97 protein-coding genes and 1 pseudogene (2 of these 98 only partly in view) are annotated in these 113,969 nt (G+C 68.3%); 34 read left to right on the forward strand and 64 right to left on the reverse strand.

Annotated elements, in window-relative coordinates; genetic code table 11:
* The 3 genes from AB8810_RS21705 to AB8810_RS21715 form a co-directional block, all read right to left on the reverse strand.
* Positions 1–191, reverse strand: the start of a protein-coding gene (locus tag AB8810_RS21705; RefSeq protein WP_369914851.1) for a calcium/sodium antiporter. It extends 760 nt beyond the left edge of the window; only the first 191 of its 951 coding nucleotides appear in the window; the start codon lies at positions 189–191; the stop codon falls past the left edge of the window.
* A 260-nt stretch (positions 192–451) separates the two neighbouring features.
* On the reverse strand, positions 452–1,021 hold the full coding sequence (locus tag AB8810_RS21710; protein ID WP_369914853.1) for an imm11 family protein: 570 nt from the start codon (positions 1,019–1,021) through the stop codon (positions 452–454).
* A 98-nt stretch (positions 1,022–1,119) separates the two neighbouring features.
* A complete protein-coding gene (locus AB8810_RS21715; protein WP_369914854.1) occupies positions 1,120–1,773 on the reverse strand; it encodes a lectin in 654 nt (217 codons plus the stop codon).
* Between the two features lie 249 nt (positions 1,774–2,022).
* Here AB8810_RS21715 and AB8810_RS21720 point away from each other — a divergent pair, with 249 nt between their 5' ends.
* Complete coding sequence (locus AB8810_RS21720) at positions 2,023–2,538, forward strand: hypothetical protein (RefSeq protein WP_369914855.1); 516 nt, start codon at positions 2,023–2,025, stop codon at positions 2,536–2,538.
* Between the two features lie 61 nt (positions 2,539–2,599).
* On the opposite strand, the gene hmgA is transcribed toward AB8810_RS21720, so the two are convergent.
* From hmgA to hppD, 3 genes are all read right to left on the reverse strand, one after another.
* Positions 2,600–3,898: a homogentisate 1,2-dioxygenase gene (hmgA, locus tag AB8810_RS21725; protein ID WP_206259051.1), complete on the reverse strand. Its 1,299-nt coding sequence runs from the start codon at positions 3,896–3,898 to the stop codon at positions 2,600–2,602.
* A 20-nt stretch (positions 3,899–3,918) separates the two neighbouring features.
* Positions 3,919–4,272: an endonuclease domain-containing protein gene (locus AB8810_RS21730; RefSeq protein WP_206230405.1), complete on the reverse strand. Its 354-nt coding sequence runs from the start codon at positions 4,270–4,272 to the stop codon at positions 3,919–3,921.
* 144 nt (positions 4,273–4,416) lie between these two features.
* A complete protein-coding gene (gene hppD, locus AB8810_RS21735; protein WP_369914856.1) occupies positions 4,417–5,529 on the reverse strand; it encodes a 4-hydroxyphenylpyruvate dioxygenase in 1,113 nt (370 codons plus the stop codon).
* Between the two features lie 134 nt (positions 5,530–5,663).
* Between hppD and AB8810_RS21740 the strand changes: the two genes are divergently transcribed.
* Complete coding sequence (locus tag AB8810_RS21740; RefSeq protein ID WP_191826224.1) at positions 5,664–6,152, forward strand: MarR family winged helix-turn-helix transcriptional regulator; 489 nt, start codon at positions 5,664–5,666, stop codon at positions 6,150–6,152.
* A 159-nt stretch (positions 6,153–6,311) separates the two neighbouring features.
* Here AB8810_RS21740 and AB8810_RS21745 read toward each other — a convergent pair whose 3' ends face one another.
* The 3 genes from AB8810_RS21745 to AB8810_RS21755 form a co-directional block, all read right to left on the reverse strand.
* Positions 6,312–6,929, reverse strand: a complete 618-nt coding sequence (locus tag AB8810_RS21745) for a thioredoxin family protein (protein WP_369914858.1) — start codon at positions 6,927–6,929, stop codon at positions 6,312–6,314.
* A 16-nt stretch (positions 6,930–6,945) separates the two neighbouring features.
* Positions 6,946–8,469, reverse strand: coding sequence for a peptide MFS transporter (locus tag AB8810_RS21750; RefSeq protein WP_206259053.1), 1,524 nt, complete (start codon positions 8,467–8,469; stop codon positions 6,946–6,948).
* A 198-nt stretch (positions 8,470–8,667) separates the two neighbouring features.
* Complete coding sequence (locus AB8810_RS21755; RefSeq protein ID WP_191826221.1) at positions 8,668–9,582, reverse strand: tryptophan 2,3-dioxygenase; 915 nt, start codon at positions 9,580–9,582, stop codon at positions 8,668–8,670.
* Positions 9,583–9,749: 167 nt separating this feature from the next.
* Between AB8810_RS21755 and AB8810_RS21760 the strand changes: the two genes are divergently transcribed.
* The 5 genes from AB8810_RS21760 to AB8810_RS21780 all read left to right on the forward strand — a co-directional run bounded on the left by AB8810_RS21760 (position 9,750) and on the right by AB8810_RS21780 (position 18,138).
* Positions 9,750–13,313: a lamin tail domain-containing protein gene (locus tag AB8810_RS21760; RefSeq protein WP_369914859.1), complete on the forward strand. Its 3,564-nt coding sequence runs from the start codon at positions 9,750–9,752 to the stop codon at positions 13,311–13,313.
* Positions 13,314–14,198: 885 nt separating this feature from the next.
* Complete coding sequence (gene pdhA, locus AB8810_RS21765) at positions 14,199–15,287, forward strand: pyruvate dehydrogenase (acetyl-transferring) E1 component subunit alpha (protein ID WP_369914860.1); 1,089 nt, start codon at positions 14,199–14,201, stop codon at positions 15,285–15,287.
* The gene (locus AB8810_RS21770) at positions 15,280–16,359 is read left to right on the forward strand and encodes an alpha-ketoacid dehydrogenase subunit beta (RefSeq protein ID WP_369914861.1); all 1,080 of its coding nucleotides are present in this window, start codon (positions 15,280–15,282) and stop codon (positions 16,357–16,359) included. The genes pdhA and AB8810_RS21770 overlap by 8 nt, the downstream gene beginning before the upstream one ends.
* A gap of 1 nt (position 16,360) precedes the next feature.
* Entirely contained in the window at positions 16,361–16,711 is a 351-nt protein-coding gene (locus AB8810_RS21775; RefSeq protein ID WP_179569239.1) for an SH3 domain-containing protein, read from the forward strand.
* Positions 16,708–18,138 (forward strand): dihydrolipoamide acetyltransferase family protein, encoded by a 1,431-nt coding sequence (locus AB8810_RS21780; RefSeq protein WP_369914863.1) that lies wholly within the window; start codon positions 16,708–16,710, stop codon positions 18,136–18,138. The genes AB8810_RS21775 and AB8810_RS21780 overlap by 4 nt, the downstream gene beginning before the upstream one ends.
* Before the next feature lie 46 nt (positions 18,139–18,184).
* Here the strand turns inward: AB8810_RS21780 and AB8810_RS21785 are convergent, their stop codons facing one another.
* Positions 18,185–18,877, reverse strand: a complete 693-nt coding sequence (locus tag AB8810_RS21785) for a hypothetical protein (protein WP_369914864.1) — start codon at positions 18,875–18,877, stop codon at positions 18,185–18,187.
* A 708-nt stretch (positions 18,878–19,585) separates the two neighbouring features.
* Here AB8810_RS21785 and AB8810_RS21790 point away from each other — a divergent pair.
* The 3 genes from AB8810_RS21790 (at position 19,586) to AB8810_RS21800 (ending at position 22,850) form a co-directional block, all read left to right on the forward strand.
* Positions 19,586–21,160 (forward strand): M4 family metallopeptidase, encoded by a 1,575-nt coding sequence (locus AB8810_RS21790; RefSeq protein WP_369914865.1) that lies wholly within the window; start codon positions 19,586–19,588, stop codon positions 21,158–21,160.
* A gap of 113 nt (positions 21,161–21,273) precedes the next feature.
* A complete protein-coding gene (locus AB8810_RS21795) occupies positions 21,274–21,432 on the forward strand; it encodes a hypothetical protein (RefSeq protein ID WP_179569247.1) in 159 nt (52 codons plus the stop codon).
* A 149-nt stretch (positions 21,433–21,581) separates the two neighbouring features.
* Positions 21,582–22,850 (forward strand): DEAD/DEAH box helicase, encoded by a 1,269-nt coding sequence (locus AB8810_RS21800; protein WP_369914866.1) that lies wholly within the window; start codon positions 21,582–21,584, stop codon positions 22,848–22,850.
* A gap of 260 nt (positions 22,851–23,110) precedes the next feature.
* On the opposite strand, the gene AB8810_RS21805 is transcribed toward AB8810_RS21800, so the two are convergent.
* A complete protein-coding gene (locus AB8810_RS21805) occupies positions 23,111–23,434 on the reverse strand; it encodes a DUF6172 family protein (RefSeq protein WP_009584587.1) in 324 nt (107 codons plus the stop codon).
* A gap of 198 nt (positions 23,435–23,632) precedes the next feature.
* On the opposite strand from AB8810_RS21805, the gene AB8810_RS21810 reads away from it, so the two are divergent.
* Positions 23,633–24,394 carry an SDR family NAD(P)-dependent oxidoreductase gene (locus tag AB8810_RS21810; RefSeq protein ID WP_206230414.1) on the forward strand — a complete coding sequence of 254 codons (762 nt, stop codon included), beginning with the start codon at positions 23,633–23,635 and terminating at the stop codon, positions 24,392–24,394.
* 515 nt (positions 24,395–24,909) lie between these two features.
* Here the strand turns inward: AB8810_RS21810 and AB8810_RS21815 are convergent.
* Positions 24,910–25,545, reverse strand: a complete 636-nt coding sequence (locus AB8810_RS21815; protein WP_369914867.1) for an NAD-dependent dehydratase — start codon at positions 25,543–25,545, stop codon at positions 24,910–24,912.
* Between the two features lie 389 nt (positions 25,546–25,934).
* Here AB8810_RS21815 and AB8810_RS21820 point away from each other — a divergent pair, with 389 nt between their 5' ends.
* The gene (locus AB8810_RS21820; RefSeq protein WP_369914868.1) at positions 25,935–26,861 is read left to right on the forward strand and encodes a carbohydrate kinase; all 927 of its coding nucleotides are present in this window, start codon (positions 25,935–25,937) and stop codon (positions 26,859–26,861) included.
* Between the two features lie 415 nt (positions 26,862–27,276).
* A complete protein-coding gene (locus AB8810_RS21825; RefSeq protein WP_206230417.1) occupies positions 27,277–28,887 on the forward strand; it encodes a GGDEF domain-containing protein in 1,611 nt (536 codons plus the stop codon).
* Positions 28,888–28,962: 75 nt separating this feature from the next.
* On the opposite strand, the gene AB8810_RS21830 is transcribed toward AB8810_RS21825, so the two are convergent.
* Positions 28,963–29,892: a DUF808 domain-containing protein gene (locus AB8810_RS21830; protein WP_179569265.1), complete on the reverse strand. Its 930-nt coding sequence runs from the start codon at positions 29,890–29,892 to the stop codon at positions 28,963–28,965.
* Positions 29,893–30,025: 133 nt separating this feature from the next.
* Complete coding sequence (locus AB8810_RS21835) at positions 30,026–30,781, reverse strand: DUF808 family protein (protein ID WP_369914869.1); 756 nt, start codon at positions 30,779–30,781, stop codon at positions 30,026–30,028.
* A 149-nt stretch (positions 30,782–30,930) separates the two neighbouring features.
* Between AB8810_RS21835 and AB8810_RS21840 the strand changes: the two genes are divergently transcribed.
* Positions 30,931–32,559 (forward strand): dihydroxyacetone kinase subunit DhaK, encoded by a 1,629-nt coding sequence (locus AB8810_RS21840; protein WP_369914870.1) that lies wholly within the window; start codon positions 30,931–30,933, stop codon positions 32,557–32,559.
* A 574-nt stretch (positions 32,560–33,133) separates the two neighbouring features.
* On the opposite strand, the gene AB8810_RS21845 is transcribed toward AB8810_RS21840, so the two are convergent.
* Positions 33,134–34,294 carry a hypothetical protein gene (locus AB8810_RS21845; protein ID WP_369914872.1) on the reverse strand — a complete coding sequence of 387 codons (1,161 nt, stop codon included), beginning with the start codon at positions 34,292–34,294 and terminating at the stop codon, positions 33,134–33,136.
* Between the two features lie 183 nt (positions 34,295–34,477).
* Between AB8810_RS21845 and AB8810_RS21850 the strand changes: the two genes are divergently transcribed.
* Both AB8810_RS21850 and AB8810_RS21855 read left to right on the forward strand, forming a co-directional pair.
* Positions 34,478–36,169 carry an AarF/ABC1/UbiB kinase family protein gene (locus tag AB8810_RS21850; protein ID WP_179569271.1) on the forward strand — a complete coding sequence of 564 codons (1,692 nt, stop codon included), beginning with the start codon at positions 34,478–34,480 and terminating at the stop codon, positions 36,167–36,169.
* Positions 36,170–36,668: 499 nt separating this feature from the next.
* Positions 36,669–37,331 (forward strand): TIGR02466 family protein, encoded by a 663-nt coding sequence (locus AB8810_RS21855; protein WP_369914873.1) that lies wholly within the window; start codon positions 36,669–36,671, stop codon positions 37,329–37,331.
* Between the two features lie 69 nt (positions 37,332–37,400).
* Here AB8810_RS21855 and AB8810_RS21860 read toward each other — a convergent pair whose 3' ends face one another.
* The 6 genes from AB8810_RS21860 to AB8810_RS21885 form a co-directional block, all read right to left on the reverse strand.
* Positions 37,401–39,788: a DUF3772 domain-containing protein gene (locus AB8810_RS21860; protein WP_369916701.1), complete on the reverse strand. Its 2,388-nt coding sequence runs from the start codon at positions 39,786–39,788 to the stop codon at positions 37,401–37,403.
* Between the two features lie 186 nt (positions 39,789–39,974).
* The gene (locus AB8810_RS21865; protein WP_369914874.1) at positions 39,975–41,006 is read right to left on the reverse strand and encodes an NAD(P)H-quinone oxidoreductase; all 1,032 of its coding nucleotides are present in this window, start codon (positions 41,004–41,006) and stop codon (positions 39,975–39,977) included.
* Positions 41,007–41,267: 261 nt separating this feature from the next.
* On the reverse strand, positions 41,268–42,635 hold the full coding sequence (locus AB8810_RS21870; RefSeq protein WP_369914875.1) for a histidine-type phosphatase: 1,368 nt from the start codon (positions 42,633–42,635) through the stop codon (positions 41,268–41,270).
* A gap of 10 nt (positions 42,636–42,645) precedes the next feature.
* The gene (locus AB8810_RS21875) at positions 42,646–45,150 is read right to left on the reverse strand and encodes a TonB-dependent receptor domain-containing protein (protein ID WP_369914876.1); all 2,505 of its coding nucleotides are present in this window, start codon (positions 45,148–45,150) and stop codon (positions 42,646–42,648) included.
* A 117-nt stretch (positions 45,151–45,267) separates the two neighbouring features.
* Complete coding sequence (locus AB8810_RS21880) at positions 45,268–46,356, reverse strand: FecR family protein (protein WP_369914877.1); 1,089 nt, start codon at positions 46,354–46,356, stop codon at positions 45,268–45,270.
* Positions 46,349–46,864, reverse strand: coding sequence for an RNA polymerase sigma factor (locus AB8810_RS21885; protein ID WP_179569285.1), 516 nt, complete (start codon positions 46,862–46,864; stop codon positions 46,349–46,351). The genes AB8810_RS21880 and AB8810_RS21885 overlap by 8 nt, the downstream gene beginning before the upstream one ends.
* A gap of 327 nt (positions 46,865–47,191) precedes the next feature.
* Here AB8810_RS21885 and AB8810_RS21890 point away from each other — a divergent pair, with 327 nt between their 5' ends.
* A complete protein-coding gene (locus tag AB8810_RS21890; protein WP_369914879.1) occupies positions 47,192–48,259 on the forward strand; it encodes a pirin family protein in 1,068 nt (355 codons plus the stop codon).
* Positions 48,260–48,466: 207 nt separating this feature from the next.
* On the opposite strand, the gene AB8810_RS21895 is transcribed toward AB8810_RS21890, so the two are convergent.
* Positions 48,467–49,069: a DUF4142 domain-containing protein gene (locus AB8810_RS21895; RefSeq protein ID WP_369914880.1), complete on the reverse strand. Its 603-nt coding sequence runs from the start codon at positions 49,067–49,069 to the stop codon at positions 48,467–48,469.
* 144 nt (positions 49,070–49,213) lie between these two features.
* Here AB8810_RS21895 and AB8810_RS21900 point away from each other — a divergent pair, with 144 nt between their 5' ends.
* Positions 49,214–49,354 (forward strand): hypothetical protein, encoded by a 141-nt coding sequence (locus tag AB8810_RS21900; RefSeq protein ID WP_191826200.1) that lies wholly within the window; start codon positions 49,214–49,216, stop codon positions 49,352–49,354.
* Positions 49,355–49,451: 97 nt separating this feature from the next.
* Positions 49,452–50,192, forward strand: coding sequence for a GntR family transcriptional regulator (locus tag AB8810_RS21905; protein ID WP_206259501.1), 741 nt, complete (start codon positions 49,452–49,454; stop codon positions 50,190–50,192).
* 149 nt (positions 50,193–50,341) lie between these two features.
* Here the strand turns inward: AB8810_RS21905 and AB8810_RS21910 are convergent, their stop codons facing one another.
* From AB8810_RS21910 to AB8810_RS21955, 10 genes are all read right to left on the reverse strand, one after another.
* Positions 50,342–51,697, reverse strand: a complete 1,356-nt coding sequence (locus tag AB8810_RS21910) for an SLC13 family permease (protein ID WP_369914881.1) — start codon at positions 51,695–51,697, stop codon at positions 50,342–50,344.
* Positions 51,698–51,832: 135 nt separating this feature from the next.
* On the reverse strand, positions 51,833–52,753 hold the full coding sequence (locus tag AB8810_RS21915; protein WP_369914882.1) for an acyltransferase domain-containing protein: 921 nt from the start codon (positions 52,751–52,753) through the stop codon (positions 51,833–51,835).
* Entirely contained in the window at positions 52,750–53,562 is an 813-nt protein-coding gene (gene mdcB, locus AB8810_RS21920) for a triphosphoribosyl-dephospho-CoA synthase MdcB (protein ID WP_369914883.1), read from the reverse strand. Before mdcB ends, AB8810_RS21915 begins: the two co-directional genes overlap by 4 nt.
* Positions 53,563–54,305: 743 nt before the next feature.
* Positions 54,306–54,959 carry a malonate decarboxylase holo-[acyl-carrier-protein] synthase gene (gene mdcG / locus AB8810_RS21925; protein WP_369914884.1) on the reverse strand — a complete coding sequence of 218 codons (654 nt, stop codon included), beginning with the start codon at positions 54,957–54,959 and terminating at the stop codon, positions 54,306–54,308.
* Positions 54,952–55,656, reverse strand: coding sequence for a biotin-independent malonate decarboxylase subunit gamma (gene mdcE, locus AB8810_RS21930; RefSeq protein WP_206231147.1), 705 nt, complete (start codon positions 55,654–55,656; stop codon positions 54,952–54,954). The genes mdcG and mdcE overlap by 8 nt, the downstream gene beginning before the upstream one ends.
* Positions 55,656–56,567, reverse strand: coding sequence for a biotin-independent malonate decarboxylase subunit beta (locus AB8810_RS21935; protein WP_369914885.1), 912 nt, complete (start codon positions 56,565–56,567; stop codon positions 55,656–55,658). Before AB8810_RS21935 ends, mdcE begins: the two co-directional genes overlap by 1 nt.
* 391 nt (positions 56,568–56,958) lie before the next feature.
* Positions 56,959–57,273, reverse strand: a complete 315-nt coding sequence (gene mdcC / locus AB8810_RS21940; RefSeq protein ID WP_369914886.1) for a malonate decarboxylase acyl carrier protein — start codon at positions 57,271–57,273, stop codon at positions 56,959–56,961.
* A 9-nt stretch (positions 57,274–57,282) separates the two neighbouring features.
* On the reverse strand, positions 57,283–58,926 hold the full coding sequence (gene mdcA, locus AB8810_RS21945; RefSeq protein WP_369914887.1) for a malonate decarboxylase subunit alpha: 1,644 nt from the start codon (positions 58,924–58,926) through the stop codon (positions 57,283–57,285).
* A gap of 197 nt (positions 58,927–59,123) precedes the next feature.
* A complete protein-coding gene (locus AB8810_RS21950) occupies positions 59,124–59,573 on the reverse strand; it encodes a hypothetical protein (RefSeq protein WP_206231116.1) in 450 nt (149 codons plus the stop codon).
* 98 nt (positions 59,574–59,671) lie between these two features.
* Positions 59,672–60,427 (reverse strand): IclR family transcriptional regulator, encoded by a 756-nt coding sequence (locus tag AB8810_RS21955; RefSeq protein ID WP_053834697.1) that lies wholly within the window; start codon positions 60,425–60,427, stop codon positions 59,672–59,674.
* A 303-nt stretch (positions 60,428–60,730) separates the two neighbouring features.
* Here AB8810_RS21955 and fucP point away from each other — a divergent pair, with 303 nt between their 5' ends.
* Positions 60,731–62,044 (forward strand): L-fucose:H+ symporter permease, encoded by a 1,314-nt coding sequence (gene fucP, locus AB8810_RS21960; RefSeq protein ID WP_206231132.1) that lies wholly within the window; start codon positions 60,731–60,733, stop codon positions 62,042–62,044.
* Between the two features lies 1 nt (position 62,045).
* Entirely contained in the window at positions 62,046–62,423 is a 378-nt protein-coding gene (locus AB8810_RS21965; protein WP_206260016.1) for an L-rhamnose mutarotase, read from the forward strand.
* Positions 62,424–63,111: 688 nt separating this feature from the next.
* On the opposite strand, the gene AB8810_RS21970 is transcribed toward AB8810_RS21965, so the two are convergent.
* From AB8810_RS21970 to AB8810_RS22005, 8 genes are all read right to left on the reverse strand, one after another.
* Entirely contained in the window at positions 63,112–64,431 is a 1,320-nt protein-coding gene (locus AB8810_RS21970) for an L-fuconate dehydratase (RefSeq protein ID WP_369914888.1), read from the reverse strand.
* Between the two features lie 267 nt (positions 64,432–64,698).
* Positions 64,699–65,556: a fumarylacetoacetate hydrolase family protein gene (locus AB8810_RS21975; RefSeq protein ID WP_206259867.1), complete on the reverse strand. Its 858-nt coding sequence runs from the start codon at positions 65,554–65,556 to the stop codon at positions 64,699–64,701.
* Positions 65,557–65,590: 34 nt separating this feature from the next.
* Entirely contained in the window at positions 65,591–66,337 is a 747-nt protein-coding gene (locus AB8810_RS21980) for an SDR family oxidoreductase (RefSeq protein ID WP_179569319.1), read from the reverse strand.
* Positions 66,338–66,387: 50 nt separating this feature from the next.
* Positions 66,388–67,242 carry an amidohydrolase gene (locus AB8810_RS21985; RefSeq protein ID WP_369914889.1) on the reverse strand — a complete coding sequence of 285 codons (855 nt, stop codon included), beginning with the start codon at positions 67,240–67,242 and terminating at the stop codon, positions 66,388–66,390.
* Positions 67,239–68,240 (reverse strand): aldo/keto reductase, encoded by a 1,002-nt coding sequence (locus AB8810_RS21990; RefSeq protein WP_369916702.1) that lies wholly within the window; start codon positions 68,238–68,240, stop codon positions 67,239–67,241. Before AB8810_RS21990 ends, AB8810_RS21985 begins: the two co-directional genes overlap by 4 nt.
* A 388-nt stretch (positions 68,241–68,628) precedes the next feature.
* Entirely contained in the window at positions 68,629–69,273 is a 645-nt protein-coding gene (locus tag AB8810_RS21995) for an HAD-IA family hydrolase (protein WP_369914890.1), read from the reverse strand.
* A 104-nt stretch (positions 69,274–69,377) separates the two neighbouring features.
* Positions 69,378–69,593, reverse strand: coding sequence for a hypothetical protein (locus AB8810_RS22000; RefSeq protein ID WP_185821341.1), 216 nt, complete (start codon positions 69,591–69,593; stop codon positions 69,378–69,380).
* Between the two features lie 4 nt (positions 69,594–69,597).
* On the reverse strand, positions 69,598–70,161 hold the full coding sequence (locus AB8810_RS22005; RefSeq protein WP_369916703.1) for a peroxiredoxin family protein: 564 nt from the start codon (positions 70,159–70,161) through the stop codon (positions 69,598–69,600).
* A 344-nt stretch (positions 70,162–70,505) separates the two neighbouring features.
* Between AB8810_RS22005 and AB8810_RS22010 the strand changes: the two genes are divergently transcribed.
* Positions 70,506–70,724, forward strand: a complete 219-nt coding sequence (locus AB8810_RS22010) for a hypothetical protein (protein ID WP_179569327.1) — start codon at positions 70,506–70,508, stop codon at positions 70,722–70,724.
* Positions 70,725–70,840: 116 nt separating this feature from the next.
* Here the strand turns inward: AB8810_RS22010 and glpK are convergent, their stop codons facing one another.
* The 5 genes from glpK to AB8810_RS22035 all read right to left on the reverse strand — a co-directional run bounded on the left by glpK (position 70,841) and on the right by AB8810_RS22035 (position 76,846).
* A complete protein-coding gene (gene glpK, locus AB8810_RS22015; protein ID WP_179569329.1) occupies positions 70,841–72,340 on the reverse strand; it encodes a glycerol kinase GlpK in 1,500 nt (499 codons plus the stop codon).
* Between the two features lie 94 nt (positions 72,341–72,434).
* Positions 72,435–73,253: an MIP/aquaporin family protein gene (locus AB8810_RS22020; protein WP_179569331.1), complete on the reverse strand. Its 819-nt coding sequence runs from the start codon at positions 73,251–73,253 to the stop codon at positions 72,435–72,437.
* 181 nt (positions 73,254–73,434) lie between these two features.
* Positions 73,435–74,949 (reverse strand): glycerol-3-phosphate dehydrogenase, encoded by a 1,515-nt coding sequence (gene glpD / locus AB8810_RS22025; protein WP_369914891.1) that lies wholly within the window; start codon positions 74,947–74,949, stop codon positions 73,435–73,437.
* Between the two features lie 321 nt (positions 74,950–75,270).
* Positions 75,271–76,125 carry a DeoR/GlpR family DNA-binding transcription regulator gene (locus tag AB8810_RS22030; protein WP_369914893.1) on the reverse strand — a complete coding sequence of 285 codons (855 nt, stop codon included), beginning with the start codon at positions 76,123–76,125 and terminating at the stop codon, positions 75,271–75,273.
* A 58-nt stretch (positions 76,126–76,183) separates the two neighbouring features.
* The gene (locus tag AB8810_RS22035; RefSeq protein WP_179569337.1) at positions 76,184–76,846 is read right to left on the reverse strand and encodes a hypothetical protein; all 663 of its coding nucleotides are present in this window, start codon (positions 76,844–76,846) and stop codon (positions 76,184–76,186) included.
* A 247-nt stretch (positions 76,847–77,093) separates the two neighbouring features.
* Here AB8810_RS22035 and AB8810_RS22040 point away from each other — a divergent pair, with 247 nt between their 5' ends.
* Entirely contained in the window at positions 77,094–77,567 is a 474-nt protein-coding gene (locus AB8810_RS22040) for a DUF1456 family protein (RefSeq protein WP_179569339.1), read from the forward strand.
* A gap of 44 nt (positions 77,568–77,611) precedes the next feature.
* Positions 77,612–78,043, forward strand: a complete 432-nt coding sequence (locus tag AB8810_RS22045; RefSeq protein ID WP_369914894.1) for a hypothetical protein — start codon at positions 77,612–77,614, stop codon at positions 78,041–78,043.
* 70 nt (positions 78,044–78,113) lie between these two features.
* On the opposite strand, the gene AB8810_RS22050 is transcribed toward AB8810_RS22045, so the two are convergent.
* Positions 78,114–78,608 carry a hypothetical protein gene (locus tag AB8810_RS22050; protein ID WP_369914895.1) on the reverse strand — a complete coding sequence of 165 codons (495 nt, stop codon included), beginning with the start codon at positions 78,606–78,608 and terminating at the stop codon, positions 78,114–78,116.
* Between the two features lie 625 nt (positions 78,609–79,233).
* Between AB8810_RS22050 and AB8810_RS22055 the strand changes: the two genes are divergently transcribed.
* Positions 79,234–80,052, forward strand: a complete 819-nt coding sequence (locus AB8810_RS22055) for an HDOD domain-containing protein (RefSeq protein ID WP_179569345.1) — start codon at positions 79,234–79,236, stop codon at positions 80,050–80,052.
* A 136-nt stretch (positions 80,053–80,188) separates the two neighbouring features.
* Here the strand turns inward: AB8810_RS22055 and AB8810_RS22060 are convergent, their stop codons facing one another.
* The 3 genes from AB8810_RS22060 to AB8810_RS22070 all read right to left on the reverse strand — a co-directional run bounded on the left by AB8810_RS22060 (position 80,189) and on the right by AB8810_RS22070 (position 83,338).
* Entirely contained in the window at positions 80,189–81,577 is a 1,389-nt protein-coding gene (locus AB8810_RS22060) for an FAD-containing oxidoreductase (RefSeq protein WP_369914896.1), read from the reverse strand.
* Complete coding sequence (locus tag AB8810_RS22065) at positions 81,574–82,038, reverse strand: DUF4126 domain-containing protein (RefSeq protein ID WP_191826179.1); 465 nt, start codon at positions 82,036–82,038, stop codon at positions 81,574–81,576. The genes AB8810_RS22060 and AB8810_RS22065 overlap by 4 nt, the downstream gene beginning before the upstream one ends.
* A gap of 151 nt (positions 82,039–82,189) precedes the next feature.
* Positions 82,190–83,338, reverse strand: coding sequence for an exodeoxyribonuclease III (locus AB8810_RS22070; RefSeq protein WP_369914897.1), 1,149 nt, complete (start codon positions 83,336–83,338; stop codon positions 82,190–82,192).
* Between the two features lie 76 nt (positions 83,339–83,414).
* Here AB8810_RS22070 and AB8810_RS22075 point away from each other — a divergent pair, with 76 nt between their 5' ends.
* From AB8810_RS22075 to AB8810_RS22085, 3 genes are all read left to right on the forward strand, one after another.
* Complete coding sequence (locus AB8810_RS22075; RefSeq protein WP_179569351.1) at positions 83,415–83,612, forward strand: hypothetical protein; 198 nt, start codon at positions 83,415–83,417, stop codon at positions 83,610–83,612.
* Between the two features lie 146 nt (positions 83,613–83,758).
* Positions 83,759–84,244, forward strand: coding sequence for a hypothetical protein (locus AB8810_RS22080; protein ID WP_369914898.1), 486 nt, complete (start codon positions 83,759–83,761; stop codon positions 84,242–84,244).
* Between the two features lie 789 nt (positions 84,245–85,033).
* Entirely contained in the window at positions 85,034–85,390 is a 357-nt protein-coding gene (locus AB8810_RS22085) for a DUF1428 domain-containing protein (RefSeq protein WP_179569355.1), read from the forward strand.
* Positions 85,391–85,495: 105 nt separating this feature from the next.
* Here AB8810_RS22085 and AB8810_RS22090 read toward each other — a convergent pair whose 3' ends face one another.
* Both AB8810_RS22090 and AB8810_RS22095 read right to left on the reverse strand, forming a co-directional pair.
* Positions 85,496–87,646 carry a TonB-dependent siderophore receptor gene (locus AB8810_RS22090; RefSeq protein WP_369914899.1) on the reverse strand — a complete coding sequence of 717 codons (2,151 nt, stop codon included), beginning with the start codon at positions 87,644–87,646 and terminating at the stop codon, positions 85,496–85,498.
* A 289-nt stretch (positions 87,647–87,935) separates the two neighbouring features.
* Positions 87,936–88,325 (reverse strand): ribonuclease domain-containing protein, encoded by a 390-nt coding sequence (locus tag AB8810_RS22095; RefSeq protein ID WP_369914900.1) that lies wholly within the window; start codon positions 88,323–88,325, stop codon positions 87,936–87,938.
* A gap of 263 nt (positions 88,326–88,588) precedes the next feature.
* Between AB8810_RS22095 and AB8810_RS22100 the strand changes: the two genes are divergently transcribed.
* Positions 88,589–89,419, forward strand: a complete 831-nt coding sequence (locus AB8810_RS22100) for a lysophospholipid acyltransferase family protein (RefSeq protein ID WP_369914901.1) — start codon at positions 88,589–88,591, stop codon at positions 89,417–89,419.
* A gap of 66 nt (positions 89,420–89,485) precedes the next feature.
* On the opposite strand, the gene AB8810_RS22105 is transcribed toward AB8810_RS22100, so the two are convergent.
* Positions 89,486–89,908, reverse strand: coding sequence for a hypothetical protein (locus AB8810_RS22105; RefSeq protein ID WP_372530401.1), 423 nt, complete (start codon positions 89,906–89,908; stop codon positions 89,486–89,488).
* Positions 89,909–90,124: 216 nt separating this feature from the next.
* Between AB8810_RS22105 and AB8810_RS22110 the strand changes: the two genes are divergently transcribed.
* A complete protein-coding gene (locus AB8810_RS22110; protein ID WP_369914904.1) occupies positions 90,125–90,535 on the forward strand; it encodes a hypothetical protein in 411 nt (136 codons plus the stop codon).
* Positions 90,536–91,000: 465 nt separating this feature from the next.
* Here AB8810_RS22110 and AB8810_RS22115 read toward each other — a convergent pair whose 3' ends face one another.
* A complete protein-coding gene (locus tag AB8810_RS22115; RefSeq protein WP_369914905.1) occupies positions 91,001–91,735 on the reverse strand; it encodes a hypothetical protein in 735 nt (244 codons plus the stop codon).
* A gap of 212 nt (positions 91,736–91,947) precedes the next feature.
* Here AB8810_RS22115 and AB8810_RS22120 point away from each other — a divergent pair, with 212 nt between their 5' ends.
* Positions 91,948–92,667, forward strand: a complete 720-nt coding sequence (locus tag AB8810_RS22120; protein WP_369914906.1) for a ThuA domain-containing protein — start codon at positions 91,948–91,950, stop codon at positions 92,665–92,667.
* Between the two features lie 595 nt (positions 92,668–93,262).
* On the forward strand, positions 93,263–94,591 hold the full coding sequence (locus AB8810_RS22125; RefSeq protein ID WP_369914907.1) for an alpha/beta hydrolase family protein: 1,329 nt from the start codon (positions 93,263–93,265) through the stop codon (positions 94,589–94,591).
* Between the two features lie 127 nt (positions 94,592–94,718).
* Here AB8810_RS22125 and AB8810_RS22130 read toward each other — a convergent pair whose 3' ends face one another.
* From AB8810_RS22130 to AB8810_RS22165, 8 genes and pseudogenes are all read right to left on the reverse strand, one after another.
* Positions 94,719–95,381 (reverse strand): CPBP family intramembrane glutamic endopeptidase, encoded by a 663-nt coding sequence (locus AB8810_RS22130; RefSeq protein WP_369914909.1) that lies wholly within the window; start codon positions 95,379–95,381, stop codon positions 94,719–94,721.
* Positions 95,382–95,437: 56 nt separating this feature from the next.
* The gene (locus tag AB8810_RS22135) at positions 95,438–96,052 is read right to left on the reverse strand and encodes a pyridoxamine 5'-phosphate oxidase family protein (RefSeq protein ID WP_369914910.1); all 615 of its coding nucleotides are present in this window, start codon (positions 96,050–96,052) and stop codon (positions 95,438–95,440) included.
* A 264-nt stretch (positions 96,053–96,316) separates the two neighbouring features.
* On the reverse strand, positions 96,317–96,544 hold the full coding sequence (locus AB8810_RS22140) for a hypothetical protein (RefSeq protein WP_369914911.1): 228 nt from the start codon (positions 96,542–96,544) through the stop codon (positions 96,317–96,319).
* Between the two features lie 354 nt (positions 96,545–96,898).
* Complete coding sequence (locus tag AB8810_RS22145; protein WP_369914912.1) at positions 96,899–97,207, reverse strand: hypothetical protein; 309 nt, start codon at positions 97,205–97,207, stop codon at positions 96,899–96,901.
* Positions 97,208–97,664: 457 nt separating this feature from the next.
* Entirely contained in the window at positions 97,665–97,991 is a 327-nt protein-coding gene (locus AB8810_RS22150; RefSeq protein WP_369914914.1) for a hypothetical protein, read from the reverse strand.
* A pseudogene (locus tag AB8810_RS22155) lies at positions 97,991–99,481 on the reverse strand (RHS repeat domain-containing protein); the annotation flags it as partial. The pseudogene AB8810_RS22155 and the gene AB8810_RS22150, both read right to left, overlap by 1 nt.
* A gap of 636 nt (positions 99,482–100,117) precedes the next feature.
* Positions 100,118–104,644, reverse strand: coding sequence for an RHS repeat-associated core domain-containing protein (locus tag AB8810_RS22160; protein WP_369914916.1), 4,527 nt, complete (start codon positions 104,642–104,644; stop codon positions 100,118–100,120).
* Between the two features lie 458 nt (positions 104,645–105,102).
* Positions 105,103–105,501, reverse strand: a complete 399-nt coding sequence (locus AB8810_RS22165; RefSeq protein ID WP_369914917.1) for a SymE family type I addiction module toxin — start codon at positions 105,499–105,501, stop codon at positions 105,103–105,105.
* 521 nt (positions 105,502–106,022) lie between these two features.
* On the opposite strand from AB8810_RS22165, the gene AB8810_RS22170 reads away from it, so the two are divergent.
* Positions 106,023–108,323, forward strand: a complete 2,301-nt coding sequence (locus AB8810_RS22170; RefSeq protein ID WP_369914918.1) for an NACHT domain-containing NTPase — start codon at positions 106,023–106,025, stop codon at positions 108,321–108,323.
* Positions 108,324–108,352: 29 nt separating this feature from the next.
* Here the strand turns inward: AB8810_RS22170 and AB8810_RS22175 are convergent, their stop codons facing one another.
* The 3 genes from AB8810_RS22175 to AB8810_RS22185 all read right to left on the reverse strand — a co-directional run bounded on the left by AB8810_RS22175 (position 108,353) and on the right by AB8810_RS22185 (position 112,336).
* The gene (locus tag AB8810_RS22175; protein ID WP_369914919.1) at positions 108,353–109,192 is read right to left on the reverse strand and encodes an NrdJb; all 840 of its coding nucleotides are present in this window, start codon (positions 109,190–109,192) and stop codon (positions 108,353–108,355) included.
* A gap of 91 nt (positions 109,193–109,283) precedes the next feature.
* Positions 109,284–109,988 (reverse strand): hypothetical protein, encoded by a 705-nt coding sequence (locus AB8810_RS22180; RefSeq protein WP_206231042.1) that lies wholly within the window; start codon positions 109,986–109,988, stop codon positions 109,284–109,286.
* A gap of 194 nt (positions 109,989–110,182) precedes the next feature.
* Positions 110,183–112,336 carry an adenosylcobalamin-dependent ribonucleoside-diphosphate reductase gene (locus tag AB8810_RS22185; protein WP_369914921.1) on the reverse strand — a complete coding sequence of 718 codons (2,154 nt, stop codon included), beginning with the start codon at positions 112,334–112,336 and terminating at the stop codon, positions 110,183–110,185.
* Positions 112,337–112,809: 473 nt separating this feature from the next.
* Here AB8810_RS22185 and AB8810_RS22190 point away from each other — a divergent pair, with 473 nt between their 5' ends.
* Positions 112,810–113,969, forward strand: partial view of a Do family serine endopeptidase gene (locus AB8810_RS22190; RefSeq protein ID WP_179569515.1) — the 5' portion only. The gene runs 286 nt beyond the window's last position; only the first 1,160 of its 1,446 coding nucleotides appear in the window; it begins with the start codon at positions 112,810–112,812; the stop codon falls past the right edge of the window.

The following is a 113,969-nucleotide window of genomic DNA, read 5'->3' on the forward strand; positions in this document are numbered from 1 at the left end:
CCGACCATGTAGGCGCGCGCGTTGACCGCCAGTTCCGGCAACGAGGTTCCGAACGCCACCAGCAGCAGGCCGGCGACGAACGGCGAGGCGCCGCAGCGCTGCGCCAGGCCCGAAGCCGCCTTGACGATCGAATCGCCGCCCAAGGCCAGCAGCAGCAGTCCCACCAGCACCAAGCCGATCGCGCTCGCCATCGCCCATCCCCTCGCCATTACGATGCGCGATTCTATGCGCAGCGCGGATGATGCGGCCGTCATCGTGGGCACCGGGCGGGGGGCGGCTGGCTGGCCAGACGGATTTCTTCGGGGGAAAAGGGTGCCGGCGGCGTGGATCGCAACCGTCGCCGCTGCACCCGTAAAGCCCGCGGACCGGCGAGCCGGTCAAGCTCGCGGTCGAATTCCTGAAGGAAACAAAAAAGAGCGACAAGGCCCTTCCATCACCCCCCCCGTTTATCTCACACTCGAATACCGTTGGAGCAGTCCACAAACCGCAAGCCTTCAAGCCCGGAAGCCTCGCATTGCTGTTTCAGCTGCTGGGAAACGAAAATGCGCTGCGAGCTTTCCTGGGCCCGAACGAGGTGGTGCCCCCCCAACGCCGCAGGCGGCAGGCTCTGAAGCGTTGTGAATCGCAGAGGTCCATCAGGCATAAAGCCGAACATGGGGGCATGCCGGGAGTGTTCGAGGTCGATGCAAGGCACCGTCTGGATCACATTGAAGACGTAGAAGCCCTGCAACCGTTCCTCTTTGAGGTAGACGTCGGCGGGAAACAATTGAACGTCGTCCGGATATTGGCGCAACACCTCCGCCATTGCCTGGCTGACGAATTCGAGCGTGTCGCTTTGAAGGAGATCGAACGCCAGCAGGCGCGACTTGCTTACTTTCTTGTTGTTTCTGAAGGTCGGGGTGGCAGCAACCGACGATTGCGTTTCGCCACTGATGAACAGCAGATGGTCGGGCGAGAGCTTCTGGTCGTATTTGAACCAGAAAATTTCCGAGTAGCTCTCACTGATGTCCAATAGGTACATGGCATTCCCTGCAGCGACCTGCACGCGTTGATCTTCATCCAGCGTGCATGCCCAGTGCCTACCTGCCCTGGGCGCCGACAACCGGCTTGACGCCTGCGCTAGCCGCAGCCTTCCACGTAGTCCACCTGCGGCGGCAGGCCCACGCGCCAAGAGGTGGCCCTGCCCGCGGCGTCGGTCTCGAACACCAGGACGCCGGACTGGGCAGTGCTGCCAGCGATGCGCAGGACCTTGCCGCCTTCGATGTACTTGTGCGGCTGCTCTTCCACGCGCCCGGCGTACAGCGCGCGCAATTGCGCCAGGTCCATGCCGACCTTGCCGCCGCCCGGCGCGGTTTCCTTGGCGGTGCGCACGTCGTAGCGGACCAGCTTGTCGGCTTCGAACATCAGGCCGAAGTCGCTGCCGCCCTTGGCCCAGCGCGGCCTGAGGACGTAGCAGCCGCCCGCCTCGCCGGGCTGCCCATCGAGTTCGCCGCCCCAGGCCGCGCGCGCCTGCGCCGCGCTCATGCCCAGGCGCAGGTCGCCATAGCCATCGTCGCGAGCCAGCTGGCGCTCGGCCGGGGCCATCTCCGGCGGCATCGCCGCGGCCGGGGCCTGCGCCGGGGGCACATCGGTGTCGGGCTGGTCCAGCGCCGGCGGCGGCAAGGCGCCGTCGTCCGCCGCGACGGGCGCGGGCGGTGGCGCGGACGACGGCGACTTGTCGCAGGCGCTCAGCGCGAGCAGCAGCAATGCAGCGGCAGGCAGGGTCGGCTTCATCGCAGTTCCTCGCAAGAGCAGTGCATAGGCTAGCGCGCGCGCCGCGCGCATGCACTGACTGCATTGCGGAATCGCGATGCAGACCCGTCATCTCATCGCCATCGCTCGTGGCGGCAGTGGCAGTGGCTGCGTCAGCGCCGCATCGCGTCGCGCCGCACGAATGCGCCTCCTACGACAGCCGACCTGCGTCGCCTGTCATCAGTGTTTCACCGCCGATCGCCAAGCTTCTTCCCTTCCGGTACCGCCACCATGCATCCGCGCAAGACCGCCCTCGCCCTCGCGGCACTGCAATCCCACGCCGCGCCGCTGGACATGCGCCAGCGCCGTGTCCTGATCCTGGCCGACGGCCAGCGCAGCGTCGACGAACTGGCCGCGCTGGGCGGCAGCAACGCCGCGGCGATCGTGCAGACGCTGTTGCAGCAGGGCTATCTGGACGACGGCCGCGCAACCGCCGGACCGCCCCCGGCCGCGACGCCGCCCGCGCCCGCCATCGCGCCGGCGGATCCGCGTCGCGCGCTGCTCAACGCGCGCATGTATCTGCTCGACCTGCTGCAACTGCAGCGCCATCCGGCCTCGCGCCCGCTGCAGCAGCAGTTGCGCGACGCGCGCGAGGAAGCGGCCACGCTGCAGGCGATCGCGGACGCGCTGCGGGCGATGCCGGAAATGACCTCCGAGCGCTATGCGCAACGCATCCGCGAGCGCGTGCTGGAGGTGCTGCCGGCACCGCTGCACGCGCCGCTAAACGCATCGCTGGAAGCCGCCTGAGCGCGTCGTCGCAGGTGTCGGCCCGCGCGCGACGCGGACCGGATGGCCCGCGCCGCAGCGCTCAGGGCGTGCGGAAGTTGCGCCGCAGGCCCTGCCAGCATTGCTGGTAGTCGCGCTGGCGATGCGTCGCCGCCAATGCCTGCGCGGTCGGGCGCAGCACCGCGCGGGTCTCGAACATGAAGGCCATGGTGTCGGCGATCACGTCCGGCCGCGACAGGTCCGCCTGCGAGGCCTTGTCGAAGGTCGCCGCATCCGGGCCATGCCCGCTCATGCAGTTGTGCAGCGAGGCGCCGCCGGGGGCGAAGCCTTCGGCCTTGGCGTCGTAGACGCCGTGGACCAGGCCCATGAACTCGCTGGCCACGTTGCGGTGGAACCACGGCGGCCGGAACGTGTGCTGCGCCACCAGCCAGCGCGGCGGAAAGATCGCGACGTCCAGGTTGGCGGTGCCCGGCGTGTCGCTGGGCGCGGTGAGCACGGTGAAGATGCTGGGATCGGGATGGTCGAAGCTGATCGAGCCGATGGTGTTGAAGCGGCGCAGATCGTACTTGTACGGCGCGTAGTTGCCGTGCCAGGCGACCACGTCCAGCGGCGAATGCGCGATCGGCGCCTGCCACAGGTGGCCCTGGAACTTGGCGATCAGCGCGAAGTCGCCTTCGTCTTCCTCGTAGGCGGCCACCGGGGTCAGGAAATCGCGCGGATTGGCCAGGCCGTTGGCGCCGATCGGCCCCAGGTCGGGTAGCCGCAACAGCGCGCCGAAGTTCTCGCACACGTAGCCGCGCGCCTGCCCGTCGGGCAGCGCGACGCGGAAGCGCACGCCGCGCGGGATCACCGCGATCTCCTGCGGTTCCAGCTCCAGCATGCCCAGTTCGGTGTGCAGCTGCAGCCGGCCCAGTTGCGGCACGATCAGCAGTTCGGCGTCGGCGTCGTAGAAGAAACGCCCCTGCATCGACGCGTTCGCCGCGTACAGATGCACCGCCACGCCATGCTGCGCCTCGGCCGAACCGTTGCCGGCCATCGTGTACAGGCCATCGACGAAATCCACCGCGGTCTGCGGCAGCGGCAACGGACTCCAGCGCAGTTGGTCCGGCGACACCGGTCCGGCATTGAAGTCGTTGTGGAAGCCGGCAGCCTGGGTGTACGCGGCGAAGCCGCCGTGCAGCGCCGCCGGGCGGATCCGGTACAGCCAGCTGCGCCGGTTGACGCCGCGCGGCGCGGTGAACGCGGTGCCTGACAGCTGCTCGGCGTACAGGCCATGGGCCACGCGCTGCGGCGAGTTCTGCCCGACCGGCAGCGCGCCCGGTACCGCCTCTGTGGCGAATTCGTTGCCGAAGCCAGACATGTAGCGATGATGGTCATGCATGAACTTTAGCCTTCGCGAGATCAAGCCCCTCTCCCATCGGCGACCAAAGGAAGTCCCCGTGGGAGAGAGGGGTTGGGGTGAGGGTACGGAGCCACCATAACGCCGCAAATCACCTGAATCACGGCGTCCGTCGACAGCAGCACATCGTTGTTCCAGAAGCGGACGATTCGCCAGCCTTGCGACTCAAGCCAGCGCGTTCTCGCCGCATCGCGTGGTTCGCCGTGTTGCGAGCCATCGAGCTCGACGATCAGCCTGGATGCGACACAGCAAAAATCAGCGACATAGGGAGGAACAGGATACTGGCGCCGAAACTTGAAGCCTTGCAATTGGCCGCCTCTCAGGCAACTCCACAGTTTGCGTTCGGCGTCGGTCATAGTCCGACGCAGCAAGCGTGCGTTTTCCAGTGTTGAAGTGGGGAGCGGCGGTTTGACTCTCATTGAGCCACCGTACCCTCACCCCAACCCCTCTCCCGATGGGAGAGGGGCTTTTGCCGTGTCGGCGCATGCTGGTCCCGACCGTCAGAGCACGCCGCGCTTCATCTGGTCGCGCTCGATGCTCTCGAACAGCGCCTGGAAGTTGCCTTCGCCGAAGCCTTCGTTGCCCTTGCGCTGGATGATCTCGAAGAAGATCGGGCCGATGCAGTTCTGGGTGAAGATCTGCAGAAGCTTGCGCTGCTTGGTCTCCGGGTCGGCATCGATCAGGATCTTGTTCCTGGCCAGCCGCGCCACGTCTTCGCCGTGGTTGGGAATGCGCTGGTCGATCACTTCGAAGTACGCGTCCGGGGTATCCAGGAACTCCACGCCGGCCGCGCGCATCCGCTCCACGGTCTCGTAGATGTCGTCGGTGAAGCAGGCGATGTGCTGGATGCCTTCGCCGTGGTAGGCGTCCAGGTATTCGTTGATCTGGCTCTTCGGATCGGACGATTCGTTGAGCGGGATGCGCACCACGCCGTCCGGCGCGGTCATCGCCTTGGAGGTCAGCCCGGTCTTGGCGCCCTTGATGTCGAAGTAGCGGATCTCGCGGAAGTTGAACAGGCGCTCGTAGTAGTCCGACCAGCGCTGCATGTTGCCGAAGTAGAGGTTATGGGTCAGGTGGTCGATGAAGGTCAGGCCGAAACCGGCCGGATGCGGCTCGGCGCCGGGCACCGGTTCGAAGTCGGCGTACACCGAGCCCTTATCGCCATAGCGGTCGACCAGGTACAGCATGCAGTCGCCGATGCCCTTGACCACCGGCGCCGGCACCGCGCGGGTGTCGGCCTTGTCGCCGATGGCCTCGCCGCCGTTCTCCAGCACCTTGGCGAACACCTCCTCGGCCGGATGCCGGAAGCGGATCGCGAAACCGCAGGCGCAGGGACCGTGCGCGGCGGCGAAATCGGCGGCGAACGACTCCGGGTCTTCGTTGACCAGGAAGTTGACCCCGCCCTGCCGGTACACGGTGATCGCGCGGCTGCGATGGCGCAGCACCGCGCTGAAGCCCATGCTGCGGAAGTAGGCGTGCAACCGTTCGCCCTGCCCGGCCGGCGCGGCGAACTCGACGAACTCGAAGCCGTCGATGCCCATCGGGTTCTCGAAGGTGGTGACCTGCATGCCCAGGTTGGCCGGCTGGGACGGATACTGCGGTTGTGCGCTCATGGCTCGTCTCCTGGAGGACGCGGGCAGCGCCCGGCCGAAATTTCGGATGCGGACGGACGCCAGACTCGCGAGAATGGACAGTAGTCTCCTCCGTTATAGTTACAAATGAAACCACCAGCAAGGTGCAATGCAGCATGACGTCTATCGCCCCAAACGCCCCGCCCGCGCCCGAGCAGCCCTCGCTCGACCTGGAGCAGTTCCTGCCTTACCGCATCAGCGTGCTGTCCAACCGGATCAGCAGCAACATCGCCCGCGTCTACGGCGAGCGCTACGGCATGGCGGTGACCGAATGGCGGGTGATGGCGGTGCTGGCGCTGTACCCGGGGCTGTCGGCCGGCGAGGTGTCCGAGCGCACCGCGATGGACAAGGTGGCGGTGAGCCGCGCGGTGGCACGATTGCTGGAACGCGGCTTCATCCAGCGCGAGACCCATGGCGACGATCGCCGCCGCTCGGTGCTGCACCTGTCCGAGGCGGGGGTGGAGGTCTACCAGGTGATCGCGCCGATGGTGCTGGAATGCGAGCGCCGCCTGCTGGCGCCGTTCAACGAGGAGGAGCAGCGCGTGTTGAACCGGCTGATCGATCGGCTGGCGGCCGAAGGGCTGCCGAGCATGACCGGCAAGTGAGGAAGGCACGGCGCCTGCCTGAAGCGGGCGCTGCCGCAAGTTCCTGCAGGAGCGGCTTCAGCCGCGACAGACGCTATCGGTAACGCCCGTCGCGGCTGAAGCCGCTCCTGCAGGGAGCACGCGCCTTTCAGCGATCCGGGAAAACGCCCCGGGCTGCGCTCAGGTCTTCGGCGGCGCCCACTGCTTGAGGAAGTCGAAGAACTTCTTGCGGTCGTAGCCCTCGCCCTTTTCCAGCTCGCCGGTGAGCTGCGAGTGCAGCAGCTTGCCGTCGGCATCGAGCACCAGCAGGTGCGGATAGGCCTCGATCTTCGGGTACTGGGCCAGGAACGCTTCGTTCTTGTTTTCGTCGCTGTAGTTGACCTTGACCCACACGTAGTTGGCGTCGCGGAAGCTGCGCACCTCGGCGTCGCCCTCGATGAAGTCGTCGAGGATGTGGCATCGCGCGCACGACTCGCCGCCCACGTCGAGCAGGATGCGCTTGCCGCCGCGCTTGGCTTCCACTTCGGCCGTTTCCAGGTCGTTGGCCGGATCGCGGTTCGGATCGAACTGCGCGCCCAGCGCCGCCGCCGCGGCCACATCGGCGGCGGCGGGCGTGTTGCCCGAGGCCACCGGCTGGTTCGGATCGGCCACCGGCGGCTTCTGCACCGAGGTGTCCAGCGGCTTGGCCGGTGCCTGTTCCGGCTCCGGCGCAGGCGCCTTGCCGCAGCCGCCCAGGGCCAGCATCAGCGCCGCCACGCTGCCTATCGTCTTGATCGTCTTGATCGTCTTGTTCGACATTGCGATCTACCTCACGTCATTTGACACCGTGCATCAACTTGTTGATCAGCGGTGCAATCAGGAACAACAACACACCCGAGCCGAGCAGGGCCCAGAAACCGAAAGTGTAGCCCTTCAGCGCCGAGTCCACGGTCATCCCGGTCTCGCCGCTGACGCCTGCGGCGAAGATGCCGGACAGGTTGTTGCCGATCGCGGTGGACAGGAACCAGCCGCCCATCGCGAAGCCCACGACCTTGGTCGGCGCCAGCTTGGTGGTCATCGACAGGCCGATCGGCGACAGGCACAGCTCGCCCACGGTCTGGATCACGTAGACCATGAACAGGGTCCAGAACGGGATCTTGCCGGAGCCGTCGACCAGCGAGGACAAGGCGAACATCAGCAGCGCGAAGGCCAGGCCGTTGAAGATCAGGCCCAGGCCGAACTTGCGCGGGATCGACGGGTTGGACGACTTCAGCGCCACCCACAGCCACACGAACACCGGGCCCAGCACCAGGATCGCCAGCGTATTGACCGACTGGAACCAGCCGACCGGGAACATCCAGCCGCCCAGGTCGCGCTCGACGATGTTCTGCGCCAGGAAGTTGAACGAACTGCCGGCCTGCTCGAAGAACATGAAGAACATCACGTTGAACACGAACACGATCAGCATCGCGATCGAGCGGTCGCGCGGCACGCGGCCCTCGCGGATGCCTTCGATCAGGATCATCGCGCACAGCGCGACGAACAGCGCGGTGAGGATCCAGCCGAGGATGCCGGCATCGATCAGCAGCAGGCCGTAGGCCACCGGGATCACCACCAGCGTCGCCAACAGCACCCCGATCGTGCGCCCCATGCCCTCGCCGCCGGCCGGCGGCCGGCCGACCGCGCCGAGCTGGTGGCGTCCGATCCAGAACCACACCAGGCTGATCAGCATGCCGATGCCCGACGCGATGAACACGTACTTGTAGGCCGGCATCGCCTCGGTGCCGAACAGCTTGTCGGCGAGCAGGCCGGTCAGGATCGGCGCGAAGAAGCCGCCGGCGTTGATGCCCATGTAGAAGATGGTGAAGCCCGAATCGCGGCGCGGATCGTTCAGCGGATACAGCTTGCCGACCATGGTCGACACGTTCGGCTTGAACAGGCCGTTGCCGGCGATGATCGTGGCCAGGCCGATCTTGAACACCTCTTCGTTCGGCACCGCGATCAGGAACAGGCCCACCGACATGACCACCGCGCCGATCAGCAGCGAGCGCTGGTAGCCGATCAGCCGGTCGGCGACGAAGCCGCCGAACAGCGCCGAGGCGTAGACCAGCGCCAGGTAGGCGCCGTACAGCCGGTTGGCCGGGGCCTCGCCCGCGCCGGAGCCCTGGAAGAACTCGGCGACGATGTACAGGGTCAGCGCCCAGCGAATTCCGTAGAACGCGAAGCGCTCCCAGAATTCCGTCATGAACAGCAGCCACAATGGCCGTGGATGGCCCAGCAGGGTCTTGAATTCGGGCGGTTGCGCTGGCGGCTGCGGCGGTGAGGCTGGGGGGTGCGACGCGACGTCGTCAACGCTCATGCGGTGTTCCCTTGCGTATTCAGTATGGGCTGGGGCGATTCCCGGCCGGGCCGGGGAACGGGCGAGCATCACCGACAGTTGGCGCTGGCGTCAAATGGCCGGGAGTGGGGAGTGGGGAGTGGGGATTCGCAAGCGCCCCCTCGGGCTGCAGCGGGTCATGTCTCCCGGGCACGCATGCGCGTGCGCCGGCGTACGTGCTCAGGCCCCGGATTCCGCACTGCCGGCGGCCGCTGCGGGCGGCGCCGCATCGCGACCGTCCGGCAGCCCCACCGAGGTGCGCACCTCGAACAGTTCCGGGAAGAAGGTCAGCGCCAGCGCCTGCTGCAGGAAGCCCACGCCGCTGGAGCCGCCGGTGCCGCGCTTGAAGCCGATCACCCGCATCACCGTGCGCATGTGGCGGAAGCGCCACAGCTGGAACTGGGTCTCCAGGTCCACCAGGTCCTCGCACAGCGCGTATTCGCGCCAGTAGCGGTCGGTGTTCTCGTAGATGCGCTCGAACACCGGCCGCAGCAGCGGATCGCTGACATGCGGCTGGCGCCAGTCGCGCGCCCGGTACTGCTCGGGAATCGCATGCCCGAAGCGGGTCAGGTAGCGCAGGAATTCCTCGTACAGGCTGGGCGCTTCCAGCACCGCCTGCAGCGCCGCCTGGCCGTGCGGGTCGTGGCCGAACACGCGCAGCATCTGTTCGTTCTTGTTGCCGAGCAGGAACTCGATGGTGCGGTACTGCAGCGACTGGAAGCCCGAGGCCGGGCCGAGCACGTCGCGGAAGCCCATGTATTCGGACGGGGTCAGCGTCTCCAGCACCGACCACTGCTCGGTCAGCTGGCGCAGCACCTGCTTGCTGCGCGCCAGCACCTTGCGGCACTGCCAGACCTCGTCGCGTTGCAGGTGCATGATCGCCGCGCGCAGCTCGTGCGCCAGCAGCTTCAGCCACAGCTCGGAGGTCTGGTGCTGGATGATGAACAGCATCTCGTCGTGGTGCGGCGGGTCCGACAGCGGCTGCTGCGCGGACAGCAGCTGGTCCAGCCGCAGGTAGCCGCCGTAGGTGACGCGGCCTTCCAGGTCGGTGTGGATGCCGGCTTCGAGCGGGCGCTGGTTCTGTTCGACTGGCATGGGCGGCAACGGCGATCCGGGGCCGGCAAGGGTACCGCAGCGACGCCTGTCACATCCCGGTCAGCGGCCGGCGCCAAACTCGGGCAGAATCGGGCCAGCGCCTTGGGGGGCGCCCGATCGTCATCCGCGGTATTCCACGTCTTCAAGGATTGGGGAGAGTCTTCGTCATGCGAACCATGCTGCTTCGTGCTGCAGTGTTGTCGTGCGCGCTCGCCTGTGCCGGAACCGGCCAGGCCCAGGTCGTCATCAGCCAGGTCTATGGCGGTGGCGGCAACAGCGGCGCCACCTACAAGAGCGATTTCATCGAACTGCACAACAACGGCAACCAGGCGGTGAGCCTGGCCGGCTGGTCGGTGCAGTACGCCTCGGCCGCCGGCAGCAGCTGGCAGGTCACCACGCTGGCCGGCAGCATCCCCGCCGGCGGCTACTACCTGGTCAAGCAGGCCGACGGCAGCGGCGGCAGCACCGCGCTGCCGACCCCGGACGCCACCGGCACCACCGCGATGAGCGGCACCGCCGGCAAGATCGCGCTGAGCAACGCAGCGACCGCGCTGAGCGGCGCCTGCCCCGCCGGCAACGTCGATTTCGTCGGCTACGGCAGCAGCGCCAGCTGCGCCGAAGGCAGCGCGCCGACCGCCGCGCCGAGCAACACCCTGGCGGTGCTGCGCGGCAACGGCGGCTGCAGCGACAGCGACAACAACAACGCCGACTTCGCCACCGGCGCGCCGGCCCCGCGCAACAGCGCCGCGGCCGCCAACCTGTGCGGCGGCGGCAACCAGCCGGTGGCCAGCGTGGCCAACGTCAGCCGCGGCGAAGGCGACAGCGGCAGCACCGCGTTCGTGTTCACCATCGCCCTGAGCCAACCGGCCGGCAGCGGCGGGGTCGGCTTCAGCGTCGCCACCCGCGATGGCAGCGCCAGCGCCGGCAGCGACTACCAGGCCGTGGCCGCGACCACCGTGACCATTCCCGCCGGCGAAAGCAGTGCGCAGGTCAGCGTGCTGGTCAACGGCGACACCGCCAACGAACCCGACGAGACCTTCTACCTCGACATCACCGGCATCAGCGGCGCCCTGCCGGCCACGCTGACCGCCAGCGGGGTGATCCTCAACGACGACTTCAACCTGGTGCCGATCCACAGCATCCAGGGCAGCGGCGCGCGGTCGCCGCTGGTCGGGCAGGTGGTCGCCACCAGCGGCATCGTCACCGCGCGGCGCAGCGCCGGCTTCTTCCTGCAGGCGCCGGACGACCAGGCCGATGCCGATCCGCAGACCTCCGAAGGCATCTACGTCTACACCGGCAGCGCGCCGCCGGCCGAGGCCGCGGTGGGCAATGCGGTGCGGGTGCAGGCCACCGTGCTCGAATACGTGCCGAGCGCCGATCCGACCCAGCCGCCGCTGACCGAGTTGGGAACACCGACCGTGCTGCTGCAGTCCACCGGCAACCCGCTGCCGGCCGCAGTGACGCTGACCACCAGCTTCCCCGACCCGAACGGCGCCTACGACCAGCTCGAGCGCCTGGAAGGCATGCGCGTGACCGTGCCCAGCCTGACCGTCAACGCGCCCACCGGCGGCAGCGTCAACGAGACCAACGCCACCGCCAGCAGCAACGGCGTGTTCCATGCCGTGGTCACCGGCCTGCCGCGCGCCTGGCGCACGGCCGGCGTGCAGCAGCCCGACCCGCTGCCGGCCGGTTCCCCGGCCGACGTGCCGCGCTGGAACACCAACCCGCAGGTGATCGCTGTGGGCAGCGCCGGCCTTGGCGGCGAGCGCATCGACGTGGCCGGCGGCTGCGTGGTGCTCGGCGTCAGCGGCCCGCTGGACTACAGCTTCCGCCGCTACACGATCTATCCGGAAACCGCGCCCACCGTGCAATGCAACGGCGCCGACCAGCCCAAGCCGGCTCCGGCGCCGCAGGCGGACGATGTCAACGTCGCCACCTACAACATGGAGCGCTTCTTCGACGACCAGAACGACCCGGCGATCGGCGAACCGGTGCTGACCGCAGCCGCCTACCAGGCGCGGCTCAACAAGGCCTCGCTGGCGATCCGCAACTACCTCAACACGCCCGACATCCTGGGCACGGTGGAAGTGGAAAGCCTGAGCGTGCTGCAGACCCTGGCCACACGCATCAACACCGACGCGGTCGCCGCCGGCCAGCCCGATCCGCAGTACGTGGCGTACCTGCAGGAAGGCAACGATGTCGGCGGCATCGACGTCGGCTTCCTGGTCAAGACCGCGGCGGTCGGCGCCGGCATCGCCCGCGTCGAAGTGCTCTCGGTCAGCCAGGAAGGCAAGGCCACCACCTGGACCGAGCCGGCCGGCGGCACCAGCCTGCTCAACGACCGCCCGCCGCTGCTGCTGAAGGCGATCGTGCATTTCGCCGACGGCCGCACCCTGCCGCTGACCGTGGTCGAGGTGCACCAGCGCTCGCTCAACGGCGCCGAGACCGACGACGCCAGCGGCCTGCGCATCCGCGCCAAGCGCCAGGCGCAGGCGGTGTTCCTGGCCAACCTGCTGCAGGCGCGGCAAGTGGCCGATCCCGGCGAACAGCTGCTGGTGATGGGCGACTTCAACGCCTTCGAGTTCAACGACGGCTACGTCGATGCGATGGGCACGGTGACCGGCCTGCCGTCGGCCGACGCGCAGACCGTGGTCGACGGCGACGGCGCCGACCTGGTCACGCCGGACCTGTACAACCTGACCCTGCTGTCGACCCCGGACCAGAGCTACTCCTACGCCTACGACGGCAACGTGCAGTCGCTGGACCACATCCTGGCCAACCGCGCGCTGATGAACTCGGCGCAGGTGGCGACGCTGAGCGAAGGCCACGCGCGGCTCAACGCCGACTTCCCGGCCACCGCGCGCAACGACGCCAACTCGCCGGCACGGCTGTCCGACCACGATCCGGCGGTGGTGCTGCTCAAGCTCAAGCCGCTGCAGCGCGCCGACCTGAGCGTGACCGCCAACGCCGCCAATGCCGCGGTCTATGCCGGCGACACCATCCGCTACAGCGTCGAGGTCGGCAACGCCGGCCCGGATGCGGCCCGCTTCGCCGCGGTCGCCTTCGCCCTGGACGCGGCGGTGACGCCGACCGTGACCGCCGCCCCGGGCTGGGACTGCGCCGCGCCGGAGGTGGCCGCGCAGACCGTGGTGACCTGCACCACGACGCAGCTCGCCGCCGGCGCCACGCCGCACTTCGACGTGGCGGTGCCGGCCACGGCCGACCTGGTCGGCCGTTCGCTGACCCTGGCCGCGTCGGTCGCCTCGCAGACCGAGGATCCGAACGGCGGCAACAACGGCGCCAGCGCCGCGGTGGCCGTGCAGGCTGCGCCCGCCGGCAACCTGGCGGTGCGCATCGACGGCCCGGCGACGCTGCCGTTGATCGCGTTCAGCGCCAACTACCGCATCGCCCTGGTCAACCATGGCAATGCGCCGGTCAAGCGCGCCAGCCTGACCGTCAGCGGCAACACGCTGTCGGTGCTGTCGCTGCTGGTGCCGCCGCGCGGCTGGCAATGCGTGCGCCAGGCCCACGGCCTGCGCAGTGCGCAGTACCAGTGCAGCACCCGCGCCGACCTGGAGCCGGGCGCGAGCACCGCGTTCACCCTGACCACGGCGACCCGCCCGCTGCCGGCCGACCGCAACATCGTGATCGAGGCGAGCGCCAGCTCCGCCTCGGCCGATGCCGACCCGTCCGACAACACGGCACGCTTCAGCACCCGCATCGGCCGCTGAGCGCAACCGCCTTCGGGCAGAACAAGGGCGCGGCCGCAAGCCGCGCCCTTTTCTTTTTGCCGTCGCTCCAGAAGCAGCAGTAGCCCTCGAACCTCCGCTGTCGAAGCCCCTCTCCCCTCGGGAGAGGGGTTGGGGTGAGGGTACGGCGCGTAGCGCCTCGCGGAGTTTCGGTGCACGAGGCTGCGCCCGTACCCTCATCCGCCCCTGCGGGGCACCTTCCCCCGAAAAGGGGGCCATGGTCCCGGTGGGAGAAGGGAACAGCCGAACCTCGCCCTCCATTCGAGTGCAGCCTTCCCTCCCGCCCCGAGCCTTTCGCTGTCGCTCTTGAGCCTTTAGATGTTGCTGTTGCCGTTAGCTGTTGCCGTTAAAACGTCCCGCCTTAAAGCGAGCCGAGCACCGCAGTGGCGAGCGGCCGAAGAGGCGCCCCTGTTTGAGCGAAGCGAGTTTGGGCGCCGTGCCGCTCGCCGCGAGGAGCGCAGGGAACCGGTGCGGCTCCATCGCACCGGCTCGTGTCGGGCGGGAGCGGTTTTGGTTACTTTTGCCAAGACAAAAGTGACTCGCGCCGACCGGCGCGAAAGCTCTTGATCTTGCTCTTGCTCAAGCCGTCGCCATTGCTTTTGCGCAGTCGCCCGAACACGACGGCAACCCACCATCACGCCAAACCCTAAACGTCCACCGATAGACATCCATCCCCACCGCGCACTCGCCCACCGCAACGCAGCAATCCCCCAAGTGAACGCCAGCAGTGCGTACAACCCACACAGCGCGCGTTTTTGCTGCAATCCAGCAAGATACCGTGCTGCGGTGCAGGACGGCTTTTGTGCACGCCTTCCTTAACATGCCGAGTCATATCATTTGAAACTTGTTGTCGAGAGTGCCGCTGTCATGACCATCGCCGCCCAGTTCGAAATCGAATACCTGCAGTACCTCGACGCGGACGGCCAACCGGCCCGCGACGCCCTCCCGGCCGATTCGGCCAACCCGCAGACCCTGCTGGCGCTGTTCAAGCAGATGCTCTACGTGCGCACCTTCGACAGCAAGGCCGTGGCCCTGCAACGCACCGGCAAGCTCGGCACCTACGCCTCGTGCCTGGGCCACGAAGCCACCCACATCGGCATCGGCGCCTCGATGCGCAGCGGCGACGTGCTGGCGCCCAGCTACCGCGAATACGGCGCCATGTTCATGCGCGGCGTGCGCCCGCGCGAGGTGCTGCTGTACTGGGGCGGCGACGAGCGCGGCAGCGACTTCCTGCGCGATTCCGACGCCGCCAGGGACTTCCCGATCTGCGTGCCGATCTCCACCCAGTGCCTGCACGCCGCCGGCGCCGCGCTGGCGTTCAAACTGCGCGGCGAAGGCCATGTCGCGGTCGCCACCTGCGGCGACGGCGGCTCCTCCAAGACCGATTTCTATGCCGCGCTCAATTCCGCCGGCGCCTACCAACTGCCGCTGATCCTGTGCGTGATCAACAACGGCTGGGCGATCTCGGTGCCGCGCGCGGCGCAGACCGGCGCGCAGACCCTGGCGCAGAAGGGTCTGGCCGGCGGCCTGCACTGCCTGCAGGTGGACGGCAACGACCTGATCGCGGTGCTGGAGGCGATGCGCCAGGCACGCGAGCGCGCGCTGAGCGGCCAGGGCGGCACGGTCATCGAATTCATGACCTACCGCCTGTCCGACCACACCACCGCCGACGACGCGCGCCGCTACCGCGACGAGGCCGAGGTCAAGCAGGCCTGGGAACGCGAGCCGCTGACCCGGCTGCGCGCCTGGCTGACCGCGCAGGGCCTGTGGAACGAGGCCGAGGAAGCGGCGTGGAAGCAGGAATGCGCGCGCCTGGTCGACATCGAGGTCGATGCCTACCTGGCCACCCCGGTGCAGCCGGTGGAAGCGATGTTCGATTACCTGTATGCCGATCCGCCGCCGGACCTGCTCGCGCAGCGCGCCGACGCCATCGCCCTGGAGCAGCGCCATGGATGAGCTCAGCCCTCGCCTTGCCGACACGGCCGCCGCGCATGCGGCCGGCACCGCCCATAGCGCGGCCACAGCGCGCGGAGACCAGTCCATGACCAGCACCCCCATCACCCTGATCGAAGCCGTCACCCAGGCCCTGGCCTGGGAACTGCAGCACGACCCGTCGGTGCTGGTGCTGGGCGAGGACGTGGGCGTCAACGGCGGCGTGTTCCGCGCCACCGCCGGCCTGCAGCAGCGCTTCGGCGCGCAGCGCGTGCTGGACACGCCGCTGGACGAAACCACCATCGCCGGCCTCACCGTCGGCCTGGCCGCGCAGGGCATGAAGCCGGTGGCCGAGGCGCAGTTCGACGGCTTCGTCTATCCGATGGTCGATCACCTGATCTGCCACGCCGCGCGCCTGCGCAACCGTACCCGCGGCCGCCTGCACTGCCCGATGGTGCTGCGCGTGCCGTGGGGCGGCGGCATCCGCGCGCCGGAGCACCACAGCGAAGCCAACGAGGCCATCTTCACCAACGTGCCGGGCCTGCGCGTGGTGCTGCCGTCCTCGCCGCAGCGCGCCTACGGCCTGCTGCTGGCGGCGATCCGCGAGCCGGATCCGGTGATCTACATGGAGCCCAAGCGCCTGTACCGCCAGTACAAGGAAGTGGTCGTCGACGACGGCGAGGCGCTGCCGCTGGACGTGTGCTTCGTGCTGCGCGAGGGCAGCGACGTGACCCTGGTCGCATGGGGCGCGCAGGTCAAGGAAGCGCTAGAAGCGGCCGACAAGCTGGCCGCCGACGGCATCAGCGCCGAGGTCATCGACGTGGCCACGCTGCGCCCGCTGGACTTCGACACCATCGCCGAATCGGTGGCGCGCACCGGCCGCTGCGTGATCGTGCAGGAAGCCCCGCGCAGCGCCGGCTTCGGCGCCGAGATCGCCGCGCGCCTGGCCGAGCAGTCGATGTACGACCTGGTCGCGCCGGTGCAGCGGGTGACCGGCTACGACACCCACATTCCCTTGTTCCGGCTGGAGATGAAATACCTGCCGAGCGTGGACAAGATCGTCGCGGCGGCCAAGCGTGCCGTCGCCGCAGGCTGACATGCAGGCGCGCCTGCTCAGCGACTACCGCGCCGCCTACCCGCACCCGATCCGCTTCGCCGCCGGCGAGCGGGTGGTGCTGGGCGTGCGCGACGAGGAATGGCCCGCCTTCGTCTGGACCACGACCGCGGCCGGCAACGCCGGCTGGGCGCCGCTGGCCTGGCTGCGCGCCACCGGCGACGGCCACGCCGAAGCGCTGCGCGACTACGACGCGCGCGAACTGGATGCCGTGCAGGGCGACACCGTGACCCTGCACTACGAATACGGCGACTGGTGGTGGGCCGAGCGCGCCGATGGCGTGCAGGGCTGGCTGCCGGCGCGCGACCTGGAACTGCTGGAAGAGACCACATGAGCCAAACCAAGAACTTCAATCTGCCCGACCTGGGCGAAGGCCTGCCGGACGCCACCATCGTCGAATGGTTCGTCAAGGAAGGCGACACCATCCAGCTCGACGAGCCGCTGGTGTCGATGGAAACCGCCAAGGCGGTGGTCGAAGTGCCCTCGCCGGTGTCGGGCAAGGTGCTGAAGCTGGCCGGTGCGCCGGGCGACATCGTCGTCACCGGCAGCATGCTGGCGCAGTTCGCGCCCGACGCCAGCATGCCGCAGCGCGCCGAAGGCCAGGACACCGGCCACCACCACGGCGGCGCCGCGCCGGCCAGTCCCGACAAGGGCGCCGGCGCCGATGCGCCGGGCGACAACGACCGCGTCATCGCCTCCGACACCGGCGGCGAACTGCGCGACGCCGACGCGACGCCAGGCGATGGCGCACGCGACGACGCCGGCACCGTGGTCGGCGCGATGCAGAGCTCCAACGCCGTGCACAGCGAGCGCACGGTCTCGGTCGGCGGCGTGCGCGCGATGCCGGCGGTGCGCGCGCTGGCGAAAAAACTGGGCGTGGACCTGGCACGGGTGCGCGCCAGCGGCGGCGACGGCGCAGTGACCCTGGCCGACGTGAAGCAGGCGGCAGCGAACGGTTCGGCCGGTGTAGGAGCGGCTTCAGCCGCGACCACACGCCCACCGCAAGCCGCCGCTGAAGCCGCTCCGACAACAGCAACAACGGCAGCAATCCCGACGTCGTCGCGCACGCCGCTGTCCGCCACCGGCAAGCCGATGCGCACGCAGCCGCCCGGCCCCGCCGCGCACGGCCAGCCCGAGCCGCTCAAGGGCGTGCGCCGCAACATGGCGCGGGTGATGGCGCAGGCGCATCGCGAGGTGGTGCTGACCACGCTCAACGACGACGCCGACGTCCACGCCTGGGCCCCGGGCAACGACATGACCGTGCGCCTGGTGCGCGCGATCGTCGCCGCCTGCCAGGCGGTGCCGGCGCTCAATGCCTGGTTCGACGGCGACGCGCTGACCCGCACCCTGCACGCGCAGGTCGACATCGGCATCGCCGTGGACACCGACGACGGCCTGTTCGTGCCGGCGCTGCGCAATGCCGACATGCTCGACGCGCGCGGCATCCGCGAAGGCGTCAACCGCCTGCGCCAGCAGGTGGAGACGCGCAGCATCGCCGCGTCCGAACTGAGCGGCTACACCATCTCGCTGTCCAACTTCGGCATGTTCGCCGGCCGCTACGCCACCCCGATCGTGGTGCCGCCGTGCGTGGCGATCGTCGCCGCCGGCCGCGCCCGCCACCAACTGGTGCCGGTGATGGGCGGCGTGGAAACGCACAAGCTGCTGCCGCTGTCGCTGAGCTTCGACCACCGCGCCTGCACCGGCGGCGAAGCGGCCCGCTTCCTGCGCGCGATGATCGACGATCTGGCCCTGCCCGGCTGAGCGAACCGCGCCGCCGCCTCGCGACGAGGCGGCGGCGCTGCCCCCATCAGTTGCGCTCGTCGAAGGCCTGGATCACCTGCAGCGCCACCTCGGCCACGCCGCGGGCCTGCTGCAACTGCACCAGCGCCGCATGCGCGGCCTCGACCGAGCCGTAGCCGATCACCGCGCTGCCGTCGATCGCCGAGGCGTAGACCAGGGTGCCGCCGGTCCTGTGCGCCAGCGCTTCGACCACTGCCGGCGTGGTCCCGAACAGCTTGAGCTTGGGCGCGACCAGCACGGTCTGCTCGGTCAGCTCGTTGATCGCCGCGGCCAGCCGTTCGTCCTGCCTGGACGGATCGCGTGGTACCGGCGCCGCGTTGCGCGCATCGCGCCCGAGCAGGATCGCGTACGGACCGATCTGCGCCACCACCCCGTCGGCGGCAGGCAGCGTGCGCCGATCGCGCAGGCCAGCGTCGGCACGCAGTCGCACCACCGCGCCAGGGATCAGCCGATAGGTGGAATGACCGAAGCTGAAACGCGCGCCGGTGGCCGCCTGCCGCAGCGCCCGGATATCCGGCGCCTGCGCCGACAGCGGCGGCGCGGCCAGCACGACCGCGGCAAACACCATCCCCAGCACGCGGCGCGCGAGGCAGCCACGCAGGCGATGGCGCGCCGCGGCGACGGACGAACGCCGCGGCCGGGACGCGCGTACCGCCGCGGCGAATGCAGCCGAGATCGGCCGCAGGAGCGAAGAGGTCATGGCGTTGCGATCCCCGGGGGAAGGAAAGACACGCGTCGGCACCAGCAACGCACCGACGAAACGCGGCCGATATATAGCAATCCGGCGTTCGCGGCGGCAATCGCCAATGGTCCCAACAGTGACTTGCCACGCATTTTGGATCGCCCATGTCTACCGATTAACTGCACTCCCACCGCGAAGGCCGTACGCCAGATTTTTACAGTACGCGAAAGTACGTAAATCAAGCTTCCGCACTGTGCGCAATTCGCCGGAAAACGGCTGATTTTTCGCACGTTTTCTTGACTTCCCCAAGGCTCGCCCCACTCCCGCCGCAGCGCTGCTTGCGCTCCTGCCGGCAGCACCTCCCATACGGACGAAAGGCAGCCCGATTATCTTCTTCAGTGCCTGTGCGCACTAACCTTTATGTGCGTTTGGCGCAGTCGCAGCCCACACCGTCGACGCCACCCGCTCCGCACGCAGCGCCATGCGTCGTAGCGCCCTGGCGCGCGTGCGCGAGTCGCACATCCAGCTTCCCATCCCAAATCGAACGCCTGAACAAACGCTGTCTACCACGGCCCGTAACCGCGTCGTTATGGTCGTTGCCAGGGGGACGGCACCGCGCCATTGGCCGCAACGCCGCCGCACTTCCGCACACAACCGCAACCACCGTGGCCGCCATGCGCAGCCGCGCCGGCACGACATTCCCTATCACTTGCGAGGAACTCGAAGATGCCCCAGTCCATCCGCCGCCACCGCCCGCTCGCGCTGCTGTCGCCGTTGCTGCTCGCCCTCGCCGCCACCTCCGCCACGGCCGCCGAGCGCGTGGACCTGCACGGCAAGGATCTCGGCACGCTCAACGTGCAGTACAAGGCCGCCACCACCAGCCTGGGCGGCGTGCCCGCCGCGGCCGCGGTGCGCCATGCCGAACTGATCGGCCTGGATGCCGAGTCCGCGCTGAGCCTGCTGAGCAGCAGCACCGACGACGACGGCACCGTGCACAGCCGCTACCAGCAGACCTTCCGCGGCGTGCCGATCTGGGGCGAACACGTCGTGGTCAGCGAGCGCAGCGACGGCAGCGTGCGCAGCCTGTTCGGACGCTCGGTGGCGGGCCTGGCCAGCGAGCTGCCGGCCACGACCACCGCGGCGACCAGCGCGTTGCTGCCGGCCAACCGCGCACTGGACGTGGCCAAGCGCGCCGCGCTCGGCGAGGCGCTGGCCGCGCGCCGCATCGAGCGCGCGCAGGCGCCGCAGATGATCTACCTGGACGACGACGACCGCGCGCACATGGCCTACGTGGTGTCGTTCTTCGCCGATGCGCCGCAGGGCGGCGCGCCGACCCGGCCGTTCGTGATCGTCGATGCGCGCAGCGGCGCGATCCTGCGGCAGTGGGACGGCCTGACCACCCGCGACGCCACCGGCCCCGGCGGCAACGCCAAGACCGGGCAGTACGAATACGGCACCAGCGGCAGCATCCATGGCTTCCTCGAGGTGGACGACAGCTGCCGCATGCAGAACAGCACGGTCAAGTCGGTGAACCTCAACGGCGGCACCTCCGGCAGCACCGCCTACCAGTTCGCCTGCCCGCGCAACACCTACAAGGCCATCAACGGCGCCTATTCGCCGATCAACGACGCGCACTACTTCGGCGGCATCATCGAGAAGATGTACCGCGCCTATGCCGGCGTGGCGCCGCTGAGCTTCCAGCTGGTGATGCGGGTGCACTACAGCACGCGCTACGAGAACGCGTTCTGGAACGGCTCGACGATGACCTTCGGCGACGGCAACACCCGCTTCTATCCGCTGGTCAGCATCGACGTCGCCGGCCACGAGGTCTCGCACGGCTTCACCGAACAGAATTCCGGCCTCACCTATTCCGGCCAGTCCGGCGGCATCAACGAGGCGTATTCGGACATCGCCGGCGAGGCGACCGAGTACTACCTCAAGGGCAGCAACGATTTCCTGGTCGGCCCGGAAATCTTCAAGTCCAACGGCGCGCTGCGCTACATGGCCAATCCGCCGCAGGACGGCTCCTCGATCGACAACGCCGCCAACTACCGCAGCGGGCTGGACGTGCACTACTCCTCCGGCGTCTACAACAAGGCGTTCTACAAGCTGGCCACCACCTCCGGCTGGAACACGCGCACCGCCTTCGAGGTGTTCGCCCGCGCCAACCGCCTGTACTGGACCCCGAGCACCAGCTTCAACAGCGGCGCCTGCGGCGTGCGCACCGCGGCCAGCGACCTGGGCCGCTCGGTGGCGGCGGTGACCGCCGCGTTCAGTGCGGTCGGCGTGACCTGCCAGTAAGCGCGGCGACCGGCACTACCCGCCGCACGGCCATCCCGGACAGGATGGCCGTGCGGCGGCGTGGCAACGCGGCATTGCAGGCACGTCCGCGCACCGCGCCATCGCGCGTGTCCATGGCGAATCGCCTGTGCATGGAGTTGCCGCGCACGACCGGTTCGGCGGCGATCAAGCACGCCGCAAGGCTTTCCATGCGTCGCCTTGCCTGCAGCGGCGGCGATCGCGACCGCTTCGCGCATGACGCCAGGGCATGCCGCAGCTGTCCGCTGCCCTGACCGAACGTCTCTCCAATGGCGGCAATCGGACATCCGCAGGCGCGTACGCCTCGCATAGGCGTGCGGCTGCGGGTAGGCTGCGCGGCTACGTCCGCCGCGGAGCACCGCGACGGCATCGGTTCCGCCGCCCTCCTTCCGGACCTCGCTGCATGCCATTCGCCACGCTGGGCCTCGCCCCCGAGCTGCTGCCCGCGTTCTCCCGCGCGCTCGACGCCGCCGGCTATACCGCGCCCACCGCGATCCAGGCACAGGCGATCGCGCCGATCCTGCGCGGCGACGACCTGCTGGCCTGCGCCGCGACCGGCTCGGGCAAGACCGCCGCGTTCGCGCTGCCGCTGCTGCAGCGCGCGGCGCTGGCGCCGGCCAGCCGCCGCGTGCGCGGCCTGGTACTGGTGCCGACCCGCGAGCTGGCCGCGCAGGTCGGCGACACCCTGCAGGCACTGGGCCGCTACCTGCCGCGGCGCGTCAAGGTGGTCACCGTCGCCGGCGGCGCCTCGATCAATCCGCAGATGCTGAAGCTGCGCGGCGGCGCCGACATCGTCGTGGCCACCCCGGGCCGGCTGCTCGACCTGGTCGCGCACAACGCCGTGGATCTGGGCGCGGTGGGCATCTTGGTGCTGGACGAAGCCGACCGCCTGCTGGCGCTGGGCTTCGAAGCCGAACTGGGCCGGATCCTGGCGTTGCTGCCGCGGCGCCGGCAGGCCCTGCTGTTCTCGGCCACCTTTCCGGCCGAAGTGGAGGTGCTGGCGCGGCGCCTGCTGCGCGGACCGCGGCGCATCGGCGAGGACGCGGCCGCCGCGGCCCCGGCGACGATCCGCCAGCGCGCGATCGAGGTCGACAGCGCGCAGCGCACCGCGCTGCTGCGGCACCTGCTGCACAGCGAGGCCTGGCCGCAGGCGCTGGTGTTCGTGGCCAGCCAGCGCGGCGCCGACAACCTGGCCGAGAAGCTCGGCAAGGCCGGCGTGCTGGCGCAGCCGTTCCATGGCGAGCTGAGCCAGGGCCGCCGCAACCAGGCGCTGGCCGGCTTCAGGAGCGGCCAGGTACAGGTCCTGGTCGCCACCGACGTGGCCGCGCGCGGCTTGGACATCGCGCAGCTGCCGGTGGTAGTCAACTACGATTTGCCGCGCGCCACTGCCGATTACACCCACCGCATCGGCCGCACCGGGCGCGCCGGCGCCGACGGCCTGGCGGTGAGCTTCGTCGACGCGGCCAGCGAAGCGCACCTGCGCCTGATCGAAAAACGCCAGCAACTGCGCGTGCCGCGCGAGCGCGTCGCCGGCTTCGAACCGACGCAGACGGCCGCGCCCGCCGCCGCGACAGCGCCGCAGACCGGCGGCATCAAGGGCAAGCGCCCGAGCAAGAAGGACAAGCTGCGCGCGGCGACCGCGCAGGGCGGCGCGCTGCCTGCGAAGGAGTGACCGCGTTCGCGGCGCTGGTCGCGGCCGGTAGCGCGAGATGCGCGCGCTATTGCGCGCAGTGGCGGTTGCGAGCGATCCGATGCATTGCGCGCGCCGATCCTGTCGGTCGCGGCTGAAGCCGCTCCTACAGAAGCTGGCCGGCGTCACTGTAGGAGCGGCTTCAGCCGCGGCACCAGCCGAACGCCCCCGCATCGATCAGCGCGACCGATGGCCCGAAGGCCACCCGCCTCCGCTCCGGCAGGGAGCGGCGCCGCCCACGCTCAATCGTCGAACGGATCGGCCACCGCGGCATCGCCCTGCGGTCGCGGCGTGCGCTTGCCCGGCTTGCTGCGGATTTCCACGTAGAACTGGGTGCCGCCCGTGGCGACCAACGCGTCGATCGAACGCAGCAGCTCGGCCGGCGGCACCACCGCGGCGCTGGCTTCCTCGGCGCCGAACAGCGTGTCGAAGTCCCAGTAGTCGGCGCCGGCCGGCAAGGTCTTGCGGCGTTCGCGGCGGATGTACTTGCGGATGTCGTGCTTGCTGGCGTCGAGCAGGCGGTCGGGGTGCTTGCCTTCGATGCGGAGCTGGTAGGTCTTCTTCACTGCGGGGAGGATCCTGAAAAGAGGGAACGCGGCGGCCGGCATGCGCGGCGCTGGCCGCGGGCCGCGGCGCGCGGGCAGGCCTGCGGCCGGCCGCCTGCATGCGCGGCGGGCCGCCATGGTGCCAGAACCCGGCCCCGCGCTGCGGATTGGCCGATAATCGGTGCCCGGCGCATGCCGGCGCCGCCGCAGGAGTTGCCGATGACCGACCCTTCCGCCTTCGCGGGCTACCGCATCCTCGTCGCCGGCGCCAGCCGCGGCATCGGCCTGGCGATCGCCGACGCCTTCGCCCGCCGGGGCGCCGCGCTGGCGATCTGCGCGCGCAATCCCGCCGGCCTGGCCGAGGCGGCCGAGCAGTTGCTGCGCCACGGCCATCCGGTGTCGCGGCTGACCTGCGACCTGGCCGATCCGGCGCAGATCCAGCGCTGGGTGGCGCACGCGGCCGACACCCTGGGCGGCATCGACGTGATGGTCAACAACGCCTCCGGCTACGGCCATGGCGACGACGACGCCAGCTGGCAGGCCGGGTTCGACATCGACCTGATGGCCGCGGTGCGCTGCAACCGCGCCGCGCTGCCGCTGCTGCGCGCCAGCCACCGCGCCTGCATCCTCAACATCAGCTCGATCAACGCGCTGCGGCCGACGCCGCGGGTGCCGGCGTACTCGGCCGCCAAGGCCGCGCTGAACTACTACACGACCACCCTGGCCGCGGAACTGGCGCGCGAACGGATCCGGGTCAACGCGATCGCGCCCGGCTCGATCGAATTCCCCGGCGGGCTGTGGGACCAGCGCCGCGCGCAGCAGCCGGAGCTGTACCGGCGCATCCGTGCCGCCATTCCGTTCGGCGACTTCGGCGCGCTCGAGGACGTCAGCAACGCCGCCCTGTTCCTGGCCTCGCCGCAGGCGCGCTGGATCACCGGGCAGGTGCTGGCGGTGGACGGCGGGCAGTCGCTGGGCGCCTGAGGGGTAAAAGCCGGGAATGGGGAATGGGGAATGGGGAATGGGGAATGGGGAATGGGGAATCGTGGAGCGGGCGCGCGATCACGCTGAGCATTGCGATCCAACCGCGCTTCGGAGTTGGCTGAACCACTGGAGGAGGGCGCTTGCCCCCCTTTCGGGATCGGCCCCGGCGCTGCCTGGAATCGGCAGGTCCACTGCTTCGTTCGCCGCCACTGATGGCCCGGGGGCGTGTCATCCACCCCCAAACAGATCGCGCCGCGCTTGCGCATGCACGAGGCAAGGAAGAGCGAGACAGCGCGGAACATGCTCCAGCCCGGGCGATGACGTAGCGCCGGGGGCGCGCAAGCGCGACGCAACCTGTTCGGGAAGCGATGACACGCACCATGGCCTATTCACGCGATCGGAATAGGCCACACGGAGTCGCTACCGCAGGGGCGTGCCACGGTTTGCCGAGTGCATTGCGGAAGGAACTCCGGGTGACCGTGGGCCGTCAGTTCCGACCGGTTCCGCAGCCACGATCATTCCGCCAGCTGCGCCGCGTCCACCACCTGCACCCCGGCGCGCGGATGCAGGGCGTGTTCGACCAGCGCGGCGGCGATGCGTTCGGCGGGGTTGATCCGGTAGCGCCGCGGCAGCAGCGGCCCAAGCATCCCGAGCACCATGGCAGCGGCGCGCTCGGCCGCGCGCGGTTGCGCGCGCTCGCCGCCGATCAGGCCCGGGCGCACCAACGCGAGCGACGGATAGCCCAGCGCCTGCAGGTCGCGCTCCAGTTCGCCCTTGACCCGGTTGTAGAACAGGCGCGAGCGCGGATCGGCGCCGAATGCCGAATTCAGCGCGAACGCGGTGGCGCCGTGCTGCCGCGCCAGCCGCGCGATCGCCAGCGGATAGGCGTGATCGACGCGGCGGAACGCCTCGCGCGAGCCGGCCTGCTTCATCGTGGTGCCGAGCGCGCAGATCGCCGCGTCGGCCCGCCACCACGGCGCCTGCGCCGGCAATTGCGCGAAATCGACCAACGGGTTGTCCAGCTTGGCGTGCGCGACATCCAGCGCGCGCCGGGTCGGCGCGACCACCGCGCTGCACTCCGGCGCGGCAAGCAACTGCGCCAGCACATGCGAACCGACCAGGCCGGTGGCACCGGCGAGCAGGATCTTCATCGGGGCGTCCTTGGAGGCTGGCGAGGGAAGCGGCGACTATCGCAGGCGCGGCGGCAAGGCGCTGTCGGCACGGCGCCTGCAGCCGGCTTACAGATCCATGAGGCGCTTCGCGGCCGTCCCCTCGCCCCAACCCCGCTCCCGGTGTGAGAGGGGCTAACGGCTGTTCCTTCTCCCATCGGGACCATGGCCCCCTTTTCGGGGGAGGTGCCCCGCAGGGGCGGATGAGGGTACGGGCGCAGCCTCGCACCCTCCGACACCAAGGCAGCGTGCGTGCACAAGCGCCCCGATCCCGCGGCGCCGCACATGGTCGCCGCGCTGCGGCTTGTACGCCACAATAGCCGCCCATCGCGCCGCGCCGGCGCCGCTGCAGCCAACCGAGGAGCCGTTCGATGTTCGTGGTGTGTGGAGAGGCCCTGTACGACATCTTCATCGACGGCTATGCCGGCACCTCGGTCGGCATGACCGCGCGCCAGGGCGGCTCGCCGTTCAACGTGGCGATCGGCCTGGCCCGGCTCGGCACGCCGTCGGCGCTGTTCACCGGCCTGTCCACCGATCCGCTCGGCCGCCAGCTGCGCAGCACCCTGGAACGCGAAGGCGTGGCGCTGCAGCACTGCATCGACAAGCGCGAGGCGACCACCCTGGTGATGGTCGCGCTGGACGCGCAGGGCGTGCCCAACTATTCGTTCTACGGCACCGGCTGCGCCGACCGCGCGCTGACCGCGGCCGACCTGCCGGCGCTCGACGCCACGGTCGGCGGCCTGCATTTCGGCTCCTACACCCTGGTCGCCGAGACCACCGCCAGCACCTTCCAGGCCCTGGCCGAGCGCGAACGCGCGCAGCGGCTGATCTCGCTGGATCCGAACGTGCGGCCGACGGTGGAACCGGACATGGCGGTGTGGCGCGCACGGCTGGCGCGCTGGATCGCGCTGGCGCACGTGGTCAAGGTGAGCCAGGAAGACATCGAGCTGCTGTATCCGCAGCAGGACCCGTTCGCGGTCGCGCGCAGCTGGCTGCAACAGGGTCCGTCGCTGGTGGTGATGACCCTGGGCGGCGACGGCGCGGTGGCCTGGCGCGGCGACGCCGAGGCGCGCGTGGCCGGCCGCTCGGTACAGGTCGCCGATACCGTCGGCGCCGGCGACAGCTTCCAGGCCGCGCTGCTGCACCAGCTGCCCGACCTGGCCGCGCTCGCCGCGCTGGACCCGTCGGCGCCGGCGCTGCAGCGCCTGCTGGACTTCTGCGTGGCCGCGGCGGCGATCAACTGCACCCGCGCCGGCGCCAACCCGCCCAGCCTGGACGAGGTCCGCGCCGCGCTCTAGGGCGCGTCTCGAACCCCGAGCAGGTCGCGTGGGGTCTGTTCGGGGCGCCAGCCCGTGCTGCACGGCGCAGCGCCCGACGGGCGGTCAGGCACCGGCCGGCACCCGACCGCCGCACCCCGCCAGGCCGCGCATGCGGCGCTACGTCGTCGCCCAGGCGTAGGCATTTCCACGCGTTCCCGCCGCCCCTGCCTCGTGCACGCGCAGGAGCGGCGCGATGTGGGATCGGCCGGCGGCGCTTGGCCGCATGCGCGGCAAGAACGCGGGCAAGTGGACATCCGCCCACGCCGGGGCGATGGTAGGGCGTCCGCCGCCGGCTCAAGCGCACGCCGCCAGCGCCGATATCCTGTTCCTGAGTGTCGTCATGGGCGCCGCGGTTGCGGCGGGGCGGTGCGTTCTATTGGGAGGAAGCATCCGCATGCCGGATCAACGCGACGAGCCACCCGTCGGCGGACTGCGCAAGCTGTTGTCGCCGCGTCGCCGTGAACCGGCGGCGCCGGCCGCCTCTGCGGTGGCGCCACGCGGACATGGCCATGCCCGTGCGCATGGTCATGGTGCCGCGCCTGCGGCGCCGGGCGAGCACGCCGATCCGGCCGCGGCCACCGCGGCGCTGATCCGCCTGTTCAACCACGCCCACCAGCCGCTGGAACTGCTGGTCGCCTTCGCCGACGGCATGGCCGGCCTGCACGGCGAACTCGGCGACATGGGCCGGCGCCTGCAATCGGCCGCCGCCAGCGGCGACTGGCCCAGCTACGGCCGCGCGCTGCGTCAGCTGATCGACAAATACATCCGCACCATCGACGTCGGCGATCCGCTGGCCGGGCCCAGCGACCCCGAACGCCTGCGCGACCTGCTGCGCCAGGCGATCGCCGGCGCGCTGGCCTCGCTGCTGCACAACCTGCCGGAACTGGCCAACGAATCGGAGGCCACCGGCGAGGCGCTGCGCCAATGGCGCCCGGGCCTGCCGCTGGAGCCGGTGGCGCAGCGCGTGCGCGAGCTGTGCCACCAGATCGCGCTGCGCGCCAGCGACAGCCAGGAGCAGCAGACGCTGTTGCTGGGCCTGTTCGACCTGCTGCTGGAAAACGTCGGCGAACTGCTCGACGACACCAGCTGGCTGCAGGGCCAGATCGCGGTGGTACGCGACATGATCAGCGGCCCGCTGGACCGCTATTCGATCGAGGAAGCGCGCGGCAGCCTGCGCGAGGTGATCTACAAGCAGGGCCTGCTGAAGCAGGGCATCGCCGAATCCAAGGAGGCGATGAAGGACATGATGGTGTCCTTCGTCGAGAACCTGGACGGCATGGCGATCAGCACAAGCGAGTTCCACGACCGCATCGCCGACTACTCGCAGACCATCCGCGACGCGCGCAGCATCGCCGACCTCAACCGCCTGCTGCAGGAAGTGCTGCAGGACACCGGTCACGTGCAGCAGCAGGCGCTGCGCGCGCGCGACCACCTGATCGCCGCGCGCCAGGAAGTGGACGCGGCCGAGCAGCGCATCCTGCGCCTGGAACAGGAGCTGCAGGACGTCAGCGGGCTGGTGCGGGTCGACCAGCTCACCGGCGCCCTCAACCGGCGCGGGCTGGACGAGCTGTTCGTGCGCGAACTGGCGCGCACCGAGCGCAGCGCGCAGCCGCTGTGCGTGGCCATGCTGGACCTGGACGATTTCCGCAAGCTCAACGAGACCTACGGCCATCCCGGCGGCGACGCCGCGCTGCGCCACGTGGTCGAGGTGGCGCGCACCACGCTGCGCGGCAGCGATGCGATCGCCCGCTACGGCGGCGAGGAATTCCTGCTGCTGATGCCCGACTGCACCATCTTCGAAGCGTCCGCGGCGGTGACCCGGGTGCAGCGCGCGCTGGCCCAGCGCGCGGTGGTGCACGAGGACCAACGCGTGTTCGTCAGCTTCAGCGCCGGGGTGGCGATGCGCCGCACCGGCGAGACCCAGGACGTGCTGGTCAAGCGCGCCGACCGCGCCCTGTACGAGGCCAAGAAGGCGGGCAAGAACCGGGTGGTTTCAGCGGATTAGCGCGCCGGCGCCGCCGGCGCGGGAATGGAGAATCGGGAATGGGGAATCGCAACAGCGCGATCCGCCGGACCGCTCTTACGATTCCCTATTCCCCTTTCCCGATTCCCGGCTTCCACGCAGCTTCTGAAACAGCACCACAGCCCCCAGCACCAGCGCGCCGGCGACGATGCCGACCAGCGCGTTGCCCAGGTTGAGCACGACGCTGCCCCAGGCGCCCTGCGGCGCGATGCCTTCGAGGGCGTGGTGCAGCGGGCCGATGCTGTGCACCAGGATGCCGCCGCCGACCAGGAACATCGCCGCGGTGCCGGCGATCGACAGCACCCGCATCAGCCACGGCGCCAACCACAGGATGCCGCGGCCGATCGCCGCGGCGGCGGCGCCCTTGCGGGTCAGGTATAGACCGAGGTCATCGAGCTTGACGATGCCGGCGACCAGGCCGTACACGCCGACCGTCATCGCCAGGGCGATCGCCACCAGCACCATGATCTGCTGGGAGAACGGCACTCCGGCGACCACGCCCAGCGACAGCACGATGATCTCCGCGGAGAGGATGAAATCGGTGCGGATCGCGCCCTTGATCTTGTCCTTTTCCAGCGCGACCACGTCCACCTTCGCGTCGGCCAGCGCCTGCAGCTGCTGCGCATGGCGCTGCGCGTCCTCGTCCTTGGAATGCAGGAAGCGGTGCGCCAGCTTCTCCACGCCCTCGAAGCACAGGAACGCGCCACCGATCATCATCAGCGGGGTGATCGCCCACGGCAGCCAGGCGCTGATCGCCAGCGCCGCCGGCACCAGGATCGCCTTGTTGAGCAGCGAACCCTTGGCCACCGCCCACACCACCGGCAACTCGCGGTCGGCGTTGACCCCGGTGACCTGCTGCGCGTTCAGCGCCAGGTCGTCGCCGAGCACGCCGGCGGTCTTCTTCGCCGCCACCTTGGTCAGGATCGACACGTCGTCGAGCAGCGAGGCGATATCGTCGAGCAGGGTGAACAGGCTGGCGCCGGCCATGTGGGGATTCCATTCGGGGGTGAGCGGGGATTCTCGCCGATTCCGCCGCGCGATGGGCCGGCGGCGGCGGATCGGCCGGCGCGGTGCGCCCCCGGTCGGTGCCGGCAAGCGCCGCGCGGCCCGCATTGCGCTACTAGATCAGGCTGTGGTTGGTGGAGGCGGATGAGCGAAACCCGTTCACCGCGCTGGTCACGAGCGCCACGCCGAGCGCGAGCGTCGCCACCAGGCCGAACCACGACAGCCCGCGCAACAGCCACGGCGCCAACGACAGCAGGACCCGGCCGGGCAACGCGACGCGACCGTGTTCCTCGCGCCCGGCCAAGTCCAGGCCCAGGCCGGCGAGCAGGACGACCCCCGCGATCGGCGCGTACATGACCACGGCGAGCAGGAACGCCGCCAGCGCGATGAAGAGCACGCGCTCGACCGGGGGAAAAAGGAACGCGGCCAGACACGCCAGGGCGATGCACTGGGTCGATACGACCAGGTCGGTGCGCACCGCGCCCTTGAGCGCGGCCGCGATCCGCGCAGCGCCGTCCTGGCCGCGTTCGGCAGCCGGACGCCGCCATGACGACGCCACCCGCTCCAGGCCTTCGTAGCATTGGTAAGCGCCACACAGCTGTATCAGCGCCATGAGCGTCCACTCGAGCACGTTGTCGTAGTTGTCTGTGAGCAACGGCGGCCACGGCAGCAGCGCGCAGAGCGCCAGCAGCGCCAGCACCAGCAGCAGCTTGCCGCGCAGCCCGCGCTGGAACACCGTGCCGAGCAACGACCAGGCGCGTGCGATCTCCGCCTCGGCCGCCAGGCGCGTGCCCACCGGCGCCTGGCGTGCCGCGTCGTCCAACAGGGACGCCATCGCGTCGAACAGGGTGAACAGGCTGCTGCGGGCCACGTGTGCTCCTGCCGGAAAGGTCGGTGCCAGCGGGAATTCTCGTCGATTCCGCGGGCCCGGTGCGTGATCGCCGCCGCCGGGCCTCAGCCGCGCATAACGCCGGCTCGGCTAGCGTACGCGGCAGACACCTGCCACCGCGAAGGACCCCCATGGACCAGTTCCTCACCGCCCCGCGCGCGATCGTCGACGACGTGCTCGACGCCGTCGCCGCGCTGCAACCGCTGCTGCGCTCGGACCCCGCCAGCGGCACCCGCATCGTGCTGCAGGCCGAGCGCGATCCCGCCCAGGTCGCGGTGCTGTCCGGCGGCGGCGCCGGTCACGAGCCGGCGCATGCCGGCTTCGTCGGCCCGGGCATGCTCAGCGGCGCCATCGCCGGCGACCTGTTCGCCTCGCCGGGGGTGGAGGCGGTGCTGGCCGCGATCCGCGCCTGCGCCGACGCGCCCGGGGTGCTGCTGGTGATCAAGAACTACACCGGCGACCGGCTCAACTTCGGGCTGGCCGCCGAGCGCGCCCGCGCCGAAGGCATCGACGTGGCCAGCGTGCTGGTGGCCGACGACATCGCCCTGCCCGATGCCGCACAGCCGCGCGGCCTCGCCGGCACGGTGCTGGTGCACAAGTACGTCGGCCACCTGGCCCGCGAAGGCGTGCCGCTGGCCGAGCTGGCCCGGCGCGGCCAGGCCTTCGCCGACCGCCTGCTATCGCTGGGCATGGCCCTGTCCAGCTGCACCGTGCCGGGCCAGCACGCCGGCCGCCGCGCGCCGGAGCTGGGCCTGGGCATCCACAACGAGCCGGGCACGCGCAAGGTGCAGCCGGCCTCGGTCGAGGAGGCGCTGGCGCTGGTGCTGGAGCCGCTGCTGGCGCAGGCCGATGCGCGCTACGGCGCCGACGCGCCGCTGCTGCTGATGCTCAACGACCTGGGCGGTTGCTCCACCCAAGAACTGGGCGTGCTGACCCGGCTGGCATTGCAGCGCATCGGTACCGAGCGGATCGCGTTGATGACGCTGCCGGCGGCGCTGATGACCTCGATGGACATGCACGGCTTCTCGATCACCCTGGCGCCGGCCGACGCCGACGTGCTCGCCGCACTGCGCGCGCCGGTGCAGACCCTGGGCTGGCCGGGCGTGCGCGTGCCGCACGCGCCCATCCAGTTCACCCCGGCCTTGTCGCGCAGCGACGCGCACCGGCACGGCGTCCGCGACCCGCACCGCGGCGCGGCCCTGGCGCGGGTCGCGCAGGCGCTGATCGGCGCGCAGGCGGAGCTGGACGCGCTCGACGCGCAGACCGGCGACGGCGATGCCGGCAGCACCTTCGCCGCCGGCGCCCGCGCCCTGCAGCAGGCGCTGGACGAGGACGCGCTGGCGACCGGCGCGGCCGCACCGTTGGCGCACGGCCTGGCGGCGGCGATCGAACGCAGCATGGGCGGTTCCAGCGGCGTGCTGCTGTCGATCCTGTTCACCACCGCCGCGACCGAACTGGAGGCCGGGCACGGCTGGGTGCCGGCGCTGCAGGCCGGCGTGGCGCGGATGCAGCACTACGGCGGCGCGCAGCGCGGCGACCGGACCATGCTCGACGCGCTGCTGCCGGCGCTGGAGGCCCTGGCGCGCGGCGGCGGCACCGACGACGCGGCGCGCGCGGCACGTGCCGGCGCCGATGCCACCGCGCAGCTGAGCCAGGCCCGCGCCGGCCGCTCGGCCGCGGTGCCGGCGGACGCGCTGCGCGGCGTGGTCGATCCAGGCGCCGAGGCGGTGGCGCGCGCCTTCGCGGCGTGGGGCCGGTGACCGCCGGGAACGTCCTCCGCCAGACGGGCGCGTAGGAGCGGTTTCAACCGCGACGAACGGAGTTGGCCCGTTGCCTGGCCTCGGACGCAGTCGGGATTGAAGTCCCTGCCACAGTGCACCCAGCCGGCGCGTGACAGGTCCCTGTGGGAGCGACTTCAGTCGCAACGAACAAAGCCGGGAAGCGCGACGGTTTCGCGACCTGAAGCCAACGCTGCCGCTTTTTTGTAGGAGCGGCTTCAGCCGCGACACGCTCTACGGAGAATGCCTGTCGCGGCTGAAGCCGCTCCTACAAGGAACTGCGGTGCGTGGGTGCAGCAGGCGTCGATGCTGCGGTGGCGCGCACCTTCGCGGCGTGGGGCCGGTGACCGCCGGGAGCGCCCTCTGCCAGACGGGCGGCGAACCTGTAAACGGAGCTGGCCCGTTGCCTGGCCCCGACGGCTTCGCGACCTGAGGCCAACGCTGCCGCTTTTTGTAGGAGCGGCTTCAGCCGCGACAGGCTCTACCGAGACCGCCTGTCGCGGCTGAAGCCGCTCCTACAAGGAACTGCGGTGCGTGGGTGCCGCGGGCGCCGATGCTACTGCGCCGCGGCCGCCGCGGCAGCCCGCAGCGCTTGCGCCACCGCCTGCAGCGATCCATGCGCCGAACCTGGCTGCAGCGCCAACGGCTGGGTCTTGCCGTGCACGACCACCTCCATCCGCTGCGGCACGCCCTTGGCGTCGCCGACGATGCGATAGGTGGTGGCGGCGCGGGCGAAGCTCAGCGTGTGCCGCGCGGCATCGTAGGCGAAGGTTTCCTCCTCGCCATCCGGATACAGCAGCTCCACCTGCTGCTGCGCGCCGATCGCCACGTAATACGGATTGCCGGACGCACCATCGCCATCGTTGGCGAACACCACGATGCGCTTGCCGGACGGCGCCAGGCGGAATTCGAGCAGGATCTTGCGGGTGCCCAGCGCCGTGCCGCCCTCCTCGTCCCACAGGTAGTGCTCCTGCGCCACGCGCTTGCCGCCCTGGTCGCGATAGCGCGTTTCCTGGGTCAATCCCGGCCCCTCGGCCCTGGCGTCGTCGACCAGCTCGCGCTGCAGCAACGGCTTGCCGTCGCGCACCGTGTACACCGCGAATTGGTGCCAGCAGCAGCCATCCTTGGTCATGGTGTGGATCTCGCGCGCCTTCGCATCCACCTGGAACAGGCCGCAATTGCTCTGCGCCAGTTCGGTGAACTCCGGGCTCGGCGCGAAGCCATCGGCGGTACCCAGGTACACCTGGTACGACGGGCCGTGGTAGCAGCTGTTCTGCCCGTCCATCAGCGCCAGGTCCTTGATCCCGTCGAAATTGAAATCGTCGTAGATCAGCACGCTCTGCTCGCCGTACGGCAGTTGGTGCACGTTGGCCTTGACCTTGCCGCCTTTGGCGTCGGTGTCCAGCACCAGCTCGGGCGAGGCCACCTCGATCAACGGCGTGGTGCCGCCGCGCGCGAACACACGAATGATGCCGGGGCGGAACACCTCCTCGCTCGCCTCCACCTCCAGCGTCGCCCGGTAGCGGTCGGAAAAATCCTGGACCTTGTAGGTGACGTGTTCGCTGCCGGCGAACGCCTGCGCGTCGAAACCCTCGTCGGCATGGCGATCCGTCTCCGCTGCCGCCGTCGCCGACACCAGCGCCCCCAGCAAGACCAGGCCGCAGCGCCACACGGCACGCATGGGAACGGGAACGGCGCGCGCGGAGCGAAACAGCATGACGAATCCTGGGTAGCGGCAGCCTGTGCCTGGACGCGAAAGTCTAGAGCAGCCGCCGCACTTGCGCCGGCACGCTCCGCCCCCTGGTCGCCAATGCCGCCGCACCGCCGGCGGATTCACTGGGCGACGACCCCGCCCCGGCCACACTGGCCACCGCATTCCCTGCCTACCTGGAGCCTGACCTTGAGCGCGACGCCCGACGCTGCGGAGACCACGCAGGTAGTCGGCGGCCTCAGCCGCCGTACCCAGATCCTGCGCCTGCTGCTGCGCTACCGCAGTTCCGGGGTGTTCTCCGGCATGGACATGGACGCCGCCGACGGCGTGCACGAACTGCCGCCGGAAGGCACGCCCGAGCAGTTCGTCACCGACCTGGAAGCGCTGGGCCCGACCTTCGTCAAGCTCGGGCAGATGCTGTCCACGCGTCCGGACGTGGTGCCGCCGGAATTCGCCACCGCGCTGGAGCGGATGCAGGAAAACACCGCGCCGATCCCGGTGGAACGCATCCGCGAGATCGTCGAGGCCGAACTCGGCGTGGCGGTCAACAAGGCCTTCTCCGCGTTCGACGACACGCCGCTGGGCACCGCCTCGCTGGCGCAGGTGCACCGCGCCGCGTTGCGCGACGGCACGCCGGTGGCGATCAAGGTGCAGAAGCCCGAGGTGGCCGCGCAGGTCCGCTCGGACCTGGAGGTGCTGAAGAGTTTCGCCAGCGCCGCCGACAAGCTGACCGGGCTGGGCCGGCGCATCCGCTTCGCCGACTGGCTGGCCGAGTTCGGCAAGGCGCTGCTGGCCGAGCTGAACTACGAAGCCGAAGCGGAGAACCTGGCGCGCTTCGGCGAACACCTCAAGCCGTTCCCGCAGCTGTGGGTGCCGCAGCCGATCTGGGACCTGAGCAGCCGCAAGGTGTTGACCATGCAGCTGGCCGAAGGCGTGCGCGTGGACAAGATCTCCGGGCTGCGCCGCACCGAGCAGCCGATGGACGATCTGGCCGCGGCGCTGGTGCGCGGCTACCTGGACCAGATGTTCGTGCACGGCGAGATCCATGCCGATCCGCATCCGGGCAATCTGCGCGTGCTGAGCGACGGGCGCCTGGCGATCTTCGACCTGGGCATGGTCGCGCACGTGCCGCCGAAGCTGCGCGAGCGCCTGCTCAAGCTGCTGTTCGCCGCGGTCGATGGCCGCGGCGAGGAAGTGGCCGAGGAAACCATCGCGCTGAGCACGCGCCTGGAGGACTTCGACGAAGACCGCTACCAGCGCGAGACCGGGCAGATGATCGCGCGCTATGCCGCGCACGACGCCACCTCCGAAGGCCGCGTGGTGCTGGACCTGGTGCGCATCGCCACCGCCTACGGACTGCGCACGCCGCCGGAACTGAGCCTGCTCGGCAAGACCCTGCTGAACCTGGAAGCGGTGTGCCGCGCGCTGTCGCCGCACCTGGACACGCGCAGCGTGGTCGAAGACCAGCTGCAGCACGTGATGCGCGCGCGGCTGAAGAAATCGCTGTCGGCGGCGAACCTGGCCAGCGAGGCGATGGAGATGCAGGCGCTGCTGCGCGAGGGCCCGCGCAAGCTGTCGGACATCCTGTCGCTGGCCGCCGACAACCGCCTGCAGGTGCGCGTGGCCGGGCTGGAAGAATCGCGGCTGATGGAAAGCCTGCAGAAGATCGCCAACCGCGTCGCCGCCGGCATCGTCACCGCCGCGCTGATCCTGGCCTCCACGCAGATGATGCGCATCGACACCGGCGCCAAGCTGTTCGGCTATCCGGCCATCGCGATGGTGCTGTTCCTGCTCGGCGTGGCGCTGGGCCTGGGCATCGTCGCCAGCGCGGTGCTGTTCGACCGGCGCGCGCACGCCCGCGAAGAGCGCGGGCGGCGCTAGGCCGCGCCGCCGATGCCCGGATGGGTCGCGCCGGGTTTGTCGGGTCGCCAGCCGGTACGGCGCTGCTTGTCGCCTGAGACCCGCGGCCAGGTCGTGCGCCGCCGGATGGCCGACGGCAGGCACGCCCGGCAGCGGCACGCCGGCGCAGGCGCGCCCCGCAGCACGGCCCATGCATGGGCACGCCGTTCGCCTCCTTCCTTTTGCCGCATCCGCTGAAAAGCGTGGCGCGACCTGCACGAGGCCCGGTGACACACGCCACCGGAATGATGCCGCTAGACTGAGGCCCGGCGTCTTGCTGCGGAGCGGTTTCGATCGCGACGACCGTTGCGGCTTCGCGTGAATCAATGCACAGCAGATCAGCGCTCATGGACGAAGGAATAAAGCGGCCTGCGCATGCGCGATGGGAAAACGACATTTCCCATGCCATGCGAAGAAGCGCCGGCAAAGCCGCAAGGCTAACGCGTCGAAAAAACGTCAGTAAATATCAGAAACTTCGATCATGTCACTGCATCCGAAACTCGTTGTCCCTGAGCAGATCAAGATCCACCGGTTGTTTGCCACACCCCTGGCTCAAATCGCGCATCCAGCGGCCGAACGTCTCAATCAAATGCTGAAAGAGGAGATCGATCGGAACAGGGCCGACAATCCGGCGGGCGTGCGCCACAGCAATTCAGGGGGATGGCAGTCCAGTTCGGACTTCAACGCGTGGGGCGGCGAAGGCTCCATGGCGCTGACCGCGTACGCCACGGAGTTGGCCTACGCGTTGACCGCCGTCTACCATCCGGAGCACGGCTTGGTCGTGCCCGAGTTCGAGTGGAAGATAAACGCATGGGCGAATGTCAACAATGCCGGGGATTCGAACGCGCAACACGCGCATCCCGGCGCATTCTGGTCGGGTGTCTACTGGGTGGATGACGGTTGCGACGATGGCCAGGAGGCTGGCGGAGAACTCCAGTTTCTCGACCCCAGAGGGGTCATGCCCTCGCTCTACAACCCGGAACTCAAGATCCGGATCGCGGGCTGCCTGAGTGCCGGATTGACGACCTCCATCGCGCCCGAGAGCGGCACGCTGGTCATGTTCCCTTCCTGGCTGCTGCACTCGGTCAGCCTGTTTACGGGGTCTCGGCCGCGCATCTCGGTCGCGTTCAACTTCAGCGTCTGAGCGAACGCACCCGTTCCCGGTCGGGCAGCGCCGCGGACCGGCATAGAGTGAAAGCGCCGCTGCCCGCGCTCATGGCTCCTTGCGCAGCAGCCGCACTTCCTGCGGCGATTCCAGCGCGATGCCCTCGTCGGCCAGGCGCTGCAGCAGGCTGAAGAACAGATCGCTGCGGATGCCGTAGACCAGCCGCGGATTGCCGACGTAGGCGAAACTGTTGAGGGTGACGTGGCCGCTGGCGATGGAATCGATGAACACCGACGGCGCCGGCTCCTCCAGCACGCCCGGATGCGCGGCATAGAGTTCCAGCAGCAGCGCGCGCAGCTTGGCCATGTTGGTGCCCAGCGACACCGCGAACTGGATCTGCACCCGGCCCAGCGGCCCGGCCAGGGTCATGTTGCGCAGGGTCTTGGTGATCAGCTCGGAGTTGGGCACGATCAGCGTGGAGCGGTCGCCGACCTGGATCTCGGTGGAGCGCACGCTGATCTTGCGCACGTCGCCTTCCTGGTCGCCGATCTTGACCCAGTCGCCGATCTTGACCGGGCGCTCGGCCAGCAGGATCAGCCCGGACACGAAGTTCTGGATGATCGACTGCAGGCCGAAGCCGATGCCCACCGACAGCGCGCTGACCACCAGCGCGATCTGCGCCACCTCGATCCCCGACGCCGCCAGCGCGCACAGCGCGGCCAGCAGGATGCCGACATAGCGGGCCACGGTGCTGACCGAATTGCGCGAACCGTCGTCCAGTTCGGTCTTCGGCAGGTAGGTCCCGGTCAGCCAGCCATGGATGTATTGCATCGCCAGCAGGCCCACGCCCAACACCAGCGCCGCGCGCAATACGGCGCCCGGGTACAGGTGGCTCTTGCCGATCGGGATGCCCTGCGACAGCACCGAGAACCAGTCGGTGATGGTCGAGACGTTGGTCCCGAACGGGATCAGCAGTGCGCCCACGCCGATCAGCAACAGGCACACGCGCAGCACCGCCGAGGTCAGCACCCCCGCCTGCTCCAGGCGGCTGGCGCGCACGCCGAACGCCCCGTTGGCGGCGCGGCCGATGCGGCCTTCGCTGGCGAACAGCCACAGCGCGAAATCGTCGGCGAAGGTCATCAGCAGGCGGATCGCGCCGACGATCATGGTGATCCAGATGATCTGCCGGGTGATGAACAGGCCCAGGTACAGATAGCCCAGCAGCGACGCCAGCAGCGCCACCACCACCGCCACCCGCACCAGCACCCCGACCAGCGCCAGCGCGCCGCCATGCTGCCCCGGCGGCGGCGGCTGGCCGTTTTCCAGCGCCTGCGCCGCGGCCTCGGCGTACTGGCGCCGGCGCAGCCGCGACAGGCTGGTCAGGATCGCCAGGATCAGCACCGCGTACGCCAGCGCGATCACGCCGTCGGCGGCCACCGTCGCCGAGGCGCTGGTGTGGCTGGCGCGGTTGATCACCAGCAGCATGCTGCTGACCCAGGCCAGCGTCGCGGTGGCCCAGGTGTACTTGCGCAGGCGCCGCGCGGTGGCGTCGTCGATCGGGAACAGCCGCCACGACGGCTGGTTCGGCAACAGCACGCTGGCGCCCAGCGAGCCCATGAACGCGGCGGCGAAGCTGTACACGACGAAGCCGCGCAGCACGCTCTCCAGCGCGGTCGGCACCGCGCCGATGCCGCGCAGGCTCTCGGCCAGCACCAGCGCGGCCAGGCCGGGGGTCAGCGTGCCCAGCAACAGGAACCACAACGCCAGGCCGGAGCGGCGCAGGCGGCTGCCCGGCGCGCGCGACATCGCGTAACGCTTGCCCAGCCAGCGCAGCAGGTAGCGCAGCGGGAACAGCAGCACGAACGCGATGGTCAGGCCGATGCCGAGCGCGCCGGCGCCGTTTTCGGCGATCGCGTCGTCCAGCGCCTTTGCGCCCACCTGGTACAGGGCGAGCAGGCGATCGCGGTCGCCTGGGAAATCGCTGGCGATCTGCCGCCACAGCGACGGCGACAACGGCGAGGTCGAACGCAGCGACAGCTCCTGGCTGAAGTGCTCGGCCTGCACGTTCTCGATTTCCTCGCCGAGCTGCTTGGCCTCCACCGCCAGCAGCTTGCCGCGCTTGATCCCCGAATCCAGCGGCGCGCGCTGCTTGGCCAGGTCCTTGCGCTGCGCGGCGATGTCCTTCGCCTCGCCGTCCGCCGCCGGGCCGAGCTGCTGCAGCCGCGCATCGACCTGGGCCAGCTGCGGGGTCAGCGCCGCGACCGCGGCCTCGGCATCGCGCTGCGCATCGGCCACCTGCCCGATCAGCTTGCGCAGCGACTCCTGGTCGTCGGCGTTGTCCACGCTGCGCCGCGCGTCCTGCAGGGTCTGCTCGGCGCCGCTCAGCAAGGTCTGCGGGTCGGGCGCCTGCGGCTCGTCCTGCGGCTGCGCGCTCGCCGCCGCGCTCAGGCACAGGAACAGCAGCAGCAGCGAACGGCGCAACAACGGCAGCAGCACGGCGGAACGGGAAGGCAGGCGCACGCGGGGGACCGGCAGTGAAGCGCGGACCACCGCGCGTGCGGCGCAATATACGGCGTGGCGCTTGAACAGGGCCAGCGGCACGGGGCCGGTGGGCATCTGTCGCGGCTGAAGCCGCTCCTACAGGCGCGCTCTTGTAGAAGCGGCTTCAGCCGCGACCGGGTCTCATTGCCCCGCCCCGGCCTGGGTCAGCAGCACGATCTTGCCGATATGCGCGCTGGATTCCATCCGCGCATGCGCCTGTGCCGCCTCGGCCAGCGGGAAGCAGCGGTCCAGCTGCGGCTTGATCCGGCCCTGTTCCAGCAGCGGCCAGACCTGCTGCTCCAGCTCGCGCGCGATCGCCGCCTTCTCCATCACCGAGCGCGCGCGCAGGGTCGAGCCGGTATGGGTCAGGCGCTTGGCCAGCAGCGGCATCAGGTCCAGCTCGCGGACCTTGCCCTGCTGGATGCCGATCTGCACGATGCGCCCGTCCAGCGCCGCGGCCTGGTAGTTGCGCGGCAGGTAGTCGCCGCCGAGCAGGTCCACGATCACGTCGGCGCCGCGGCCGCCGGTCAGGCGCAGGGTCTCGGCGACGAAGTCCTCCTCGCGGTACAGGATCGCCGCCTGCGCGCCCAGCGCCAGGCTGGCGGCGCGCTTGTCGGCCGAGCCGACGGTGCTGATCACGCGCGCACCGAACGCGGTGCCGAGCAAGGTGGCGACGCTGCCGATGCCGGAGGTGCCGCCGTGCACCAGCAGGGTCTCGCCGGCCTGCAGGCGGCCGCGCTGGAACAGGTTGGCCCACACGGTGAAGAAGGTCTCCGGCAGCGCCGCGGCCTCGGCCAGGCTCAGCGGCGCCGGCACCGGCAGCGCGTTGCGTTCGTGCACCACCGCGTATTCGGCATAGCCGCCGCCGGCGACCAGCGCGCACACCGCATCGCCGAGCCGATAGCGCTCCACGCCCTCGCCCAACGCCACCACCTCGCCGGCGAACTCCAGTCCCGGCAGCGGCGACGCGCCGGGCGGCGGCGGATAGCTGCCGCGGCGCTGCATCACGTCGGGGCGGTTGACCCCGGCCGCGGCCACCCGCACCAGCAGTTCGCCGCGGCCCGGATGCGGCAGCGGCAGGCGCACCGGCACCAGCACCTCCGGCTCGCCGGGGTGGCGGATCTCGATCGCGGTCATCGAATCGGGGAGCGAAGCGGCGGACATCGGGGACATGGCGGGCACCTGGGCAAAGACGGCGCAGCGCCACGCGGGCGCACAGCGCGGGAACCGCGATGATCGGCCTTCGCCGCGTTGCGATCCGTGATGGCGCGCGCAGGGTTCCGTCCGGACCAAACACCGTCCGCTCGGAAACTGGAGGGATGCCGTGAAATCCCTGTAGGAGCGGCTTCAGCCGCGACAGGCATTCCCGATAAATCCTGTCGCGGCTGAAGCCGCTCCTACAAAGTGCGCAACGCGATGCGAGGACTGCGCTAGCTAATCGCCAGCCGCCGCCTGCACCGGCCACGGCGTCAACGCCGGCACGTCGGCCTGCACCTGTTGCGGGTCCAGCCGCGCCTGCAGCGCCGGCAACGCGACCGCCAACGGGCAGCGCAATCGGCCGCCGCAACCCGGCAGCGGCCAGCGCCGCTCGCGCAGCCGGTCGCCGTCGAAGCGGTTGTCGCGCAGCGCCTGCAAGGTCGGCACCACGCTGCGCAGTTGCAGATAGTCGCGGCCGCCCTGCCGCACCAGGTCCAGCAGCAGCGCGCCGCCGGGCGGATAGGCATCGGGCTGGCCGCGCACCGGGCCGGGCACGTCGAGCAGGCCGGCCAGATGCGCCAGGTTGGTGTCGTGGCCGAGCAGCAGCAGCGCGCGGGTGTCCGCTGGCGCCAGCGGCGCCACTGCCGGGGTTTCTCCGGCGGCGGCCTGCATTGTCGCCAGCAGGTGCGCGAGCAGGTTGGAGCCGCCGGCACGCGCCGCCGGCAAGGCGCGCTTGCTGTGGTCGAAGGAGGCGTTGTGCAATCCGATCAGGCGTTGCAGGGAAGTCGCATCGGCGCGACCCCACGCCACCTGCGTCAACGGCAGGCCCTGCGCGTATTCCAGCATCAGGTTCTCGGCCAGGCTGCCGGCGGTCTTCAGCAGTTTTGCCGCCTGCGCGGGATCGTCCAGGCGCCGCGGATCGTCCAGGCGCGGCGTGTCCTGGCCAGGCGCCTGCGCGGCGCAGGCCGCGCCCCGGCAGCCGGACAGGACCTGCTGCAGCGCGCGCAACCGCGCACGCGTGGCCGCATCCGGATGCAGCGGCGCGGCCACCGCGTCGTCGTCCTTGTCGTCGTTCCTGTCCTTGCCGGTCGCGTAGTGGAACAGCGGATTGTTCTGTGCGGTCGGCAGCGCTAGATACCGGGCGCGGCAGCCCGGCTGCAGGCCTTCGCCGAAGGCCGCGGCGCTGGCGTGGTTGCGCGGCGTGCTGTCGGCGATCAGCACCACCTGTGCCTGGCCGCAGTCAGGCGCCAGCACGCCCTCCTTCAGCCAGCGCTGCCGGTAACGCGCGCCCAGCGCCTGCATGCCCGCTGCGCCATGCGCGGTGAGCATGCCCGGCGCCACCGGCCATTGCGGCCATGGCTGCGCCGCGTACCTGGCCAGCGCCTGTGGATCCTGGGTCGGCGCGCGCACGCCGTGGCGCATCACCACGATGGTCAGGCGCACTTGCGCTGGAGCGTTTGCGCCGGCGCGCGTCGCGGTACCGGCCGGCACGCGCGCGGCCGCGGCCGGCAATGCCCACGCGGCCAGCAGCAACAGCGCCGCCACGCGATGCAGGCGGCGCCGCGCAAGCGTGGCGGTCCTGGGTGCTTCGATGGAGAGGTGCATGCCGCCGGCCTCAGAACTTCAGCGACAGGTCGAGGAACACGCCGCGTCCGGCCAGGCCGAAGTACAGCGGCTGGTTGTCGGAAGAGCGCGCGCCGGCGTAGCCGATCAGGGCATGCCGATCCAGCAGGTTGTTGACGTCCATGCTGATCGAGTAGCCCTTCAGGCCGTACGGGCCATGGGTGCTGCGATAGCCCAGCGCCGCATCCAGGCTGGCATAGCCGCCCAGGCGCTGGTCGTTGCCGAACACGGTGGCGCCGCTGGCGTCCGTGGTGTTGTCCACGCCGTACTGCGCGCCGACCACTTTCTCCATCAACGAACCGAAGTAGCCGGTGCCGCTGTTGTAGAGCAGGCCCAATGCCCCGGTCACGTGCGGGGTGCCGGCGACCTGGGTGCTGCTGTGCTTGTAGGTGGCCTCGTTGTAGCTGGCGTTGGCGTACAGGCTCAGCGTCGGCGTCAGCGCATAGGTGGCTTCGGCCTCGGCGCCGCGGTACACCGCGCCTCCGCCGTTGACGTAAGCGCTCTCGGTGCCGCTGTCGGTGGCGACCAGGGTCTGGCTGATGTAGTTGCTGAAGTCGATGTAGTAGACGTCGGCGCCGAAGGTCAGGCCGCGCGCGGCGTAGCTGGTGCCGAGCTGGTAGTTGCTGGTCAGCTCCGGCTGCAGGCCGCGTGCGCCGTTGAGTTCGATCACGTCGATCGGCGGCGCCAGGAAGCCGCGCGCGGCCTGCACGTAGCCGCTCCAGTGCTCGTTGAAGGCATCGTGCAGGCTCAGCGACGGCAACGTCGCGTCGTAGCTGGCGCTGGTGTAGGACGGCGCCGGCGGGGTGCTCTTGTTGAGCTGCGCATCGAGTTCGCGCTCGACCCGCGAATAGCGCACGCCGGGACTGAGGGTCAGCGTGTCGCTCAGCTTCCAGTCGTACTGCACATACGGCTGCAGCGTGTCGGTGCGGTCGTGCAGCTGGTAGTTGTACAGATAGCCGTACTTGGTGCCGCTGGCCGCACCGGTGGTCATGTCCACCGGCAACTGCTCGCGTTCGTCCAGGTTGCGCTCCACCCACACGCCTGTCTGCAACTGGCCCGGGCCCAGATCGCGCGCCAGGCGCAGCACGTCGCCGAAGGCATGGAAATCGTTGTCCGACAGCTTGCCGGGCACGTCGGTAGCCGACTTGGACAGCTTCTTGCCGGTGCTGGAGTAGAAGGTCACGCCGTTGTCGGCGGCGCTCTCGCTGGTGGGGATGCTGCTCTTGGCGGCGGTGTGGTCGAAGCTGTTGTAGTAGACCTTGTTGTCGAGCTCCCAGTCGCCCAGGCGCGTACTCAGGCCCAGATAGCTGAAGCTGGAGTAGTACGCGGCGCTGTTGTAGCCGGTGTAGTTCTGCAGGGTCGGATCGTTGCCCAGGCCGTAGCGCCAGCCGTGCTGTTGGATCTGCGCGCGGGTGGCGCCCTGCACGGTGTTCTGGTGCTCCTGGTTGTAGCTGCTGACGAAGGTCAGCGTGGTCGTCTCGCCCAATTCGGTGACGGTCTTGACGAAGGCGTGCTCGCGACGGTCGTCGGTGCCCTTCAGATAGGTGTCGCTGGCTTCCTTGGACAGGTCGGCGAACACGCGGGTGTTGCCGATGTGTTCGTCGGCGCTGACGCCGGTGGACCAGGTGTCCCAGCTGCCGCCGGTGGCGTACACGGTGACGCCGTCCACCGTGCTGGGATTGCGCGTGCGCAGCGCCAGCGTGCCGCCGAAGGTGGCGTTGCCGATGGTGGCGCCACCGCCGGGGCCGCGGTCGATCTCGGCCTGGCCGAGCACGTGGTTGTTGAAGTACGCGGACGTGGTGTGGTGCAGGTCGCTGGCGTCGCCGAACGGGATGCCGTCGAAGGTGATGTTGAACTGGCCGTCCTGAAAGCCGCGGATGCTGATGCCTTCGTTCTTGCCCAGGCCGGGGCCTTCCGGCGAGGTGGTGACCACGCTCGGCGCGTACTTGATGATGTCGTCGTAGTTCGCGTTCAGGCGCAGGCCGTCGCGGATGAAGCGTTCGTCGATCACCGAGGTCGGCTGGCTTGCCTCCAGCGGCGCGGCGCTGGGCGCCAGCGTGTCGACGCTGTTGGCGGTGACGTTGATCGGCGCCAGTTCGCGCGGGCCGTCGTCGCGGTCGCCGTTGTCGGCCGCCGGCGTGGCCGCGGCATGCGGCGCGCGCGGAGCGGCGGCACTGCGTTGCGCCGGCGCGGCGCTGCGCACGATGCTGACCGTGGTCGGCGTCGGCATGCGGTAGTCCAGGCCGGTGCCGGCCAGCAGTTTCTGCAACTGCTGTGCCGGTGCCAGGCCGGCCGGCGCGCCGTTGCTGCGTTGCCCGGCCGCCAGTGCCGGGTCGTACATCAGTTGCAGGCCGCTGTTGCGTGCGAACAGTTCCAGCGCCTGGTCCAGCGGCATCGGCGCGATCGCCGGTGCGGCGGCGATGGGGGCCGACCACGCCGGCAGCGAAGAAGTGCTGCCGAGCAGCAGGGCGATGGAGACGACGAGCGTGTTGCGCATGGGACGTGCTACCGGAGGGGAGAGGAAGGCGGTCGTACGCACGCAGCGCGACGACCATGCCTACCTAGGAGTGCCGCACAGCGCCGCGCGGCTACCGGTATTTGCATGAATTTTTTCTTACATCGGCGCCGGTGCGCTGCGGATCGTCACCGCCTGCGCATCGCGGTGCACCTGCACGTTCGGCAGGCTGCCCAGATAGGCGACGAAGGCCTCCGGATCGCGCAGGTGGAACACGCCGCTGATGCGGCGCGCGGCCAGCGCCGGGTCGGCGATGCGCAACGGCCGCGTGGTGTAGGCGTTGAACAGCCGCGCCACCTCGCCCACGCTGCGGTCGTGCACGCCGACCTGTTCCGGCAACCAGGCGGTGGCGCCGGCGATGTCGGCATGCGCGTCCAGCCCCAGCAACTGGCCTTGCGGATCCAGCCGCGCCTGCTGGCCGCCGCCCAGGTCCGCCAGCTGCGCGCCCTCGCTGGGCAGCGCGCTGCGCCGCCACCACGGATGCGCGCCGCGCAGCACGTGCACGCGCCCCTGCAGCACGGTGACGCGGGTGCCGCCGGCATGTTGATCGACGCCGAACACGGTGCCGATATCGCGCAGCACCAGCGTGCCGACGCTGACCCGCAGCGGCCGCGCCGGATCGTGGCCGAGGTCGAACAGCGCCTTGCCGCGCAGCAGCGCGATGTCGCGGCGCTGCGCGCCGTAGCGCACGGCGATGGCGCTGCCGCGGTCCAGGCGCACCACGCTGCCGTCGGCCAGCGCCACCTCGCGCCCGGCATCGGCAGCGGCGGCGTAGACCGTCGCCGCGACCGTGTGCGGCGCCGCCAGCTGCGTGGCCACGCCGATCGCCGACAGCGCGAGGACGGCCGCCAGGCCGAACGCCCGACGCCGGTTGCGGCCGCGCTTGCCTGGCACCGGCGCCGCTTGCGATCGCGGCGGCGCCGCGCGGCCGAACTCGGGCCGCAACGGCACCACCACCGCGCCGCTGTGGCGCGCATGCGCGCACAGCTGTTCGCTGCTGGCCGGCTGCGAGTGCGCCGCGGCCTGCAGGTCCTGGTGCAGATGGGCGATGCCCAGGTATTCGGCCACGTGGGTGGGCGATTGCCGCAGCCAGGCCAGGAACTCGGCCTGCTGCACCGGCGCCAGCGGCGCTTCGCGCTGCGCCAGGTACCAGGCCGCGGCGGCCGCCGCGATCGGCGACTCACGCATAGCGCGCCATGCCCTGCCGGCACACCGCCAGGCCCTTGATGATGTATTTCTTGACCATGTGGCTGGAGATCTGCAACCGCTCGGCGATGTCCTGGTAGCCGAGTTCGTCGCGGTAGCGCAGCACCATCGCCGCGCGGCATTTCGGCGGCAGCCGCGCCATCAGTTCGGCCAGGCGCTGCCGGCGCTGCGCGCGATGCACCTGCGCATCGGCTTCGCACGGCACCGCCAGCCGCTCCAGCACCTCGTCCAGGCAGGTGTCGCGTTGCGTGCTGCGCTGGTTGAGCAGCGCGTGCTCGCGCATCAGGTTGGCGGCGATGGTGAACAGGTAGGCTTCCGGATTGGCGATCTCCGGCGCATGCGCCTCGCTGCGCTGCAGGCGCAGCCACACTTCCTGCACCAGGTCCTCGGCATCCCATGCCGCAGCGCGGCGGCGCAGGAAATAACGGCTCAGCGACGGCCGCCATTGCAGGAACAGCCGCGACAGGGCCGGCAAGGGTTCGGGACGCACCAGGCGCTCGCAGGGTCGGAAAGGCCTGCGATGCTGGTCGCGGCAGATGACAGTCCGATGACGCACGGGCAGCGCGGACGTGGATGACCGGCTGCGCCCCAGCCGGCATTCAGTTGCGCGCCGATGCCGGCTCCGTTCGCTCGAACGGCGGATGGAGCGCCGCCCGTGCCTGCTGCTCCATGGCCATGCATGCGGCGGCGGCGCATCCAGCGTTTCCCGTGCGGGACAGGATGTCCTTCGGACCGGCCTTCCGTTCGATCGGCCCCGCCCCATATCGGAAGGGTTGCCGTCTCCCTCTCGGCCGGCGTTCGCACCAAGGAACTCTCCATGACCGACCCTATCGTCCAGATCAAGCCCCTTGGCTTTCCGTGGGAAACGATCGACCCGTTCCTGTTCTGCGTCTACCACGACGATGCCTACCCCGCCGGCAATGGCGCGATGGGTCCGGCGGCGTCGCTGGCGGGCCGCGCCATCGGCCAGGACTTCAGCCGCAAGGACGGCTGGAGCATGTATCACGGCGAGCGCATCCCCGGCTTTCCCGGCCATCCGCACCGCGGCTTCGAGACCGTGACCATCGTGCGTCAGGGCCTGATCGACCATGCCGACTCGCTCGGCGCGGTGGCGCGCTTCGGCGCCGGCGACGTGCAATGGGTGACGGCCGGTGCGGGCCTCGTCCATTCGGAGATGTTCCCGCTGCTCGACACCACCGCGCCCAACCCGCTGGAACTGTTCCAGATCTGGCTCAACCTGCCGGCACGCAGCAAGATGGTGGCGCCGCACTTCACCATGTTCTGGGCGCAGGACGTACCGCGCTTCACCGCCACCGATGCCGCCGGCCGCACCACCGACGTGGCCTGCGTGGCCGGGCGCGTCGGCCCGGTCGACGCCGCACCCGGCAGCGCCGGCGGCCCGCTCGCGCCGCCACCGGATTCGTGGGCGGCGCAGGACGATGCGGACGTGGCCATCTGGACGATCCGCATGGCGCCCGGCGCACGCTGGACCCTGCCCGCCGCGCAAGGTCCCGGCACGCGCCGCAGCCTGTACTTCTTCAAGGGCGCAGCGGTGACCGTGGGTGGACGCGAGGTGAGCAGCCACGCCGCCATCGAGTTGCGCGCCGACCAGGCGGTCGAGCTGGTCAACGGCGACGCGGAGGCAAGCGAGTTCCTGGTGCTGCAGGGCCGGCCGATCGCCGAACCGGTGGCCCAACACGGTCCGTTCGTGATGAACACCCAGGCCGAGATCGCCCAGGCGATGGCCGACTACCGCCGCACCCAGTTCGGCGGCTGGCCGTGGCAGGACGAGGCGCCGGTGCACGGCCGCGATCCGAACCGCTTTGCGCGACATCCGGATGGGCGCGAGGAGCGGCCGGCGCCGCGCAAGCCGCGCGTCCCCTGATCGGCGAGTCGCTTTCGCGCCTTACCCTCACCCCAACCCCTCTCCCGACGGGAGAGGGGCTAGTGCCTGTCCCCTTCTCCCACCGGGAGAAGGTGCCCCGCAGGGGCGGATGAGGGTACGGGCGGAGCCTCGTGCATCCAACTCCGCGAGACGCTTTCGCGCCGGACCCTCACCCCAACCCCTCTCCCGAGGGGAGAGGGGCTACGCTCAGTAGCGCGCCGAGGCCAGCGCCTGCGCGCGCTCCAGTTGCTCGGCGATGCGCTTGCGCGCCTGCTGCAGCTCCTGCTTGGTCGCGTCCTGTTGCGCCGCCGGCACCAGCTCGGCATCGATCACCGCCAGCGCATCGGAATAGCTGCGCACCATGGTCGCCATGTAGGCGTTCATGTACGCCGAATCGTCCTTCTCCTGGTCCAGCGCCTGCAGCTGCGCCTTGCCCTTGGCCGCCTGCGCGGCGATCTTTTCCGCATCGCCGGGACCGCCCTTGCCGGCGTCCGCGGCCGCGGCGCCGTGGTGCGCGGCGACCACTTCGCGGGCGAAATCGGCGACGCTGCCGCTGACGTTGCGCGACAGCGCCTGCTGCGACAGCGCCACCGCATTGCCTTCCAGCACCTGCAGCATCGCCTTGGCCGAAGCGTCGCCGGCGATCGGCGCGCGCCCGCTTTCGCCGCCGACCGGGGCCGCGGTCGGCGCCGGCGAGGTCGCCGGTGCGGTGCGCGAGGTCTGGTCGCCGGGCTTGCCGCAGCCGCTCAGCGCCACGGCGGCCAGTGCCGCGAGAATCGAAAGCCGGGTCGTGATACGCCTCGGGGTCATGGGGTGCTCCTGGTTGGTCAGCCGCTACCTTGCCCAGGCGGCGCGCAAACCCGCGTGAATCGCCGCGCTTTTTCGTGACGCGGCATTGACGTGGCCGGGCGCATGCAGTGGTTTGCCGCAAACGCGGCAGCGTGGAGACCACACATGGCGAACAACGAGAAAACCGGCGACAAGGCGGGCAAGGCCGCCTCCAAGGTGCTCAGGGACGGACGCACCGGAAAGGACAGCAAGACCGCCGCGGCGTCGGCGCTGTCGCAGCGCCCGGACAAGAAGAAGGGCAAATAGGCTGTGCCGGCAGCAAACGCCGCACCGACGGCGTTTGCTGCCGGCCGCTAGAATGGTTGCATCGCCGTTACAGGCTCCAGAGCGTTCCGATCCGCCGATGACTCTCGCGCCCGACACCCGCGCACCGCGCAAGCGCGTGGCGCTGTACGAAGACGTGGCCGAGCGGCTGCGGCAGAAGATCTACGACTACGTGCTGCCGCCGGGCGAGTGGATCGACGAGCCGGCACTGGTCGCCGAACTGGGCATCAGCCGCACCCCGCTGCGCGAGAGCCTGAAGCTGCTCGCCGCCGAAGGCCTGGTGCAGATCGAACCGGGCCGCGGCGCGCGCGTGACCCGGCTGAACCTGGAAGACCTCAACGAGCTGTTCCCGGTGATGGCGCTGCTGGAAGGCCGCTGCGCCTACGAGGCGGTGCGCAAGGTCGACGCCGCCGGCCTGGCGCGGCTGGAAACGCTGCACGCGCGCATGGAGCAGGCCGCCGACGAAGGCGACCTGGCCGAGTACTACCGGCAGAACTACCTGATCCACGAATCGGTGCAGGAATTCGCCGGCAACCCGTGGCTGATCCGCGTCACCCACGACCTGCACCGCATCCTCAAGATGCACCGCGGGCGCCAGCTGCTGGCGCCCGGACGCATGCAGCAATCGCTGTCCGAACACCGCGAACTGATGGACTGCTTTCGCCGCGGCGACGCCGAAGGCGCCGAGCGCACCATGAACCGCCACCTGCAAAGCCAGGGCAACGCCCTGGCGATGTACGTGGCCGCCGGCGGCAAGTTGAATGTGCCGGCGCCGTTGCCGAGGGGCCGGGAATCGGGAATGGGGAATGGGGAGTCGTAAGAGCCGGTCTGCGCGACCGATCGGCGTCACTCAGCTTCCCAAAAAAACATCGGCCCCAAAGGGCCGATGCCGTAGAAGAAAACCGGTAGAGCATCCGCTCGTGGGAACGGCTTAAACCCATTCCCGATTCCCGTTTCCCCATTCCCAGCTCAAAGCCACCCCGGCACCACCAGCAGCAGCCAAGCCAGCAGCGGGCCGAACAGCACCACCAGGCCGCTGTAGATCAGGAAGCGCTTGTACAGCGATTCGCGTTCGTCCGGCGCGGCCGAGGCCACCACCAGCGCGCCGTTGGTCGAGAACGGGCTCACGTCCACCACCGTGGACGAGATCGCCAGCGCGCAGATCACCCCGGCCGCGCCGAGGTGGCCCTGCAGCAGGAACGGCACCGCCAGCGGGATGGTCGCGCCCAGCACCGCCGCCGAGGAGGCGAACGCGGAGACGATGCCGCCGACGTAGCACACCAGCAGCGCGCCGAGCAGCGGGATGCCGATGTCGGACACGCCGTTGCCGATGTAGTCCACCGCCCCGCTCTCCTGCAGCACCGCCACGTAGGTGACCACGCCGCTGATCAGCAGCACCGTGGACCAGCTGATGCCGTCCACCGCGCCCTTCTGCGCCTTCGGCGACAGCAGCGCCAGCGCCACCGCCACGGTTATCGACACCAGGCCGACGTTGAGGTTGTAGATCAGCGAGGCGATGCCCAGGCCGAGCAGGCCGAACAGGGTCAGCACGCGATCGCGGTTCAGGCTCACCGCGTCCAGCGCCACCGGATCGGTGGACAAGGTGCCGCCGCCGGCCGACAGCAACGCGCCATGGCCTTCGATCGCGAACTGGCGGTGCGAGGACTGGTCGCCCACCGGCACGTACTCCGCCGTGGCCAGCGACGGCGTCTGTTCGCGCCGCAGCAGCGCCAGGCCGCCGAAGGCGAAGAAGCAGATCAGCGCCATCAGCAGGTTGAAACCGAGGCTGGTCAGGAACACCGCCATCTCGGTCACGTCCAGCCCGGCCTTCTCCACCACCTTGTTGGTGATGCCGCCGTACACGCTGATCGGCGAGAACCCGCCGGCCTGCGCGCCGTGGATCACCAGCAGGCCCATCAGCAGCGGATTGATCCTGTACTGCTTGGCGAAGCGCAGCGCGACCGGGCCGATGATCGCCACCGCCGCAGGACCGAGCGCGCCGAAGGCGGTCAGCACCGCGGTGACCACGAACATCACCCACGGGATCGCCACGATCTTGCCGCGGACCGCGCGCACCGCCCAATGCACCAACAGATCGATGGTGCCGTTGTTGCGCGCGATCGCGAACAGATAGGTGATGCCGACCAGGGTCAGGAACAGGTCGCCGGGGAATCCGGCCAAGACCTCCTTCCCGTCCATGCCGACCCAGACGCCACCGATGATGAAGGCCAACGCGAACGCGAGCGCGCCCATGTTGACCGGCAACGCCGTGGCCACGATGAACATGACGATCAAGCCGATGATCGTCGCGATTTGTGGACTCATGCGCCCTCCCGAGCTTGCTGGATCCGTACCACTGCCGCGAATGGCCACCCGCCATCCTGGGTCGTTCGCCAACTGCCTACCGCCGTTGCGGCGCGACGGCTCCCATCGCCGCCCCCTCCCGCCGCTACGGCTGCATCACTGCATGCGTTGCTCCGCCTGCCGCACCCAGGCCGCCGCCGCGGCCAGGCTGCCGAACTCTTCCACCGAGCGCGCCTGGCACTCCGGCAGCAGCTCGCGTGCGATGCGCGCCAGCGCACCGCCCGGTCCCAGTTCCAGGAACACGCGCGCGCCGCGTTCGGCGGCCTGGCGCAGCGTTCCGGCCCAATCCAGCGTCGTCGCCAGCTGCGCCGACAAGGCGCCGATGGCGTCGTCGCGGTCGCCGATGCGGTGTCCGTCGATGCCGGCCAGCACCGCGGCGCGCGGCGCCGCCAGCGGCGCGGCGCGCAGATCGGCGGCGAACGCCTGCGCCGCGCTCGCCAGCAACGGCGTGTGCGCAGCCACCGCCACCGGCAGGCGGGTGACCCGTGCGCGCTGCGCACGCGCCTGCCGCTCGCCGTGCGCCAACGCATCGGCATGGCCGCCGAGAATCAGGTGATCGTCGCCGTTGACGATGGCGATATGCAGCCCGGTCTGCGCGCACAGCGCCTCGGCCGCGTCGCGCAGCAGACCCTGCACCGCGATCAGGCCGTCGCCATTGCGGCTGGCCGCATCCATGCGCTGCGCGCGCCGCACCGCCAGCGCCAGGCAGGCGGACGCGTCCATGCCGCCGGCCAAGGCATGCGCGGCCAGCTCGCCGATGCTGTAGCCGAGCAGCAACGCCGGCGTCGACAGTTGCGGCAGCAGCGCCGCGGCATTGGCCAGCACCGCAGCGCACACCAGCGGCTGCGCGATCGCATTGTCGTAGCGCGCGTCGTCGCCGGCCAGCGCGCGCGGATCGGCGCCGAGCACCTGCGCCGCCGCGGCCAGCACCGCCTCGGCCGCAGGTTCGCCGACGACGTAGTCGAACATCGCCGGATGTTGCGCGCCTTGTCCCGGGCACAGCAGCGCCAGACTCATACGCCCTCCTGGCGCTGCAGGAAGCAGGCGCAGGCGAGCAGGTCGGCGCTGCCGCCCGGGCTGAGCCGGCGCGCGACGAAGGCCTCGCCGATGCGCGACAGCTGCTGCCGCCAATCCGGCTGCGCCGCGCCGCCGGCCTCGAGGAACGCGCGCGCGCGGCGTTGCGCGAAGCGCAGCCCCTCGCGGCCGCCGCGATGCAGCAGATTCAGGTCGTCGGTCTGCGCGATCAGCTGCAGCAGCGTCTGCGCCAGCGCTGCATCCTGCGCCAGGCCTGCGCGCAACGCCGCGTGCAGGCTCGGCAGCGCCACCTCGCGCAGCAGCGGGAAGCCGGCGGCCGCCTGTTCGCGCACGCCGGCCACGCCATGTAGGCGGCGCATGCGCTGGCCGTGGCTGTGCGGGTCCAGCGGCGCGTCCAGCAGCGCATCGCGCCAGACGCCGACGGCGTTGCAGACCGCCACGCCATCCGGCATCGCCTGATTCCGGCTGCGCAGCCGCGCCGCCGCCGCGACCAGCAGGCCCAGGCTGAAAATCGCGCCGCGATGGGTGTTGACCCCGCCGGTGGCGCGCAGCATGGCGCGCTCGGCACCGATGCCGAGTTCGCGCAGCGCGGGGAACGCCGCACCGGCCGCGGCGGCGGCGGCGATCGCGACGAAGTAGCCGCGCAGCGCGAACAGGCTGCGCAGGAACGTGGACGCGTCCATGTCGTCGTGGCTGCCGCGATCGAACGGCGTGACCAGGCCGGGCTTCGGCGCGCAGGCCAGCTCGGCATGCAGGCTGGCGACGGCAAGACGGCCGAGGCGGTGCGGCATGGCCGCCGCGCCGGGGAAATTCGCTGTGGTCTTCGCCGCGGCAGAGGCTACTTGCGGAACGCCAGCGAATTGCACTGCAGGAGAGGCTTTGGCCACGAGCGCTTTCGACGTTCTAACGACTCCTGCTTCGTTCGTCGCGACTGAAGTCGCTCCCACAAAGGCTGGCGGATAGCTGGCTACCCGCACTGCGGGAGGGACTTCAGTCGCGACAGCTCCCGGAGCCGGAAGCTCCGAGGCTGCGTTCGTCGCGGCTGAAGCCGCTCCTACAGGGGCTCGCGGGTGGCTGGCTACCTGCACTGCGGGAGGGACTTCAGTCCCGACGGCTTCCGGAGCCGGAAGCTCCGAGGCTGCGTTCGTCGCGGCTGAAGCCGCTCCTACAGGGGCTCGCGGGTGGCTGGCTACCTGCGCTGTGGAAGGGACTTCAGTCCCGGCAGCTTCCGAAGCCGGAAGCTCCGACGCTGCGTTCGTCGCGGCTGAAGCCGCTCCTACAGGGACGCGCGAGTGGCTGGCTACCTGCACTGTGGGAGGGACTTCAGTCCCGGCAGCTTCCGAAGCCGGAAGCTCCGACGCTGCGTTCGTCGCGGCTGAAGCCGCTCCTACAGGGACGCGCGGGTGGCTGGCTACCTGCGCTGTGGGAGGGACTTCAGGCCCGACGGCTTCTTCCGCCGACACATCCGCACTTGCGGGCGCTGCCGACGCCGGGAAACAACCGTATGCCACGCCGCGCTCAGCCTGCAGATCCATCACGCCCCCCATGCCCGCAACAGCTCGGCGCGCGGCTGCAGCCGGCAGTCGCGCAGCGCCTTGACCAGCAGTTGCGCGCTGTCGCCGGCCAGCTCGCGCCAGCTCACCGCGTTGCCGTCGGGCAGCAGCACTTCGCCATCCACGCGATGCCCGTGGCGCTGTTCCCAGCGCGCCAAGTCGGCGAGCAGCGCTGTGGCCTGCGCCGGCGACGGCACCGGCCACAGCAGATCGATGTCCGAACCGGCCTGCACGTAGGGCAAGCCGGTCAGCGCCTGCCAGGCGAAGGCGCCGAATACGCGCGGGATCAGGCCATGCGTGGCGGCCAGTGCCTGCAACTCGCGCAGCGGCAGCTGCCACGCCGGCACTGCCGGCCGCTGCGCACAGACTTCGTCCAGCGTCAGCGGCGCGCGCTGCCGCACCACCGCATCGCGCTCGGCCGACAGCGACAGCCGCTGCTTGCCTTCGGCCGGCGGCAACGGCACGCCCAGGCGCAGCAGTTGCGCGTCGTCGCTGCGATCGCCGCGCGCGACGATCGCCGGATGGCCGGCCGCGAACCAGTCGCGCAGGCGCGCCTGCGCGCCCGGCGTGCGTGCCTGCCATGGCGCATCGGCCGCCAGCCAGACCAGGTCGTGCCGGGTGAGCGGCTCATGCATGGCCGGCGGCGACCTCCGCGGCGATCGGCGCAGCGAGCAGGCGGCCATTGCGTTCGGCGCCGCGTTGCGCGCGGACATCGCCGTGCAGCGGCGCCTGCAGCGCGGCGACCAGCGCCTGCGCCAGATCGCCCTGCCACAGCGCTTCCACCGCCCCCATCGCCACGTAGTTCTCCACGCCCGGCGCGAACACCGGCGAACTTTTGCTCAAGGCTTGCAGCTTCTCCAGCGGCTGCTTGGTGACCCGCGCCATCGCGCGCAGGTCCATCACCCGCACCTGCGCCTCGGGCAGCGCGTAGATCGCGTCGGCCATCAGCCCGAAGGCGAGGAAGCCGCCGCTGACCGATTCGCCGTAGACCAGCGTCAGCAGCCGCGCGCCGCGCCGCCGCGCCAGGTCCAGGCATTGCGCCAGATGGCCGAAATAGCCGTTGATGCCGAGCAGTTCGTCCTTGCGCGACGGCCGCTGGCCGGCGGTATCGACCAGCATCACGATCGGCCGCTGCGGATGCGTGCGGGTGCTGTCCAGCACCGCGGCGGCCAGCGCCAGCGCGTGCTCCACGCCCACTTCCAGCTTGTCGGCGCTGCCGATCACGGTGACCTCGCCGAGCGCGGTGCTGGCGCTGCCGCCGATCACGCCATCGCGCACCTCGACCCGGTGACCGAGCGGGAACAACGCTTCCAGCAAAGGCATCAGTTCCATCACGGGCTCCGGTCGGCGACGGCGGCAAGGAAGGCGGCGGTGTCCAGCAGCGGCAGCGCTTCGGGATCGGCGATGCCCTGGCGGCGCCAGATGTCGATGCCGTCGCGGCAGTCGCCGTAGGCGTCCAGGCGCTGGCGCAGCGCGGCGTGTTCTGCGGCGATGCGCGACAGGCCGTCGTCGTCTTCGGCCGGCGGCGCCGCCAGCGCGGCGATCGCCGCGGCGCGGAAATCCTCGATGGCATCGGCGACCAAGGCCTGCGCCTCGCCGAGCAGATAGCGGTGCTTGCCGCCAGTCACCCGCCACACCAGGGCGCGATCGCGCGAATCGAATTCCTCCACCCCGCGCACGGTCTCGATCACTTCCGGACCGGAAAGGCCCAACCGCCCTTCCTCGGACATGACGATGCGCGAGCAGCAGCGGCTGACGATGCCCATGCCGCCGAAGCAGCCGTTGCCGCTGCCGATCAGCGCCAGCACCGGCACGCCGGCGGCGCGCGCGTCCAGGGTGGCGCGCATGATTTCGGAGATCGCGATCAGTCCGGCGTTGGCCTCATGCAGGCGCACGCCGCCGGTGTCGGGCAGCAGCAGCACCGCCGACGGCTTGGTCGCCGCGGCGCGCTGCAGCAGCCCGGTGAGCTTGGCGCCGTGCACCTCGCCGACCGCGCCGCCCATGAACTGGCCTTGCTGCGCAGCGATCAGCACCGTGCGCCCGTCGAGCCGGCCCTCGCCGACGACGATGCCGTCGTCGAACGCACCGGGCTGGTCCAGCTGCGCCAGGTGCGGACTCATCGCGCGCTGGCGCGGGCCGACGAACTCGCGGAACGAGCCAGGATCGAGCAGGCCGGCGATGCGCTCGCGCGCGTCGGCTTCGTAGAAACTGCGCGGGCGGCGGTTGTTCGGGATCGCGCTCATGCGCAGCTCCGGTGTGGGTGGCTTACTCGCCGGATGGACAATGCGGGACGCTCGTTCATTGCAGCAGGCGCCTGGATCGCGGCCGGCGCCATCCAGGCGCTGCCGGCGGATCGCGTCGGGGCTGAAGCCCCTCCCACAACAGGGCTCCCCGCAGGCACGGCATCCCTTGTAGGAGCGGCTTCAGCCGCGACGAGCGGAGTCGAAATGTCCCAGGCTCCGGACACAGTCGGCACTGAAGACCCTCCTACAGTAAGAAACCGAGCAACATCACCTGTGGGAGCGACTTCAGTCGCGACGAACGGAGCCGAACTATCGCCGGCTCCGGACACTGTCGCGGCTGAAGCCGCTCCTACACAGAGCGTGGCGATTGCGAATGTCGGGATTGGATGCATCACGCCTCCTCCTGCAAGGCTTCCACCGCCTGGTCCAGGCGCAGCCCGACCACCGCCGGCGTGGCGCCGACATCGTTGATCGAGATGCGCACGTCGCGCAGCGGATGGCGCGCGGCGAAATCGTCGAGCACCGCCTGCCAGACCGTGCCGAAGCCGTCGGCGGCGGTGACGATCTCGATCTGCATCGCGCCGCCCAGGTCCTGCGGCTCGATCAGTACTTCCAGATTGCCGGAAGACACCACGCCGACCAGCACGTGGTCGCGCCGGCCGTTCGGCGCCAGGCGCCCGTCGTAGCGATAGCGAAGGGTTTCCATCGACATCCCTTACCAGTTGCGGAAACGTTGCGGCGGCGCGTACAGGCCGCCGGACCAGCGCACCAGGTCCTTGACGCTGCGCGCGGCCAGCAGGTCGCGGCTGGCGTCGCGCAGGCGGATGCCCAGGTCCTCGGGACGGCGGATCACGCCGCGGTCGCGCAGGTTCTCGACCATGCGCCTGTCGCGGCCCAGGCCCACCGCGGTGTAGCCGGCCACGCCGCGGATCGCCTGTTCGCGCTCCTCCGGCGTGCGGCACAGCAGCAGGTTGGCGATGCCCTCTTCGGTCAGCACGTGGCTGACGTCGTCGCCGTAGATCATCACCGGCGGCAGCGGCATGTTCGCGCTCTCGGCCAGCTCCCACGCGTCGAGCCGGTCGACGAAGGCCGGCGCCATGTGCTCGCGGAACGTTTCCACCATCTGCACCACCAGCTTGCGCCCGCGCGGCATCTCGCCCGGGCGCGCCGCCTCGCGCCCGGCCTTGAGCCAGGCGTTGCTGCCGTGGCGGCGGCCGCGCGCGTCCGAGCCCATGTTCGGCGCGCCGCCGAAACCGGCGATGCGGTCGCGGGTGGCGGTGGAGCTGTTGCCCTGCAGATCGATCTGCAGCGTGGAGCCGATGAACATGTCGCAGGCGTACAGGCCGGCGGTCTGCGAGAACGCGCGGTTGGAACGCATCGACCCGTCGGGGCCGGCGAAGAACACGTCGGCGCGCGCGGCGATGTACTTCTCCATGCCCAGTTCCGAGCCGAACGAGTGCACCGATTTGACGAAGCCCGACTCGATCGCCGGGATCAGCGCCGGATGCGGATTCAGCGCCCAATGCCGGCAGATCTTGCCGCGCAGGCCGAGCGACTCGGCGTAGGTCGGCAGCAGCAGCTCGATCGCCGCGGTGTCGAAGCCGATGCCGTGGTTGAGCCGGTCCACGCCGTACTCGGCGTAGATGCCCTTGATCGCCATCATCGCCATCAGCACCTGGATCTCGGAGATCTGCGCCGGGTCGCGGGTGAACAGCGGTTCGATGTAGTGCGGGCGCGGCGCCTGCACCACGTAGCCGATCCAGTCGGCGGGGATGTCCACGCGCGGCAGCGTGTCCACGATCTCGTTGACCTGGGCGATGACGATGCCGCCCTTGAACGCGGTGGCCTCGGCGATCACCGGCGTGTCCTCGGTGTTCGGCCCGGTGTACAGATTGCCGTGGCGGTCGGCGGCCTGCGCGGCGACCAGCGCCACGCGCGGGGTCAGGTCGACGAAGTAGCGCCCGAACAGTTCTAGGTAGGTGTGGATCGCGCCGATCTCGATGCGCTTGTCGGCGACCAGCCGCGCCAGGCGCAGCGCCTGCGGCCCGGAGAAGGAGAAATCCAGGCGCTGCGCGATGCCGCGTTCGAACACGTCCAGGTGCGAGGGCAGCGCCAGCACCGACTGCAGCAGGTGCAACCCGTGCACCCGTGCCGGATCGACTTCGGTCAGGCACTGCGAGAGGAAATCGGCCTGTTTCTGGTTGTTGCCTTCCACGCACACGCGGTCGCCCGGCTCGATCACCGCCTCCAGCAACGCCACGGCGTCCTTGGCCTCCACCAGGCGCCCGCGCGCCAGCCCTTCGGCGCGCTGCAGGCGTTGCCGGCGATTGTCGGCGAGCGTGTTCCAGTCCTGAGGCATAAGGCTTTCCGTCGGCGAATGGAGGGTGGTCCGCGCAGGCTGGCGGGCCGGCCAAAATTGTAATTACGATATAATTATGAAACCGTGACCAATGCACGCTGCGGTGCAACAGGCGCTATCGGGCGCGCTGAAACAGCGTTTGGGATTAGCGACGATTCAGCTGGACGACGCCTGCGGGTTCGGTGCCAGCGCGTTCGCTAGACCTTGTCGGGGGGTGCGCCGAACGCGCGCCGGTAGGCCTCGCGATCGAAGCGCAGCACGGCACGCATGCGCTGCTCGGTCAGCGGACGCACGACCCACTGCACGTCGACCCGCCCTCGCTGCGCGGTGACCGACGGGATCGCCAGGAACCAGCGCGCGCCGGGTCCGCTGCAGTACCAGAATGCATTGCTGCCATTCATGGCCTCGCTATCGAACATGAAGGACGCATCGTAGTTGGCGTCCATGAATTGCTGCACCTTCTTCACCACGACCAGATCCGCACCGGTGAGGAGAACACCGTCGCTGGTGACGGAGATGCGCCGAAAGGACTGCTCCACCAACCATTCCGTCTGGTGATCGCGGCGATGCTGCAGCCAGACGAGCAGCCCGAGCGCCACGAGCGCGACACCGATGGCGAACACGACGATGCCGTCCCATGCATTCACGCGCAGCCCTCCCCCTGATCGTCGCGCCGTCGTGATGCTACGGCGTTCGCCAATGTCGGCACGACTGCGGCCTATCGCTCTGTGCAGCGTACCCCAGCCTACACGCCCAACGCCGCGCTGATCTCCGCCGCCGCCGCGCACACCGCCTGCATCGCCGCCTGCGCATCGATTTCCTGCGGGCGGCGTTCGATGAACGGCACGGTCAGCGTGTAGATGGCGCTGCCGTGCTGCAGGATCGGCGCGGTCAGGTCGATCACGCCGACCACCGCTTCGCTGGGGTGGATGCTGTAGCCCAGCGCGCGCACCTGCGCGGCGGCGGCGAGGAACGCGGCGCGGTCGTAGGCCACGTCGCCGGCGTCCAGGCGCTGCAGCAACCGCGCCTGCGCGTCTTCGTGCTGGAATGCGAACAGCACCAGGCCGGAAGTGGAATGCGCGAGCGGGCGGCGATGGCCGGGGCGCACCACCAGGCCCAGGTCGCTGGGCACGTCCATCTGCGCGATGACCACGATCTGGTCGTCCGACGGCGCCACCAGGTGACAGGGCTGGCGGATCGCATCGGCCAGCCGGCGCATCACCGGCAGCGCCGCCTCGGTGACGTTCTGCACCTGCGGTTGCTGCATGCCGAGCATGAACAGGCGGTTGGTCAGCACATAGCCGCCCTCGCCCGGCCCCTTGGTCAGGTAGCCGCGCTCTTCCAGCACCTGCAGCATGCGGAAGATCTCGCCGCGCGAGCGGCCGATGCCCTGCGAGATCTCGCTCATCGTCATCGGCCGCGCGTCGCGCGCCAGCAGTTCCAGGATATCCAGGCCCTTGTCCAGGGCGGGAGCACGGTACTTGGGCGGGGGCGTGGTCATTCCGTCGAGGCCAGGCGGGGGGTGGAAGGGCGCTAGGGTACAGGGAATGTCCGCGGACAGAAGCGCGGCGAAACCGGCCCGCGCCTGGCGCGCGGATGTCCGCATGGCCTGCCAGGTCCGACGCGTGCACGCCTGCGCCGTCGCCTGCGAAGACCGTCCGCGTCAGTGTTCGGACACGACGCACGCCATGGCGCGCCATGCAAATATAAACACGTATTTTATATTTGCATGGCGACAGCGACCGCAGTACGCTCCGGCGACAACTTCAACGCGACGCGGCACATCCTGGGAGGGGTAGGCGGCATGCACTACAGCAGCGACACCGCAACAGCGGCGCCCGGCAGCCTGGCGCGTACCGCCATCGTGCCCCTGGTCCTGATCGTCAGCCTGTTCTTTTTGTGGGGCATGGCGAACAACCTCAACGACATCCTGATCAAACAGTTCAAGAAGGCCTTCGAGCTGTCCGACCTGCAGGCCGGGCTGGTGCAGAGCGCGTTCTACCTGGGCTACTTCGTGTTCGCGATCCCGGCGGCGATGTTCATGCGCCGCTTCAGCTACAAGGCGGCGGTGGTGCTCGGCCTGCTGCTGTACGCGACCGGCGCGTTCCTGTTCTACCCGGCCGCGCAGGAGCACACCTACGGGTTGTTCCTACTGGCGCTGTTCGTGATCGCCAGCGGCCTGGCGTTCCTGGAAACCACCGCCAATCCGCTGGTCACCGTGCTTGGCCCGGCCGAAGGCGCGGCGCGGCGGCTGAACCTGGCGCAGGCGTTCAATCCGCTCGGCTCGATCACCGGCGTGCTGATCGGCCAGCACTTCATCCTGTCCGGCGTGGAGCACACGCCGCAGGAACTGGCGGCGATGGCGCCGGCCGCACGCGCGAGCTTCTTCGCCGCCGAATCGGCGGCGGTGCAGACGCCGTATCTGATCATCGGCGCGGTGGTGGTGCTGTGGGCGCTGCTGATCGGGCTGACCCGCTTCCCGGTCACCCGCGACAGCGGCGCCGCGGCCAGCGGCGGCAAGGCCTATTTCGGCCCGCTGCTGCGCAACCGCCGCTTCGTGTTCGCGGTGGTCGCGCAGTTCTTCTACGTCGGCGCGCAGGTCGGCATCTGGAGCTACCTGATCCGCTACCTGCAGGACGCGGTGCCGGGCACCCCGGAGAAGACCGCCGCCAGCTTCCTGACCGTGTCGCTGGTGCTGTTCATGGCCGGCCGCTTCATCGGCACCTTCCTGCTGCGCTATGTGGCGCCGGCGGTGCTGCTGGGCGCGTTCGCGCTGCTCAACCTGCTGCTGTGCGGGGTGGCGATCGCGTTGCCGGGCTGGACCGGGCTGTACGCGCTGGTGGCCAGCAGCGCGTTCATGTCGGTGATGTTCCCGACCATCTTCGCGCTGGGCCTGGACGGCTTGAACGACGACGCACGCAAGCTCGGCTCGTCGCTGATCGTGATGTCGATCATCGGCGGCGCCGCACTGACCGCGCTGATGGGCGCGCTGTCCGACCGCGCCGGCATCCACTGGGCGATGACCGTGCCGGCGCTGTGCTTCGCGGTGATCCTGGTGTTCGCGTCCTATGCGCGCGACCGCGCGGCCGCGACGCGCGCCACCGTCGCGGGAGCCTGAGATGCCGCGTCACTGCTATCTGCTCGACCTGCACGACGATCCGGCGCTGATCGCCGAATACGAACGCTGGCATCGCCCCGACACGGTGTGGCCGGAGATCGTCGCCTCGTTGCGCGCCGCCGGCATCCGCGAGTTGGACATCCACCGCTGCGGCGACCGCCTGGTGATGCTGATGGAGGTGGACGCGGACTATTCGCCCGCGGCCAAGGCCGCGGCCGATGCGGCCGATCCGCGCGTGCAAGCCTGGGAGGAGTTGATGTGGCGCTTCCAGAAGCCGCTGCCGGGTTCGGCGCCGGGCGAGAAATGGCGCGAAGCGCTGCAGATCTTTTCGCTGCAGGCGGCGGTAGCGGAGCAGGCGCGGAGGCAGGAGCGCGACTGAGGCAAGCGGTTCCCCGCGCTGCCGAAACCACCCTGTAGGAGCGGCTTCAGCCGCGACAGATTGATCGGGAAAGCGCGTCGCGGCTGAAGCCGCTCCTACAGGGATGCGTGCGCTGCAGGCAATGGCACTGCGAAAGCACTTCGGCCCCGATAGCCTGCGAAGCCGTCGAGTCCGCCGCTTCGTTCGTCGCGGCTGAAGCCGCTCCTACAGGAAGCTGCGGCGAGCCGGCTGGATGCATTGTGGGAGGGACTTCAGTCCCGACGGCTTCCGGAGCCGTCGAGTCCGCCGCTTCGTTCGTCGCGGCTGAAGCCGCTCCTGCAGAAGCTGCGGCGAGCCGGCTGGGTGCATTGTGGGAGGGACTTCAGTCCCGACGGCTTCCGGAGTCGTCGAGTCCGCCGCTTCGTTCGTCGCGGCTGAAGCCGCTCCTACAGGAAGCTGCGGCGAGCCGGCTGGGTGCACTGTGAGAGGGACTTCAGTCCCGACGGCTTCCGGAGCCGTCGAGTCCGCCGCTTCGTTTGTCGCGGCTGAAGCCGCTCCTACAGAAGCTGCGGCGAGCCGGCTGGGTGCACTGTGGGAGGGGCTTCAGTCCCGACGGCGTCCGGAGCCGTCGAGTCCGCCGCTTCGTTCGTCGCGGCTGAAGCCGCTCCTACAGGGGGCGCGCGCGGTCCTGGGCCGCGCGCTTGCAGCGTTATACCTGCTGCGCGGCCAGGTCCGCGCTCCAGAACGGGCCGTCCGGGTACAGGTACTGGGTGACCGACTGCGCGTGCATCTCGGCCGAGAAGCCCGGCAGCGTCGGCGCCAGGTAGCGGCCGTGTGCGATCCGCACGGGATCGACGAAGTGCTGGTGCAGGTGGTCGACGAACTCAATCGCGCGGTCTTCCATCTTGCCGGTGATGGCGACGAAATCGGCCATCGCCAGATGCTGCACCAGTTCGCACAGGCCGACGCCGCCGGCATGCGGGAACACGCGCACGCCGAACTTCGCCGCCAGCAGCAGGATCGCCAGGTTCTCGTTGACCCCGCCCACGCGCGCGGCGTCGATCTGGATCAGGTCCACCGCGCCGGCCTGCAGCAATTGCTTGAACACCACGCGGTTCTGCGTGTGCTCGCCAGTGGAGACCGGCACCGGCGCGATGCCCTGGCGGATCGCGGCGTGGCCGAGCACGTCGTCGGGGCTGGTCGGCTCCTCGATCCAGGCGATGTCGAATTCCGCCAGCTGGCGCATCCAGGCGATCGCCGGACCCACGTCCCAGCGCTGGTTGGCATCCACCGCCATCGCGATGTCCGGGCCGATCGCTTCGCGCGCCAGGCGGCAACGGCGGATGTCGTCCTGCACGTTGGCGCCGACCTTGAGCTTGATCGTGCGGAAGCCGTCGGCCACCGCTTCCTTGGCCAGGCGCACCAGCTTCTCGTCGGAGTAGCCGAGCCAGCCGGGCGAGGTGGTGTAGGCCGGATAGCCCTGCTCAAGCAGCGTCTGCAGGCGTTCGGCGCGCAGCGGCTCGGCCGCGCGCAGCATGGCCAGCGCTTCGTCCGGGGTCAGCGCGTCGGTGAGGTAGCGGAAGTCGATGGTGGCCACCAGCTGTTCCGGCGACAGCTCGGCGATGTAGCGCCACAGCGGCTTGCCGGCGCGGCGCGCGGCCATGTCCCAGGCGGCGTTGATGACGCCGCCGATGGCCATGTGCATCACGCCCTTCTCCGGGCCCAGCCAACGCAACTGCGAATCGTCGGTGAGGCTGCGCGCGAAGCCGCCCAGGTCGCCGATGACTTCTTCCACGTCGCGCCCGATCACATGGTGCGACAGCGCCGCGATCGCCGCGCTCTGCACGTCGTTGCCGCGGCCGATGGTGAACACCAGGCCGTAACCGGCCAGGCCGTCGTCGGCATCGGTGCGCAGGCGCAGGTAGGCGGCCGAGTAGTCCGGATCCGGATTCATCGCATCGGAACCGTCCAGTTCGCGCGAAGTGGGGAAACGCACGTCGAAGGTCTCGAGGGCAACGATTTTGCTCATGGGGATCCTGGTCGGTGAGGCGGTAGAGAAAAAGAAAATGCGATGAAAAAGCCCCTCTCCCCCCGGGAGAGGGGTTGGGGTGAGGGTGCGGGAGTGCACGACTGCCGCCGCCCATCCAGAACACGAACGAAGTAAAAGCACGCAGCCCTGTCCCACACGTGGGATGTGGTGGCGCGAGCGAAGACCGCATCCGGATGGATGGCGAGGTGGCTTCGCCTCGTACCCTCACCCCAACCCCTCTCCCGGGGGGAGAGGGGCTTTAACGCTTTACTGCGCGTCGCGCGGGTGAGCGACCACGGCCTGGCGCTGCTCGCCCAGGCCCTCGATGCCCAGCGCCATCACGTCGCCCGGCTTCAGGTAGATCGGCGGCTTCTGCCCCAGGCCCACGCCCGGCGGCGTGCCGGTGCTGATCACGTCGCCCGGCATCAGCGTCATGTAGCGGCTGATGTGGCTGACCAGCTCGGCCACGCCGAACACCATCGTGCGCGTGTTGCCGTTCTGGTAGCGGTGCCCGTTGACCTCCAGCCACATCGACAGGTTCTGCGGATCCGCCACTTCGTCGCGGGTGACCAGCCACGGGCCGAGCGGGCCGAAGCCGTCGCAGCTCTTGCCCTTGACCCACTGGCCGCCGTGCTCGAGCTGGAACTCGCGCTCGGACAGGTCGTTGATCACGGCGTAGCCGGCGACGTGCTTGAGCGCGTCTTCCAGCGATACGTCGCGGGCGACATCGCCGATCACCACGCCTAGTTCCACTTCCCAGTCGCTCTTCTTCGAGCCGCGCGGAATCGTCACGGTGTCGTTGGGGCCGCTGATCGCGGTGGTGGCCTTCATGAACAGCACCGGCATCTCCGGCACCGCCATGCCCGACTCGGCGGCGTGATCGGCGTAGTTCAGGCCGACGCAGATGAACTTGCCGACGCGGCCCACGGCCGGCCCGTAGCGCACTTCGCCTTGCACCTTGGGCAGCGTGGCCGGGTCGAGCGCACGCAGCGTGTCCAGGCCGGCGGCGGTGAGGTGCTCGCCGGCGACGTCGTCGATGATCGCGGACAGGTCGCGCAGGTGACCATCGGCGTCGAGCAGGGCCGGACGTTCGTGGCCAGGTTCGCCATAGCGCAGCAGTTTCATGGGAGATCCTCTCTGAAGGGAAATGGGTAGGCGGTCAGTTCGACCAGCCGCCGTCGATGATGTGGGTCTGCCCGGTGGTGAACGAGGATTCGTCCGAGGCCAGGTACACCACCAGCTGCGCGATCTCGCGCGGGTCGCCGAGGCGGCCCATCGGCTGGCGGTCGGTGAAGCTCTTCCACACCGCCTGCTCGTCGCCGCCCAGCGCCTTGACCCGCTGCCCCAGCGACGGCGTCTTGATCGTGCCCGGGCAGATCGCGTTGCAACGGATGCCCTTGGCCACGTAGTCGGCGGCGATGGCCTTGCTCAGCCCGATCACCGCGGCCTTGGTCACGCCGTAGGCGAAGCGGTTCGGCACGCCCTTGATGCTGGACGCCACCGAGGACATGTTGACGATGCTGCCGCGGCCCTGTTCCAGCATGCCCGGCAACACCGCCTGGCACAGGTAGTACATCGCATCGACGTTGATCGCGAACGAACGCCGCCACGCCGGTTCGTCGCAGTCGAGGATGCTGCCCTGGTGCACGTAGCCGGCGCAGTTGAACAGCACGTCGAACGGCGCGTTCGCCGCGACCAGCGCCTGGATCGCCGCGGCGTCGGTGACGTCCAGCGTCTGCGTGACGATCGCATCGGATTCGGCGGCCAGCGCCTGCAGCGCGGCGGCATCGATGTCGGTGGCCAGCACCTGCGCGCCTGCGCGCGCGCAGGCCAGCGCGCTCTCGCGGCCGATGCCGGCGCCGGCGGCGGTGATCAGGCAGCGCTTGCCTTGCAGTCGGCCGCTCATGCGCGGCTCCGGGGAAGGAATGCGGACGTGGTCATGGTGGGCACTCTCAATCAGGGGGAAGGAATCGGGTCGGACAAACGGTAAAAACGGCGCGCAGTGCCGGCGAACACGTCGGCGGCGTGGCCGGCGGCATGGCGCGCGACCAGCGCCTGCGCCTGCGCGAACCACTCGCCGTAGCCGGCACGCTGGGTCAGCACCGGCCAGTCGCTGCCCCACAGCACCCGTTGCGCGCCGAAGCAGGCGAACACCTGCGCCACGTACGGCTCGATCGCCGTCGCGTCGGCGTCGGCAGGCAGTTCGGTGAGCAGGCCGGACAGCTTGCACAGCACGTTCGGGTGCTGCGCCAGCTGTGCCAGGCCGTCGGCCCAGGCGGCGAAACCATCGCCGCCGATCGCCGGCTTGGCGGCATGATCGAGCACTACGCGCAATGCCGGATGGCGCTGCAAGCGCGCCTGCAGCGCTGGCAGGTGCAACGGCTTGACCAGCGCGTCGAACGCCAGATCGTGCCGCAGCATCGCGTCGAACGCGGGATCCAGCTGCGGCCGCGCCAGCCACTGCGGATCGGCCAGGTCCTGCACCATCGGCCGCAGGCCCTTGAGCAGGCCGTCGCCCTCGGCACACAGCGCGGCGATGCGCGCGGCCGCGTCGGCGGCCTCGAACTCGATCCAGCCGACCACGCCGGCAATGCGCGGCTGCGCGCGCGCCAGTTGCAACAGGTAGCGGGTCTCCGCTTCGGTCTGTGCCGCCTGCACCGCGACGATCGCATCCACGCCGTGCGCATCGAGCGCGGCGCTCAGGTCCTCGGGCACGAAATCGCGATACAGCGCGGCGAGTTCGGGCGTCAGCCAGGCGTAGTCGCCGCGCGCCAGCTGCCAGAAGTGCACGTGCGCATCGACCAGGTTCACGGCGTCGGCACCTGCGCCTGCAGCAGGCCCTGGTCGCGCAGTTGCTGCCACAGCAGCGGCGGGATCGGCGCCTGCAGGCGCGCGGCGGCGCTGGCCACCTCGGCCGGCGTGCGCATGCCGGCGACCACCGCGGCGACCGCCGGGTGCGCGAGCGGGAACTGCAGCGCGGCCGCGCCCACGTCCACGCCCTGCGCCGCGCAGGCGGCGAACAGGCGCTGCGCGTGCGCCAGCGTGGCCGGATCCACCGGCGCGTAGTTGTAGGTGTCGCCGGGGCCGCGCGCGTCGCTGAGCAGGCCCGAGCTGTACGGGCCGGCGACCAGGATGCCGACCTGATGCTGCAGCGCCTGCGCCATGATCCGCTGCGCCGCGTGCTGTTCGAGCAGGGTGTAACGGCCGGCCAGCATCACGCAGTCCAGTGGGAACAGCGGCATCAGTTCCAGCGCGATGTCTTCCTCGTTGACGCCGATGCCGATCGCGCGGCAGGCGCCGCTGGCCTTGAGCTCGGCCATCGCCGGCAAGGCCTCGTCCAGCGCCTGGCGCAGCATCGCAGGGTGGCGTTCGCCGTGGGTGAGGCGGCCGATGTCGTGCAGCAGCAGGATGTCCACGTGGTCGGTACCGAGCCGCTGCAGGCTGGCCTCGAACTCGCGCAGCACGCCGTCGCGGCTGTAGTCGAACGCGGCGCCGCGCCCGGCCACGGCGAAGCCGTCGCGCCCCGGCGCGGCCCCAGCGTCGTCGTAGACGCGGCGCCCGACCTTGGTCGACAGCGTGTAGCTGGCGCGCGGCAGCCCGCGCAGGCCCTGCCCGAGCCGGCGTTCGCTCAGCCCGTAGCCGTAGTACGGCGCGGTGTCGAAATGGCGGATGCCGGCGGCATGGGCGTCGGCGACCGCGGCCAGCGCCACCGCATCGTCCACTTCCGCATACAGATTGCCGATCGGCGCGGCGCCGAAGCCGAGCGTGGCGATGCGCACCTCGCTGCGGCCCAGCGGGCGCTGCGCGATCGGGCCGGGTTCGGTGGCGGCGATGGCAGCGTTCACTCGCATCGGCCTCGGCCGTTCGCCGACGCAAGGCGCCCGCTCGACCTGCAGGATCGGGGACTGCTGGGATTGCGCATGCCACGCCTCCGCCCACCTGGGGCCAGATCGGATGGTGGCCGGATCGCGTCGCCCTGACCGCTGGCGCCGCTTGCCGGCTGTTCGTATATGAATATAGCAATCATAAGTGAACAATCAACGACGCGGTGCAGCATTGGGGCTGGGAGATGGGAATGGGGAATCGGGAATGGGTAGAAGCAGTTCCCCGGCGCGGCGGGGTTGCGAGCAGGCGGGGAGCGCCGGCGGGCCGGGAATCGGGAGCTGGGAGAGCGGCCCGGTAGGGCCAGGGTCGCGATCAGGCTGGAATTGCCAGGCCCAGTCGGTCCCACACATCCGTTGGACGCTGCAGCAGCGGCAGCGGCGTGTGCGGCTGCAGCGCGGCCGGCAGGGTGTAGCCCCAGCCGACGCCGGCGAAGGCGATGCCGGCCTGGCGCGCGGCGTCGGCGTCGCGGATCTCGTCGCCCACGCACAGCGCGCGCGTGGCCGGTACCCGGCACGCCTTGAGCGCTGCGCGCAGCTTGCGGCGCTTGCCCAGCACCGCGGCGCCGCAGCCGATGTGGCGGAAGCGCGCGGTCAGTTCGGCGCCGAGCACGCGCTCGACGTTGTCGCGGCTGTTGGAGGTCACCAGGGCCAACTGCACGCCGGCCCGCGCGAGCGCGTCCAGTAGCTCGGCCACGCCGTCGAACAGCGCGATGCGCTCGATCTGCGCGGCCATCAGCGCGCGCATGCGCCGCGCCACCGCCGGTACCCGCCACCAGCGGATGCCGCTGCGCGCCATCAGCTCGCGCGCGCTCAGGCTGCGGATTTCCTGCAGCCGCGCCGGCTCGAAGCGGCGGAAGCCGAACTCGTCGGCGATGTCGTTGATGGTGTCCAGGAACCAGGCGAAGGAATCGGCCAGGGTGCCGTCGAAATCGAAGATGATCAGGTCGTAGCGCCGCATGCGGCAGCAGCATGCCGCAGCGCCTGCCGCGTCGCCAGCACGGCCGCGATGCGCGCCTGCGTGCGGTTAAGCCGGAGCCGGCCGCGGCCGGCCCCGGCGCTGGGTCAACCGCAGCAGTAGCAGACCAGCGGCTTGCCGGGACCGCCCGGCCCCAACTCGCCGCCGAACGGCGCGCATTCCTGCTGACACGCCCAGGCGCTACACGATGCATCCTTCTCGATCCCGTCGCCCGCGGTCGCCTGCACCGCGCCGAAGCCCATGCATGCCAGGAACACGGCGGCGACCATCCCGTTGCGCAACGCTGTCCAACGCTGTTTCATGTCTTCACTCCTCGAGAATTGCCAAGGCCGCCGGCGCCTCCGTGCGTCGCACTGCGGCCACCAGGTCCTGCACCCGCTCCGTGGTATCGAAGACGCCGACGCGCGCATAGCGCACCCGTCCATCGCGGTCCAGCGCCAGCAGCAGCGGCACGTTGCGCGCGCGGAACAGCATCAGCGCGCGCCGGTCGGTGAGCGTGGTCACCGGAAAGGCGAAGCGGTGCTCGATGGCATAGCGGCGCGCCTGGTCGGGACTGCACTGGCACACCCCCAGCACCTGCACGCGGCCGCCGCCCTGCTCGGCCAGGCGCTGCGCCGCCTGCACCACACTACGCGCCGAGCGCTTGCAGTACGGGCAGGTGGTGGTGAAGAAGAACAGCACCTGGGCGTCCGCCGCCGGCACGCCCAGGGTCAGCGCCGAACCGTCCAGCGCGGTCGCCGCGATCTTCGGCACATACATGCCCAGGTACGGCTCGGTGGTGCGGGTCACGAACCAGCGCCGCTCTTCGCGCAGCGTGCGGTTCTGCCAGGCCAGCACCACCAGCAGCGCGCAGGCCGCGAGCAAGGCCAGCCAACTCCAGGGAAAACGACGTGCCATGCGCTGTGCATCCCGTGCGGTGTCGCTTGCAGGCTGCGCAGCTGCGCCGGGTTCGGTCAACGCCTGGCGTGCGGTTTTTGCGGCCGCGTGGCCATGCTGGGGAAGCAATCACGCTTTGCCGCAGCTGCGCATTCCAATGGCGTGCGCCGCGTCGCGCGCGAGCGCACCGCCTGCATGCCGTGCTTTCCCCAAGGCATGGAGCACCCTCCGCAGGGAGCAGCGCTTGCGCGCCTTCATCCGCCCTTGCCCTCGGCTTCACGCGCTGCGTTCGCGGCGGCGCGCACGGTGCAGCCTGGTTCCCGAATCACGAGGCGCATATGCAGATGCAGAATCCCAACCCCGGCCAGGATCCGCAGCAGCCACCGAACGAGGTGCCGGGCCAGGTGCCCAATCCCGGCGTGGACCCGACGCCGGACCGGCCGGTGGATCCGATCCCCGACCAGCCGATCGATCCGACCATCCCGCCGATCAGCGATCCGGTCGGTGGCGTCGACGCCCCGGTGCCGGGGCCGCGCGGGCCGACGCAGTACGTGTAGCGTCAGGCGCCGCAACCCCCTGTAGGAGCGGCTTCAGCCGCGACCGGCTCCCGGCAAGGTCCGGTCGCGGCTGAAGCCGCTCCTACAGAGAGAGAGAAAGCGCGCGCTGGCGACTGCTAGCGAATGCGGAACCCCATCGTCGCTTCCACCGCCTGCTGCCAGCCGGCGTACAGTTCCTCGCGGCGGTCGGCCGGCATGCGCGGTTCGAAGCGGCGGTCCACCGCCCACTGCTGCGCGATCTCCGCGCGATCCTTCCAGAAGCCCGTCGCCAGGCCGGCCAGGTAGGCAGCGCCCAGCGCGGTGGTTTCCGCCACTTCCGGGCGCAGCACCGGCACGTCGAGGATGTCGCTCTGGAACTGGGCCATGAAGTCGTTGCTGATCGCGCCGCCGTCGGCGCGCAGTTCCTTCAGCTCGATGCCCGAATCGACCTGCATCGCGGTCAGCACGTCGCGGGTCTGATACGCCATCGACTCCACCGCGGCGCGGATGAAATGTTCCTTGGTGGTGCCGCGGGTCAGCCCGAACACCGCGCCGCGGATGTCGCTGCGCCAGTACGGCGCGCCCAGGCCGACGAACGCCGGCACGAAGTACACGCCGTCGTTGTCGCCGGCGCGTTCGGCGTACTCTTCCGAGTCGCTGGCCTTGCCGAGCATGCGCAGGCCGTCGCGCAGCCACTGCACCACCGAGCCGGCGACGAAGATCGCCCCTTCTAGCGCGTACACGACCTTGCCGTCCACGCCCCAGGCGATGGTGGTGAGCAGGCCGTTCTTGGATTCCACCGCTTTCTCGCCGGTGTTCATCAGCATGAAACAGCCGGTACCGTAGGTGTTCTTGGCCATGCCCGGCTCGAAGCAGGCCTGGCCGAACAGCGCCGCCTGCTGGTCGCCGGCGATGCCGGCGATCGGCACTTCATGACCGTAGAAATACTGGCCCTGGGTGGTGCCGTAGATCTCGCTGGAAGAGCGCACCTCCGGCAGCATCGAGGCGGGGATGTCGAGCATCTGCAGCAGCTCTTCGTCCCAGCGCAGTTCGTGGATGTTGTACAGCAGCGTGCGCGAGGCGTTGGTGTAGTCGGTGACGTGGACCTTGCCGGCGGTGAGGTTCCAGATCAGCCAGCTGTCGATGGTGCCGAACGCCAGCTCGCCGCGCTGCGCGCGTTCGCGCGCGCCCTCGACATGGTCGAGGATCCACTTGACCTTGGTGCCGGAGAAATACGCATCGATCAGCAGGCCGGTCTTGGCCCGCACCATGTCCTCGTGGCCGGCGGCCTTGAGCTGCTCGCAGATGTCCTTGGTCTGCCGCGACTGCCAGACGATGGCGTTGTAGATCGGCTGCCCGGTGGCGCGGTCCCACACCACCGCGGTCTCGCGCTGGTTGGTGATGCCGATGCCGGCGATCGCGCTGGCGTCCACCTGCTGGTTGTTCAGCAGTTCGGTGATCGTGGTGTAGACGCTGGTCATGATCTCGCGCGGATTGTGTTCCACCCAGCCCGGTTGCGGGAAGATCTGCCCGAACTCGCGCTGCGCCATGCCCACGATGTGGCCCTTGCGGTCGAACAGGATCGCGCGCGAACTGGTGGTGCCCTGGTCGATGGCCAGGATGAATTTCTTTTCCATCGGTGACTCCTGCGGGGTCGTAAGGCGCGCGCTGCGGCGCCCGGAATGATTGGGGAGGTGCCGGCGACGCCGGCACCGGATACCGCGCGCCGGCTCAGGCCCGGCGCGACGCCGCTTCTTCCTCGAGCGCTTTCACCCGCGCCGGCAGGAACGGATAGATCAGCCACTGGTAGGCGGCGCCGCCGATCACGCCGCCGACCAGCGGGCCGACGATCGGGATCCACCAGTAGTTGTCGGCCGACGGCAGCGCCGAGGATCCCCAGCCGGCGAAATAGGCGAACAGGCGCGGCCCGAAATCGCGCGCCGGATTGATCGCCCACGCTTCCAGGTAGCCCATCGAGGCGCCGATGGTCGCCACCAGCAGGCCGATGATCAGCGCGCCGGCATTGGCGCCGGGCGCGGCTTCGTTGTAGCGCTCGGTGATGGCGAAGATGCCGAAGATCAGGAACGCGGTCATGATCACCTGGTCGCGCAGCGCATGCATCGGCGTGATCGCCAGGCCCGGCGCGGTGAAGAACACGCCGGCCGCCCCGCCCGCCGCGCGGGTCAGGTGCTGGGTCTGGTTGTAATGGTCGATCACCGGCGCGAACAGCAGATAGACGATGGCCGCGCCGAGGAACGCGCCGACCACCTGCGCCGCCCAGTACGGCAACACCTTCTTCCACGCGAAACCGCGAAACAGCGCCAGCGCCAGCGTCACCGCCGGGTTGGCGTGGGTGCCGGAGACCGACGCGGTGACGTAGATGGCGATCGTCACCGCCAGGCCCCAGGCCATGCATACGCCCCAGTAGGCGTGCTGGTAGGGGCTGGGGTCGTACAGCACGTACATGCATGCCACCGAGCAGCCGAAGGCGATGATGATCACCATCGCCACCGCTTCGGAAATCAGCTCGCCGAGCAGTTGCCGGTTCATGGCCGCGGCTCCCCTGTCGCTGTCGTCGCATTGCCGGCGATGCCGGTCGTCGGTTTGCACATGCCTGCCACCCTCCACGGTCGTTTCCAGGTTCGCGCGCGGCGGCGATGGCCGATGCGCGCGGCGATTGTGCACGCACGGCCGGCACCCGATGGCGGGCGGGCCGGCCGCGGTGCGCGGCTCATGCGGGCGCGGCAGCCACCGCGGCCGGCGCCTGCTGCAGATAGTCGATCAGGCGCTGGCGGCCGGCGGCGTCGATGCGCAGGCCCAGCTTGCTGCGGCGCCACAGCAGGTCGTCGGCCTGGGTCACCCACTCGTGTTCGCGCAGGTAGTCCACTTCGGCCTGATACAGATCGGCACCGAAGTGTTGGCCCAGTTGCTGCACCGATGCCGCGTCGCCCAGCAGCTGCACCGCACGGGTGCCGTAGTTGCGCGCCAGCCGCCACGCGGTCGCCTCGCTCAGCCATGGCCGCGCCGCGCGCAGCTCCTGCGCCAGCGCGCGGATGTCGCGGCGCTCGCCGCCGGGCAACGGCGCGCCGCGCGCGGTCCAGGCCGGCGCCTTGCGCCCGGCCTGCGCGACCAGCCGGTCCACCGCCTCTTCGGCCAGCTTGCGATACGTGGTGAGCTTGCCGCCGAACACGTTGAGCAGCGCCGCGCCGTCGTCCGTGTCCAGTTCCAGCAGGTAGTCGCGGGTGACCTCGGCGGCGTTGTCCTCCTCGTCGTCGAGCAGCGGGCGCACGCCGCTGTAGCTCCACACCACGTCGCTGGGCGCGATCTGCTTGAGGAAATAGCGGTTGGCCGCCTCGCACAGGTAGCGCGTCTCCTCGGCATCGATCTTCGGCGCGGACGGATCGGCGCGGTAGTCCACGTCGGTGGTGCCGATCAAGGTGAAGTCGTGCTCGTAGGGGATCGCGAACACGATACGCCGGTCGGGCTGCTGGAAGATGTAGGCATGGTCGTGCTCGAACAGCCGCGGCACCACGATGTGGCTGCCCTTGACCAGGCGCAGCGCGTGGTCGTGGCCGACCTTGGCCACGTCGTCCAGGAACTGCACCGCCCACGGCCCGGCGGCATTGACCAGCGCCCGCGCCTGCACCTCCTGGCGGTGCCCGTCGGCATGCTCCAGTTGCACCTGCCATACGCCGCCGACGCGGCGCGCCGCGACGCAGCGGGTGCGGGTCAGGATGCGCGCGCCACGTTGCGCTGCGTCCATCGCGTTGAGCACCACCAGCCGCGCGTCCTGTACCCAGGCGTCGGAATACACGAAGCCGGTGCGGAATTCCTCGCGCAGCGGCGCGCCGACCGGATCCGAACGCAGCGCCATGCGCTTGGACCCCGGCAAGGTGCGACGGCCGCGGCCGAGATGGTCGTACAGGAACAGGCCGGTGCGGATCATCCACGCCGGGCGCAGATGCGGCTGGTGCGGCAGCAGGAAGCGCAGCGGCCAGATGATGTGCGGGGCCAGGCGCAGCAGCACTTCGCGCTCGGCCAGCGCCTTGCCGACCAGCGCGAACTCGTATTGCTCCAGGTAGCGCAGCCCGCCGTGGATCAGCTTGGTGCTGGCGCTGGAGGTATGCGAGGCCAGATCGTCGCGCTCGCACAGGCACACCGACAGGCCGCGGCCCCCCGCGTCGCGGGCGATGCCCACGCCGTTGATGCCGCCACCGACCACCAGCACATCGTAGATCTCGCGCATTGCCTGACTCCGGAAGCGTCGTGTCCCCGGGCGAACGAACGCTCGGGTCGACGACGAAGGACGAAAAGATCGTAAACGAACATTTTCGAACATAGCACGCTGCAGTGCAGCGTGGAGTCAACGCAAAGCCTTGCCGTTCGCGGCATAGCCACGTGCAAACCGCCTCATTTCCGGCACCAGAGCTCCCGCCGACAGCGACCTTCGGCAGAGTTTAACGTCATAATAACGAAACAATACGAACATAAACGCACACGAACTGCGGGGTCGCCGTGTCGTTCGCCGCGGCCTCTGGGGCCGCCCGGCCTCCTGCCGATGCCGCGCTCAGTCCGGATCGGCCTGGCTGCCGGCCGCCACGTCCGCCTCGGCCTCGCCGTCGGCGCCCCCCTCGGCGACGAACACGCGGGTGCCGGCCTCGGCCAGCACCGCGGCCAGTTCCGGCGGCGGCGCGCGGTCGGTGAACCAGGCCTGGACCCGCGCGATCGGCCCGAGCCGGACCATGGCGTTGCGGCCGAGCTTGCTGTGGTCGGCGGCCAGGAACACCTGCCGCGAGTGCTCGATGATGGCCTGCGCCACCCGCACCTCGTGGAAATCGAAATCCAGCAAGGTGCCGTCCGGATCGATGCCGGAAATGCCGATCACGCCGAAATCCACCTTGAACTGGCGGATCAGCTCGATCGTCGCCTCGCCGGTGACGCCCTGGTCGCGGCCGCGCACGCGCCCGCCGGCCACCATCACCTCGAAGCTCGGATTGGCGCTCATCATCACCGCCACGTTGAGGTTGTTGGTGATCACCCGCAGCCCGCTGTGCCCCATCAGCGCGCGCGCCACGTCCTCGTTGGTGGTGCCGATGTTGATGAACAGCGACGCGTCGTCAGGGATGTGCTGCGCCAGCAGCGTGGCGATGCGCCGCTTCTCCTGCGCCTGCAGCGCCTTGCGCGCGGTGTAGGCCAGGTTCTCCACGCTCGACGGCAGGCTGACCCCGCCGTGGTAGCGGCGCAACAGGCCGGCCTCGCACAGCAGCGCCACGTCGCGGCGAATGGTCTGCGGGGTCACCTCGAAACGTGTGGCCAGCCCTTCCACTTCGGCATAGCCCTGCTGCCGCACCAGCGCCACCAGCTGTTCCTGGCGCGGATTGAGCGCCGGCACCGGGCTCTGCTTGGGAATCGTGTTGTCCATGCGCCGATGATGGGGCGCATGCGCGCGCGGATGCAAACGCCGCCGGCGATCCAGCGGATCAGCGCACGAAGCTGGTGACCTCGTCGCGCTCCATGCCCAGGAAGCGCGCGAGCGCACCGCGGTGCGCGCTGCTGGTCTTCAGCGTGCATGGCGTCGGCGGGTCGATGCTGAGGTCGAAACGGGTCAGATGCGTCGCGTCCTGGATGACGTGGTAGCGCCAGACGATGCCCTGGTCGTACACCTCGCCGCTCGCAAGGTCGACCAGATAGTTGGCGAAACGGGTTTCGGTCGTGCCGCTGAAGCGGCCGGCCTCGATCGCGGCGTTGAACTCGCGCGGCGTGTCGATCAGGCTGCACTCGGTGGCGCCGGTGCTGCGCACGGGCTGGCCTTCATAGTAGGCCGAATGCGGGCCGACCAAGTGGTCCGGCTCGCCGTACAGGCAACGCAGCATCGGCCGCTGCGCCGGATCGGCCGCGCGCTTGTCCACGTTCCAGCTTCCGATCACGGTATGGGTGAACACCCGGGTCTGCGGAAGAATCAGCTGGATCAGCCCCAATTCCCCGCTCTGCGGCGCGGCACGGCTGAAGCGCAGGCGGAAATCGGCTCCGTATTGCAGCGCCGCGAGTGCCTCGAACACGTTGTCGGGCGGGGCCACGTAGGGATACACCTCCAGCTCGAACTTGCCCTGCCGGTAGCTGCGCTGGGGGAGATAATTGCTCATCGTCGACTCCTGCGATCCATGGGGACGGAGCGCATTCGCTCCAGCCCTAAAGACGAAGCCCGGCCCCGCCTGTGAAACAGCGGGCTGTGGAAACGTGGAGATGCGGCCACGTGCGGGCAAGGGCGCAGCGAGGACGCCAGCGACCACGGCGCGCGGATCGGACCCGGCAGATGGCGGCCTGCTCGCGATGGATGACACGGCTAGACTACGCACCCAGCCGGACGCGACCGGCAGCACCGGACCGGCCATGATCAACAACGACGTACTGCGCTCCATCCGCTACATGCTCGACCTGAGCGACCAGATGATCGTGGACACGGTCCACCTCGCCGATCCCGCCTTCCCGATCGACAAGAGCGAAGTGCCGGCCTACCTGAAGAAGGAAGACGAGGACGGCTTCGTCGAATGCAGCGATCTGGTGCTGGCGCACTTCCTCGACGGACTGGTGTTCCACTACCGCGGCCGCGACGACAGCCTGCCCGCGCGCCCGGTGGAAACCCGGGTCACCAACAACGTGGTGCTGAAGAAGCTGCGCGTGGCGTTCCAGCTCAAGGACGTGGACATGCACCAGATCTTCGCCGACGCCGGCTTCCCGGTGTCCAAGCCGGAGCTGTCGGCGCTGTTCCGCCAGCCCGAGCACAAGAACTTCCGCCTGTGCGGCGACCAACTGCTGCGCAACTTCCTCAAGGGCCTGACCCTGCGGATGCGCGCGGCGGGGTGAGGCAGGCCGCGCCGCGGCCGATGGCAACACCGCCCGGAGCCAGGATGAAGAAGGTGGCCGCCTACAGGATCGAGGGAACCGTCCTGCTTCAGGCGATGTCGTTGACCGACACCGGCCTGTGGATCGCGCATGGGGAGGTTCTGTCCATCCGTGCGGACGATCCGGCGGGGCTGGCGCGCGCGATCAGGCAATCGCTGCAACATTCGATCGAAGGCGTCGCGCATCCGCCGCAGTCCGAATGGAAGCGCATCCAGCGGCCGATCCTGCACGCCGCCGGCGTCAAGCGTTGGGCCGCTCTCGGCAAGAAGGCGAAAGCCGTGGGCGTGGAATGGACCGGCGATACGGTGGCCTTCATCCCATCCGTCGATTTCCGCCACCACGGCGGGGAGGCCAGCGACGAGGCCACCATCCACTGCGGCAGGGATGACGCGCGGCTGGGCGCCAAGCTGCTCGAGGCCTTCGAACACGCGAATTGAGGCCCTACCGCCGGGTACCTGCAATGCAGGCGCGCCCAGCCAGGCGCCGCGTGCGGTACGCCGCAGGCGCTCAGCGGATCCGGTAGACCCGCGCCTTCGGCAGGTCTTCGTCCACCTGCAGGAACCAGCGTCCGGCGATGCCGGGCACGACCTTGATCACCGGCGAGGCCAGCGCGGTGCGCAGGGCCATGCTGCCCTTGAGCACCTTCCACTGCTGGCCGTTGTCCAGCACGAACACGGTGCCCGGCGCCCAGCCGGCGACTTCGCCCTGCACGCGGGCGCTGATCGGGCCGTCGTCCAGGCCGATCATCATGCCCTGCCCGGCCTGGGGATCGCCGGCGACGGCCGCTGCAGGCGCCGACGCGGGCCGCGCCGGGGCCTGTGCCGCCTCGCGCGCATCGGCGTCGCGCAGTAGGCGGTTGAGCGTGGCCAGTTGCGCCGGAGTCAGCCCGACCTCGCGCACCTGCTCGGCGCTCAACTTGCGCTCGATCTCCACATACCCCGACTGCGCCAGCGCCGCCGGTGCCGCCAGGGCGCATGCCAGCGCCAGCACTATGTATTTCATCGTTCGATCCTGCCGCGTTCGCGGATGAGAAAGGCCGCACGGTCGATGGGACCGGCTCCCCAGTTCGGCAAGTTTGGGTCAATTCGGTGACACCTGGATGACGCGCCGCACCGGCCGCCATCGCGGACCGCCTGCTCGGCGGCGAACGATGCGGCCGGCCGCCGCCGCTCGGCGAATCGCCTTCACGACCGGCCACGGCGATCGCATCGCGGCGCTGCCGGTGTTCGCGCTCGTGCCAGCCCGACCCCTGGGCACTTGTGTCGCGACGGGCGAGAAGCACCGCCACGGGGGACCGCCGGACGACCGACGCTCGCGGTCCGGCGCGGGCGCACGTACGCGTTCGAGCGCCACGCGACGCGCATCTTCCGGTCCAGGCATCGACGGTCGGCGCCCGCTTGCAGCGGCTAGCAGCGGAAACGCTTGCCGAGGCCGCCCAGCGCCGCTCCCGCAACGCGTTGTCCACACGTCTTGCGGCATGTCCAGCCGGCGCCATCAGGACGGACCATACCCCCAGGTGTGCACGCCGCCCGGCGCGATTCGGTCTACGATGCGCGGGATTCGCTCCCATGGCGAGCGCCGCCGCCCGCGCGGATGGCGCCCCCTCCTGTTCCGTTTTGAGGTCCCCATGAAACTAGAGGTGCTGTTCGACCAGTTGCACACCCTGCCGACCATCCCCAAGGTGGCGCAGGAGCTGATCCTGCAATTCGACAATCCCACCACCAGCCTGGACAGCGTGGCGCGCAGCATCGAGCGCGACCCGGTGATCGCCGCCAAGGTGCTGCGCCTGGCCAATTCGGCGCGGTTCCGCGGCGCGCGCGATTCGACCAGCGTCGAGGACGCGGCGCTGCGCCTGGGCTTCAACACGCTGCGTACGCTGGTGCTGGCCTCGTCGATGACCGACGCGTTCCATGCGCCGGCCCATTTCGACCTGCGCGCGTTCTGGCTGCACAGCTTCGAGGTCGCCGGCGTGTGCCGGCTGCTGGCCAGGCAGAAGGGCCTGGATGCGGAGACCGCGTTCACCTGCGGGATGATGCACAACATCGGCGAGCTGCTGATCCAGACCGGCGCGCCGGACTATGCCGCGCAGCTGCATCCGGATGCCTCGTCCAGCGGCCGCGCCGCCGACGAGACCGTGCAGTTGGGCTTCGGCTACCCGGAAGTGGGCGCCGAGCTGGCGCGGCGCTGGCACCTGCCGGAGGTGATCCAGACCGCGATCGCCTTCCAGGCACGGCCGCTGCAGGCGCCGGAAGACCAGCCGATGCCGCGCGTGGTGGCACAGGCGTCGCTGGTCGCCGATGCGCTGGAGCGCCATGGCGGCGCGACCCCGGAAGCGCGGCAGGCGGTCAGCGGCCCGCTGCTGGACGACGTGGACCTGGACGCGCTGTTCGCCGCGCTGCCGGACGTGATCGAGGCCGACCGCGCGTTCACCGAGATGCTGCGCTAAGCGCTTCTCGCCGCGCCTTCGGCAACGAAGGCGATCGGATCCCCTGTAGGAGCGGCTTCAGCCGCGACCGGGCGTTACCGGTAACGCCCGGTCGCGGCTGAAGCCGCTCCTACATGTTTGATGGCGGGCGCGTGCGCTACGCGCTGGCCGCCTCGGCCTGCAGCGCGCCAACCACGGTCGGCCACAGTTCGGACACGGTCGGGTGGATCGGTACCGCCCATTGCAGCGTCTCGAACGGTTGCCCGGCGTTGATCAGGTCGAGCACGCCATGGATGGCTTCGTCGCCGTTGATGCCGAGAATCGCCGCGCCGAGGATGCGGTGGGTCTGCGCATCGGCCACCAGTTTCATGAAGCCGGCGGTCTCGCCGTTCTCGCGCGCACGCCCGACCTGGGTCATCGGCCGCTTGGCGAACAGCAGCGGACGGCCGCTGGCGCGCGCCTGCGCCTCGGTCATGCCGACCCGGCCCAGCGGCGGATCGGTGTACAGCGCATAGCCGGGCACGCGCTGCGACACCCGGCGCTGGCCGCCGTCGAGCAGATTGGCGGCGACGATTTCGTAGTCGTTGTAGGCGGTGTGGGTGAACGCGCCGCGGCCGTTGCAGTCGCCCAGCGCCCACACGCCCGCGGCACTGGTCGCCAGTTGCTCGTCGACGACGATGTAGCCGCGTGCGTCGGTGGCGATGCCGGCGTGCTGCAGACCCAGATCGTCGGTATTGGGCTGCCGCCCCATCGCCAGCAGCACATGGCTGGCGATCACTTGCGGCGCACCTTCGTGGCAATCCACCTGCACCGCCACGCCCTGCGCATGCGGCGCGAACGCGATGCACTGCGCGCCGGTCCGCACCGTCACGCCCTCGCCTTCCAGCACCGTGCGGATGCATTCGGAGACGTCCTCGTCCTCGCGCGCGATCAGGCGCGGCTGCTGCTCGACGACTGTCACCTGCGCGCCGAGACGGCGGAAGATCTGCGCGAATTCCAGGCCGATGTAGCTGCCGCCGATCACCGCCAGGTGCCGCGGTACGTCCTGCAGCTGCAGGATCGAGGTATTGGTCAGGTAGTCGATCCGTTCCACGCCCGGCAGCGCCGGCACATGCGCACGTCCGCCGACGTTGAGGAAGATCTTCGGCGCACTGATGCACTCCTCGCCCACGCGCAACTGCTGCGGCGCCTCGAAGCGGGCATGGCCGCGCAATACGGTGAGCCCGGGCATGCCGCCGAGCCACTGCTCCAGGTTGTCGCGCGCGCTGTGCGTCACCGCATGCGCGCGCGCCATCACCCGCGCGATGTCGATGCCGACCTCTCCCTGTACCTGCACGCCGTAGTCGGCGGCGCGCCGCGCCAGGTGCGCCACGCGCGCGCTGGCGACCAGGGTCTTGGTCGGCATACAGCCGGTGTTGACGCAGGTGCCGCCGAGCAGCTGCCGCTCGACCAGCGCCACCTGCATGCCGGCCGCGACCAGCCGCCCGGCCAGCGACGGTCCGGCCTGGCCGGCGCCGACCACGATCGCGTCGAAGGGACGGCTCATCGCAGCAGCGCCATCGCCAGCACGCCCAGGCCGATCGCCGCCGCGTCTTCGAGCAGCGCGGCGGGAAGATCGCGCCCGAAACGCTGCGCCATCGCCGCACGCGCCGCGGCACCGCCATAGGTGCCCAGCACCGCACCGAGCGCACCGGCGACCATCGCCGCCACCCACAGCCCGCCGCCCATGCCCACCGCCGCGCCGCACAGGCCGCCGGTCACGATGCGCGTGCCGAACTGCAGCGGCACCTTGCGGCTGGGCGTGCCCGGCAACTGATCGGTGACGAGTTCGCCGATGGCCAGCAGCGAGACGATCCACGGCGTGAAGCGCCAACCCAGGAACGCCAGCGGCGTGCCGATCAACGGCAGCACGCCCAGGCTGGCGGCCCAGCTGACCACGGCCGGCGCGGTCATCGCGCGCAGGCCAGCGACGATCCCGATCAACAGCGCGACGACGAGCAGGCTCATGGCGGCGACTCCGGCAGGTGGCGAAAGAAACCCGGGACAACCTGGCAAGCGCGGCGTACCGCACGGCAGGCGGCAGCGGCCCTCGAGTATAGGCAGCCCTGCACCGCGCCCGCCATGCCGGGCCGATTTGCGCACGCACATGCAATGCCGGTCAGGGCGTTCGGGCCGGCCTTGCTCGCTTGGTTGGATTTGCTCGCTTGCCCGGCTTCGCCGGCTTGGCTGCCTTGGCTGGCGTGCCTGCATTGAGGGCTTTGGCTGGTTTCGCTGGTCTGGCCTGCCCCGCCCGCTGGACCGCTTTGCTGGCTTTGGGCAACTGCACGGATTTGGCCGCTCCGGTCGCTTTCGCTTTGGTCGCTTTGGTCGCTTTCGTCGGCGCGAGCGGCTTGGCGATTTTCCCGACTTTCGCCGGCTGCGTTGGCTTGGCCGGCTTCGTCGCCTTCGCGGTCTTCGCAGGCCTGCCGGTTTTCGCCGAGCCGGTTGCCTTGTCGGTCGAAGCGGCGACGCCGCCGCGCGGCGCATCTGTCTTCAGCGCGATCCAGGTCGGCGCGTGATCGCTGGCATGCGCCAGGTCGCGCACCCACCGGTCCACGCCGGCGTCGTGCAGGCGCGCGGCCAGCGGCGGGTTCAGCAGCAGGTGATCGATGCGCAAGCCGGCATCGCGCTGCCAGTGCTGGCGGAAGTAATCCCAGAACGTGTAGATCCGGCGCTCGCCGTGCACCTTGCGCAGGCTGTCGGTCCAGCCCTGCGCAAGCAGGTCGGCGTAGGCCTGGCGGCTTTCCGGCTGCAACAGCGCATCGCGGCGCCACGACGCCGGGTTGTAGATGTCCGCGTCGGTCGGCACCACGTTGAAGTCGCCGATCAGCGCCACCGGATGCGGCAGTGCGACCAACTGCTGCGCATGCCGCTGCAGCCGCGCGAACCAGTCCAGCTTGTAGTCGAACTTCGGTCCCGGGCGCGGATTGCCGTTGGGCAGGTACAGGCAGCCGACCAGCACGCCATGCGCCATCGCCTCCAGGTAGCGGCTCTGCGTATCGCGCGGATCGCCCGGCAGGCCGCGCCGGCTCTCCACCGGATCGCTGCCCTTGGCCAGCACCGCCACCCCGTTCCAGGCCGACTGCCCCATCCACAACGCGCCGTAGCCGGCAGCGTGGAGTTCGGCGATCGGGAAGCCCGCATCCACGCTCTTGAGTTCCTGCAGCCCGACGATGTCCGGCGCCTCGCGCTGCAGCCATTGCAACAGCTGCGGCAGGCGGCTGCGGATGCCGTTGACGTTGTAGGTGGCGATCTTGAGCGTCTTCATCGCATGCGCCGTTGCAGAACCGGCCATCACTTTGGCCCAGCTACGCTCGGCGCATCGTGAAAACCGGCAGGCGCCCATGACCCCACTCGACAAACCGCTGCGCCGCGAACTGGAGATCGACGGCAGGCCGTATACGCTGACCGTGGACCCGGACGGCCTGAAACTCGCCGAGAAAGGCCGACGCAAGGGCCTGGCGTTGCGCTGGAGCGACCTGGTCAACGGCGACGCCGCGCTGGCCACTGCGTTGCAGGCCTCGCTTGCCGCCGGCAAGTGAGCAAGCGGCGCGGCATGCGGCGGCTGTCCTGCCGCATGCCGCGTAGACAATGGGCGCCTGCCGCAGCCGGCGCCGCGCAGACCGCGTGCCGCCCGTCCACGCCGGTGGTATTTTCGGCCCGACGGCCATCGGCAAGGAGCGGACGCATGCAGTCGAACAACGGCACCAATCAGGCGGCAGGCGTTGGCCAGCGGCCGAAACGGCTGGCAAGCCTCGCCGTGCTGGCGCTGGCCGCACTCGCCGGCAGCGCGAGCGCGCAGCAGGATCCGCTGCGGATCGTGACCAAGACCGTCTATGCGAAGGACACGCCGGAGTGGCGCCAGATCCGCGCGTGGCTTGTGCAGCATCCCTCGACGATCGACGGCAAGCGCCTGGGCGATCCCGACCAGCTCAGCGCGGTGAGCCTGGACTACAGCGTGAGCATGCCTGCCGCCACCCGCGCGGTGCCGCGGCCGCTGCCCTTGCCTGCGACCGGCACGCCCGGCGACAGCATTGCCATCGCATCGTGCGCGCAGGGTTACCTGCAGTCGTGGCACTACGTGCCGGACGATAGCCCGCAGCACCGCTGGGACCTGCAGTCCTACACGCTGAAGCTGACCGCCGCATGCCCGGGTGGCGCCAGCGGGGGCTGACGTGCCGCCCTGCGCGGAGATGGCGGCCCGGGTGCGGATCGGCGCGTTTCCGTCGGCCTTTCACTCGCAGCAGGAGCGGTTTCGACCACGACCGACGAAGCAGCGCAAGCACCGCCCCGGCGACGCGTCGAAGCCGATGGCCCGAGACCTCCCAGGGCTTCTTCTACAGCGCACCCAGCGGCAATGTCCATGTAGGAGCGACTTCAGTCGCGACGCGCTTTCCCGGTAACGCCCGTCGCGACTGAAGTCGCTCCCACAGAGGGCGTCCTGCGGATCGGAATCCCCTGACCGCATCGATCGCTGGCGTGGCATGCATCGCGACCCAAGCGCCCCCATCGTAGTTCCAGCCCGGTCCTCCATCCACGCCTCGCGGCCGCCCGCCACCTGGGCGACGCCTGCGCATATCGGCGAACCGCGTCCATCGTCGCAGCGTGCGTGGCCGGTCCGCACGGCTTCGCGCGTTCGATGGAAGAACGCCACTGCGCCAGGCGCGCCGCCGGCGCGCTCCCGCCTTGATGCAATCGCAGGGGCGTTCCGTCCATGCGACCCAATGAGCTAGCGAACCGGCAGCAGCGCGCTCGCGCCCAGCTGCCTCGCGCGCGCCGTGCGCCAACGCCACGCGACGCCAGGCAGGCGCATTCATCGCCTCGCGCAACGCACGGCTTCACATGGCCGCAGGGCCATGGCGGACAAGATCTGCCACTCGGCAATCGCTTGTCGATTTCCCGCCTTCTCGCACGTCGTATGCAACAAGGCGCCCATCCCGGCGCGCCGCACCCGGAGGTTCCCATGTCGTACGTCGATGGTTTCGTGCTGGCCGTGCCCACGGCCAACAAGGAGAAGTTCCTCGAACACGCCCGCATCGATTCGGTCTTCATCGAATTCGGCGCGCTGCGCGTGCTCGAATGCTGGGGCGACGACGTGTCGCGCGGCCAGCAGACCGACTTCTTCCGCGCGGTGGACGCCAAGGACGACGAAACGGTGGTGTTCTCGTGGATCGAGTGGCCGGACAAGGCGACCCGCGATGCCGGCATGAAGAAGATGATGGAAGACCCGCGCATGGATCCGGCGGTCAATCCGATGCCGTTCGACGGCAAGCGCATGATCTACGGCGGCTTCGTGCCGGTGCTGGAACTGAAAAAATAGCCGCGCAAGCGGGCGGCGTGCGACGGGCGCTGCGCCGCGACAGCGCATGCCGACCGCGCATGCCGCTTCATGCCGCGCTGCGACGACGGCGCAGCGCGGGGCGGCTCAGAACCTGTAGCTGAAGCTCAACGTCGCATTGCGTCCGGCGGCGTAGTACAGGTTGCTGTACTCGTCCAGCACGAAATACTTGCGATCCAGCAGGTTGTTCGCGTTGAGCTGCAGCGACGCCTGTGCACTGAAGGCGTAGCGCGCCATCGCGCTGAGCAAGGTCACCGAGGCCTGGTCCACGCGCTGCGGGCCGTTGGGGCCATCCACCGCGGCACGGCTGGCGGACTGCCAGTTGGCGCCGCCGCCCACGCTGAGCCGGTTCCAGGTACCCGGCAACCGGTACGTGGTGAACAGGCGCACCAGCGTGCGCGGCAGCGCGGTGCGCAGGTCGGCGCCGTCCGGGCCCTCCAGTTCGAAATGCGACCAGCCGAACGACGCGCTCCAGTCTTCGCTCAGGTCGCCCGACGCTTCCAGTTCGAAGCCGCGCGAGCGCGTGCCGTCCACCGCCACGTAGGCCTGGGTCAGGCCGTCGGGCAGGGTCTTGCCGACATCGGCTTCGGCCACGTTGTCCTGGCGGGTGTCGAACAGCACCAGCGCGGTGTTGAGGCGACCGTCGAGATGGCGGCCCTTGAGGCCGATCTCGCGGCTGCTGCCGAGCACCGGATCGAGGAAGCTGCCGTCGCTGCGGCGGTTGTCCTGCGGGTCGAAGATCTCGGTGTAGCTGACGAACGCCGAATACACCGGGGTGATCGCGTAGATCAGTCCGGCGTAGGGCACGGTCTTGCGGTGGTCGTGGCGGAACACGCCGCTGTACAGGTCGTCGGTATCGTTCTTCCAGCGGCTGTAGCGGGCGCCGGCGACCAGCGTCAGCGGTTCGGCCAGCGACAGGCGCGCGGCGGCATACGCGCCCTGCTGGTCGGTGCGGATATCGGTGACCTTGTCGGCGTCGGCCGCGAACTGCGGATACGGATAGTCGCCGTTCCACTGCAGGAAATCGCCGATCGGCGCCAGCGTCTCGGTGGCGTTGACCCACGACCGCTTGGTGTAGCGCGAACCGCTCAGGCCCAGCACCAGCTCGTGTTCGCGCCCCCAGGCCTGGAACGGCCCGGACGCGTACACGTCGAGCATGTTCTGGCGGCCGCGGTCGCGGCTGCGGTAGGCGTAGGGTTCCAGCGTCTCGCCGGTGCTGCGGTTGGGGAATCCATAGACGTAGAACAGCGCCATGTCGCCGTCGGTGGCGCGATGACTGGCCAGCGCCCGCAACTGCCAGCCATTGCCGAATTGGTGCTTGAGATCGGCGAAGGCGGTGGCGGTGGTGGTGTTCCAGTAGGTCCAGTCCGCGGCGCTGCTGAAACCGCGCGGCCATTCGAGGAAGCTGCCGTCGTCGTAGAACACCGGGTAGGTGCCCCAGGTCACGCCCTTGGGCCGGTTCTTCTGGTAGTCGTACCCCACGCTCAGCGTGGTGGCCGCGCCGAGGTCGGCATCGACCACGCCGTACAGCACGGTCTTCTTCTTGCTGTAGCGGTCCAGGTAGGAATCGCCCTGCTCGTAGGCGCCGACCACCCGGCCGCGCACGCTGCCGTCGGCCGCCAGCGGCGCGGCGACATCGGCGGTGCCGCGCAGGGTGTTCCACGACCCGGCGCTCAGCGCTGCGTCGGCCTGCAGCGTGCGGCTGTCGGCGCGCTTGCGCACGAAGTTGATCGTCGCCGACGGGCTGCCGGCGCCGGTGAGCAGGCCGCTGGCCCCGCGCAGTACCTCGATGCGTTCGTAGATGGCCGTATCCAGGCTGGCATCGGCGGACCCGGAGTTGATCCCCGGCGCGACCGGCACGCCGTCGTAGGCCATGTTCTCGACCAGGAAGCCGCGCGCATAGAACAATACGCGCTCGGTGTCGTAGGCGTTGGAGGACACGCCGGTGACGTTGTCGAGCACGTCGCGTACCGAGGTCAGGTGCTGGTCCTCGATCCGCTGCGCGGTGACGATGCTGACCGACTGCGGCGTCTGCTGCGGGGTCAGCGCCAGGCGCGTCGCCGCCGCGGTCTGTTCGACCGTGTAGGAACCCGCGCGTTCGGCGTTGACGTTGACCGCGTCCAGCGTGGTCGGATCGTCGGCGGCAGCCGACTGCGCCGCGGCCGACACCGCGATGGACAAGCCGACGGACAGCGCGCTCAAGCGCACGGCAGCGGCACGAAGCGGGAAAGCGGACATGGAAAACCCCTGAATGAAGTGAGACACAGGCAGGCGGCCTGTGCGGATTCTCACGACTGGGGCTGGCAGGAACACGGCTTGCGCGTCGTCAAGTCCGCGCAGTCTATCCGAGCGTCGCCGCCGGGACGAGCACGCCGCACGGCCGGCGCAAGCGTCGCTTGCGGATGCGCATCGGCGCCTGCGCAAAAGACATCGGCGCGCGCAATTGCATCGCTGGCCGCCGAGGCCGCGCCAGACAGCGTGCCCGGTCGGACCGGGCACGCAGCCTGGCGTGGCGGCAGGCCGTCGCTCAGGAGATCGTGCAGAAGGTGACGTAGTGATCGGCCGAGTGATAGCGCTTGTCGACGACCGACTTTTTGGCGCCGTCGGTGACCAGGAACACCGGCCGATAGGTGCCGGCCGGGACGCCGGGATCATGCCGTGCCTTGCCCTCGTCATAGGTCTGGCCGCGGCCAGCCTGGGGCAGGCGTCGCTCGTTGTTGCCGAACACCTGCACGTCGACGGCGCCCGCGCCACAGGCGGCGATCGGATTGGGCATGGTGATGCAATAGTTCAGGTCGCGAACGGCCTCGCGCACATAGGTGGGCAGCGTGCCGCAGCTCGGGGCCTTCTGCGCCTGCGCCTGCGCAGCCGACAGGGCGAGAGCGGCCAGCAGCGTGAATCTGATCGAGGGATACATGGAGGGCTCCTTGGGAACGGATGGAAGGAGTGCCGCCGATGCGGACAGCACGCAGGCCGCGCACCGGACTACGAGAAGAAACGCCTGCGCCGCCCGTCCGCGAACACCCGATGTCTGGGTGCGACGACCGCCGGCGCGTTCGCCCCGCGCACGCGGGCCGGCAGGTGCCGGACGCCACAGCCTCGGCTACCATCGGCGGCGCGCCGAAGCCGGCGCTCGTCTTTCTGCGCACACGCCTGCCTCCCGCCGCCCATCCGCCCCCCATGAACCACGCCGCCCCGCCCCGCCCTGTCGCGGGCACTGCCCTCGCTGCGCTGCGCGTGGCCGCCAAGCTCGCCGCATTCGTCCTGATCAGCGTGCCCCTGCTGCCGCTGCAATGGCTGCTGATGCGCGTCACCCGCGGCCGCGGCGCCTTCGTGCTGCCGCGGCTGTGGTTCGCCTGCCTGCGCAAGGCGATGGGCATCCGCGTCGAGGTGGTGGGTACGCCGCGCCGCGGCGGCGGCACGCTGTTCGTCGGCAACCACATCTCGCACTTCGACATCGTGGTGCTGGGCAGCCTGCTGCACGCGCGCTTCATCGCCAAGAACGACATGGAACGCTGGCCGGGCATGCGCCGGCTCGGCGCGCTGGCGCAGACCCTGTTCATCAGCCGCCGGCGGATCGACGCAGCCAACGTGGCCGCCGCCGTCGCCGCACAGATCCGCCCCGACCACGACGTGGTGCTGTTCGCCGAAGGCACCACCTCGTCCGGCGAGCGCGTCGCCCCATTCAAGTCCAGCCTGTTCTCGCTGTTCCTCGGCGGCGACGCCAACGCCCGGCCATGGACGCTGCAACCGTTCACCCTGGACATCCTGTCCGTCGATGGCCGCCGCCTGGCGCACGGCGGCGAGCGCGACGCCTACGCGTTCTACGGCAGCATGCAGGCCGGCGCCCACGTCCTGCGCTTCCTGCGCTCCTCCGGCGCCGCGGTCAGGGTGACCTTCCACGCCCCGCTCGCGATCGCGCCCGGCACCGACCGCAAGGCGCTGGCGCAGCAGGTACATGGCATCGTGGCGTCGGCGCTGGCCGCACAGCCGCACGACGAGTCGCGATAGGCCTACGCCGCCTGCCTCGCCGCACAGCATGGCGCAAGGCGGCATGCGTCGCGGCTGTCGCGGCCTCTAGGGCTCGATGGGCTGGCTGCGCGAACAGGTAGCGATGAAATAGGGAGCGCCGCTGGCCTGGGCGTAGTTGAAGAACAGCACCCAGCGTTTGCGCACGCGTCCGTTCGTGTTGCTGGCGCTCAGCGGGTCGGCCACTTGCGTGCCGCACATCGCGGGCGACAGCGCGGTCCGGGTTTCGAACGTCTGCGCGGGCGCCAGGGGTCCACGCATGGAACGCGTCACCTTCCAGCGCACCACCTCGACCATGCCTGCAGGAGCCGAGGCCGCGAGCGACTGCTCGCGCCGCAGCGACAGCATCTCCGCCTCCACCGCGACGGGTGCTTGCGCCTGCGCGTCCTCGACGCTGGCGTACATGACGCAACTGCAGGCCGATCCGGCGAACGGCACCAGGCCCAGCAGTACTACCAACAGCCTCCTCATCTTCGCGTCCTCCAAGCCTGTTCAGCGCATGCGGCGCCGCGACGCCCGCATTGTTGTGCACCCCACCCGGACTACATCACGACGCGGCGCCCGGCGCGAGCGGCGCAGCCGCGCGGCCGCATGTCACGCAGATGACATCGCGATTTCCTAGCCTGCGCCCAGGGCTGGCGGCCGGCGCCGCCAAGGACGGTCGCCATCGAAATCCTGCTGTGGACCGTGTTCGCCGTGGTGATGAGCGCCGTTCTGCTGTTGGGCGTCTCGGTGGCCATCGTCGCCACCCGCGAAAATGGCCTCTACTCCGCCGAAGAGAAGACCTGGCAACGCCTGAAGCACAGCGGCGTCCCTGCCGAGGCCGAGATTCGCGCGCTCAAGCGCGCCGAGCACGGGCTGTCGCGCGGCGGCAGCCAGGGCCAGACCGTGCATGCGGTCGAGTTGACGCTGGACGTTTTCGACGGCGCGGGCGGCGTGTCCATGGCTACGCTGCGCACGCTGATCGACGAAGCCCTGTTGCCGCAGTTCTGCATCGCCGGCACCCGCGTGCATGTGCTGCGCGATCCGGACGACGCCTCGATCCTGGCAGTGGACCGCGCGCGGTCGCCGCTGGAGATTCCACGCGCAGGCGGTTGATGGCGGCTCTGCGCAGGATGCAGGATTTCCCCGGGATACCGCTCCCTGCAGGGGGGGCTTCAGCCCCGACAGTATCCGAAGCCGGAGCATCCACCGCTGCGCTCGTCGCGGCTGAAGCCGCTCCTACAGGAGCTTGCAGCCAACCCGCCGGATGCACTGTAGGAGGGGCTTCAGCCCCGACGGTATCCGAAGCTGGAACACCCGCCGCTGCGCTCGTCGCGGCTGAAGCCGCTCCTACAGGAGCTTGCGGCTAGCCCGCCGGATGCACTGTAGGAGGGCTTCAGCCCCGACGGTATCCGCAGCCGGAACACCCACGGCTTCGCTCGTCGCGACTGAAGTCGCTCCCACAGGGACTTGCGGCTAGGCGGCCGGGTGAACTGTGGGAGAGGCTTCCGCCCCGACAGTATCCGCGCCGAAACACGCAGTGCTGCGTTCGGCACGGCTGTAGCCGCGCCGACGCGGCCGTTACGGCTTCGCCGCCTCGCACAGCTTGCGGTTGAACCAGGTGGACTTGGCGATCGGCAGATAGCTGTCCCAATCGGTCGGCGGCAGCATGCTGCCGTTCTTGTCCAATTCCTCCTGCAAGGAGTCCTCGTCGCGGCTGGCGCCGGCGATGGTGGTGTCCAGCGCGGCCAGGCACTCCTTCGGACGGCCCAGGCGCAGCAGCGCGATGGCGCGGTCGTTGGCGAAGCGGTCGCGCTCCAGCCAATTGAAGAACGTGCCGCACTCCTTGCCGAACGCGTCCATCCCCGCGAGCGCGGCCGCATAGCGCTTGCCGCGATAGTCGGCCAGATACGCCGCGCGCCGCCGCGTGCTCGCCGCCGCAGTGCAGCCCGCCGGCAACGCCAGGTACTCGCCCTCGAAGCCGGCGCGCGCGCCGCAATAGTCGCGGCAGCTCTCCTCGGTCAGCGCCTTCACCTCGAACCCGCCGGGCGTGCGCTTGAACGACACGCGGCACGGCGTGTCGCTGCCCTCGGTGATCTCGGCGATCTCGCCGCGCAGCGTGCCCGACAGCCCGCAGCTGTGGCCGTTGGCGCCCATCGCGTCGATCGTGAACTGGCGCACGTCACCCTGCCCGCTGATCTGCAGGCTGCCCCAGCCGTCCTTGGTGCCGTACTCGCCGGGCGCCGGCGCAGCCGCGGCGGCAGCGAACGCCGCACCGCACCCCAGCAGCAAACTCCAACTCCATCGTCCTGACATGGCGGTTCCAAATTCGGCAAGGGAGTGCAATTTTCCCCCATCTCGCGGGCCGTCGACCAGTGCGGCAGACATCTTCCACAGCCGCGGCCGCGGTGCTGCATGGACAGCGGCGACGCCGGCTGGCGCGCCATTCGCGGGGCCAGCAGGTCCGCGCCGACGTCCAAACCGCAATTGCGCTACCCGCCAGCCGGCATCCGGGGCAGAATCCCCCCATGACGCCACTCGCCTTCTCGCTCGCCGCCATGCTGGCCGGCGTCGCCGCAACCGCCCCGGCGCCGGAGCGCATGCTGATCTTCAGCAAGACCGCCGGCTTCCGCCACGACTCGATTCCCACCGCGGTGGCGACGCTGCGCCAGCTGGCCAGCGAGGAAGGCCTGGCCGCGGACCATAGCGAAGACGCGAACGCCTTCACCGCCGACAACCTGGCCCACTACCGCGTGGTGGTGTTCGCCAGCACCACCGGCGAGATCCTCGACCCCGCGCAGCAACAGGCATTCGAAAGCTTCGTGCGCAACGGCGGCGGCTTCGTCGGCGTGCATTCGGCGGCCGACACCGGCTACGCCTGGCCGTGGTACGGGCGCCTGGTCGGTGCCTGGTTCCAGGGCCACCCGCCCGGGCTGCAATCCACCCAAGTGCAGCCCGAACGCGACGGTCGCGCCGACGGCACGCCCTGGCCGATCCACGACGAGATCTACAACTACCGCAGCAACCCGCGCGCGCAGGTGCAGGTCATCGCCACCGTGGACGAACGTCTCTACACAGGCGGCACCATGGGCGCGGACCATCCGATCGCCTGGTGCCACGCCTTCGACGGCGGCCGTGCCTGGTACACCGGCCTGGGCCACGACGCGGCGGTGTATGCCGATCCGCATTTCCTGGCGCAGCTGCATGCAGGCGTGCGCTACGCGGCGGGGCGGCAAACACGGTGCTGAACGGGTGTGGGAGCTGCGGCCGCCGCTATCCCTGAAAGCATCGGCGTGCGGCAATCGCCACCTGGGCTTCGCAGCGGCGGTGGAACGCGCGACCGCCCATGCGAAGGACGTCTTCCCCGCCCCGGTCGCCCACTACGTGCTCTACGCCGCCGGACCTGTACGGCGTCGCGTTCACCGACGCCAACCGCGACGGCCATCCGCTTGAGGGCATGGGGCCGTCCTGGCTATACGTCGCCGCATCCGATGGCCGCGTCGTGGCACCGGATCCGATGGGCCGGGGCACGGCAGGCGATGCATTCGTGCAGTCGCAATTCTCGCTGCGTCACCTCTACGGCATCCCGGGGCGACTGCTGGTCGCCCTGAGCGGCTTGGGCGTGGCGATGCTGTCCATCACCGGCGTCTACCTTGTGGTGGCGCACGCGGCGCAGCCAGATGATGGATGCCGAACGATGCGATGCAGCGCAACGGGCGCGGTCGCGTTGCATCGTCCCCATCGCCGATGCGAGAGGCGCCCAACCGTCCCCCCTACCTTAGGCACGTTGTCGGCAGCACCCGAAGCTGCGAGTGTGCGGCTTCGACACGACAAGGGCTGACCATGCTGGCGTTCCTGACTGCGACGCTCGTCGCTGCCGCGCTTTCCGCGGCCGCGCCACTGGATGCCGTCCCGCAAACCCGCCTGGACCCCGACCTGCGCTGCCTGTTGGGGGTGTATGCGCTGCCCGAAGGGCAGTCGGTGACCATCACCGGCGACGGCGGGAAGCAGCGCGACCTCCACTACACCCTGTCGAACGGCCGGTTCGGCCGCTTGCGAGTGGACGCCAGCGGCGGATACGGCGCAGACGCCGTGTACATCCGTTTCGCCCCCTGCCAGGCCGGTACGCTGCAACTGACCCGGGGCGAGGCCACCGAGACCGGCACCCGCCTGCGCCTGGTCGAGAAAGAAACCACCTTCAGCAGCGACGGCATCGCGCTGCACGGCAAGCTCGTGCTGCCCGCCACTGGCCGCGCGACGGCGGCGGCCGTATGGGTCGATGGTTCGAACAACGATCCCAGCACCGACGATAGCGTCTGGCAATACGAACTTGCGCGCAGGGGCATCGCCGTCTTCGTCTACGACAAGCGCGGAACCGGCGCGTCCGCCGGCGCCCTCTCCTCCGATTTCCAGGCGCGTGCACGCGACACGGCGGCCGCGGTCAAGGAAGCCCGGCGGCTTGCGCCGGGCGTGCGCCGGATCGGCGTAATCGGCGGCAGCCAGGGCGGATGGGTCGCGCCGCTGACCGCCACGCTGGTGCCACTGGATTTCGTCGTGGCCGCCTTCGCGATGGCGCAAGGGCCGATCGCGCAAGACCGCGAACTGGTGGAGCAACAGCTGCAGCGCGCTGGGTTCGACGAGACCACGCTGGCCGAAGCCAGGAAACTGACCGCCATCACCGAACGGATCGTGCGTTCCGACATGCGCGACGGCTTTGCCGAGCTGGACGCCTTCAAGTCCGGCCATGCCGACGCGCCGTGGCTGGCCGCCATCCAGCCCCGCTCGTACACCGGCCTGTTCCTGAAATTTTCGAGCACCGAACTCCAGGCCAACGGACCCGCCCTCGCGCAGGGGCTGAGCTTCGACTACGAGCCGCAACCGGTGATCGAAGCGATCAAGCCCCGCCAACTGTGGCTGCTGGGCGGGAGCGACCGCCAGGCCCCGAATGCCGCCACCCAAGCCATTCTTCGGCAGCTCCAGCAACGCCGGGCGGACCTGGCCGTGGTGGTGTTCCCGAACGCGGATCATGGCCTGATCGAGTCGATCAAGACCGCCGACGGCGTGGCGAAGACCTATTCCGCGCACCTGTTCGACGTGACCGCGGACTGGATCGACGACCACAAGCTTCCGGCGGCAGGGAAGTTCATCGTGATGCCGGCGGCGACTGAGTGACCTGGACCGATTCCCCGCCGGGGAATCTCTGCAGGTAGCGATCTCCCTGCACGCTGTCTGCTACGCGATCGGAAGAATGCTTCGGCGCGGCGCATTGAGCGCCATGTCTTTCATGCAATCGGACACGTTATGCATAGGCCATCAGTGCGAGCAGGTCCATCAGGCCGTGCGCGATGATCGCGGGCCACAGCCGGCCGGTCCGCGCGAACCACCAGCCGAGTATCAGCCCCACGACGACCAGCGAGATCGCGCCGACGGGTCCCTGGTACAGGTGGTACGAGGCGCGGATCGCCACGCTGACGTTCACCGCGAATGCCGGGCTGTGGCTGCGCTGCAGCACGCGGATCACGTAGGCGCAGACGAACACTTCCTCGAAGATCGGATTGAGCAGCGAAACGGCCACCACCGCCGTCAGCGACAGCTTCCCGACCACCATGGCATCCATCGAAGGATTCACCGCCTCGGCCATGCCCGCGCCCAGCCAGTTCAGGGGATAGCAGGCCACGATGCACGCGATCAGCAAGCCGATCGCCGGTCGGATATCGCGCCCCCGCCAATGCAGCCCCAAGACCTGCGGCGTCCATCCGCGGAACCACAGCACCGGGACGAGCAATGCCAGGACCAGCAGCTCGTAGAGGACCATGCCCCACAGGCTCGCCTCGGAAAACGACGGCTCGCCCGTGGGCGCCAGCACGGCCGAGAAGCTCCAGTAGATGGGCAGTCCGAGTGCGATCGCAACGACGGCCAGTAGCTCGCCCCATCCCGCAGATATCGTGTCGCGTCCTTGCATCGATCCCCTTTGTGGTCCGGTTGTCCGCCGCGAAGGTGGCTGGCGCGGCTGGCGCGCTAGTACAGCATGTCCTGCGTGCGCTTTGGCAATTCGAGATCGTAGGCGGCGGCATCGAAGTCGCCGTCCGCCAGGTGCGCGTGCATGGTGCCGGCGCTGGGCAACTGCTCGCGCGGCACGTGCCGCGCCGGATCCCACAGGGCGGAGCGCACGATCGCCTTGGAACAGTGGAAATACGCGGCGTCGATATGCACCACGATCACGCAGCGCGGCAGCTTGCCGCGGACCTCGAAGCGGGCCAGCAAGGCAGGATCGACGCTGATCTCGGCACGCCCGTTCACGCGCAAGCTTTCGCCGACGCCGGGCACGAGGAACAGCAGCGACATGCGCGGGTCGTGCAGCAGATTGCGCAGGTTGTCGATGCGGTTGTTGCCCGGGCGGTCCGGCACCGCCAACGTGCGCGCATCCAGGATCTGCACGAAGCCGGCCGAGTCGCCCTTGGGCGAGCAGTCCAGCCCGTCGTCCCCGGCCGACGCCAGCACCACGAACGGCGAGGCGCGCACGAACGCCTGGTAGTCGGCGTTCAGATGATCGATTTCCTTGCGCAGCGAGCGCTCGGCGGGCTGGCCGTACAGCGCTTCGAGCGCCTCGAGGGTGGCGATGCGATGGGTCATGCTGATGTCCTGACGTTGCTCATGATGCGGGCATCACTATAGCGGCCTGGGCGAAGGCGTCCGACTCTTTGCGAATGCCTGGTAGAGCGAAGCCGCCCGCTCCTCGGCCGCGACGCGTTCGACGCCGATCAGGCCCTGCAGCGCCGTGCCTGCCCACGCCCTTGCATCCCCCAACAGGTAAGCCAGCCGCAAGTAGACCGCACTGGAGACTAGGTTCTTTTCCTTCGTCTCGGCGCCATAGACGTCGGAAAGCCCGTAGTACGCTTAAAGTTTTCCCGACCTCGCCGCATTCCGAAGAATGTCCACGCCTTCCTGAAAGCACCCAGCCTCTATCGCGATCTTCTTGCCATAGATCACGGTCGCGGGTTTGTTGCCGGCTTGCGCCCCCGTTTTCAACTGCGCCAGACCCATTGTCTCCAGGCGCGCCAGCTCAGCTTCCGCGGGATAGCCATGAGACAGCAGCCACTGCGCTTCCGACTCGGAATTGGCCACCGAAGGCCCCCCTGACCCTGCAGGTACCCGCACCGCCCTAGCAAAGATAGTCGCTAGCGTCATGGCATTGCGCCGACGCTTGCGTATCTTCCTGATTTGCTGGATTCGCTGCGGAATGAGATCCGCTTGCATCGACTGCAGATACGGCCACCTCCCAAGGCGGCGTCGCGAAAGCGCACCCGCCTGCGGGTTTATCTGTTTTTGCACAAGCGGCAAGCACAACGGAAAGTGCGGCCATGCACAGAACAGCCTCCTTTTTCATCAGATCAACTGGCAGGTACTGCGTTGCTCTTTCTGAAGGCCCACCCACCGGCTCGAGTAGCCGGCAATGCAGGCCATGTAGCAATAAAAAGTCTACTCTGACCTCGGTACCGCCCTTTTCTTTAGAGCCACAAAAATCAAAGCGACAGTGATGGCTACAAAACCCAGCATCATGCAAATAGAAAAATCAAAAACTCGCACAACGCTTGATAGGCACTGCTCAGATGAGCATAAACCAGGAACACCCCGAGCAGCCAGCCTCACCAGAACAACACCAAAAATCATGTCCATGACCAAGACTATAGAGGGAACGATTGCATGCCCTTTCCGCCAAGCCATGAAAAACCAACCAAAAAAAATGACTAACGAGAAAAAATAGACGGTCAAGAAAACTGTGTTCATTTTTTGCATCCGCATCCAACAGGCGCAAGCCAAACATTTCGGCGGCCGCTCGAGCGGCGCCATCATCTATATCTTTCTGACTGTCTCTATCCCAGTCGAATTTATGGTCATCGTTTATCAAATACATCCCAATGGTTTTCAGCGCCCACTAACGGAATCTCTATTTCCGTGTAAAAGTCGACCCTGCCACCTAAAACCCTATCCACACGAACATACCATCGCCCATCCCGAGTACGGGCATGAACCAGATGGCGATAATCCTCAAGCATGACGCTCCTCATTGTGACCAGCCGTGAAAGGGGCTTATGTCTATTTTTGAGATAGGCATTAAATATTTCTGATTTCAGAAAATCCTACGCACCAGTAGAGCGCGCATCACCGCCAGCGAGATAAGCGCCAGTTACTTCTTTGAAATAAACTGCCATCTTGAGACTTCATATGCTCTTATCTCGCCTAATCATTCCTCAAAATATGGCTCGCCAGATGGCCAGAAAAATTGGTACCCATTTTTTCTTGCAATCCCTTTTAATACAATGTCAACATCTGACGCCTGCCTCAACGCATGAATCTCATCTATTCCATGAATCTCTACATCCGGCTCAGCGAGTCCCGAAAGTTCAATGACGGAGATAGCCGCACCCTCATCAAATCGGGAATCCGCACTTTCCGGACTGATAAGCATTGGAGAAAAAATCCTGACCTTGAACTCCTTCAAAGCCATATCGTCCGATTCAGAAAATAGAAGAACCCTTTCCGCCACCAGTTGACCACGATTACTTGCCATTACTCATACCCCATACATTGACGATAGCTAGTATTTGCCGCCTCATAACATGCCATTCTTTTTCTTGGCGACAGCCCATAACAAGTATTCAATATACTATCCTTCAATGCCTGGCAGTTTTTCCGCAGCTCATCATCCTCAGCACACTGATTATTGACGTTATTGAGCTTTGCACCGACAAAGCCCCCCACCCTGCTCATCATTCCAAACTGGGATGCGTCGTAAAGTGTGCTGAGAATTTTCTCGTCAAGCGGAACTTCTACCGTAGGCCGGGCTTCATTCCGATCCCAATCAAACAATCTGCTGACTGGGATGTCATTTTCAGTTACTCCGTCAGCGTTTCTTGCTGCATAGGGCCCTATCGCCCTGGCAGCTTCTGAGCCTACCATCGAACTAGATTGCAGCCCATATACATCTTTTGCAACCAAGGGCCTCGCTTCAACGTAAGCAAACGTGCTATTGCCCGCTGCCATCCCAATCGGATCGCTTTGTCCATAACGGCCGCTGCTCGTGTCGTAGTCACGGAAATAGTTCTGGTTCAGCCCCGTCGCGCTGTCATAGCGCTGCCCCGGGAGGCGCATGCCGAACACGAACGCCGTGCCGTCGCGATCCGCGTCCTGGTCCGGCGGCGTGTTGCCGAAGGCCTCGCCCTTGATGTCCCAGGTCCAGATCGCCACGTCGCGCGCCGGGTCGATGACCGTGCGTGGCGCGCCGAGGTGGTCCGGCTGCACGTAGTTCAACGCGGTGCCGGCCAGCACACCGACCGGCAGGTCGTCGAGCCAGATGGCTTGCTGGAGTGCCTTGCCGTTGCCGTCGTAGTCGCCCAGCCAGTGGCCGGCTTCGTCGTAGACCGTGTAGGTGTTGGTCGTGCCCAGGAAGCGGCGCACCTGTTCGCCGCGGTCGTTGTAGCGATACTCCATCGCTAGCGTGCCGCTGCGTTTGGCCTGGCTCAGGCGTCCGGTCGCGTCGTAGGCGAACTCGCGCGTGGTGCCGTCGATCGCCGTTGTGTTGCCCGCCGCGTCGTAGCTGCGCGCAGCGCCGGCCACGCCCGTCAGGCGATGGCTGTCGGTCGGGTAGCTGTAGGTCTGGCTGCTGCCGTTAACCTGGGCGCTGAGCCGGTTGCCGGTGGCGTCGTAGCTGTAGCCGTCGATCACGGTGCCGGTCGGGCCGTCCTTGAACGCGGTCAATCGGTCCAGGTTGTCATAGCCAAGGCTCACGACCGGAGCGGTGTTGCCCGGCGCGGTCAGCACGGTGAGGTTGCCGACCGGGTCGAAGGCGAAGCCGATGTTGAGGCCGTCGCTGCGGCTGTCCTGGATCACCTGCGGGCGGTAGTCCTGGTCGAGCACGCGCTGCATCGGCCGGCCGTTGCCGTAGGACCAGCCGGCGCTGGGGCCGAATGGGTAGTAGGTGGCGCTGCTCAGTAGCTTCTGCCTTGTGCCGCCTACGGCCGTGGCGCCGACTTCCGCCGCCTGCCCCAACGCGTTGCACACTTAGTCCACGAAGTGCTTCCTCCGGCCCCTTTAATTAAAAGAAAGTACAAAAATTCAACGCTTATATACGACAAGATCAACAGCCGAATCGGATAATTTCAAAAAATCTTGAAGGTGCGCATGTTCCCACTGATCATTCAGCATCATTTCCGCGCTACAACGCTCAAAGAAATCTATTATTCCCCTCAACTCCTCAGCAGAAACCTGCAATGTCACTTCCGCAAGGGACAATGGAGCGCCTTCCAAATCATACTTTCCATACACCTTCAGAATAACCCTTCAGTTGCCTGGCCCAGCGTGCTGCGCATGTAGTCCAAGGAATACATCCTCCGGCCCTTTTACACCGGAGTGTCTTGCAGACTAGATGCACTAAAAATCGTCACGCCTTTGATGCTTTGAACCCTGTAACTATTGACGCAATAAGAAACAGAAGTCCAATCCCGCCGCGTATATAGAAACGCACTGAAAGTTCATGAACAATGCCCTGATCATTGGCGAATGATGTTAGCCACGCGGCCTGCATTGACCACGTGAAAAGAACAAATGAAATAATAAGGAAAATTATAGAAATTAGCCATAGATTGGATTTTCTCATGCGGCACCTTAATTAAATATGATCATTAACCATAAAGCCATTCAAGGTCGATTCTGCGCGTTATTAACAACCCTGCATTGATCAAGTACATCATTAACGAACATGTGGCAATCGTGGGCGAATGGGATAAATGGCCCAGTTTTTAATCCCAATTGAATTTTTCTATCGACGCAACTCTCATCCACGGGTAATCCACGTATAGGAAGACGATGAGCCCCCGGCTTCTGCGATTCACCGGCATGGTCGACAACTCGCGTAGGAGTAAAAGGCATATCGGGAGCTGCTTGGCCAGGTACGCCGCCATTGTCTGGCCCCATACCGGCTTCTACCGTGTCAGTCTTAATCCACCAATGCTCAACACCCGAATTATTTAGAAAACTCAGAGGACCATCAATGTTAATTGGCCGCGCCCAGACTTGAACTTCCAATCCTGTCGCATCGGTATACATCAACGGATTCCCCATGACATAGAAATACGTATTAATGCCGCCCGCCAAACCCGATGGATCACTCTGCATAAATCTACCACTATCAGCACTGTAATCTCGATAGTAGTTCTGATTGAGCCCCGTCGCACTGTCATAGCGCTGCCCCGGGAAGCGCATGCCGAACACGAACGCCGTGCCATCGCGATCCGCATCCTGGTCTGGCGGCGTGTTGCCGAAGGCCTCGCCCTTGATGTCCCACTTCCAGATCGCCACGTCGCGCGCCGGGTCGATGACCGTGCGTGGCGCGCCGAGGTGGTCCGGCTGCACGTAGTTCAACGCGGTGCCGGCCAGCACACCGACCGGCAGGTCGTCGAGCCAGATGGCTTGCTGGAGTGCCTTGCCGTTGCCGTCGTAGTCGCCCAGCCAGTGGCCGGCTTCGTCGTAGACCGTGTAGGTGTTGGTCGTGCCCAGGAAGCGGCGCACCTGTTCGCCGCGGTCGTTGTAGCGATACTCCATCGCTAGCGTGCCACTGCGCTTGGCCTGGCTCATACGTCCCGTCGCATCGTAGGCGAACTCGCGCGCCGTCCCGTCGATGGCCGTGGTATTGCCGGCAGCGTCGTAGCTGCGTGCAGCGCCAGCTACGCTGGCCAGGCGGTGGCTGTCGGTCGGGTAGCTGTAGGTCTGGGTGCTGCCATTGACCTGGGCGCTGAGCCGGTTGCCGGTGGCGTCGTAGCTGTAGCCGTCGATCACGGTGCCGGTCGGGCCGTCCTTGAACGCGGTCAAGCGGTCCAGGTTGTCGTAGCCCAGGCTCACGACCGGAGCGGTGTTGCCCGGCGCGGTCAGCGCGGTGAGGTTGCCGACCGGGTCGAAGGCGAAGCCGATGTTGAGGCCGTCGCTGCGGCTGTCCTGGATTGCTAGCGGGCGGTAGTCCTGGTCCAGCACGCGCTGCAACGGCCGGCCGTTGCCGTAGGACCAGCCGGCGCTGGGGCCGAACGGGTAGTAGGTGGCGCCGCCGAGTAGCTTCTGCCGGGTGCCGCCGGCTGCGGTGACGCCCACTTCCGTCGCCTGGCCCAGCGCATTGCGCACGTAGTCCACCACCGCGCCATCCGGATAGGTCACCCGGCTCAGGCGGCCACCCTTGGTGTAGGCGTAGCGCACGGTCAGCGCCTTGCCATTGGTGGTCTGCACCTTGCGCACCACGCGCCCGAAGCGGTCGTAGCAATACTGGGTCAGGCCGCTACCGTCCTGCAGCTTGCTCAGGCGCCCCAGCGCAAAGGTCTCGCCAGCCACGCAAACGGTCTGGCTCGCATCGTAGGTATAGGTCGCGATCAGCGCCTTGTCGGCGTAGGTCGCCTTGGCCAGGCGGCCGAGCGCGTCATAGATGTAGTTGGTCTTGGTGCCGCGCGCGTCGGTCTGTGTAGCCAGATTACCGGCGCTGTTATAGGTGTAGCTGGTCGCGCCGGTGTCGGGGCTGGTCAGCTTGAGCAGGTCGCCCAGGCCGTTGTATTGGTAACTCGTCGCCAGGCCCTTGGGATCGGTGACCTTAGTGGTGCGGTCCAGCGCGTCGTAGTCGAACTGGGTCTTCGCGGCGATGCCGCCGACGTCCTGCAGGATCTGCTTGACCCGGTCCAGCGGGTCGTAGTCGGTCTGGGTCTTGCGTTTGAGTGCGTCGGTGACCAGTTGCACGTTGCCGTTGAGGTCGTAGCTGAAATCGGTGGGATCGGCCTCGGCGGTGGCCTGCGTGGCCAACTGGCCGAGATTGTTGTAGATCCGCGACAGCGTGTGCTTGAGCGTGCCGGACGCGTCCTTGGTGTCTTCCTTGAACCGGTTGCCGGACGGGTCCAGCGTGTAGTGGATGCTGTTGCCGGCGCCATCGGTCACGTCGGTCAAGCGATGCGCAGCGTCGTAGCCATAAGTGACGAACGTTCCGTCGGGATCGGTGACCTTGCTGACATTGCCCACGGCATCGTAGGCGACGAGAGTGGTCTGGTCCTGGTCGGAAGGCGCGCCATCGGCATTCGCGCGCAGCGTGCTCGATGCCGCCCAACCGCGCGGGGTGTAGGTGAGGTCGCGGATCAGACCATTGGCGTCCTGGGTGCGCGTCGGACGGCCATTGCGATCGTAGGCTACATAGGTCGTCGCCCGACCCAACGCATCGACCACCTGATACAGGTCCCCTGCGCGATGGCAGGCGCCGCCGGCACTGGCGCAGCCGGATTCGTCGACGGTCAGGTAGTAGCGATAGGTCGTGGTATCGGCCACATCGGTGCGCGGGCCGTCCTGGCTCAGCACCAGGCCGATTTGCGGGCACTGCGTGCCGTCGACGGTATCGCAATAGCTCGTCCGCCATTGGCGCACCCCAGCCGGCGCATTGGCGGTGCTGCCGCAGCTGTAGCTCATGGCAGCGGACACGGCTGGATCGACCTCACAGCGTGCCGTTTGCTGGCCGCGTGCGTTGTAGATCCAGGCCGTCTTGGCCGCCGTGGCGCCAGCCGCGTCGAGCACGGTGCGGGTCAGCGGCACGCGCAGGCTGGTGTTCCAGGTGGTGTTGGTCGTGCGCTGCTGCGTGGTGCCCGAGGCATCGATTTGCTGGGTCAGCAGACCACCGATCGCGTAGGTGGTCTTGGTGACCGTGCCCTTGAAGTCGGTCGTCGAGGCTGGGTAGCCATTGGCGTCGTAGCTCAACGATTTCCAGGGCTGGTTGCATTGTTCGCCACACGCCGCGCCGGCACCGGTCGGCTTCAGCGATCCATAGCCACTGTCGGTGTAGCCCAGGGTGACCCGCGTCCCCAATGGCGAGGTGATGGTCGCTGGAATGCCCCAGTTGTAGGTCGATGCAGCGTATTCGACCGTCATGGCGTCGACGTTGCCGGCGAAGCTTGAGGAGATCGCCTTGCCGTTGCTGGCGTAGCCGGTGCTCTCGAAGCGGATGCCCTTCTCGTCGATCACCCCGGTCAGTGCCGTGGGCAGGTTGGCCTTGGAGGTGAGCGTTTGCTCGTTGTAGACGTATTGGCGGGTCTTGCCATCCGGATACTGCACAGAGGTCAGATTGCCGGTGGCGTCGTAGCCGTAGGTCAGCGTGCCGCCGTCGGGCAAAGTGACCGTGCTCAGGCGGCTATTGCTGTCGTAAGCGAAGCTCAGCGAGCGGCCACCAGCGTCGGTCACCCGCTGCAGTAGATTGGGAGGGGTCTTAGTGCCGGGCACCGTCGGCGGATCGCTGTAGGCCAGGGTCAGCACCGTCTGGCCCATGCGGTCGAAGACCGAGCGCAGCAGGCCAGCAGTGTCGTAGATCTCCGTCTGCTGCGTGGCCCTCACATCCAACGCAAAGCCCAGCAACAGGCCGGCGCCGTCGCGGCGTTCGGTCAGGATGTCGGGCATGTCCGGATCCGTCGTCCACACTCCGTTGCTCAGGCGGAACCGTTCCACGCCGCCATCGGGACGCCGCGCCTCGACCCGGCTGCCACCATTGGCGACGCCGGACAACATCACGTCCAGCGTGCGCTCAAACGAATGGCGCCACTGCTTGCCCAGCGCGACCGAGGTGACGAAGGTCTTGCTGTTGTAGAAGCGGCGCAGCGTCAGCCAGGTCGGAGAATCGTAATCGGTGTCCTGGCGGAACATGTTGCCGGTGGCGGTATTGATCGGGTCGCCTTCGAAGGAACTTCCCCGATGCACGCCACCCTGCTTCAGCGCCGCGTCGCCGCTGCTGCCATGCGGGCCCGTGTTGTCGCCGTGCTGGCCCAGGCCGCCGGTGCACATGGTGTTGCAACTTCCCGCATTCTTGGCTGGCGCCCCCTGGCCTGCGATGTTGTCGTTCGCATAGACCCGACCCCACTCTCTCCCGTTTGAATAAACATAGGCAGCAGTGAAACCGTCGCTGTAGGAATCGGTAATGACAGGCGGGTTGACGCAACCTCCCGTGCCGCTTTCACACAGCCGCATGATCCCGTCATGGATGAACTGCACCGCTTGACCAACCGTCGGAAAGGCGGCCGAGCCGCTCGTAGAGTTGGCCGAATAAGGTGGCCCGTATTGCGGCTGCGGCGCCGCGTAGCTCAGCGGCGAAACCAGCATCCCGGCAAGCAGCCAAAGGCAGGCCACGCCGATACGGCGGGAAATGCGAACGTGGGGGTTCGACATAGCGTCATCCTTGAGCTTGGATAGAGTTGTAGGCGGGCAGCCGCGCGTGGGCATTGCCCGGCACCAACAAATCGTATCGCTCCTTTGTTGCAAATTCTGAGACGGCCAGAACCTTTTTTGCGGGAGCCAGCCTGACCCGCTACCGGCCAACAAGCGGTGGGAGCCACGCCTCAGCCACCGGCCGCTCCAGCAAGGTCCACCGCGCTGCCAAGCCCATCGCTGGAGGCGAGCCGCAGGCAACCAACTGGAGACTGAAACTCAAAAGTCGAGCGCCGGGTGCCCCTGCCAGATCAAAACTTGCCCATCGCCTGGAGCAATGCTTGTGCCCATCGTTCGTGTCGTGCGCACGAACGATGGGCGTGTGGCTATAAAACCACGCGGCAACTCCCGATCCTGGGTGGCAATCCGACTCGCGTCCGACCGGCATCGACACGCACTCGATCAGTCGACGCGATGGCTCAGCACCGTTTGGCGTTCGGCGCAGGCGTGATCACCAACGCGCCATCGACAATGGCGATCTGCGGCTTGCTACCCGGCGCGAATCCCAAGGCTTCCAGCCACTGCCCGCTCAGGCGAAGGGTGGGAATGCGCTGGCTCTGCCGGTGGCCGTCCACCATCACGTCGTGGCAGGTGTAGCCAATGGTGCACTGCGTGGGTTGGTGCGGACGCGGCGCGCGCTTGCGCGGCAACTCGTCTACCGTCAGGACCGGATTGAACAGCGTGGTGTACGTCAGGTCGCCGAGTGGGACGCACGGCATCGGGGCGGCGACGAAAGGCGCAGCGGGCGACGGCGCGGCATCGCGGGTGCGGCGACGGGGAGACGGGGTGCTCGTGGGTGCGGTTGCTTTGCGGGACATACGGAACTCCTTTGAGAAGGAAGTCCGCTCCCCGACGCCAATCGGGGTGGCGGACGGTGCACGATTGGCGTACCGGTCAAAGGCTCCGGCGAGCTCGAAGGCTCCCGCGCACCGCCCGCCGTAAATCGGCAAGCATTCGCGCCGTCGATGCGGCCAATAAAAAAGCGCCGTACATCGAAAGATGGGCGCTAGTTGCGCCTTCGAACACGGGACGCCAATCCCGGCTGCGCGATTTAGCGCAGGGATTCAATCTTGCTCTTTGACAAGGGCCGCGTCAACGACGCTTTGTAGACAGAAATATAGACTTTGCACTAACAGGAAGTCTACTCTGGCCCTACTATTAGACCTAATGCATGGGAAAATTCGTAAAGGTTTATCCTAGCGATACGATATCTCAAAAACCCGAGCACACATCAAGTAGAGTGAACTTTCATTTGCGAAATATTCGACAGCAGTCCAGTTCAGAAATTTCTTATTCGCCAATAAAAAATTTCAGCTACAAAACAAGGAAAGGAATGTCAATGAGCAGCCAAGATCTTGATTTTGAAAACGAAGTAAGGCGTATCGCTAGGGCCAAGTGGCCAAGCGCGGCATATAGCGGCGCCGCGATGCTAGATGGAAGAGAAAGAGACGGAGTATTTGAAACAGAGGAATCCATAAATTTTATTGAGGCAACAGTGTCGGCTGGCACTGGAAAAGCAAAGGATGACACCCGGAAGCTGTTCAAAGCGGTATCTGACTATAACAAGTCAGGCTCCTTCAAAGCAGCCATCGGCTGGTTTGTAACTAAAGATGAACCAACCGCAGATCAAAGAAAAGTAGTAAATGACTTGGGAAAAGGTCAAGTAAGAGCAGTTTCTTTTTCGCAATTTCAGCAAAGCATTATAAATGTAAGGGATTATCTGGCAGCAAGAAAAGAGCATTTCTTTGGCAGCGTACTCGATTTATCAACAGGTGAAAAATCACCATCGATACCTTACGTCGAGATCGGCCTGAGTGATCCAGCGGAAAATGCATCATTCTTAATTAAGGACATAGCTCGAAATGTCTCAGAAGGTAGCCACTACGCAATAGTGGGCCAGTATGGCGCAGGGAAGAGCATGACACTTCGGGAGATTTTCTTTCTACTTGAAGAGAGGTATATAAATGGAAAAACTGGGAAATTTCCGGTATACATTAACCTAAGAGAGCACTCTGGCCAACAAGATCCAATTGAGATACTAGAACGCCACGCAAGGAGCATAGGATTCGACGCATCCGGCTCATTGGTAAGGGCGTGGCGGGCGGGATTCGTAATTCTCCTAGTAGATGGTTTCGATGAAGTAGCATCTCTTGGCGTCCAAGGCACATGGAAGAAACTGAAGGATCTCAGGTTGCGTTCGCTGGAAGGGGTTCGAAAATTAATTAGAGATAGTGTAAATACCGGAGTCATTGCATGCGGTAGGAGTAACTATTTCGAGGCAGATTCCGAATTATCGAGAGCCCTAGGATTGAATTCCCCCAAAATCCTTCACGTCGACGAATTTAGTGACACTCAAATGAGGAACTTTCTTTCCCGCTTTTCAAAGCTCAGTGGTGAGCAAGCCTTTCCATCATGGCTTCCTACCCGACCGCTTTTACTTGGTTATCTAGCATCTCGCGAATTGTTACAGGAACTGGACTCTAGCAACAACCCTCTAGATGCAATAGATGGGTGGGATTACTTATTGGATAAAATATACCAGCGAGAAGAAAGAATTGAGACAAACCTTGATGGAGGCACATTGCGCCTCATTTTAGAGCGAGTATCCACCATCGCTCGAAGCTCAGAAAGCGGGCTTGGCCCGATTTCAAGAAGCGATCTTTTTTCTGCATTTAAAGAAGTATGTGGATATGAACCAGATGAGCAAGGAATTTTGGCAATCCAAAGGCTACCAGGCCTGGGAATCTACAGGCCAGAGGAGGAAAGCCGTTGTTTTGTAGACAAGGAACTTGCTGACGTTTGTCGGGGTCGGGAGCTTTCGAGATTCCTTACTTCGCCATTTGATGCTTCAAGGAACACGATTTGGACCGACGCAATGAACACTTGCGACAAACCGATTAGCGCCATTGGTGCAACCTTAGCTAATCGCCACCTTGAAAAGCAGGCAGATTCTCGCGGGCTATTACGCCAAGCAATGGCATTTCTAAATTCTAGAGATGATTTAGCAGGCGCAAAAGGTGATATTTCCATGGTTATAATGCATGGAAACAATGAAGTTGACATCAGCATGACGGTTACTGGAATTACGTATACTGAAGACGCAATTGAGTTCACAACAGGGATGATAGACCTAAATCACCTGAGCTTCTCACACTGTCTCTTTGAAAATATACATTTTGATACAGCATTAAATAGCGATCATCTTCCTTATTTTGATGGTTGTCTATTTGAAAACATTAGCGGCCGCGTTTCAGCTCACGATTTGCCCTCTATCAAATTTTCAAAATCTTGCGACTTTTCAAAATTTGACAGCAACACTACTAGCGAATCCATACGCTCAGGAAGCATGACGGTTGGCGAAAAGGTTCTACTTGTCACATTAAGAAAACTTTTCGTTCAAGGTCTATCTGGCCGCGCTGAGAGCGCTCTTTTCCGCGGCTTGGATGTCGACGAACGTCGTTGTGTGCAGGAGATTTTAACGTTACTCAAACGCCACCAGCTTGCCACTGAATATTCGCGCGGAGCAGGCGTGGTATGGCTTCCTGCAAGAAAAGCTCTTTCCAGGGTTAAACGCATACTCAGCGCGCCAAGCGAATGCGGCGAACAAATACTAATAGATGCCCGGCAAGTAAGCAGATAGAGAACCAATTCGTATGCCATTTAAAAAAATCACCCGCACTTCGAATACCCACAATTCAAACAAGTAGCACACCCGTCCATGATCACCAGGGCCTTGGTGTTGCACTTGTGGCACATCGTGGCCGACGGCGGGAAGCTCGCGCCGTCGCCGGTGACGGCGATGTCCTCTTCGTGGTCGGCGGTGGAGTTGGCGACCACCGTACCCTCATCCGCCCTGCGGGCACCTTCTCCAGCAGGAGAAGGAACCGCCGGCTTCATTTCATTGTTTTTTTTTGAGCGCTCTTCGTACTGCTTGCGCTTTTCGTTGATCAGCGCGCGCTGGTGGTCGCTCATCTCCGGGTCGTGCAGCAGGCCGATGGACTTCATGTGCTCTTCGACGATGCTGCCCAGTTCGGCCACCAGCGAGGGCATGTACACGCCGCCGGCCTTGAAGTAGCCACCCTTGGGGTCGAACACGGCCTTCATCTCGTCGACCAGGAAGGTGACGTCGCCGCCCTTGCGGAACACGGCGGACATGATGCGGGTCAGCGCCACGATCCACTGGAAGTGTTCCATGGATTTGGAGTTGACGAAGATCTCGAACGGGCGGCGCAGTTCGTGCTCGGTGCCGGCGTTGAGCACGATGTCGTTGAGGGTCACGTACATGGCGTGTTCCACCAACGGCGATTTGATCTTGTAGGTGCTGCCGATCAGCACGTCCGGGCGCTCGATGCGCTCGTGCATGTGGATGATGTTGTCCACCGGCACTTCGGCCTCGGCGGTGGCGCGGTCGATCGACGCGGCGGGCACGGGCGGTGCGGCGTCGCGCGCCTTGTCTTCGGCGGTGACGACGGCGTAGCCCTTGATTTTCTTGTCGATCTTGACGGCCATGATGCGTTCCTGATGTGCGTGTCGTGTTGGGCGCGCGTCCCGCGCGCTGCCTCTCTCCCGCGGACGGGAGAGAGGGTGCAGCTGGGACGGCTTACTTCTTGGCGCGGGTGGCCGCGGCCTTCTTGCCGGCGCTCTTGCGCACGGCGGTCTTCTTCACTGCGGCGGTCTTCTTGGCGACCTTGGCGGTGCTCTTCTTGGCGGCCTTGGCGACCTTCTTCACGGCCTTCTTGGCGACGGCCTTCTTGGCGCCGACGCTCTTCTTGACCGCGGTCTTCTTGGCGGCCACCGACTTCTTGGCGACAGCCTTCTTCGCGGCGACCTTCTTGACCGCCTTCTTCGGCGCGGCCTTCTTCGCGACCGCCTTCTTGGCCGGGGCCTTCTTCACTGCGGCCTTCTTGGTGGCCGTCTTCTTGGCAGCGGCTTTCTTGGCCGGCGCCTTCTTCGCCGCCGCCTTCTTGGCGGTCTTCTTGCCGGCCTTCTTCAGCGTGGCGGCTTCGGACTGGGCGCTGGCCTTGGCCGCTTCCAGCTTCTTGCGCGCGTTGGCGACGGTCTTCTTCACCGACTTGCCGGCCTTCTCCGCCCGCTTGGCGACGGCCTTCTCGGCCTTCTTGACCGCCTTGCGGGTCTTGGCGACCTGGTCCTGCACGCGCTTCTGCACGTTCTCGGCGGTCTGCTTGACGCTGGCGACGGCGTCGCTGGCGGTGGCGGCGATCGCTTCGCCCATGTTGCTGGCGGTCTCTTTTACGTTTTCGGCGACTTGCGTCAGCGTCGCCGTCACACCATTACCGTTGCTCATAAAAAACCCTCCTCAGGGTGTCAGTGTTTATGTAACGCGGGCGATGCTATACCGATTGAGGTGAAGCGTGGAACCGGATGCGACGGCAATCGACGCGCGGTAGGGAAGCGTTCGGGAAAGCCGGCATGGCGCCTTCCCGATTTCCCCACCGCCGCCGCTCCCTTCATTGCCGGCGAAGGGAGCAAACACTCGGCTTAGAACTTGCCGTAATACCCTTCTTTCAGGGCGTCGAACAGGTTGGCGGCGGTGTGCATTTCGCCGTCGTATTCGATCTGCTCGTTGCCCTTCACTTCCACCACGCTGCCGTCTTCCAGTTCGAAGCGGTAGGTGGTGTTCTCCAGGTCCGCTTCCTTGACCAGCACGCCCTGGAAGGCGGCCGGGTTGAAGCGGAACGTGGTGCAGCCCTTCAACCCCTGCTGGTGGGCGTAGCGGTAGATGTCCTTGAACTGCTCGTAGGGGTAGTCGGTGGGGACGTTGGCGGTCTTGGAGATGGAACTGTCCACCCACTTCTGCGCCGCGGCCTGCACGTCCACGTGTTCCTTGGGGTGGATGTCGTCGGCGGAGATGAAGTAGTCCGGCAGCTGCGCGTCGGCGGCCTCGGCGAACGGCATCGCCTTGGCGTTGACCAGGTGGCGGTAGGCCAGCAGCTCGAAGGAGAACACGTCCACCTTCTCCTTGGACTTCTTGCCTTCGCGGATCACGTTGCGGCTGTAGTGGTGGGCGAAGCTGGGCTCGATGCCGTTGGAGGCGTTGTTGGCCAGACTCAGCGAGATGGTGCCGGTGGGGGCGATGGAGCTGTGGTGGGTGAAGCGCGCGCCCACTTCGGCCAGTTCGTCCACCAGCTCCGGCGCCACTTCGGCGATGCGCTGCATGTAGCGGCTGTACTTGGCGTGCAGCCGCTTGCCTTCGATCTGCTGGCCCACGCGCCAGCCGTCCTTGGCCATTTCCGGGCGCTGGCGCAGCATCGCGGCGGTGACGGCGAAGGTCTCCTGCATGATCGGCGCCGGGCCTTTTTCCTTGGCCAGGGTCAGCGCGGTTTCCCAGCCGGCCACGGCCATTTCGCGGGCGATGGCTTCGGTGAATTCGCAGGAGGCGGCGCTGCCGTACTTCATCTGCAGCATGGTCATGGTCGAGCCCAGGCCGAGGAAGCCCATGCCGTGGCGGCGCTTGCGCAGGATCTCGTCGCGCTGCTGCTGCAGCGGCAGGCCGTTGACCTCGACCACGTTGTCGAGCATGCGGGTGAACACGCGCACCACTTCCTTGTATTCCTCCCAGTCGAAGCGCGCCTGGGCGGTGAACGGGTCGCGCACGAAGTTGGTCAGGTTGATCGAGCCGAGCAGGCAGGCGCCGTAGGGCGGCAGCGGCTGCTCGCCGCATGGGTTGGTGGCGCGGATGTTCTCGCACCACCAGTTGTTGTTCATCTCGTTGACGCGGTCGATCAGGATGAAGCCCGGCTCGGCGTAGTCGTAGGTGGAGACCATGATCATGTCCCACAGGTGGCGGGCGCGGATCTGCCCGTACACCTTGCACGCGACCAGGCCGTCGTCGCGCACGATGTAGTTGCTGTGGGTGGGCCAGTCGCGCCAGACCACGGCGTTGGCGTCGGCCAGGTCGATGTCGGCCTCTTCCTTGCGGTTCACCGGGAACACCAGCGGCCAGTCGGCGTCGGTCTCCACCGCCTGCATGAAGCCGTCGGTGATCAGCAGCGACAGGTTGAACTGGCGCAGGCGCCCGTCCTCGCGCTTGGCGCGGATGAAGTCCTTCACGTCCGGGTGCGACACGTCGAAGGTGCCCATCTGCGCGCCGCGGCGGCCGCCGGCCGAGGACACGGTGAAGCACATCTTGTCGAAGATATCCATGAACGACATCGGCCCGGAGGTGTAGGCGCCGGCGCCGGCCACGAACGCGCCGCGCGGGCGCAGCGTGCTGAACTCGTAGCCGATGCCGCAGCCGGCCTTGAGGGTCAGCCCGGCTTCGTGGACCTTCTCCAGGATGCCGTCCATCGAGTCGGTGACGGTGCCCGACACGGTGCAGTTGATGGTGCTGGTGGCCGGCTTGTGTTCCAGCGCGCCGGCGTTGGAGGTGATGCGCCCGGCCGGGATCGCGCCGCGGCGCAGCGCCCAGGCGAAGCGCTCGAACCAGTAGGCGCGCTTTTCCTCGGTGGCCTCGGCATCGGCCAGCGCGCGCGCCACGCGCTGGTAGGTGCCGTCGATGTCGGCATCCAGCGGCTCGCCCTGCTTGGTCTTCAGGCGGTACTTCTTGTCCCAGATATCCTGCGACGCAGGCTGCATCGGGATGGGGTTCTGCTTGGACTCGGTCTGGACGACTTCCAGGCGCACCGTGCTCATTCTTTTCTGTTCTCCTCGAACCTGTCCCGATGGGGCGGATGGGGGTGGCCGTCCGCCGTGTCTCTTATTTGTATGCGGTTTGCGCTGCGCGACGACGACAGCCGCGGCAGCGCGCGCGGCGCCGCCCTTCGGCCGAATGGGAATGCGTAGGGCGTTCGACCGCCCGTCTCACGTTCACGCCATGCGTCACTGCGTGCGCCCCCTGGGGTATCGACCCCAGCGAAAACCCCAGTAGTTGGGTTGCTTTGACGTCTTACCGCTACATGTAGTGGCAAAACGAAGTGCCCAAGCTAACCCTGGGCGGGCCCGCTGTCAACGCCGAAACCGGGCGGTTCGGCGCCTCCGTACGCCGCCGCGGGTTTCGCTTGCGCCGGGCTTTCACTGGCGGTTAAACGCCGCTCGTTCATCTTGATTTATGCGCCCCGGCGCCCATCTGCCTTGCGTCTCCCGCCGCGTCATCCGGAACCCGACCCATGCGACCGCTGCCCACGCTGCTGACCCTGACCGCCGCCGCCGCCTTCGGCGGTTTCGCCGCCACCGCGATCAACGCGCACCTGGACAACCGCGCCGAGGCCGCGCCCGCCCCCGCCGCGCCGGTGGCGCAGACGGTGGCCGGCAGCGCCGCCTTGCCGGCCTCGGTGGCCGGCCAGCCGCTGCCGTCGCTGGCGCCGATGCTGCAGCAGACCATGCCGGCGGTGGTCAGCATCAACACCAAGCAGGTGGTGCGGGTGCGCAATCCGTACTTCAACGACCCGTTCTTCCGCCGCCTGTTCCCGGACATCCCGCAGGAGCGGATCAACGAGTCGCTGGGCTCGGGCGTGATCATCGACGCCAAGAACGGCTATGTGCTGACCAACCACCACGTGGTGGAGAACGCCGACGACGTGCAGGTGACCCTGGCCGACGGACGCAGCTTCAAGGCCGAGTTCATGGGTTCGGACGCGGACACCGACGTGGCGCTGATCCGGATCAAGGCCGACAAGCTCACCGAGATCCGCCTGGGCGACAGCAGCAAGCTGCGGGTGGGCGATTTCGTGGTGGCGATCGGCAACCCGTTCGGCTTCACCCAGACGGTGACCTCGGGCATCGTCTCGGCGATGGGCCGCAACGGCATCCGCGGCCTGGGCTACCAGAACTTCATCCAGACCGACGCCTCGATCAACCCGGGCAACTCCGGCGGCGCGCTGGTGGACCTGCACGGCGAACTGGTCGGCATCAACACCGCCAGCTTCAATCCGCAGGGCAGCATGGCCGGCAACATCGGCCTGGGCCTGGCGATCCCGTCGAACCTGGCGCGGGCGGTGGTCGAGCAGTTGCTGAAGAACAACGGGGTGATGATCCGCGGCACCTTCGGCATCGAGACCCAGAACCTGACCGCGCAGATGGCGCAGGGCCTGGGCCTGGACGCGCCGCGCGGCGCGCTGGTGACGCGGGTGCTGACCGGTTCGGCGGCGGCCGGCGCGGGCCTGCAGCCCGGCGACGTGGTGGTCGGCGCCAACGGCGAGCGGCTGGACAGCGCCGAGGCGCTGCACAACTACGAAGGCCTGCAGCCGGTGGGCAGCACGGTGACGCTGGACGTGCGCCGCGACGGCAAACCGCTGCAGATCAAGGCCACCTTGAAGGAGCAACCGCG

Origin of the sequence: Xanthomonas sp. NCPPB 3005, assembly GCF_041228095.2 — a bacterium.
Taxonomy (GTDB): domain Bacteria; phylum Pseudomonadota; class Gammaproteobacteria; order Xanthomonadales; family Xanthomonadaceae; genus Xanthomonas_A; species Xanthomonas_A bonasiae.

Excerpts from the sequence above, each read along its gene's own strand:
- AB8810_RS21710 (WP_369914853.1), bottom strand. The coding sequence starts at position 1,021 with ATGTACCTATTGGACATCAGTGAGAGCTACTCGGAAATTTTCTGGTTC.
- AB8810_RS21715 (WP_369914854.1), bottom strand. The coding sequence starts at position 1,773 with ATGAAGCCGACCCTGCCTGCCGCTGCATTGCTGCTGCTCGCGCTGAGC.
- AB8810_RS21720 (WP_369914855.1), top strand. The coding sequence starts at position 2,023 with ATGCATCCGCGCAAGACCGCCCTCGCCCTCGCGGCACTGCAATCCCAC.
- hmgA (WP_206259051.1), bottom strand. The coding sequence starts at position 3,898 with ATGCATGACCATCATCGCTACATGTCTGGCTTCGGCAACGAATTCGCC.
- AB8810_RS21730 (WP_206230405.1), bottom strand. The coding sequence starts at position 4,272 with ATGACCGACGCCGAACGCAAACTGTGGAGTTGCCTGAGAGGCGGCCAA.
- hppD (WP_369914856.1), bottom strand. The coding sequence starts at position 5,529 with ATGAGCGCACAACCGCAGTATCCGTCCCAGCCGGCCAACCTGGGCATG.
- AB8810_RS21740 (WP_191826224.1), top strand. The coding sequence starts at position 5,664 with ATGACGTCTATCGCCCCAAACGCCCCGCCCGCGCCCGAGCAGCCCTCG.
- AB8810_RS21745 (WP_369914858.1), bottom strand. The coding sequence starts at position 6,929 with ATGTCGAACAAGACGATCAAGACGATCAAGACGATAGGCAGCGTGGCG.
- AB8810_RS21750 (WP_206259053.1), bottom strand. The coding sequence starts at position 8,469 with ATGAGCGTTGACGACGTCGCGTCGCACCCCCCAGCCTCACCGCCGCAG.
- AB8810_RS21755 (WP_191826221.1), bottom strand. The coding sequence starts at position 9,582 with ATGCCAGTCGAACAGAACCAGCGCCCGCTCGAAGCCGGCATCCACACC.
- AB8810_RS21760 (WP_369914859.1), top strand. The coding sequence starts at position 9,750 with ATGCGAACCATGCTGCTTCGTGCTGCAGTGTTGTCGTGCGCGCTCGCC.
- pdhA (WP_369914860.1), top strand. The coding sequence starts at position 14,199 with ATGACCATCGCCGCCCAGTTCGAAATCGAATACCTGCAGTACCTCGAC.
- AB8810_RS21770 (WP_369914861.1), top strand. The coding sequence starts at position 15,280 with ATGGATGAGCTCAGCCCTCGCCTTGCCGACACGGCCGCCGCGCATGCG.
- AB8810_RS21775 (WP_179569239.1), top strand. The coding sequence starts at position 16,361 with ATGCAGGCGCGCCTGCTCAGCGACTACCGCGCCGCCTACCCGCACCCG.
- AB8810_RS21780 (WP_369914863.1), top strand. The coding sequence starts at position 16,708 with ATGAGCCAAACCAAGAACTTCAATCTGCCCGACCTGGGCGAAGGCCTG.
- AB8810_RS21785 (WP_369914864.1), bottom strand. The coding sequence starts at position 18,877 with ATGACCTCTTCGCTCCTGCGGCCGATCTCGGCTGCATTCGCCGCGGCG.
- AB8810_RS21790 (WP_369914865.1), top strand. The coding sequence starts at position 19,586 with ATGCCCCAGTCCATCCGCCGCCACCGCCCGCTCGCGCTGCTGTCGCCG.
- AB8810_RS21795 (WP_179569247.1), top strand. The coding sequence starts at position 21,274 with ATGGCGAATCGCCTGTGCATGGAGTTGCCGCGCACGACCGGTTCGGCG.
- AB8810_RS21800 (WP_369914866.1), top strand. The coding sequence starts at position 21,582 with ATGCCATTCGCCACGCTGGGCCTCGCCCCCGAGCTGCTGCCCGCGTTC.
- AB8810_RS21810 (WP_206230414.1), top strand. The coding sequence starts at position 23,633 with ATGACCGACCCTTCCGCCTTCGCGGGCTACCGCATCCTCGTCGCCGGC.
- AB8810_RS21815 (WP_369914867.1), bottom strand. The coding sequence starts at position 25,545 with ATGAAGATCCTGCTCGCCGGTGCCACCGGCCTGGTCGGTTCGCATGTG.
- AB8810_RS21820 (WP_369914868.1), top strand. The coding sequence starts at position 25,935 with ATGTTCGTGGTGTGTGGAGAGGCCCTGTACGACATCTTCATCGACGGC.
- AB8810_RS21825 (WP_206230417.1), top strand. The coding sequence starts at position 27,277 with ATGCCGGATCAACGCGACGAGCCACCCGTCGGCGGACTGCGCAAGCTG.
- AB8810_RS21830 (WP_179569265.1), bottom strand. The coding sequence starts at position 29,892 with ATGGCCGGCGCCAGCCTGTTCACCCTGCTCGACGATATCGCCTCGCTG.
- AB8810_RS21840 (WP_369914870.1), top strand. The coding sequence starts at position 30,931 with ATGGACCAGTTCCTCACCGCCCCGCGCGCGATCGTCGACGACGTGCTC.
- AB8810_RS21845 (WP_369914872.1), bottom strand. The coding sequence starts at position 34,294 with ATGCTGTTTCGCTCCGCGCGCGCCGTTCCCGTTCCCATGCGTGCCGTG.
- AB8810_RS21855 (WP_369914873.1), top strand. The coding sequence starts at position 36,669 with ATGTCACTGCATCCGAAACTCGTTGTCCCTGAGCAGATCAAGATCCAC.
- AB8810_RS21865 (WP_369914874.1), bottom strand. The coding sequence starts at position 41,006 with ATGTCCCCGATGTCCGCCGCTTCGCTCCCCGATTCGATGACCGCGATC.
- AB8810_RS21870 (WP_369914875.1), bottom strand. The coding sequence starts at position 42,635 with ATGCACCTCTCCATCGAAGCACCCAGGACCGCCACGCTTGCGCGGCGC.
- AB8810_RS21875 (WP_369914876.1), bottom strand. The coding sequence starts at position 45,150 with ATGCGCAACACGCTCGTCGTCTCCATCGCCCTGCTGCTCGGCAGCACT.
- AB8810_RS21880 (WP_369914877.1), bottom strand. The coding sequence starts at position 46,356 with ATGCGTGAGTCGCCGATCGCGGCGGCCGCCGCGGCCTGGTACCTGGCG.
- AB8810_RS21890 (WP_369914879.1), top strand. The coding sequence starts at position 47,192 with ATGACCGACCCTATCGTCCAGATCAAGCCCCTTGGCTTTCCGTGGGAA.
- AB8810_RS21895 (WP_369914880.1), bottom strand. The coding sequence starts at position 49,069 with ATGACCCCGAGGCGTATCACGACCCGGCTTTCGATTCTCGCGGCACTG.
- AB8810_RS21900 (WP_191826200.1), top strand. The coding sequence starts at position 49,214 with ATGGCGAACAACGAGAAAACCGGCGACAAGGCGGGCAAGGCCGCCTCC.
- AB8810_RS21905 (WP_206259501.1), top strand. The coding sequence starts at position 49,452 with ATGACTCTCGCGCCCGACACCCGCGCACCGCGCAAGCGCGTGGCGCTG.
- AB8810_RS21910 (WP_369914881.1), bottom strand. The coding sequence starts at position 51,697 with ATGAGTCCACAAATCGCGACGATCATCGGCTTGATCGTCATGTTCATC.
- AB8810_RS21915 (WP_369914882.1), bottom strand. The coding sequence starts at position 52,753 with ATGAGTCTGGCGCTGCTGTGCCCGGGACAAGGCGCGCAACATCCGGCG.
- mdcB (WP_369914883.1), bottom strand. The coding sequence starts at position 53,562 with ATGCCGCACCGCCTCGGCCGTCTTGCCGTCGCCAGCCTGCATGCCGAG.
- mdcG (WP_369914884.1), bottom strand. The coding sequence starts at position 54,959 with ATGCATGAGCCGCTCACCCGGCACGACCTGGTCTGGCTGGCGGCCGAT.
- mdcE (WP_206231147.1), bottom strand. The coding sequence starts at position 55,656 with ATGGAACTGATGCCTTTGCTGGAAGCGTTGTTCCCGCTCGGTCACCGG.
- AB8810_RS21935 (WP_369914885.1), bottom strand. The coding sequence starts at position 56,567 with ATGAGCGCGATCCCGAACAACCGCCGCCCGCGCAGTTTCTACGAAGCC.
- mdcC (WP_369914886.1), bottom strand. The coding sequence starts at position 57,273 with ATGGAAACCCTTCGCTATCGCTACGACGGGCGCCTGGCGCCGAACGGC.
- mdcA (WP_369914887.1), bottom strand. The coding sequence starts at position 58,926 with ATGCCTCAGGACTGGAACACGCTCGCCGACAATCGCCGGCAACGCCTG.
- AB8810_RS21955 (WP_053834697.1), bottom strand. The coding sequence starts at position 60,427 with ATGACCACGCCCCCGCCCAAGTACCGTGCTCCCGCCCTGGACAAGGGC.
- fucP (WP_206231132.1), top strand. The coding sequence starts at position 60,731 with ATGCACTACAGCAGCGACACCGCAACAGCGGCGCCCGGCAGCCTGGCG.
- AB8810_RS21965 (WP_206260016.1), top strand. The coding sequence starts at position 62,046 with ATGCCGCGTCACTGCTATCTGCTCGACCTGCACGACGATCCGGCGCTG.
- AB8810_RS21970 (WP_369914888.1), bottom strand. The coding sequence starts at position 64,431 with ATGAGCAAAATCGTTGCCCTCGAGACCTTCGACGTGCGTTTCCCCACT.
- AB8810_RS21975 (WP_206259867.1), bottom strand. The coding sequence starts at position 65,556 with ATGAAACTGCTGCGCTATGGCGAACCTGGCCACGAACGTCCGGCCCTG.
- AB8810_RS21980 (WP_179569319.1), bottom strand. The coding sequence starts at position 66,337 with ATGAGCGGCCGACTGCAAGGCAAGCGCTGCCTGATCACCGCCGCCGGC.
- AB8810_RS21995 (WP_369914890.1), bottom strand. The coding sequence starts at position 69,273 with ATGCGGCGCTACGACCTGATCATCTTCGATTTCGACGGCACCCTGGCC.
- AB8810_RS22000 (WP_185821341.1), bottom strand. The coding sequence starts at position 69,593 with ATGAAACAGCGTTGGACAGCGTTGCGCAACGGGATGGTCGCCGCCGTG.
- AB8810_RS22010 (WP_179569327.1), top strand. The coding sequence starts at position 70,506 with ATGCAGATGCAGAATCCCAACCCCGGCCAGGATCCGCAGCAGCCACCG.
- glpK (WP_179569329.1), bottom strand. The coding sequence starts at position 72,340 with ATGGAAAAGAAATTCATCCTGGCCATCGACCAGGGCACCACCAGTTCG.
- AB8810_RS22020 (WP_179569331.1), bottom strand. The coding sequence starts at position 73,253 with ATGAACCGGCAACTGCTCGGCGAGCTGATTTCCGAAGCGGTGGCGATG.
- glpD (WP_369914891.1), bottom strand. The coding sequence starts at position 74,949 with ATGCGCGAGATCTACGATGTGCTGGTGGTCGGTGGCGGCATCAACGGC.
- AB8810_RS22030 (WP_369914893.1), bottom strand. The coding sequence starts at position 76,125 with ATGGACAACACGATTCCCAAGCAGAGCCCGGTGCCGGCGCTCAATCCG.
- AB8810_RS22035 (WP_179569337.1), bottom strand. The coding sequence starts at position 76,846 with ATGAGCAATTATCTCCCCCAGCGCAGCTACCGGCAGGGCAAGTTCGAG.
- AB8810_RS22040 (WP_179569339.1), top strand. The coding sequence starts at position 77,094 with ATGATCAACAACGACGTACTGCGCTCCATCCGCTACATGCTCGACCTG.
- AB8810_RS22045 (WP_369914894.1), top strand. The coding sequence starts at position 77,612 with ATGAAGAAGGTGGCCGCCTACAGGATCGAGGGAACCGTCCTGCTTCAG.
- AB8810_RS22050 (WP_369914895.1), bottom strand. The coding sequence starts at position 78,608 with ATGAAATACATAGTGCTGGCGCTGGCATGCGCCCTGGCGGCACCGGCG.
- AB8810_RS22055 (WP_179569345.1), top strand. The coding sequence starts at position 79,234 with ATGAAACTAGAGGTGCTGTTCGACCAGTTGCACACCCTGCCGACCATC.
- AB8810_RS22060 (WP_369914896.1), bottom strand. The coding sequence starts at position 81,577 with ATGAGCCGTCCCTTCGACGCGATCGTGGTCGGCGCCGGCCAGGCCGGA.
- AB8810_RS22065 (WP_191826179.1), bottom strand. The coding sequence starts at position 82,038 with ATGAGCCTGCTCGTCGTCGCGCTGTTGATCGGGATCGTCGCTGGCCTG.
- AB8810_RS22070 (WP_369914897.1), bottom strand. The coding sequence starts at position 83,338 with ATGAAGACGCTCAAGATCGCCACCTACAACGTCAACGGCATCCGCAGC.
- AB8810_RS22075 (WP_179569351.1), top strand. The coding sequence starts at position 83,415 with ATGACCCCACTCGACAAACCGCTGCGCCGCGAACTGGAGATCGACGGC.
- AB8810_RS22080 (WP_369914898.1), top strand. The coding sequence starts at position 83,759 with ATGCAGTCGAACAACGGCACCAATCAGGCGGCAGGCGTTGGCCAGCGG.
- AB8810_RS22085 (WP_179569355.1), top strand. The coding sequence starts at position 85,034 with ATGTCGTACGTCGATGGTTTCGTGCTGGCCGTGCCCACGGCCAACAAG.
- AB8810_RS22090 (WP_369914899.1), bottom strand. The coding sequence starts at position 87,646 with ATGTCCGCTTTCCCGCTTCGTGCCGCTGCCGTGCGCTTGAGCGCGCTG.
- AB8810_RS22095 (WP_369914900.1), bottom strand. The coding sequence starts at position 88,325 with ATGTATCCCTCGATCAGATTCACGCTGCTGGCCGCTCTCGCCCTGTCG.
- AB8810_RS22100 (WP_369914901.1), top strand. The coding sequence starts at position 88,589 with ATGAACCACGCCGCCCCGCCCCGCCCTGTCGCGGGCACTGCCCTCGCT.
- AB8810_RS22105 (WP_372530401.1), bottom strand. The coding sequence starts at position 89,908 with ATGAGGAGGCTGTTGGTAGTACTGCTGGGCCTGGTGCCGTTCGCCGGA.
- AB8810_RS22115 (WP_369914905.1), bottom strand. The coding sequence starts at position 91,735 with ATGTCAGGACGATGGAGTTGGAGTTTGCTGCTGGGGTGCGGTGCGGCG.
- AB8810_RS22120 (WP_369914906.1), top strand. The coding sequence starts at position 91,948 with ATGACGCCACTCGCCTTCTCGCTCGCCGCCATGCTGGCCGGCGTCGCC.
- AB8810_RS22125 (WP_369914907.1), top strand. The coding sequence starts at position 93,263 with ATGCTGGCGTTCCTGACTGCGACGCTCGTCGCTGCCGCGCTTTCCGCG.
- AB8810_RS22130 (WP_369914909.1), bottom strand. The coding sequence starts at position 95,381 with ATGCAAGGACGCGACACGATATCTGCGGGATGGGGCGAGCTACTGGCC.
- AB8810_RS22135 (WP_369914910.1), bottom strand. The coding sequence starts at position 96,052 with ATGACCCATCGCATCGCCACCCTCGAGGCGCTCGAAGCGCTGTACGGC.
- AB8810_RS22145 (WP_369914912.1), bottom strand. The coding sequence starts at position 97,207 with ATGAACACAGTTTTCTTGACCGTCTATTTTTTCTCGTTAGTCATTTTT.
- AB8810_RS22150 (WP_369914914.1), bottom strand. The coding sequence starts at position 97,991 with ATGGCAAGTAATCGTGGTCAACTGGTGGCGGAAAGGGTTCTTCTATTT.
- AB8810_RS22160 (WP_369914916.1), bottom strand. The coding sequence starts at position 104,644 with ATGTCGAACCCCCACGTTCGCATTTCCCGCCGTATCGGCGTGGCCTGC.
- AB8810_RS22165 (WP_369914917.1), bottom strand. The coding sequence starts at position 105,501 with ATGTCCCGCAAAGCAACCGCACCCACGAGCACCCCGTCTCCCCGTCGC.
- AB8810_RS22170 (WP_369914918.1), top strand. The coding sequence starts at position 106,023 with ATGAGCAGCCAAGATCTTGATTTTGAAAACGAAGTAAGGCGTATCGCT.
- AB8810_RS22175 (WP_369914919.1), bottom strand. The coding sequence starts at position 109,192 with ATGGCCGTCAAGATCGACAAGAAAATCAAGGGCTACGCCGTCGTCACC.
- AB8810_RS22180 (WP_206231042.1), bottom strand. The coding sequence starts at position 109,988 with ATGAGCAACGGTAATGGTGTGACGGCGACGCTGACGCAAGTCGCCGAA.
- AB8810_RS22185 (WP_369914921.1), bottom strand. The coding sequence starts at position 112,336 with ATGAGCACGGTGCGCCTGGAAGTCGTCCAGACCGAGTCCAAGCAGAAC.